This window comes from Rathayibacter sp. SW19 (genome assembly GCF_030866825.1).
Lineage (GTDB): Bacteria > Actinomycetota > Actinomycetes > Actinomycetales > Microbacteriaceae > Rathayibacter_A > Rathayibacter_A soli.
Genome location: NZ_CP133020.1, coordinates 1,897,313 through 2,010,788, shown reverse-complemented (window position 1 = coordinate 2,010,788; position 113,476 = coordinate 1,897,313). Strand labels below are relative to the sequence as shown.

Here is a 113,476-nt window from a genome sequence, read left to right as displayed (position 1 = left end):
AGGTGCCCAGATGTGGTTTGCAGTAGCAAGCGGCGCTATCTTCGTAGCGGCCTTCGACGTGCTGGCCCCGCTGCAGGCATGAGCAAGCGGACCAACACTGCCAGCGGCGACGCCCGGAACGGCCCGCACTGTCTCCCAAACATCAGCTTCGACAAACTTTTTAGTCACTAGACAGATTCTGGGATCGGTTCGACGAGACTCATTTCGCGAGCAACTTGACTTGAGCATCCCCGCGCGCCCGTGGGGGCGCTTTCTCGGTGGAGCGAAGATACTGCCGCGCACGTCACTTTGCTCAGGTGGCGAGGACAGGTCCACCCTGAACGGATGGGACGGTGTCCGTGACGCTATAGCCGTTAATGCCTTACCCGGCTCAAACAGCGAACACCCACGCAAATCGCCGCTTGGCAACTATAGGAGCATCAAACTCTGGGCCGAGGACCCGGAGCGGTGTGACGCCGCCGGGATCCCCGCCGAACGCGGCTTCAAAACGAAACCGGAACTGGCCATCGACATGCTCGAGAAGGCGTTGGACGCGGGAGTGCCGGCTCGCTGGGTCACCGGCGATGCGGTCTACGGACAGTACTACAAATTGCGTAAAGCGCTGGAGGATCGGGGCGTGTTCTATGTCCTGGCAGTGCCGATGAATCAGTTGTTCTAGGTTCGAATCCTGGTACCCCAGCTGTGAATCGCTAGAGTTCCCCAGGAAGTCCGGCTCCTTCCTCGCGCCTCCGAGCGGCCTGATCTGGCCTCTAGTGACCAGATTGGTGACCAGAAACCCCCGTGGGGCGCGTTTCACGGTTGTCTCTGCTGATGAGGTACGCGCTCGTCCCCACGGTTCCGTGCTGGCACGGGCTACGCACCTATCTGGCATGGATGCAGATATCGAAGTCGAGCCCGCGTTCCTCACCCAGGCCGAGGTCGCCCGCCTGCTGGGTGTGCCCGAGCGCACGCTAGAGGGCTGGCGACTGACGAAGTCGGGGCCGCCGTGGCTGAAGCTCGGCAGGCACGTCAAGTACGACCACGACGACGTGCTCGCCTGGGCGCGGGAGCAGCGCCGTGGCTAGGCCGAGGATTGCCGCCGGGGAGATCGGCCAGGTGCAGGTGACACCGCTCGCGAATGGTAAGTGGCGGGCGCGTGCCCGGATGCGTGACGACACGGGCGAGCTGGTACAGCTCCGCGCCGACGGCGCCACCGAGAACGCGGCCCGTCACGAACTACTCTCCCGCGCGAATGTGCTAACGACACACACGAAGGCGATCGTGTCGAAGTCCTCCACGATCGCCGAAGCGCGGCGGCGGCATGACACTCGGTACACTCACCGTCGGACGCCGTGACCGCATCATTCAGAACCTCCTGGCTGAGCGCGGCCTCTCCGCCGCGCGGAAGGCCCGGTCGGTGCTGTCGTTGATCTGCGGTTTCGCGGTGCGCGAGGACGCGATCCCGACGAACCCGGTGCGGGACGTCACCCGGCTGCCGACACCGCCGAAGAAGACTGCGATGCTCACACCCGAGCAGATCGAGGCGATCCGCGAACTCATGGCCCACTGGCGTGAGACTGACGGGATGGGGCCGCGCCCGAACTGGCGCGCCCTCGTGGACGGCATGGACATCATGCTCGGCACGTCCGCCCGCGTGGGCGAGTGCATCGGCCTGCGCCGCTGCGACGTGAACATGACCACCGCCCCGCCGACGATCCTCATCGACGGCACCATCGTGCAGAACAAGACACAGGGCATCACCCGGAAGGACGCCCCAAGCGCACCCGCCAGCGCCGCCGTGTCGCCCTCCCTGTCTTGGCCGCGGACGCCGTGCGGCGACGCCTCGCGCTGGCGGGACCCGGTCCGGACGCGCTGCTGTTCCCGACGAAGACCGGCAGGCCGATGAGCCTGTCGAACTACGAGCGGCTGCTGCGCTCCTTCATCGACGACAACCGGGCGGAACTGGTGCGGCTGGGCGTGGACGTGGACAAGTACTCGACCCACATCTACCGGAGTGATCGGCCTGTGGACAAAACCATCAGGATTCACGGGCCTACAAGGTCGGTAGCACATGAGTTAGCACATGAAAAGCAATCATGGATCGCTCACGCTCACGGGACGAAGTTGCTGATCATGCAAGTGTCTTGGAGCGCTGTAGTTTTCCGAGACAGTCACCGACACGCCCGAAGCCGCACTGCGATAACCTGCCAAACAGGCCCACAACAGCCAAAATTCATCCAACTGTTGCGTCGATCATTAGAAACCGCCCTGCCTGCACCCACCACGTCGACGGAACGATCGACCGGGATCCGGCAGTGGCCGAGAGCTCGCTGTAACGTTTGTTCGCAGATCACTAAACCGGGAAACGGGTCGAGTCGGCGTCACTGTGCGCCGCCGAGTTTCGGGTCGAGGCTCTGGACGACGTATTCGAGTTGTTCGGTCGTGAACGTGCCAGGGTGGCGGACAAGGACCTTACCCTTGGGCCCGAGAATCACCGTGTAGGGGAGCCCGGAGATCTGGAATTGGCCGGCGACCGACCCGTTCGCGTCGGCCAGGAGTGGGTAGGTTGTCCCTGAGCGTTTGGCGAACGCTTGGCCGGCGTCTGGCGTGTCGGACACATCGATGCCAACGAAGGCGATTTGCGATCCGAGATCCTGCGATGCTTTCTGAAGGTCGGGCATCTCGCTCACGCACGCGGTGCACGTGCTCGACCAGAAGTTTACGACCTGGTATTTTCCCCTGTTGATTGATGTCGAGAGCTTCGAACCGGATGCGTCGAGCATGGGAAGAGTGACGGCCGGCGGAGTCGCGCCGATCTGCGCGCCGCCGGGCTGCGGCGCTGTCGCCGCAGGACCCCTCACTGCGCTGCGGTCGCGTGCAGGCAAGAGGTCGATAGCGGCCTGAGCCATGGTGTGGGCGAAGACTGCGGTATCGGCAGACTCCGTCCCGAACTGCCCGAGCGCGCGTTCGTGCCCGGCCGGACCGATGAAGAAGACCTCGGTGCCGTGCACGACAGTCTTGGTGGCGGCATCCGCTTCGACAGGGACACCGTAGCTCCTCCAGAGTGCACTCAACTGTGTCGGGTCTGCCGTTCCGTAATACCAGTTCGAGGCATGTCCGAGCCCATGCGCGTCCGTCCAGGATTTCACGGCCGAAACCTGCGGGTAATACGGGTTGGCGTTGATCGAGACGAACGCGACCTTCGTGGTCGCACCGGCCAGGTCTCGGTTGGCGGCGACGACGTCTTGCGCGAGTAATGTGCACAGGTCGGTGCACTCGTCGTCGTTGAACGTCAACACGACCGATTCGCCCGCGAATTGTGCCAGAGAAACGCGGCGCCCGTTCTGGTCGGTGAGAGAAAAGGGCGGCGCTGAGAATGGTTTGCCGTCGAGGAGGTCGAGTTGCAGCACCGATGCGCTCGCCTGGTTGATTCCCGGCATGACATCGGCGGCGTTTGCGGGTGATCCGTGTGCGGTGCCGACGGCGATGATGCCGATGAGCGCGAGTGTGAGGGCAGCGCCGCCGGCTGCCCAGGCTATCCACGAGTTTCGCGGCCGATGTGTCGCTGCATCCTGCGTGCTGCCATTCGGCGTTGGGGTTGGTTCAGTCATCGGGTATATCTTTCTTTGTCGGAGGTGTGGGTAGGCGTGCGTCGGTAGACCACCCATGCCGTCAACGCGAGCGCGGAGATGACGAGTGCGCCGGCGAGGGTGCCGACTAGTACGGGCGCGGCGGCAAGCGCAGAGCTGATGGAAGATTGCACGGCGTCGACGAGGCGCACAGGTCCGGGAGTGGACAGCGGGTTCACCAGGTCGCTGATCCAGTAGTAGACGAGGTACAAGCCGACAGCGGTGATGACTGCGGCTGCGATCCGGGGGATGAATCGGCCAATGGCGCCAAGCCGTCGGATCAGGCCGGGTCCGGCGTGGGCGGCGATCAGACTCGCCGCGGTGACGAATACTCCCATACCGAGTGCGTATGCGACGAAGGTTGCTCCACCGGCAACCGCGCCCACCCGGGTGAAGGCTCCGGCGACGCCCGCCACAAAGAGAGGTAGCGCGCAACTGAGCGACGCGACGGCGTATGCTACGCCGAAGCCCGCCATCGCCACGGCGCCTGATCCGGTGCCGAAACGCGGTGTCGGCAGCGGCAGACGCAGGTGCCCTCCGACTAGCGACCCGACGCCGAGGGCGACCATCGCGGCTGCGATCACGATCATGGCCCACGGAATCCAGTCCATGATCAGCTGTATTCCCGATTCGACGATCAAGCCTGCGCATCCGAACGCGGCCACGAATCCGGCCGTGACGCAGGCGCCGGCCGTAAGGCCCCGTACGGTGCGGTGTGCCCACGTATGGCCGGAGTCGTCCGCGACGAAGAGTGCCAGATAGGCCGGCAGTAGCGGAAAACCGCACGGGTTGACCGCCGCGATCAAGCCAAGCGTGAACGCGTACACGATCGGTACTGTGGCGGTCATGACGAGCCCAGGTCGCGGGTGCAGTGGCGCGATCGGGTCGGATGGTGTGTGCTGCTAAATGCCAAGAGTGAGCAGGTCCTCGATTGTGGTCTCGCCGGCCGCCGCGGCGAAGGCCTCGAACCCGACCTGCACGGCTTGCTGGTTGTCGGGGGTCATAGTCGCGAGGATCGTCGCGATGTTCTGCCGCCGCCGATCGGTGACGTCGTCGACCAGATCGCGTCCGTCGGGTGTCAGCGCGATCAGTATCTCGCGTCGGCTGTCCGGGCTGGTCGTCCGCTGCACCCACCCGGCTGCGACCATGCGATCGATCCATCGGCTGAACGTCGAGGGCAGAGTACGCATGCGTTCGGCCAGCACGCCCATTCGGACGGGTTCGGACGTCGAGAGGACGACGAGCACGCGGAACTGTGGCAGCGTGACGACCTCAAGTGAGGCCGCCATCGATCGTGCGATGACGCCGAGCAGTGCACGGGAAGCGATCACGGTTGCCTCGATCGTGCGCGTATCCGCCAATTCCGCCTTTTTCACGCGCCACCATCTCTTTGATCTCCAGCGGACGTATCCGAACCGGATTGAGTCCCCCACGTCGGCGATCTGTCCGGCATCGCTCAGAAGTTGGATCTCGCCGTGTCACTGCGTACGTCGTTAAGTCTTGCACCGGCGCAACAGTTGCATAAGCGCATATGTTGAATCTGTGTGCTCATGGACCACATTCCCAGCTTGCTTGAGGATTCGAGACGGGCGATGTGAACTACCTTCGATCCCGCGGTTGGTCTTGTCGGGTGCCCAGGCATACTGAGTCACGGTGGGTCAAGATCACGAAGAAGTACATTGAGTTCGCAAGCGCATTCGACGTTCCGATTCGCCAACTTCGCACTACCGCCTGACGGCCAGGGTCCTTCGGCGTCTAGCCTTCGGTTCAGCGTTGTCGAAATACCAGCTCATGACGGATGTGGCGGCGTTCTGTCGTCATGGGACGCCAATGACGCAAGATAGTCGTTATAGGCGACACGCTCAATATCACCGTTGCGCAATGCCTTGCGATCGGCGACACGCTCGTGTCGAACTTCTGATTTTTGCCACTGCCAGAACAAGACACTAAGCACAATGAGCGTCGGCAGTTCCGTTGTAACCCACGCAATCCCACCCCCGACGGCTTGGTCGGAGAGGGGCGATATGCCCCAGCCGGAGACTGGGACGGTGTACCAGTGCACGATGAGCGCGGTTGACATCATAACGACGACGCCGAAGAAGGCGTGGAACGGAGTCGTGGCGAACAACTCGAAGATGCGCGTCGCTGCGTCGCTGAAGTTTCTGGGACTTTGGGAGTATCGACGCGGTGACGGGTCCACTCCCACGATGCCCCAGAAGTACAACATCCCGATCAGCACGAAATGGAGCAGCATGATGTTGTGACCCCACATGGTGCGCATGAGGAAGTCGAAGATCGGTGTGAAGTAAAGACCGTACAGGCTCATCATGAACAGACCGCCAGTGACAACCGGATTGGTGACGATGCGTGCAAAGCGACTGTGCAGGAACAGAAGCAGAATTTTACGCGCGCTCCAACGGCCCTTGAGAGCGACCGGGAGGCTGCGGAGCAGCAGGGTCATCGGTGCGCCGAGCACGAGGAAGATTGGCGCGAACATGCTCAGGGCCATGTGCTGGACCATGTGCACACTGAACAATTCCATGCCGTAACCGTCTAGCCCAGTGGCGGTGGCCTCCCAAATCATAGCCACGCCGAGTAACCACCAAAGCACTCGCGGGAGCGGCCAACGCACTCCACGCCGGTGCAACCTCCATACCCCATACAGATAGAGCAGTAGGAGCAGCGCGGCAAACATCGGGAGTATGGGCACCGGTTGCAGGTGCCAACCCATCAAGTTCTGCATTGTTGGCGGCCGGGTCGGCATCCACATGATGCCCTGGCCATTCATCATCTGCATCGGAGTGCCGATACCGGGGGTCGGCATCGGAGATGGTGATACGTTCAGCGCTAAAATCCTCGACCTCTGATCCCTACCGACCCCAGTAGAACCGGACAATACTGACCCCCGCGCGCATGGCATCGGGTTGACTCGACTTTACGCGGATTCGGATCACACCCGAAGGCGAGCCCGGCTTCGGCCGCACAGCAACGGCCACATCAACGCCGATAGCACTCCGAATTTCTCAAGCATCGAGACCAGTACCGGGGCCCTGTTTCCGCCGACACCCAACGCCCGTGTCTGACCGGAACGTTCACCGGGCCAACTCGGAGAATAACGGGCGAGGTTTCGCTGCACCGGGTAACGGTCCAGCAATTACCACGAACTTCGCGTCAGGCACTACAGTCGCCGGAATCCGCCACCCGCGCCCGAGACGGTAGTGAGATCGCTAGCGATTGCACGCACATGCGGGTGATAGCACAACTGTGCAGGGTCGGCCCGGTTTCTTTGCCACATCGCTCGAACAGAACGGAGTCAACAGTCGCAGCAGGACGCCAACTCCTCAGGTGAACGTGGTTCCCCCTGCATCGATGAACAGACTTAGGGGACCTGGGATACTGTAATAATGCGCTTGATTGAGTTCTCGGATGCGCTGCAGTCGCGGATGCTCACTGCCGAGTCCTCGTTGTGTGGAGCCGCGAACCACGGGCTGGAGAGCCTCACGCAAGATCCAGGGGGCGTCACCGGCCGATGAAGGCTGAACCTAATCCCGTTCCCGCTCGGCCGCGGCGGTATCCGGCGATGCTGCTTCGGCACCGCTCGCGTGCGACATTGCCGATCAACAGCGATACCGAGATTGCTCGTAGCATCGCCGGGGTATCCGTCATGATCCGGATCCGCCCAAACTCCCTCGCCCTGGCCGCCGTCGGCGGAACGTTGGGCACCGCAGCGCGCTTCGGAATCACCACGGTCGCCCCGAGCTGGGAGACCCTCTCGGCGGGCACAGTCGTGGTAAACATTCTCGGCCCCTTCCTACTGGGCGTTCTGCTGCAATTCCTAGCGGAAGGAACAGAGTCGAAACGGCGCCGTGCGGTGCAGTTAGTGGTGGGTGTCGGGTTCCTCGGCGCTTTCACCAGCTACGCGCAACTCGCCGTCGACACCGTCACGGTTACCGAGAATGGCCATATTCTGCTGGCCGCTGCGTACGCACTGGCCACCATTGCCGCGGGGGCTGTAGCGGCCTGGCTGGGCATCATCATCGCATCCCACCGGCGCCGAGTCGGACACCGATGACGGGGGCAGCCGATACGATCATGACGACCTGCCTGCTCGCAGTGGCCGGTGGAATCGGGGCGGCCCTCCGCCTTGCCCTGAACGGTGTTGTTCACCGGCATGTTCGCCCCAACTACCCGGTGGCGATGTCGATCATCAATGTCACCGGCTCGTTTGTGCTAGGACTCGTGTCCGGGCTGGCTGCGGGACGTGTCCTTCCCGATCAGTGGAGTCTGTTCATCGGAGTGGGCCTCGTCGGCGGGTTCACGGCATTCAGTACAACCAGTTTTCAGACCTTGCGGTTGTTGCAAGAGGGTCGAGTCTGGCTCGCGGTGGCTAACTCGTTCGGGATGATCGCTGTCGCCGTCATTGTAGCCGGGCTCGGTATCTGGCTGGGCCGGTCGCTGTGACGAACCCCAGCGTCGCATACAGCCGCCGGCGAGGAGTGGACTATCCGGAACGGCCACACGACCAGCACCCGAGCGGGAAACGGTGTCATTAACGGACACCAGGCACCGGCGCTAGCCGGGTTGGCAGCCCGGGTCGCAAGCCATGCCAAAATACGCCACAAGAAATCGAGTGGGCGATCGACCAGCATAGAGAGTTCTTTCTCATCCAGGCCAGGGCCATTACCACACCGCCAGACGCAGCCGGGCACCTCGTGTCGGGCTGACCTCTCCCTCGCCAAGCTTGCTGCACTGAGTCCTCCTGAAAACGTTGTCAGCCGCCTCGCTTAGCGAGACGAGGACGGGCCACCGACGGCCGTTTTAGTTTATGCGCGCTTCTCTCTTCGTAGAGCGGTGTAATGCCTGTTCAGCATTCCACGCGGAGTACCAGGCAACGCACCCCAGTCCTGAAGACGTGAGCAACGGCACTCCACATTGAGCGATGAATTTCTTCGGGCCTCGATGGTCGTCTTGACGGGTTGCTGGCCGAGCTGTTGTCGTCGCAGATGGCGCAGAAGCCCTTCCGCTTCCGACAGCACGGCTGGCGTCTGCAGCGCAAAGCCCGCAGGTCAAGTGACGGGTCTTCTCAGCCGGTTCAGAGTCCCTGCTCGTTCACGGTTTCCGTCGGCGTGAACTTCTCTGGGTTCGCCGCGAACTGATCGTGGCACCCCTGGGAGCAGAAATAGAAGGTGCTCCCGCCGTAAGGGTGGGTGGCCGCAGGATGAGCAGTGTCGACATTCATTCCACACACGGGGTCGGTAGCTCTTCCGGAGCCCAGGGGCTTCATGCTTCTCCGAGGCATGCTGCCCATTGCGTCGCTGTCCGGCTCCTCCAAATACCGTTCGGGCGTCGCCACGAACTTGTCATGGCAGCGGTCAGAGCAGAAGTAGTAGGTGGTGCGGTCATGGTTGTGGGTGGCCGGCGCGTGGGCGCGTTCGACCTGCATTCCGCAAACTACGTCCTTGGCGTATTTCTGTGTTTCGCCGAGGCGCGCCCGGTGGCGGTATAGCTCGTACACGAGGATGGCCACCACGATGAAGACGATGTTCAAATACGTCGTGTAATTCCATTGAAAATGGGTCGGCGCGATCTGGACCGGCCGGGACACCGCGGGAATGCGCACCAGTCGGAACAGGAGGTCGACGGCCAAGCCGGCGGCGCTCATCACAGCCCAGAAGGAGAAGAAGATCCGTAAGGCGATCCGGCGGCCGTAGAGCTTGCCGTAGATCAGCACTAAGGGCAGGGTGATCAAGTCGGCGAACACGAACGCGACCGTGCCGCCGAAGCTGAGACCACCCTTGAATAACGCCGCAGCCAACGGCACGTTGCCGATCGAGCACACGAAGCTGATGAACGCGACGAAGGGGCCGACGATCACGTTCTCCAGATCGGTAAGGAATCCGTGCCCGGAGAAGAAGATCACGCTGTAGGCGGAAGCCGGCACCGCCACCGCGAGGATCCCGGCGACCAGGTATCCGATCAGAAGCTCACGCCGCAGCATCATCACGTCCGAGACGGCGTAACCGGCCGCATCCGCCCATCCTGCTTTGGACCGCAAGCGCCGCCACAGGCCCACAACTTGACCTTTAGCAGCGTCCGATTCGTCGGACAGGCCCTGAGCTGATGCGCGACTGTTCAGACGCGCCCGAGCCGCCTCCAACTCGGCGGCGGGAAAAATTCTGGGTGCGATGAGAACGAACAGGGCGATCATGATGGCGCCACCGACGAATTCGGCGAGGGCGAACTGCCAGCCGATCAGCAGCCACAGCACGATGCCGAGCTCGATGACCAGATTGGTGGAGGCGATCATGAAAACCATCGCGGTCGTGAAGTCCGCGCCGCGCTGGAACAGGGACTTGGCCAACGCCGTCGCCGCATAGGAACAGCTCGAACTGGCCGCACCGAGCAACCCGGTTCGCACCACCGTGCGCGGCCGATGGTCTCCCATTGCCCTCCGCATCTCTTGACGGGAGACGAAGGCTTGAACGGCACCGGACAGTGTGAACCCTAAGATCAGCGCCCACAAGGTGCCCCAGAACATGAAAAAAGCTTCCAGCAGGCTCTGCCCCGCGATTGCCAGGAACGTCACCGGCGGTATCCTCCCTGTCCCTCACTGCTGCTCGGGTGCGGTTTGCGGAAGTCAGGTGCCATCGTGGCGCGCCGACGGGCCCAGGCTGCCCGGGCTTCGCGGATGACGAAGCGGAGCCGCCCCACTGGCCCAGAATCACATCCCGGCACTCCCTCGGCGATGCCGCAGCCTTCGGCGGGCCCGGCAGGATTCGTTCCGCCGCACCCCAGGTCCTCAACGGACGGCGCGTTAGGTCCTTCCTGATCCATCCGAACTCTCCGTTTGTCTCTTTTGTCTCTTTCGTGATTCTCACCCTGCTCGGGTGGCTAGAGCCACGCCTGCAACGGGCCGGCATATCCTCAAGGACCTTCATTTGGGTCCTCTGGACACATCTTTTTCTTCGTGACCACAGGCTAAAACCTTGCCGCAGGGGTAAGGTCAAGTCGGGTTTCGTGGACGAGACGAAACGTGCGAATGAGGGGAAGTGCCCACCATGACAATGACATCCGGTACGACGATGACGGTGGGGGCGGCGGCCGAGGCCGCGGGCGTCAGTGCCAAGGCGGTGCGGCTCTGGGAGTCCAAAGGACTCTTGCCTGCAGCGGAACGGACAGCGGGCGGCTACCGGGTCTTCACCCCGGGAGACGTGGAGATCCTGCGGTTCATCCGCCAAGCCAAGGCCCTGGACCTGACCCTCGCCGAAATCGCAGAGATACTGGACCTCCAGCGTCACGGAGCAGTCCCCTGCGACCGGGTGACGGATCTGTTGGACAGCCACATCGGGCAGATCGACCGTGCCATCGCTGACCTGCGCCGACTGCGTCGTTCACTGGACGGTGCTCGCCACGCAGCACGGCAGGGTCGGCACCGCGGCGAACCCGCCGTAGTCTGCCACATCATCGAAGGCGCCGTTTGAGAGCGGCATCCCACAGCCCCTTGACATTCCCACTCCGGCAAGGTTGCACGATGGTGTTAATAACATCGAACCCCAGGAGGGAACTCATGACCAGTGACATCCATCTGCAGGTGCGCGGCATGGACTGCGAGAAGTGCGAGCTGCGGATCGCCAGTGCTGTGAGCCGTCTCGAGGGAGTGCGAAACGTCAGTGCCGATTACCGCAGTGGAAAGGTTCGCGTGCTCGCCGAGAGTGAGCTGGCCCGGGATGCGGTCACGCGTCAGGTCACCGATGCCGGCCACGACGTCGATGACTGAACGGACAGCGCCGACTCTGGCGGATGCTGAGCCATGGCTTGCCCAACCTCCGCGTCTCGACGAGGACGGCCGGGCCCATCTTCAGCTCAAGCTGGGTGGCCTGCACTGTTCGTTCTGCGTGTCCACCATCGAAAAGTCGCTGACGCGCCGACCCGGCGTAGACTCCGTTGCCGTGTCCCTCGCCCACGAAGAGGGCCTGGTTACCTACCGCCCGGACAGCATCACCCCGACCGAGATCGTCGGCACCCTGCGCGAGGTCGGCTACACGGTGCGGGACCCGCGCAAGACCGCGACGTTCGAGGAGGCCGAGGCCGAGCTTGCCAAGGAGCGTAACCGGTTCCTCGCCGGACTCGGGATGACGGCGCTGGCGCTGGCGCTGATGGTGTTCAGCTGGAGCGGCCATCCGCCGGCGGTGACCATCGCCGGTCAGGTGTTCGTCTATGGGCCCTGGCTGATCCTGGGGCTGGGGCTGGCGATGATCTTCGTGGTCGCCCGTCCGACCCTGACCATGGGCTGGCAGTCGGCGCGGCGCGGCATCCTCAACCAGCACGTACTGCTGGAGGCCGGTGCTTTCGGCGGCCTGTTCGGCGGGTTGCTCGGCCTGTTCGTCGCACCGAAGACTTTCCCGGCCGGTGACTTCCTGGCCACCGCGGTCTTCATCACCACCTACCACCTGCTCTCCGGCTTCGCCTCCTCCCTGGTACGCAACCGCTCCAGCCAGGCGGTGCGGCGGCTACTCGAGTTGCAACCGGACACGGCATGGCTGGTCCGCGACGGGGCGGAGAGCGAGGTTCCCGTCGAGATGGTGCGCATCGGCGATCTCGTCCGCATCCGCCCCGGCCAGTGCGTCCCGCTCGACGGCCGTGTCGCATCCGGTAGCTCCACCATCGACGAGTCGATGGTCACCGGCGAATCCATGCCGACCGAGAAACGGGCCGGCACCGAGGTCATCGGTGGCTCCGTGAACCAGACTGGCACCCTGACCGTCGAGGTGACCCGGGTCGGCGAGGACTCCTTCCTGGCCCAGGTGGCACGCAACATCGAACAGGCCCGGGCGCTGAAGCCCGGCATCATCCAACTCGTGGACCGGATCATCGTGGTCTACGTGCCCATCGTGCTCGCCGCCGCGGTGCTCGCCGTGCTGGTGTGGACTCTGGGCGCGTGGGCCGTCACCGGCCACCTGGACACCCCGCGGGCGATCTTCGCCGCCCTGGCCACCCTGGTGCTCGGCTACCCCTGCGCGCTGGGCATGGCGACGCCGCTGGCGATGGCACGTGGCGGCGGCCAGGCCGCGGAACAAGGCATCCTGATGCGCTCGGGCGAGGCATTCCAAACCTTCAGTCAGATCCGCCGGGTCGTGCTGGACAAGACCGGGACGCTCACCGCAGGCAAACCGACGATCACGGACCTCCTCCCGGCCGCCGGTGTCACCCGGGAGGAGGTCCTCGCCGCCGCGGCCACCGCCGAACTCACTTCAGAGCATCCCCTCGGTCGAGCCATCCTCGACGCCGCCTTCAACGCCGGCCTGGAAATCAGCAACGCCGACGAATTCTTCTCGGAGACCGGGCTCGGGGTGAGTGCTGTCTCCGCCGGCATCCGGTTCAGCGTCGGCCGGCCAGGCTGGACGGCCCCGGATGGGCTTGGCACACTCGCCCAGGAACGGGAGCGGCTCGAGCACGAGGCCCGAACGGTTGTCGGTGTCGCCAGGGAAGGCCGCCTCCTCGGGTTGATCGGGATCGCCGACGCGGTCAAAGCGGACGCGGCCGAGGCCGTGGCACGACTACGGAGAGCCGGCATCGAACCGGTGATGCTCACCGGCGACAATGCGCGCACCGCCGCCGCCGTGGGCGAACAGGTCGGCATCAGCGACATCCGCGCCGGGCTACTACCTGGCGACAAGGCGCAAGCCGTCAGAGAGTTACAGCAGCAGGGCTTTCGGGTGATGATGGTCGGCGACGGCATCAACGATGCGCCGGCGCTCACTCAGGCCGACATCGGGGTGGCGATCGGGGCCGGCACGGATATCGCGATCGAGTCCGCCGACATCGTGCTGGTACGCGACCAGCTGACCGCCCTCGCCGACGCCCGGGACATCGGCGTGGACTCGTTCCGCAAAACCAAGCAGAACCTCGGCGTTGCCTTCATCTTCAACGGTATCGGGGTGCCTCTGGCGGTCACCGGGCTCATCGGACCGGTCTGGGCCATGATCGCGATGGTCGCCTCCGTCTCACTCGTGCTGGCCAACAGCTTCGGAGCACGTCTGAGGCCGGCCGGTGTCGCCGCTCTCGGCCGCCGCCTCGGCGGCTGGTCTCTCGACGCTGTCCGGGGCCTTCGACCCCGCAGTCTGCGCAGTTGGGCGTGGACGCCACGGGCAGCAGCCGTGTTGGCCTTCGTGCTCGCCGCGCTGGCGGCCGGGGCGGTCTGGGTCCTCGCGCTCGGGGCACCCGTGCTCGGCGGACGGTAACTGCGCCCCCGGCACGGCGGCGGCAGCCGCCTACTCGGTGCCGATCGGTTTTCGGTCCAGCAGCACATTGACCTTCTCATCGTAGAAGGCCAGGTCTCCTTTCAGCCCGGCGGCGTGCTCGAGTGGATTCTCGACAATGCGAGGTATTCAATTCAGAAACAGGCGTGCCTGCGCTCATCGGAATTCCGCCTTTCAGGCGCCCGCGGCAACGAGGTGGTACCCAGCATCGGCAACAGCATCGCCTATGCGTTCGGAATCAAGCGCAATAGTGGAGGTGATGGTGGCGCGGGAGATGCCGCCAGCGTTCAACTCGACGTCGACGTTTTCTACACCTTCCAGCGAGCCGAGTTCTTTGGTGACCGAGCCGACGCAGTGTGCGCAGGTCATGCCAGAAATGTTCACAGTGGTTTCCATGGGGTTCCTTTTCTCGTTTGTACAGGATGTAATTCAGTCTTGACCTTCCCCCGTGGGGGAAGGTCAAGACTTGCGAGTGAACAGGACACGACCTTCGAAGTTATAAGGTTCACCGCCTGGACCGACCATTCCAGCCGATCGTGGACCGAACCAGAAAAGAGGAACTATGATGTCGGATACCCCCGCACGTACAAGCTTCAGCACGATTGCGGCCACCGTCGGTATTCTGCTTCTGCCAGTGCTGTGCTGCGGCGTGCCGTTGCTGATTGGTGCCGGCGCACTGGGTCTGACGGCGACCTTTGGCATCATCGGTGCGGCCGTCGGTAACCCGTGGGTCGTGGCTGCCGCTGGCGCCCTGGCAGTCGGCGTGCTGGGGTGGTTCCTCCGCCACCGATACATTTCCGGTGCAATGAAGGACGCCTGCCGGGTCCCATCGCAGGCGACGAATACCGAAATCGACGGATGTCGTCATCCTGGGCGGGATGCATGAGAGACGTCTTTTAGCTATCAGTGCAGATTTCGGGTCTATCCGTTGGCAACAATCAGCGACCCGTGCGACGAATGAGCCTGTACATGATCCGGAGACCGATCAGGACCTCCACGGCGGCGGCAGGTCGGATCCAACGCGATCGCGGAACATCCTTCATTACGCCGCCAGCAAAACTCGATACGGCCACCGCCGCAACCGGGACCAGCCAGGCGGCGAACGTGGCGGCACGCAGCCAACGGCTGTGCTCGTGACCAATGGTGAACCACGTCCAGACGGCGGCGTCGGCCAGAAAGTCCGCCTGTTTTCCGAATCGGGTCACGGTTCCGGTGGCACGGGAGATCTTGCCATCGAGGAAGTCTGTAACAAGAGCAAGAACAGGCACCGCCACTCCCAGACGCTTCTGCAGCGCGGGCAGACTGGCGCGGATGAGGGTAAGCGTATTCGGCAGTCCGATCGAGGTGTGCTCTTCGAGCATGCCGAGGTGGGTGACGGCCAGAATCCAGCTTGCAACAACCCATCCGCGGCGACGAGGGTCAGCAAGAGCGCCGAGCGTCGCGTGCAGGGCGGTTGTTTCGGCGAAGGCCCTCTTGTGTTTTAGCGCTTGTCGAAGAGATCGCTTGGTTGCCCGGTCGAGGAAATGTAGCCACGCGCCGAATCGCCATCGCTCGGTTCGAAGGCCCTGAAGAAGTTCGTTGGTTGCGGCACGGCTGTCCGGATTCCACGACAGGCCACCCCTGATGCTGTCGTTTGTGTCCTCCTCACAGATGGCGGCTGACGCTATCCGGCCGCGACCGGACGCAAGCAACCCAAGCTCGGTGTCCTCACTTCGTGACAAAGACGCGCCTCACCGCCGTCGAGGCTATTTCGATCGCCATGCCGAGGATGATCGCGATGAAAATCTCGGCCACCGGACCGATATCCGCAACCAGTCCAGGCCCGCGCAGCGCGTGGGAAGCGAACAGGATCCCGGCGGCCACCAGTGCGAGGACGGCGCCAATTCCGGTCCCGGTCAGCACGGAGCGCCACGGCAACGATCGGTTCACACGCATGCGCATCAGCGCAACCGGCGCGATGACAAGGACGAGCGGCGCGAAATGGTATGTCGTCGTGGGCTGGTTCAAGGCGAGCAACAGCCAGCCGACGGCGACAACCGCCGCGACGGCCGCGCCTTCCCACAGCCGTGCCGGGAGCACGGAGTCGGACGGTGACGCTGCCGCCCGATACGGAGTGATCAACTCCGTTGCCGGGTAACCGCCAGCACGAGCCACAGTGGAGGCCACTGCTGCCGGGTAGTAGGCTCGATCCTCACTTGGCCGAAGGGCCCGGTATCGCACCACACGTTAGATTCTCCTGTCACCGACACGCCACGGGCCACCATACGGCGATGCTGAATGCGCATCTGCAATGCAGGTCACACAAGCGGGATTGCCACAGTGGCCACGATCAGCAAACGAGGTTCACCGCGCTCTCACCGCGACGTGGTGACAGACTGCATTGATGAGCGGTCACAACAGAATCGGTGTTACGGTCGTCGTTTTCGATGTCAATGGGACGCTGTCGAACATGTCCGCGATGGCGGACGCGTTCGAAGCCGTCGGCGCACCGGCCGCATCGGCGAAAACGTGGTTTGCCGGGCTCCTGCGTGATGGGTTCGTGCTTTCGACGGTGGGCGAAAGCAAACCGTTCGCCGAAGTCGCCAGAACCCATTTGACGGCGGTGCTGGGATCCGTTCCGCTGAACGGCCCGATCGATCAGGCGGCCTCATTCATCCTCGAACGGATGAGGAATCTCTCGCTGCACCCCGATGTTGTCGAGGGTATTCATTCCCTCACGGCCGCCGGCCTGTGCCTCATAACCCTGTCTAACGGTCCCACCGACATTGCCGAGAAGCTGCTCTCCGACGCCGGCATTCGGGACGAGTTCTCGCAGCTTCTCTCCGTGGAGGGCTCGTCGTCATGGAAACCGGCGGGGCCGGCATACGATGTTGCGTTTGCCGCCTCCGGGTTGTCGCCTGGGGAATTGTTGTTGGTCGCCGTGCATCCGTGGGATATCCACGGCGCCCACCGTGTGGGGATGCGCACCGCGTGGATCAATCGCGACGATGAACCGTATCCGAGCTATTTCACCGCCCCCGACCTCGTCGCGCGATCGATCACCGAGCTCGCCGACATGCTCCGATCGGCGAACTAGGCAAGCGTTCCCGCGGCCGCAACGATGTGACCGCCACGCAGGGTCTCCACGACGACGTCCGTGCAGTCCGCCTCCACGGCGGCCCAGGGATGCGCATGGATATCGGAACCGCCCAGCAGGCACGCAAGATGCGCCAACGGGCTGAGAATGGTTGCGCGCCCGGTTGTGGACTGCATATCGACAATCGCAGCCCTGCCGGGATGCTTAAGCACGGCGAGACTGGCTTGCCAGGCGGCGCGCCAGTTAGAGAACACGCTCATGGAATAGGTCGCGAGCACCGCATCCACTCCCGGTTCCCGACCCGTCTGTCGGATGACGGTGTTGACCGTGTGGGCATCGAACGATGCCGCATCGGCCTCGACCAGGCGCACCATGTGCAGACTGTTGCGTGTGACGCGGTGTCGGGCAACCGCGAGCATTTCGGGGCTTCGGTCCAACCCGATCACAAGCCCGGAAGGCCCCACCGCGGCGGCGAGCAGGGGAAAATTGAGCCCGGTGCCACAGCCCAGATCCAACACAACATCACCGGGCCGTGGCTGCAGAAGACGGATCCCGGCCACACGACCGGCCCGATAGATCAAGCGCTCCCCTGAAAGGGTGTCATAGAAGCGGGCCCCCGCCGTATACCATTCCACTGCCCGCACGGTGTTCTCCTTCACAGACGGCCCGTTACGACCTGGCCTACGCTCAACCATATGAGCGCCGCTATCTACGATTCGAGACTATTCGCGCAGCCGTGGGACTTCGTGGTTATCGGCGGAGGTACCGCGGGGCTAGTAGCCAGCCGCACCGCGGCAAGCTTCGGGGCGCGAGTTCTGCTCATCGAACCGGCTCGCCTCGGCGGAGATTGTTTGTGGACGGGATGCGTCCCGTCGAAGTCGCTGATCGCCGCCGCCCACGCCGCATCCACAGCCGTCGTCTCACAATCGTTGGGCGTGCACGCTGAAGGTGCCACGGTCGATTTCGGTGCGGTGATGAGTCACCTGCACACCGCAATGCACACGATCGCCCCCGTCGACTCCGCCGAGTCCCTCGAACACGACGGTGTCACCGTCCTGCGCGGGTCCGCCCGTTTCCTCGACAGGCGCAACCTGATCGTCGACGGCCAGACGATTCGGTTCCGGCAGGCGATGATCGCCACCGGGAGCCGTCCCCGCACCCTCGACACGGACGGCGCGGACACGCTCGCCGCGCTGACTAGCGAGACCATCTGGGATCTCACCGAACAACCGAACCGGCTCGTGGTCGTCGGCGGCGGCGCCATCGGGTGCGAGTTGGGCCAGGCACTGGCTCGCCTCGGGTCACACGTAACGCTCATCCAACGGGGTCCGCGGCTCATTCCGAAAGAATCGGCGCAGGCGGAAGCGATAGTTTCTGCCGCGCTGGTCGCGGACGGAGTTGATATCCGAAGAGGACGCACCGTGCGGCGGGTGGAAACGACTGCCGGACATGCCGGGTCCCTCACACTGGATGATGGCACGGCTGTGGATTTCGACCGCGTTCTCGTGGCCGTGGGCAGGGCGGCGGACACGGGCTCCCTGGCACTGGACAGCGCCGGGGTCAGCGTCGATGACCGCGGCACGGTGATTGTCGACGACAATTTGCGCACGACCAATACGCGGATCTGGGCGGCCGGAGATGTGACCGCACTCCCCCAGTTCACGCACACGGCCGGTGTTAACGGCAGCATCGCGGCATCCAACGCCATCCTCGGACTGAAGCGGAAGATCGACCGGCGTGTTGTTCCTCGAGTGACGTTCACCCAGCCCGAGGTCGCCGCCGTCGGCCTGCAAGCCGCCGATACCGTCACCTCCAAACACCGGGTCGTGACCATTGATCACCGCCACCTCGATCGGGCGATCACCGAAGCGACGATGTCCGGGTTCACCCAGATCGTCACCGACCGGAAAGGAGTCCTGCTCGGGGCAACGATCGTGGGCCCTCGTGCCGGCGAGTCCCTCGCCGAGGTGACCCTTGCCGTCAAGAATCGGCTTACCGCCGGCCAGATCGCCGGCACCACTCACCCGTATCCGACGTTCAACGATGCGGTGTGGAACGCCTGTGTGTCCATCGTGCGGGAACGCTTAGGCGGCGGGGCACTCCGCCGCGTGACACGCGTGTTGGCGGTTATCCGCCGTGTTCGGATGAGGTGACCGTCCGCCGTCTCAGGCCAGTGCCCGATACCCGGCAATAATCCGCTGGGTCGCGCTGACGCCGACGAAAACCGCCCAGACGATCGCGATCATCCAGGCAACCGACGGTAGGAGCAACCATACGGTGTGGATGATGATGGTCTCGGTTGCTTCCGCGACCCGGCCGAAGAACGAAAGCGACCGCCCGTCATCGATGGTTCTGCCGGTCTTTTCCGCGATAGACGAGAACGCGAGGAACGCACCCCCGTTGACGTAGTAAGCCACGAGGACGGCGAAGAAGGGCCACCACGGGGAGCCGAACTCAACGCCTGTTCCGATGCCGACTCCGAAGACGGTCGCGCCGTACACGACGAAGTCGGAGGTGATGTCCAGAAAGCCGCCGGCTCCTGATTCCGGGAGCCGTCCCTGCTTTCGACGCACTCGAGCCAGTGCACCATCGAACCCATCGGCCAGGCGCGAACCAAGCCAGAGGATCGCCGCGATCAGCCAAAGCTGGAAGCCTGCGGATACGGCGCTGGCAACACCTGCCGCAAGCCCGAGCATCGTCAGCCGGTTCGGGGTGATCCATGGCCGGTCAAGCGCCCTGGCCATTGCGGTCAGCGGGCGATCCAGGCGGCGACGCAGTGTGGAGTCAAACATGGTCATCGCTCGTTTCCTGGATGGTGGCCGTTTCGGACCGCCGTCGGGCGCGGATGCCGACGAGCGCTCCACCGATCGTCAGCGCCCCCAAGCCACCGACGGCGATCCAGAATTCCCAGCCGAGCTGCAACCCATAGGCACCGATTGCCACATAGGCCATGTCGCCGGGGATGATGCCCACGGCAGTACCCAGGGCGTAGTCGCGGCGGCGGACGGCGGTCAGGCCCGCGACGTAGTTGATGGCGGTGAACGGGATCACCGGTACCAGCCGCGCCCCAAGCACGGCGAGGAAGCCGCGGCGGCGCAACAGGTCGTCGACACGCGCCACCCGGGTGCCGGTGAATCGTTCGATTGCTTCCCGGCCCAGCCACCGGCCGAGAAAGAACGCGCAAGCAGCGCCCAGGAGGGCACCGATGTAGACCGTGATCGCGCCGACCCAGAACCCCCAGATCAGTCCGGCGAGGATGCTCAGAACAGCCTTCGGGACGGGCGCGAGTGTCGTGAGCGCGTAACCGAGTACGAATCCGATCGCCCCCAGCAGGCCTGCGGAGGTGACTGCGGAACGAAGAGTATTCACTGCCGGCAGCGGCACGAACACCCCGATCAGGGTCGCCGCAATCACAAAGACGATCAGGGCGACAAGCCGCCAGAGCACAGATCGGCCGGACCATCGCCGACCCCTTTCACGCATTCTGGACCTCCAGTGCGGACTGCTCGCCCAATGGGGATTCCGCCCGATCGACCAGAGCGATCTCATCGGGTGGGATCCGCACATGAACCAGGTCCCCTGAACGGACGGCACGAAATGCTGTCGTCTCCGCGTGCAGAGTGGCCTGTGCGATCTGGACTGTCACCAGCTGCCGGGCCCCCACCGGACGCACGTCGCTGACGGTGGCTTCGGTGCCCCCGGTCCCGTCCGTGATGATCTCGACGCTCTCCTGGCGCACAACGATGGTGCCCTTGCCGTCCGCGCCCGGTGTGCCGCCCGGAACCGGGAATGCACCCCAGGCAGAGTAATGAACCCCTGCCACGATCGTGCCGCGGATTTCGTTCTTACCGCCCATGAGGCGGCTCGCCTCCAGCGAGACGGGGCGCCGATACAGGTCTTCGACGGTGCCGTGCTGCACGAGCCGGCCGCCGCTGACCAGGACGATCGTGTCGGCGAGGGACGCGGCATCGTCTCGATCGTGGGTGACCAGGAGCACGGTCGACTTCACGAGTTTTCGCACATCGCGCAGCAGGGTGTGCATCTCAAGCCGCAACTCCACATCGAGGGCGCTGAACGGTTCATCGAGGAGAAGCACCGACGGGCGGGCCGCTAACGCTCGAGCCAGCGCCACCCGTTGTGCCTGACCGCCGGAGAGCTCGTGGGCAAATCGGCCGGCAAAGTCGTCCAGCTGCACCATGTGCAGAAACTGGGCCGCATCCGCCCGCGCCGCACGCCGTCGCGCCCCGCGGACCACCGCGGCGAATGAAATATTGTCAATGACATTCAGATGCGGAAACAGGAGCGGTCGCTGCGACACCATGGCCATGCCCCGTTTCTCGGGGACCACATGCGTGACATCCTGCCCGGCCACCGTGACACGCCCGCTGTCGGGTACTTCCAGGCCGGATACCAGTCGGAGAAGGGTGCTCTTACCCGACCCAGACGGACCCAGCACGGCAACACACTGGCCACCCTCGACGTGCAGCGACACGTTGTCCACGGCCGGAGCTCCACCGCGTGAAAATGACTTGGAGATCCCCTCCAAACAGACTGCGGCACTCATGATCCTCCTCCGGTTCGATGGCGCCCTGGGCGCTCCAGAACGGCCAGGAGCACCAGCGGCGGCAGGATTGCCGCCGCAGACAGGACAGCCGTCACGGAGGTGTTGCCGGTTCCCGCTGCGGAGGACGCCACCAGGATGGGAACGCTCACCAATTGGCCGCCGCCGATCAAGAGAGTCACGAGATAATCACTCCAGCCCACCAGGAAACCGAGGAAGGCGGCACGCGCCAGCGCCGGCGCGATCAACGGAAGGTGGATGCGCCTGACGACCTGCCTCCTCGAGGCACCTAACAACTGTGCCTCGTCCTCAACGTCCGTGTCGTAAACGCTGTAGGCGGCACGCATCGTGAACGTCGTATAGGGAAGGGCATAAACAACCAGCACCACAACGACGCCGACGACGCTGGGCGTGTGGAGCCGGAGCAGCAGCACGTTGAGACCCAGCGCGACGGCGAACGCGGGCAACGCGATGGGGGCGAACAGGAGAACGGTCAACCAACCGGAGCCGCGGATCCGGTGCACGGCGATCGCACGCGCAGCCATCGCACCCAGCGGGGTGGCGATGAGCGCTACGGCACAACCCAAGCCCACAGAGGTGAGGAACGCCTCTCCCGCACCCTGACTGATCGCCGCCATGACACCGGTGCCGCCCCACCGTGTCGGCAGAATATCCGGAAACGACCATCGGTCGGCAAAAACCCACAGCACGAGGGGAACAAGCGGAAGCATGAACCAGCAGCCCAGGCCCACCGTGAGGGTGACTCGTCCCACCCGGCCGAACCCACGCGGGCGAATCAGGCCAGGGCCGGAAAGCCGCGGCGACCGGCGCGTGTCACGCTCACGCTGGGAGGGAAGAGTTATCGCCACAATCGCATCCTCTTCAGCAGTCCGAACACGGTCAGCACCGTGATCGCAGACAGAATCACGGTGATGACCGCGATCGCCGCCGCCTCCGGCCGAGAGGTGAGTGTGACCGAGTTGTACAACCGCACGGCCATAACCGGCAGCGGTTCGGGGTAGGCACGACCCAGAAGCCAGGCCACCTCATAAGAACCGAGCGTGTACACGAAGACGATGACGGCTGAAACTGCCAGCGCCGGTGTCGCCAACGGCAGAAGGACATGGCGCAGCCGGGAGACACGGCCGGCGCCCAGCAGCGCAGCCGTCTCGTCGTAATGGTTCACCCTGCCGGCCAGGGTCCCCACGACGATGAGTGCGACGAACGCGGACTCCTTCCACCCATACTCGAGGATCGTCGCGCTCCACCAGGGGCCGCCGACGAAGGCAGGCCACTGCGTGCCCGGAACATGGAAGAGACGAGCCAGGAATCCTCCGTCACTGAGCAGGAGCCCCATCGTGGCGGCACCGACCAGATGCGGAACCGGGATCGTCAGGGCGCTGACCCACTCCACCAGCCTTCCACACCAGCGACCCTGCAGGATGACAACCGCCGCCGTGAACCCGACGACGACCGCGAGAAAAGTTCCCGCGGCCGACAGGAGGAGGGATATTCCGATTGCCAAGGGAAGCTCCGCGGTGTTCGCGAGGTAGGCGTCCGCGGATAGCCGAGGTTCCCCGACGAACGGCAACAATCCGGCGCTTTGCGCTACCAGCATCCCCAGGCTCCCCACGACGACGACGCCGACGAGGACGAGCGCCGGAAGAACGAGCAGGGCCGCATGGGCACGGTCACGTCTCCGTCGCCCGACGCGTCTTACCACGGTCGCTTCGGTCACTATGGGGACAACACGTTCTTGCGCCAACCGTCATCGATCGCGGGAACCCAGCCGGCGGAAAGCTCCGGGTTCGCGTTCTTCGAGAGAATGTCGTACCTCGGGACAACCGGCGAGATGGGGAGTTTCTGGAACTTCGCCCGGTCGCTGGCCGACAGTTTACTCAGGTCGAGGACGGTGAACTGGCCCCAGATCTTCGGATCCGCGCTGAGCGCCTGCTGCGCGGGCGACAGGGCGAGATTGGCGACGACCATCGCTCCGGCGCTGGCACCGGAGGTGGAGGGGATTGCCAGGAAGCTGGCGTTGCCGACCGTGCCTTCATCGAAGGTTGCCACCTTGGTGTCTGGCGGGTATGTGCCCTTCGCCACCAGGTCGGTCAGCGTTGCGGGCCCGTACGTCATGGTGAAGTCGACCTGTTTGTCCGCATACAACTGGTTGAGCGCATCGGAATCCTTGGGGTAGGTGATCCCGTTCTTCCACAGCGACGACTTCAGGGAGTTCAGTTCCTTGTACAGCGCCGGGGTGAGCGTGTCGTAGGCTTTTTGGCTGAACTGGAGCGGAACATTCCGGTAACCACCCGAGACGCTGTAGAGCATTTCGCGCACGAATACGGAGCCGGTGAAATCCGGCGGGGCAGGGTAGGTGAATCGGCCGGGATGCGCGGTGATCCACCGGGCAAGCCCCGCGAACGAGTGCGGCGGATCCTTGACAACGGCGGCATTGTAGGCGAGCGAGAACTGGGCCTTGTGCCACGGCGCCTCACACCCGCTAACCGGGGTCCCGAAGTCATCTTTCAGGAGTGGATCGTGGGCATCGGTGTATTTCATGTTGGGAAGCAGGGCGGTCCAGTTGCATTTCCAGGCGTCGGCTTGCTTGCCGGTGCCGAAGTTGCTTCCGTTGACCCACACCAGATCGACGGAACCGTGCGTGACGCCGGCCTGTTTCTCGGACAGGATGCGGTTCAGCGCATCTTTGGTATCGGCGACCGACACCCGTTTCAGGGTTACCCCGTCTTTGGCCGCGGCAGGGATCAAATAGTTGTCGACATAACTGTTGCCCTGCAGGTCGCCACCATACATCCACAGGTTGACGGTTTCGCCTTTGGCGGCGGACTGTACCTGACTCCACGAGGTGAAGGAGCTCGTCGAAGGGCTGGGGGCAGAGCATGCGGCAAGCCCCAAGACCGCGCTCGTCACGATGGCGGCCGTCGTCAAAGCTCGGCGGCGACTCGCTTTGGCACTGTGGCTCACTGCACCGCGTCTCATCGGTGGCTGCCGGTGCGGCGGATCGGGGTGAGTCCCACCGGGCGGGCGTGGACAGCTGTTGTCGAGGGTGTCAGCGGGAGAATACGCCGAAGTCCCACGTTCTCGACCGGGTCAAGCACGGAGTGCTGCACACAGGCTGGAATAAGTTCGCCCGTCTCCGGGTGGCTCATCGCGTACATGCACGATCCCAGCCGTTCCTGGGTCTCGTTCAGCGCCGGGTCGTCGCTGACCACTCCCTGCTTCATCAGAGCCCAGGCCGGCGCCACGACGGCCGCGTCCATGAAGTTGTGCACCACAAACGTTTTGAAGCCGACCCGTCCGGCTTTCAGTGCGCGGACAAGCCGGCGGACTCCGCCGGCGCGACGGATCACCCGTCGCGCCAGGCCCAGGAGGGGCGCGATGTCCCCGGGGTGGCCGGCCAGCGCGCGAGCAACCTTGACAGCGAGGATCAACTTGGGCACGTCGCCGAAGATCATGCCGCCGAAATGGTTCAAGAACCGATCTCGGGCGGCCAAGTCTTTCGCATCGCCTGGGTCGAGCAGGGCAGCGAAGGTTCCGTCCACACGCAACCCGACCGTTGACCGGTTGCAGCGCGGGTCACCGAACTGCGTCGCTTGCCACGGCAGCTTCTGCCCGACACCCTCCTCGATGCGTTCCCACACGCCGTCGATGGTGACCTCGTCAAAGTTTTCCTTCCACCGCCGGTCATCGCCGATGAACGCCGCCGGTTGAAACGACATCATGTCGTACGGCATCTCCAGCACATCACGGGTGACCTGACCGATTTCATCAAGGTTTGACGGTGTGACGGTCATGTTGTGGGCAATATAGGAGCTCACACCGTGTTCGCGTTTCAGGCCGAGAAACATGTCCGCGAACGCTTCCCGGAACGGATTCAACTCTGCCTCGTTGCGCGGGCGCACGGCACCTTTGCGGCCTCGCATAAGGGAATCGAAGTGGCCCGCGAAGGAGACCTTGTCAAACCGGGGAACCCCATCAGGTCCGAGAACGACGTCAAGCAAATATTGGTAGTCGAAGTCGCCGTGTGTCATCGACATCGGTTCACGCCCTTGGGCTCGCATGGCCAGCAGTGCGGCAGCGTGATCTTCCGGAGGGAGGAGACTGACCTCGCCGCCGATCAGCTGGGCGTGCGCGCGGGGTCCGCGAATCTGTTTCAGGAATGCCATCTGCGCGGCGACTTCGGTCAGGGTGTGTGCCCCATCGATGCGAACCTTGTTCGCATCTGCCGAGTGGTAACAGGGAGAACACGTCAGATTGCATTTGGGGAACACCCCGTGCGTGCCCTCGCAGCCGAGTGCGCACCGGCCCAGGAGTTGGTTAGGCGTCTTCACATGCTCTGGCAACTCGGCCCAACGCCGCTCCAATGCCGCCCGGGTATCCGGGCGCACCGGGCGCGTCTGCAGCTCCAACGCGGCCATCACCGCGAGAACGCCTCGGTGAGCGTGAAACGACGGAGTCGCTTGCATAGTCACTCCCTTGTCAACTCTCCGGGAGAGCCGGCGCCGGCGGAACATCGAGTTCGGTGCCGGCATAGTGGTTGAAATAGTTGGTGAAAAGATTTGCGGCGACGTGAACGAAGGCCTCGCTGAGATCTGCCTCGCTCCACCCCGCGGCTAATGCCTCCTGCCAGGTCGCTTCGGAAACAGATCCGGTATTGCGGGCAGCTTCACGGGCGAGGGCCGCGATGCCGGCCAGACGAGCATCGAAATCGATCCGGTCGGCCCGGATCGCAATGGTCTCATCCTCGCTGAGCCCGGCGCGCTTCGCCGAGACCGTGTGTGCCGCCTGGCAGTAATCGCAGCCGTCTTCGTTACCCACCGCCAACGCGATCGTCTCTCTGGTTCGCGGGTCGAAGGTTCCGAGCCGGCCGATGGCCGTCTGGATTCCGTCATATGCCGCGATGACGGCCGGCGAATCCGCCATGCCGGCGTGGATGTTCATCAGCCTACCCATCCGCTTCTCGAACTTCGCCACGATCTCCCGCGACTTCTCCGGTGCGTCGGCAACGGTGTGAGTGGGGATGCGAGTCATGCGTCTTCCTTTCCTAAGTGAGGCCCCGATGGTGTGTAGCGATAATGTGTCAGTACGGGCAGCACCGGGCTTTGGCATCTACCTCGACTGGGAATGTGATCCTGCCGTTCTCCCTCATCATCTGTCCCACGACAACAGTCTTATCCTGCCGGATTCTCTCCGCGGCTTCTGTGTCCCAGATCGCTGAACCGTGACCGGATGACGCCGTACCGTTCAAGCACGATCGGCCGAGCACACGAAGTGGAGGTGAAGTGCGGATGACACAGGACGTCCGAGTATCCAGGCCCTATCCTGAACGCACCGGCACTGTTGCACTCGCGCGTGTGGCGGAAAGCTGCAGCAGCGAGATCACTGCGGCCCTGTCTGGCCCCCGGCCGGCTTGGTCGCCCGAGAAACGGGAGGAGGCCCCACTGCAGCCCACACCAGGCGACCCGTTCAGCTGCCTCCGCGAGGTCGACCTGTTCGCCGACCTCAGCGCCGACGAAATCGACGCCATGAACCTGATGATCCCCGCCACCCACTACCGGGCCGGGGAACTCGTGTTCAGCCAATCTCAACCCGTGAACGCGCTCTTCATCCTCAAATCCGGGCGGGTGCGCATCTTCCGGGTCACCGAAGACGGCAAAGCGTTGACCATGGCCATCCTGGAAGCCGGCTCCGTGTTCGGTGAGATGCTGCAACTGGGCCAACGGATGTATGACAACTACGCCGAAGCGATCGAAGAATCCACCATCTGCCGGCTGAACGCCGCCGACGTCGAACGATACTTCCTTTCAGACCCGCGCATCGCCACCCGCGTCGCCCGGCTCCTCGGCGAGGAAATCGCCCGTCTCGAAGAACGCCTGACCGACCTGGCACTACGACCCCTACCCGCACGCACCGCCAGCACCCTGGTCAAACTCGCCCGCACAGCCCCCCCGGCACGATTCGGCCATGGCCCCGTCATCTCTCTCACCCATGAACAACTCGCCGGACTGCTGGGGGCAACCCGAGAAGCCACCAGCAAAGTCATGGTCGACTTCGCCACCCAGAACCTCATCAGGCAGGCCCGCGGACGCATCACCATCCTCGACCTCACCGGGCTCGGCGTGATCGCCAGGAGAACCTCGTGACCAAGACCACCGACACGATCCACACCGGTAACGACCGCCGGGTCCGTAAGTCCCCGGGAATCTGGTGGGCCGATATCCACCGATTTGAGTCCGCAATTTCCACCGCTACCCACCGGGTGTCATATCTGGTCGGTCTCGTTGCCGTATGGGTCCTCCGGAACCGTCCCGCCTGAACAGGTGGCCACAACCCCAACGAAAGGAAGACAATCATGTACCGTGCAATCTGGCATGGCGCTGTCCTGGCCGAATCGGATCAGACGGTCGAGGTCGAAGGAAACCAGTACTTCCCACCCACATCGGTAAACCAGGAATACTTCCAGAACAGTGAACTCAGCTCGGTGTGCCCGTGGAAGGGAACCGCGAGCTATTACACCGTGACCGTGGATGGCAAGACCAATCGTGATGCCGCCTGGTACTACCCGCACCCAAGCCCGGCCGCCGCCGGGATCCGCGACCACGTTGCGTTCTGGAAAGGCGTCCAGGTCGTCACCGCGCACGACGGTGACCCGACCACGGAACCTGAGCGTGACGGATTCTTCTCCCGGCTGATGAAGCACACGCACTAATCATTTGGCGAACCCCGAAAGCCGATCACAGAAAAAGGAGCCCGTGGAACAAAAGAACCCCAACACACGTGAGATGGTCGCGATGGATGACACGACCTGGGATCGGGCACTCCGCGCGGGCTGAACTGAGGACGAGCTGGCCGAAGTTGCCCGACTCCTCAACGAACGCCCTCGACAAACCCTCGGCTGGATGACACCATCAGAGCAATTCACTCAGCTCGTTGCAACGACCGGCTGAATCCGCCTCACATATGTGACAGATTGCACCTGATGGGCGGAAATACCGGCGTTGCATGAAGTGGGCACGAACCGCCATCAGGGGGAGGTCTGTTGGTTTGCGAACCACTTCAAGATCACGTTCGTGAACCGATCAGGCGAAGCGTTGCACTCCCAGGCGTGCCCGACGTTGTCAAAGGTTTCCAGCCGGACGAATGCGGGATGCGCGTGCGCGAATCGCTTCGATGTCTCGAAGGGTACGCGTGGATCTTGCCGCGAATGAATAATCAGTATCGGTATGCGGTCGGCGGCGTCATCGGCGTCCTGTCGCAGGACCCTGAGGTTGATCCGAGCCCGTATTCTCAAGGTGCGCTGAATGAACACCCGATCCAGCCCCCAAGCTGTAAAGGTGCCGAGGAGGGCCGGCATACCGGCTCGCTGGGCGCCGAAACGGATGACTGTGCGCCAGTCGGTGACCGGGGCTATGGCGATGATGGCGCGGATCATTGTGCGGTGAGTGCTGCGCGCGGCGAGTTCGAAGGCGATTGTTGCGCCCATGGACCACGCGAACAACACGATGTTGTCGGCCCCGTTTCTTGCGGCGAGATCGATTGCTGCCTCGATGTCGTGCCATTCGGCAACACCGAGGCTGGATGATCCGCCCGGGACGGTGGGTCCGTCACCGTCGCCTCGAAAGGATGGGATCATCGATGTCATTCCGAGGCGGTCGGCCACCGGTACTGACCGTAGCGCGGTCAGCCTGGTCGTACCGAAGCCGTGGATATGTATCGCCCAGGTTCCCGACGTCTCGGTGGTGGGCTTGATGATCCATGCCGGGCATAGGCCGCCACCTGGAACGGGAATGGCGACCTCCGAATGGCGACCGAGGGCGATGGTGTCAGGGCCGGGATAGATCTGCCCGGTAAAGCGGCCGACAGCGTTGCCGTGCTCCGGAAGCCGGGTCCGCACCAACAGTTTTCGGGAAACAGTTTGAGACTTGGAGTCATGGTCGATGATGTCGCCGAGGAGGAGGTGCCCGGTGGGCTGCGGGCCTTCAACCCACAGGCCATATCTGCCTTTTGCGCGAGTCAGATTGTTTGCGGGCAAGACGGCTTGGCCGTCGCCCCAGCGAACTTCAATCGGGTCAGCTTGCCGCGCCCGCACGACTTTTGCTGCGGATGCGCGGAGGTAGAGGACGCAGAGTGTCCCGAGCGCGAGTGCTGCAACGACGACGGATACGATCATCGTGGCCTATAGGTTATAGGGCGTCTGAAGTTGGGGACTTGAAGCACAAGGTAATGGGAGAGCACCGACTCCGCTTTGCCCAACGCCGTGGACATGGGACCCGTGGTGCCCGTTTGCTGGTCTCTGAGGCGCACGACAGTGTTATACAGCGTTGCCAACTCGCCGTCGTCGTCTCGCCCTCGCGGTAGCGCTCGGGGATCGAGCATCAATGTCAAGTGGCGTGCGCGGCGACGCTGCCAACTGCGTGCCGCGGCGAATAGAAAGGAAGCGAGGGTGACTAGCATTAACCCGGGATAGAACAATGGCTCGAACAGCCAATCGATGAACTGCCAAACCCCAGGCGGGAACAGGCGCCAGTGCGCGGCGGCGGCGAAGACGATCTCGTCCGCACACGCGAGGATAACCAGGGTTGCCCCGATGCGGAAGGGGATGTAGAACCTGCTGCTTCGATGTCTGATCCCCAGCAGAAGCACGGCAGCGAGGGCGCCGACGCAGCTCATGTAGATCACGACGTAGGCGAACATCGCGAACTGGTCGATGTGCATCAAGATGAAAGCGCGTCCGTCGGTGTGATCGCCCTTGCGAATGAAGGCGAACGGCACTGTGATCGCAACAGATGCCGCGACGAGTGCGATGAAGTAGGTGTGAGGGGTCCGCCCCTTGACCAGTGCCGCAATGGTGCGCGCGCCGAACCAGAATGCTGCGGTGGCTGCAAGATTCTGGAGGAGGTTCAGCCAGTTGTGGCCACCGAGGATGCCGTCCATATCGGCCGCCGGGATCAGGGCCCCGCGAAAGAGCATACCGATGGCTCCGAATAGGGTTGCGAACCAGAAGGGACGTGCCCGAGGGTCGCGGATGGCGGTAGGGATCCGCAACAGCACAAGGGCGCACAGCAGAAGGGTGGCGATTCGCTCGAGGAGTTCGGCCATGCGAGTCACCCGAATACTTGTTGGTCGTCGTAATCGCGGGGACGGTACAGCGCGTGAGCGAGCCGATACGCAACACGTTCGGCGGCCTGTTCCTCGCTTTGACCTCCAAGCAGGGCGCCGCCTGCAGGGCAGGCTGGATGCGCGAGGAGGATGTGGCCGAATTCGTGCAGAATGCTGTGGGTGCGGTATAAGGCCGAGTCGGTGTAACGGACCAGGATCAGGTCAACGTCGGACATTCTGCTCAGCGCGCCTGTGGTGTTCGTCCAGTTCTCGTCTCCCAGGGCCTGGATCCGGATGGCCTTGCCGGACTTGCTGGCAACCCGAGCGGCCAGTTCGTCCCAATCGACACCGTGTTCGAGGCGGAGATCGCTAATGGCGCGCTCAATGGTGGGCCAGTCCGGTGACTTGAGGATGTTGGAGCTTTCGCCCCGTTCCGCTGAGACAAGCCGACCTTGACCAGGCACCGCTGTGCTGCGGTACCAGGGTCGCCATTTGGGCCAGCGTGTGAGAGTACTCAACGTTTGCAGACAATCTCAGATCGACAAGCCCATAAGCCGCCTGACGACTCAGGCCCGTCGATGTTCATCGCTGAGGTCGTCGCGGGTCGCTTTCAGCGCTGCGGCGATGGCTCTCAGGGTGTGGGGGGTGGGTTGTCCGACCGAGCGCAGTGACAGGCCGGTGCTGCCCGTGGCTGCCAGCGCGTCGATGAGCTCGATCTGCGCTTCAATGAGATCCACACGATCGTCACGGTTGGGGGCTGTGAGGTATTCGTGGGGAACGTCGAAGTAGTCGGCGATGGCTTCCAGAACGTCTTGACGCATGCGCGTCGGCGCGCTGCCGTTATGCAGACTCTTCCAGGTCTCACCATCGAATGACTCACCGTGGGCGACGACGACAGCCCTCAGATCGTCAACATCGACATTGGCATCGGGCCGGGCTGAGAGGAACTGCAGCCGGCGACCCAGTTCGCTGCTATCGACTTGAATGAGCCTGCCGAAGAAGTACTCCGCTGAGACGTTGAAGAACTGCGCTAGCCCGCCCACAAGGCTTGCGCTGGGCTCGTTCTTTCGTCCATTCCGCAACTGCCCCAAATACGCGTGTGTGATGCCCACTCCTTGGCTGTTGAGCGCCTCAGCTACCGTCACATTGGTGAACGGTTTCCCCGTCTCGGGGTCCGGAGTCGACGCGAAAAGCGCATTAAGACGCCGCGCAAAGTCCGGCAACCCGGTTATCGTCATCATCTCCGACTCCAAATAAACTACCTACGAAATCCTCTTGCAAACACTACGTCTACAGTTTAGCATCGGTTTTCGAGGAACTGAACTGTAGTCGAAAGACTTCAACACCTACTCGGACCAGAGTTTAGGCCAAGAAGTATTTCAGCACTAGATCGCAGCCGATCTGACTTCCGTTCGTGTCCGGTAACTCCGGCGCGGTGATCGCGCCGGTTCACCGCACCTCACAGGAGTAGGAGGGACTGAAGTTGAGAAGACCGGATGGCACCGGAACACGCTCGGGCACACGAATCCACTCACGCGCTCGCCCACCACCACACCCGTGCTGAGCGCCCGGCCCTTGTACGCGAGGCCATCCGGCGAGATGAATTTCCATGCTCCGCGGGCCGCCCGGGCGGCGAATCGATGAGGTCCGTGTCGCACCTCATAGAGATGTCTCGTCGGCGCCCGGCCGCCCGGGGGTCCCGCGGCGACGCTGTAGGCGCAGAACGGGTTAGACCGACTGGATGGTGCACGTCGGGTTCATCGTGGAGCCTGCCGGTTGCCGCACCTGTAACGTCGTCCGTCGCATCTTTTTGGTCTTCCTGACGCACCTCATGGTCACAAGGGTCACCGCCTCATAGTGGCCCCGGGAGGAGGTCGGTATGGCGGCGAACGAAGAGTCGCGGACGGCACGGGAAGCGAAGCTCGAAGTTTTGCATGAGCGGCTGGCTGGCGCGGTAGAGGCGCTGGTGTCGGGTGAGGATTGGAAGCGAGCGTTGGAGTTCGCGGCACGGTTTCGGGCCAGGTCGTTCAACAACACGCTGCTGATCTGGACGCAGCATCTGGACGCATTCGAGAAGGGCCGGGTACCGGAGCCGTCGCCGTCGTACGTGGCGGGTTTCAAACAGTGGCAGACGCTGGGCCGTCAGATATCGGCGGGGCAGGCAGGGTACATGATCCTCGCCCCGGTCACCGGCCGCTTCGCCACGGCCACCCCACAGGATGGACAGTCCTGGCGACGCTTGGGGCGCTTCGAGAAACCCAGGCCCGGCGAGACTGTCCGCTCCCGCATGGTCGGTGCGAAGCCCGCCTACGTGTGGGATCTGTCCCAGACCACCGGCGACGTGCTACCCGAGACGCCACGCCCGAACCTGCTGCAAGGAGAGGCGCCGGAGGGCCTGTGGGATGGGCTGGCCGCGTTGGTGGCGGCGGAAGGGTTTGCCCTGTTGCGGGTGCCGCACGAGGGCATGATCGGCGGCGCGAACGGACTGACCGACTACCTGGCGCGCACGGTCGCGGTCCGGGAGAATATGGACCTGGCGGCGCAGGTGAAGACTCTCGCTCACGAGCTCGCTCACGTGCGCATGCACGGGCCGGGCAATGAGGATGCGGTTGTGCATCGCGGGATCGGGGAGGTGGAGGCCGACTCGGTGGCGTTGATGGTCGGCGCCGCACACGGCATGGACACCTCCTCCTACACGGTCCCGTACGTCTCCGGCTGGGCCGCCACCGTGGAGGGCAAAACTCCGGTCGAGGTGGTGCAGGCCACCGGCGAGCGGGTCCGCAAGACCGCCGCCGCGATCCTCGACGCCCTGCCTACCGTGCAGCTGGGCAACGGGGACCCTCCCGGCCTTGTCCGCGACACCCCGACGACGCAGCGCACCGGCCGGGAGTCCGTTTTAGCTGAGCCGGTTGCCGAGTCGGAGCGTCGCCGGCCGTCGGAGCCGGCGGCGAGGAGCTTGTGATGGTGATCGGCGACCTGCTGTCGGAGGTAACCGGGATGCGTTTGCCCGAAGCGGCGCGATTGTTTGCACAGGCGGGAGTGCCGGTGTTTCCGTGTCTGCCGGGCGGGAAGCGCCCGCTGACCGGGCACGGCTTCCACGACGCGACCATCGATACGCGGCAGGTGGCGGCGTGGTGGCGGCGGTGGCCGGGCGCGAATATCGGCATCCCGACCGGGCCGCTCTCAAGTGTGGACGTTGTCGATGTGGATGTGCACCCCGCCGGGTCCGGATACGCCGCGCTACGGCGGGCGCGGGCGGCGGGTCTGCTGTCCGGGTGGGCGGCGCTGGCGCGCACCCCGTCCGGTGGCCTGCATGTCTACTTTCCGTCCGACCCGGCACGGCCGCAACCGTCCTGGCAGGCTGCGGGCGTGCAGGTGGACTTCCGTGGTGCCGGCGGATACGTCATCGCCTCGCCCTCGGCCGGTCTCCGGCCGGATGGTCCCCGGGTCGCATATGCGCTGGTCGTCGCCTCCGGCACGACGCCGGCGCCGGTGGACGCTGCCCGGTTGCGTCACTTCCTCGACCCCCGCCCCGTGGTCCCCGCGTTCACCGCCGGTCGTCCCCGTGAGATCGACGCGAGCCGGCTGGCCGGATGGGTGGCCGCGCGGGGTGAGGGTGAGCGGAACCGGGGCCTGTTCTGGGCCGCGTGCCGTCTTGCGGAAGCCGGCACGACCCCTGCGGACGCTGTCGCGGCGCTCGGCCCGGCCGCCGAGCACGCCGGCCTGGGCCTGCCGGAAATTGCGGCGACGATCCGCTCCGCCTACCGCGCAACCCACACCGCTCCTACGGCGCCGGGCGCCGGGCAGAGTGAGTCGCCACCTCGGGTGGTACGGGTCACCCCCGACCGGCTGCTCTCGTGATCGCGCCGACTGGTCGCGGCGGCCGACTGGCGGTGGCGACGGCGGTGGCCGGGACCGTGTTCATCGCCGCGGGGGCGTTCTGGCTCTCCTTCACCGCTCTGGCCGACCTGGCCCGCCGCTCGGGGATCGCGGCGCAGGAGGCGTGGGCGTGGCCGCTGATCGTGGACGGCATCATCGTGGTCGCCACCGTCGCCATCGTCGTCCTAGCCGGGCAACCCGGTGCCTGGTATCCGTGGCTGCTGCTGGCGACAGGTGCACTGGTGTCCGTGACGGCCAACGCCATGCACGCGATCGCCGCCGCCGATGCGGACGTCCCCGGTCCCCTGGCGGCGTGTGTGGCGGCGGTGCCCCCGCTGGTGCTGCTGGCGATCACCCACCTCACGGTCGTCCTGACCAGGCCCGCCATTTCTGGCGTGGCGACGACAGCGGACGGGTCGATCCGAGAAGCGGAGAGACCGGCCGGAGCGCGCCAGGTCGCGGTACGGCTGCACGGCCAGGGACATTCGAACAAGGCCATCGCCCGGCAACTCGGCGTGCACCCCTCCACCGTGGGCCGCTGGTTCGCGGCCCTCCCCGCACCAGAAACCGCCGAGCAGCACAACGAGAACGAGGAGAACAACGCATGAATACCGACGAAAACCGGCATGGTGAGTCGGGTCACCAGGCCGACCTCCCCGCAGGAGAAGCGGCCGCAGCGACAGCCAAACTCCAGGTTCCCGCACTGGCCCGGTACCACGACCCCTCCGTGGCGCGACCGGCGACAGGCCAGCCGGCCCGCCACAGCAACCAACATGGGGTGGCCTGGGTGCGGCCCTCCGAGCTACTGGCGCAGGCCGGCAGCCGGGTGGCCGGGCGCGGCATCGACTTCCACGCCGAACTTGCCCGCCGCACCCGCCGACTGCCGGCGGATGCGGCCACGACGACGCGGCGCGTGATCAGCGCGAGGGCGCACCGGCTGCCACCGGCCTCCGCGTTCGGGCGCACCAGCACGTCACCGCAGGGTGCCGCCCGCTCCAGCATCGGGCTGCAGTGAGCTGACCATGCCCGCCCCCGGCACGGTCACGGTGACGGGGGCCGGTGCGCGCACCTGCAGGCTAGGAGGTGCCATACCGATGATCAACAAGGCCCACCCGCGCCAGGCGCGCCGGCGGTTTGAGGACTCCGAAGGGCTGCGCGCCCTGCTGACTCGCCTGCACGCCGCGGGCAGTGGCGCCTGGCGGGACGACCCGGAGGCTGCCGCGCTGATGCGGCACGCGGCCGGCCGGTATGCGGCGCTGGCCCGCAAGCACGGGCTGGACCCTTGGGAGGCCGCCGCGGCGGCGTTCGACGCGATGCGCAACCCCTCAACCCGGCGAGCGGAGGACCCGTGGGCGATGGTCACCCGCGCCGTGCAAATCACCTGTATCGCAGAAGAGCGGGCGAACGGACTTCTTTGCGCCGTCCATCAAGCCCGCCGCCCCCAGTATTCGGTCTTCCACGACGCCGAACGCTTCAGCGACCGGGAGAACCCGCTACCCGACTACCATCCAGCCTTCCACACCGACCCTGCCGCCGACGCGTTCGGTGAGGACGAGGCCGCGCCGCCCCGTGCTCCGGGCGAAGGAGCGACCAGTGTGGGCTCCGCGATTGACGACACGATCGCCCTGCTGAGGCTGCTGGGCTGGCCGGCCGAGACCGCCCGCACCGGGGTGGAGTACGTGTGCGCTCGCCTGACCGAGTCCACCTCCCGGGCCTCAGCGTTCGAGGCACTACGGCGGGACCGGCAGGCCCGTGTCTTACTCGATATGACCACAGAATCCTGGTCTGGTCTGCTGCGCGTCGTCCTCGGCGTCCCGGACCCGGACCTCGCACACACGGCCGCGGGCCGGGGTGTGCTGCTACGGCTGCTGATCGGCGAACCGCTGCGCATCCTGCTTGGCGATGACGACCTCGTGCTCGCCGTCACACTGGCCGCACCTCGAACGCTGGGGGGCGAGCGAGATGGGTAGCACGCCCGGGCACATCGAGCTGGAGCGGGCTACCGACTCCATCTGGGCCGGGAACAGGCACCGGCAGGACCTTGGCGATCTCGATCCGCTCACCGCGTCGATCGACCGGGAAGGGCTGCTGCAGCCAATCACGATCACCCCGGACGGCATGCTGATCTGCGGGGTCCGCCGCCTGGCCGCCATCAAACGGCTGGGGTGGAAGACCGTCAACGTGTGGGTCCGCTCCGGCATCTCCACCCGTCTCGGGCAACTGTTGGCGGAGCAAGACGACAACGTGCTGCACAAACCGTTGACCCAAACAGAACAAGCCGCCCTCTACCGGGAGTTGAAGGTGCTGTTGGCCGAGGATGCAACCCGCCGGCAGGAGGCGTCCCGGTTCACCGCCGGTGGACAAAATCCCAGGTCAGATGGTGCCGCCGATTCGGCGGCACCATCCACCGCGAGCGGGGACGCCCGCGAGCAGGCGGCCCTGCTCATCACCGGCCGTAAGGCGTACTCCCGCCTGGAGGAGACCGGCCGCCTCCAAGCGATCGCCGGCGACCCGGCCCAGCCCGAGCCGGTACGGGTACAGGCCGCAGCCGAGCTGGAGGCGATCACTGCCGGCGGTCCGGTGCATCCAGGACTGCAACGGGTCAACGCACGCCTGGCGCTGAGTGAGCTCGACCAGCTCGCCACCGACCAGGCCCAGCCGGCCGGAATCCGTCAGCAGGCGGCCGCCGGAGCGGCGCGAGTGCGGGAGCTGGAGGCCACCGTTCACGCCGCTGACCTGGAACGCCTCGCCGCCCAAGCCTTGCGGCGCGCGAAGGCCGCAACCAAGAAGAGGAAGCACCCCATCCCCGGCGCCCAGCGTCGCCTGGACGACGGCGAGCCGGTGCTGCTACCGCTTCGCTCGTTCCTCTACCTCTGGGACGACCTGGGCGGCTGGTGGAACCGCTACGACGCCGCCCAGATCGGCGCCGCCCTCACCGACTGGCAATGGGAACAATTCTTGGCGACCCTGGCCGGCACGACCGCGTTTGCGCAAGCGGCCCGCACTGCCCGAGAACAAGCCACCCCGACGGTCGCTACCGGCTAACCCTCGGCTAACCCGCCGAACGGCCGCGCGTCGGCAGAGGGTGTGTGGTGTGCACCTTCCCGGCGTCAGTACGCCGCCCGGAAGGAACCCCCGCATGAACGAGAGAGTGTCCCGGCACCGGCCCCACCGCACCGTCATCGTGTTGGTCATCGCCGGGCTGGTTACGGCCGCCCTGATCGGCGTCGGCGCATACGGACTCGTCCACAACCCCGGCACGCCCACACCGGCCGACACCAGCGCAAACACCGTCCCGACCGCGATGGCGGCCGGTCCGGACTCGCCAGTGCCGACCGCGGTCCCGACAGTTGCGCCGATCGTCAATGCGGAGCAGTTCGCCCGGCACCTCGCGATGACCCTGTTCGCGTGGAACACCACCAGCGAACTGGAGCCGGCGGACTACATACAGGCCAGCGTCGAGGTCGGGGACCCGTCCGGGCAGGAGACTCCAGGGCTGGCCGCCGACCTGACCAGCTACTACCCGACAGAACAGACATGGGCGCAGCTGCGCCAGTACCAGACCCGTCAATGGCTCACCATCGACACCGCCGTGGTGCCGTCCGTCTGGCCGCAAGCGCTCCAGCAAGGACGTGGCACCCTGCTTCCGGGTACGACCGCCTACACGATCACCGGGACCCGCCACCGGGCCGGCGTCTGGGACGGTAAGCCCGTCAGCACCTCGGGGCAGGTGTCGTTCACTGTCTTCGAGACCTGCCAGCCGACGTACTCCACGTGCCGGCTGTTGCGCCTGTCCCAGCTCGGCAAGCCCCTGCGCTGAAACCGGGTGCAGTTGTGATGAAGAAGCTCGCCGCGGGATTTGCCGCCTTGGTCTTCGTCGGGCCGGCCGCACTGCTGGTGCTGATCGGAGTGCTCGCCAATCCGTCCGCCGTCGCGGCCTGCACCACCAGCACTCTCAGCCTCGGCCCGGTGCCGGACTCACTGACCGCCACGACCAAGGACGGCCAGACGGTCACGCTGGACAAGACCCAACTCACGCACGCCGCGGCGATCATCACCGTCGCCGGCCAAGTTCAGGGTGTCGGCCGCCAGGGCGCGCTGGTCGCGCTCATGGGCGCCCTCACCGAATCGAGCCTGCGGATGCTCGCCAACACCTCGGCCTACCCCGACTCGGCCACCTACCCGAACGACGGCAACGGATCCGACCACGACAGCCTCGGGATGTTCCAGATGCGGCCGCAGTCTGGGTGGGGCACGGTCGCGCAGTTGATGGACCCGGTCTACCAGGCCAAGGCGTTCTTCGGTGGACCGACCGGACCCAACTACCCGTCGCCGCATGGTCTGCTGGATATTCCCGGCTGGCAACAGATGGACCCCGGCCAGGCCGCCCAGAGCGTCGAAGTCTCCGCGTACCCGGACAGGTATCAGAACTACCAACCCGTCGCCGAAGCCATCCTCGCCACACTCACCAGAGCACGCGACAGCAACGGCAATCCCGGTTCGTCGGCGCCCTCGGACTTGCCGGAGGCGACCCAGATCGTCTTCCCGCTCCCGGCCGGGACCTGGGTGAAAACGGACGGCTTCGGGCCGCGCGTCGACCCGATCACCGGTCAACCGAGCTTCCACACCGGAACCGACTACGGCGCCCCGGCCGGCACCCCGATCCTGGCGATCGCGGCCGGCCGCGTCACCGCCGCAGGCCCGGCCGCAGGGTACGGGAACCTCATCGTCATCGAGCACAACGTCGGCGGCCAGGTCGTCGCCTCCGCCTACGGCCACGAGGAGCACATCTACGTCCAGGTCGGGGACCTCGTGACCGCGGGCCAGCACATCGCGGATGTCGGCTCCGAGGGGCACTCGACCGGACCGCACCTGCATTTCGAGATCCGCCCCGGCGGCACCAACGCCACCGCTGTCGACTCCGACGCCTGGCTCAAAGCGCACGACGCGCAAGGAATCAGCGGCGCCGACACCACCCCGGCGTTGTGCACCGCGGAAGGGAGCTCCTGATGATCCGTTTGATGTCCCAGCCCATGATCGTCCCCATGACCGCCGTGTTCCCCAACTTCGGCGCCGTGGACGGCGCCGGTCAGCTCCGCACGGTCATCGGCGCGCTGCTGACCGTCGTGCTCATCATCGCCGTGCTCATGCTCATTGTCTGCGCCGTGACCTGGGCTCTGTCCTCCGCGCACGGCAACTACCAGGCCGCGACCAAGGCACGCACCGGCCTCTGGGTCGCCCTCGGGACCGCCACTCTCGCCGGGGCCGGGGTGGCATGGATGAACTTCCTCCTGGGAGTCGGCGCCAGCCTGTAGCACGGACCGGCGGCCCAGACGGGCCACCCTCTGCGGTGCAGGCGGGGCGCACCTGTCAGACGAATCCGTCCCCGTCGGTTGAAGGAGCCCAAACCCATGTCCGTCCTCTCGCTCGTGTCTTCGCTGACAGGCCTGGCCGTCGCCGTCGTCCCCCAGGACATCACCATCACCCCGAACAGCAACGGGCTTCCCGGGATCGAGCAGTTGCGCACGATCGTCGGCGCCGTCATGACCGTGGGCCTGATCCTCTCGGTCCTGGCGTTGATCACGGCGGTGGTGGTGTGGGGTTTCGGCGCCAACTCCTCCAATCCGCACCTGGCCAGCCGCGGGAAACTCGGCGTCCTCGTGAGCTGCGGCGCGGCGATCATCTGCGGCGCGGCGGTGACGCTCATCAACTTCTTCTGGAACGTCGGCCAGTCTGTCTGACCCGGCCCGAGCCGAGGGGAAGGAGCGAGGGATGGGTGTGTGTGATGTGCCGGTCATCCAGGCCGTCTGCAACGTCGCCGGAGACGCGGCCGCTTCACTAGTGACCGCGCCGTTCGACTGGCTCGCCCAGGCGATGGGCGCCGCCGCCTCGTGGCTGTTCCAGGAGGTTTGGACCGTTTTCGACTCCACGACCGCCGTGGATGTCACCCAACCCGGCTACGTGGGCGTGTATGACATCCTGTTCGGCGTCGCGGTGTTCGTGATGCTGCTGTTCTTCTGTCTCCAGCTCATCACCGGACTGATCCACCGCGACCCCACCGCCCTGACCCGAGCCGCCCTGGGGCTGGCGAAATCCGTGCTCGGCTCCTTCGTTCTGCTGACCCTCACGGGCTTGCTGCTGGAGGTCACCGACGAACTCTCGGTGGGGATCGTGCAGGCCACCGGCAACACCATGTCCGGCATGGGCGGCCGGATCGCTCTCATCGCCGGAGGCCTGACGGCTATCAACCTGACCGCGCCCGGTGCCGGGGCGATCCTGACGATCTTCCTGGCAGGGCTTGCGATCGCCGCAGCGTGCATCGTCTGGTTCTCGCTGCTCATCAGGAAGGCGCTGCTGCTGGTGGCGATCGTGTTCGGACCGGTCGCGCTGGCCGGGGCGTCTTGGGATGCCACCCGTGGCTGGCTGTCGAAGTGGGCCTCGTTCGTGATCGCTCTGATCGTGTCCAAGCTCGTGCTGGTGGTGATCTTCCTGGTCGCGATCACCCAAGTTGCAGCGCCGATCAGCACGGATCTGACCTCGGTCAGCCAGCCCATCGCCGGCGTCGCGCTCATGTTCATCGCCGCGTTCGCCCCCTACATCAGCTACAAGTTCCTGCACTTCGCCGGCTTCGATATGTACCACGCCATGTCCGCCGAACAGGAGGCGAAGCAGTCCCTGAACCGGCCCGTTCCGATTCCCTCCCGGCCGGGGTCGGCAGATGCGACGAAAAAGGTTCTCGATGGCGGTAGCGGTTCTGGCTCTGGCGCGACCCCGTCGTCGGCGGGTGGTGGCGGGGCGGCGAGTGTCCCGGCCGTCGGGAGCGCGGGCACCGCTAGCGGGGCCTCCATCGGTGGAGCAGCCGCAGGTGCGGGAAGCGGGGCAGCGGCGGGTGCCGCAGCAGGGCCGATCGGCGCGGCGGCCGTCGCCGGCGCGGCCGTGGTCAAGTCGGCCGCGACCGCAGGACCTCGCGCCGGTGCCGCGATCGGAGGCGCGGCTGAGGGCCACGCCTCGGCCGCCAGCGAGCAGTCCGCCCCGCCGCCGCCCAGCGCCCCAACCCAGAGCGCGCCGGCAGCACCCTCCGCTTCGCCACCGGCTCAGCGGACCCCACCGCCGAGCACACCGAAGGAGTGAAGCTGCCATGACCAGAGCCGGCGCCGACTCCAACTATTCGGCCTACCCGCTGCACCCGGTGCAGTTCTCCCGCCTAACCCGCCGGGGCATCATGCTCGGCCTGTCCCTACCGCAGCTCGTCGTCCTCGCCCTGGCGGTCTTCTTAGTGGTCGCAGGCCTCTACCTGGCCGGAGGCAAGGGGCTCCTGCTCACCTCGCCGGTGTGGGCCTCCTGCGCCCTGCTGGCCGCGATCCCGGCTGGCGGCAGAAAGCTTATCGAATGGGTGCCTATCGTCGCCCTCTGGGTGTGGCGCTCCTACTGCGGCCAGCTCATCGGCCGCCGCCGCATCATCAAGCCCCGCCCCGCCGGGACCCTGGCTCTGCCTGGCGACGCCGCCCCGCTGCGGGAGTGGGAGGACCCGGAGACTGGGTCGGCGATGATCCACGACCCCCACGCCCAGACCCTCACCGCGATCCTCGGAGTGAATCATCCGGCGTTCGTGCTCCTCGATCCCGGCGAGCAGCGGCGCCGCGTCTCCGGCTGGGGCCGCGTCCTCGCCTCGGCGTGCCGCTCCGGGCGGATCGCCCGCATTCAGGTCTCCGAGCGCACCCTCCCGGATTCTGGCACGGGCCTGGCGGAGTGGTGGCGTACCCACGGCACCGACGATGGCTCGTGGGCCGCGACCACCTACCGCGAACTGATCGAACGCGCCGGTCCCGCCGGGGAGCGGCACGCCACCACGATCAGTCTGGCCCTGGACATGAAGGCCGCCGCCCGGCAGATCAGGACCTCCGGCGGCGGAATGCGTGGTGCCGCAGCGGTGCTGCGCCAGGAGATGACCACCCTCACCATCGCCCTGCGCGCCGCCGAACTTGCCTCGACCGGATGGCTCACCCCCGGCGAGGTCGCCGCCATCCTCCGCTCCGCCTACGACCCCGCCGCCGCACCCGCACTCGAACGGCACGGGCAACTTGGCCGCGACCTCGCTACCGCTGGCCCGGTCGCGGTCACCGAGACCTGGGAACGACTGCGGTCGGACAGTGCCTTCCACGCAGTGCTGTGGATCAGCGAGTGGCCGCGCTCGCAGGTCTACCCCGGCTTCCTCGCCCCACTGATACTGTCCAACGGCATCCTGCGCACCCTCGCCCTGCACTACACTCCGGTCCGGGCAGACCAGGCCGCACGGGATCTGCGGAAGAAGAAGACCGAGCTCATCTCCGACGCGGCACAGCGGCGCAAGATCGGTCAGGTCGAAGACGCGGCCGCGACCGCGGAGTACGAGGACGTGCTCCAGCAGGAGGCTGACCTGACCGCCGGGCACGGCGTCCTGCGCGTCTCTGGCCTCATCTCCGTCTCCGCCCCCACCGCGGACGAACTCGATGCAGCCGTGGCCGCGATCGAGCAGGCCGCCACCCAAGCTTCCTGCGAGACCCGGCGGCTCGTCGGCCAGCAGGCCCAAGCGTTCACCGCCGCCGCACTGCCGCTGTGCCGCACGGTCTGAACCTGGACACGGTCGGCGCACCTGCCTGGCGTCCCCGCATCCAGGGCTGCCCGACCGGTGAGGAGACCTGCTCATGCCGAACTTCGATGGCCCCTTGTAGATGCCGCAGAAGCCTCGGCGGCGCTGCGGGGCCTGGCCCACGCGACCCGCCCTTTCGACGATCCCGCCGACACCTACCAGGTGATCGGCGATCTGCTCGGCGGGGTACGGTCGCCGAGGCAGGTGCTCGACCAACTCGCAGGGCCCACATCGCCCACCGTGTCCGCGCGCACAACGACGTCGGCAACCAGCTCGCAGGCGCAAGCTCAACCCTCGCCGCCGCCGCCGAGCTGCACCAGGCCAGCACTCTCCTGGACGCCGTGGAGTGGTGGCTCGACGCTGCCTCGCCTCACTCCGGGCGCATCGCCTTGCACCCCGCCCTCGACCGCCAGGAGCCGACACCTACAATGGCCCGGCTTACCGCACGGCTCGACACACCACCCGACCAGTCCCATACCGATCCGTCCCACAGCGATCCCTCCTCCCGCGACTCTCGGCACTCGCACGGCAGCCGCGTCCCATCGCTCTGAACCATGCCAACCGGGCGCGTGGGCCGCGGTTGCGTACCTGCCCGGCATGGACACCACAGACATCACCCCCGGCACGGACCGCATAGCGACCTCGCGCCCCACGGCCCAGGCCGGCTCGCTCACGCTAACGGTGTGGCCCGACGACCCCTTGGGCGAGCACCAGCGCTACGCCTACCGCATCCTCGACGCCGCCACCGGGCAGGCGACCTCGAGCCGGGACCTGTTCACCGGCGCCGGAGCCCCCATCTCGCCCGGCCGGGCGATCCGCGAGCTTGCCAGGTACCTCTCGGCCGCCGGAGAAGCACAGCAGTACGCCCTCGACCACCCCGGCGTCACGCCCGAGAACGCAAACCTGTTCCCCGAAGGGATCGCCGAGGCCGCGCGGGCGAACCTCGCCGCGCTCACCCTTCTAGCCGAGCACGGACCCGAGCCATCGCAGCCGCGGGACCTAGGGTCGCAGAGCCTGAAGTCGGGGCGGCGGTGGGTCAGCGTGGTGTTCCTCCAAGGCGCCGAGGCCGACGAGGTACTGGACTTGCTCGACCAAGATGGCGCCGGTGCCGCGATCGAGCACCTGGCTGGCTACGACTTCGGGGAGGAGACCACGCAGGCCGCGCTCGAGAGCGGGTACGTCTACGACTCCCCGCCGACTGGGATGCTCGACCGCACCATCGGCTGCGATGTCTACATGTTGGTCTACAACCCGTTCCTCGGCCACGTCTCCCTGCTGCGCGAGTACGACGCCTTGCCCGACCCAGTCCTCCTCGACGTCGACAACCAGGCGCCCACATCGGAACAGCCCAGCCGGGCGTCTGGCCGTGCGGCCGGTCGAGAGACGGCTGACTGGTTCGCCGGTCCCACCCTCTCCCCGCAGCACGGCAGGGCGCTGTCGCTGTGACCGGAAGTGAGGAGTCTCGGCTGCACACGGCGGTGCTCGTCAGCCCCGAAGGCGAACGGCGGAAGTACCGCAAAGCGCGCTGGCAAGTTGCCGCTCAGGTTCAGGCCGACGCCCGCCAAGCGCGGAAGGAAGCGGCGAAGGCCAAGTGGGAGGTTGGGCAAGCCGAGTGGCGGAGCACCACCTACCTGCCTGCCGCAGGCGAGCCGGGGGCGGCGGCTCTGCGCACGCCCGGCCGGTTTCGGCTCCCCAAGCATCAGGACACCTCCGCGACTCTGGCAGGCCAGTACCCCTTCCTGGCCGAAGGCGGGCTCGGCAGCCAGGGCGTCTTCGTCGGACAAGACCTCTACAGCGGCGGGTCGTTCGTCTACGACCCTTGGGTGCTGTATCAGCGCGGGATCATCACCGCCCCGAACATCGTCCTGGCCGGCATCGTCGGGTCCGGCAAGTCGTCGCTGGCGAAGTCCCTCTACACACGGTCTCTACCTTTCGGGCGGCGCGTCTACGTCCCCGGTGACCCGAAGGGCGAGCATACTGCGGTTGCCGAGGCGGTCGGCGGCATGGCGATCGTCCTCGGCCATGGGCTGCGCAACCGCCTCAACCCGCTCGACGCCGGCTATCGGCCCACGGGTGTGTCGGATGCCGAGTGGGCCGCGCAGGTCAGCTCCCGCCGCCGCGATCTCATCGGCGCGCTCGCGGAGACCGTGCTCGACCGGCCGCTATCCCCGCTGGAGCACACCGCCATCGACCTCGCCCTGACCGACGCGGTGCGGTCATCGGAAGTGCCGATTCTGCCGATGGTCGTCGACCGTATCCTGACCCCGGGCCCCGCCGACGACACGGACGGCCGCCTGGCCGAGGACGGCCGCATGGTCGGCCACGCCCTGCGTCGCCTGGTGTCCGGCGACCTCCAAGGGCTCTTCGACGGCCCGTCCACCGTGCGGTTCGACCCGTCCTTGCCGATGGTCTCCCTCGACCTGTCCCGCGTCGCCGAGAACGCCACCCTCATCTCCGTCCTGATGACGTGCTCCTCGACTTGGATGGAGTCGGCCCTGTCCGACCCGGCCGGAGGACAACGGTGGGTGATCTACGACGAAGCCTGGCGCCTGATGCAATACCCGGCGCTGCTGCGCCGGATGGACGCCCAATGGCGACTCTCCCGAACCTACGGCATCGCCAACATGCTGATCTTCCACAAACTCTCCGACCTGGACAACGTGGGCGACCAAGGCTCCGCCATGCGGGCGCTGGCCTCGTCGCTTCTGGCGAACGCCGAGACCAGAGTGATCTACCGGCAGGAACCCGACCAGCTCGGCACCACCGCAACCGCGCTCGGGCTGACCGGCACCGAACAGAAACTCCTCCCCGGCCTCGGGACCGGACAAGGGCTGTGGCGGATCAAGGGCCGATCCTTCATCGTGCAGCACCAGCTTCACCCCGCCGAGCTCGCCACCTTCGACACCACCGCCCGCATGAACGCAGTCGGGGCTCATGTTCCCCAGATTCCTGATGGTTCGTCGGGATTCCTTAATGAGCTTGAGAGCCCACGATGAGCCGGTCCCGCTCCAAGCCCACCCCCTCCGAGCGGCCACGCCGAGGCCACCAGAAGACGGGGGTCCCGGTCGTGCTTCCGCATGTCGTCATGGATGTGACCGCGGTCGGCATGATGACCGTCACCGTCGACGGGAATCCGTATCTGCCGGAGCCGTTCGCGCCACCCCGGGGTCGTGAGAACTGCGCGCGCATCCTCGACCAGCTCACCGACCAGTACCACGCGCCCGTGCGGGTCGAGGTGCGCGAGGCGGACGGGTCGGTGTTCACCGACATCATCACCCCCGACAAGCGCCGCCGTCCCGACCCCGAACCGGGGGCGTCGACTCAAGCGGCTCCTAAGCTGCTAGGGCCGCTAGTGCTGCCAGGCGAAAGGTTCGTGCCGGGCGAGGAGCTGGCGGTCGCCGTCGCCGTCGTCCACGCCACCCGCGATTGCACCACCCGCGGCGTTCTCACTCCCAAGCCGCTTGCGGCGAGGTCAACCCGTGAGGCCATCTCGCTCGGCTGTGTCTCCGGCGTCCTCTCGGTCGGGCATCCCGAATGAGCACGCCGCGCCCGGCCGGGCCACTCGGGGACGAGCTGACCAATCTCGGCATCGGTCTCATCATCGCCGCCGCCGCCCTGGCCGGAATCCTGCGCGGCGCCGGCTCGATCGCTGCCTGGATCACCGGCAACCCTCAGCCGACAAGTGGGGCCGAGTCGGGGCTGGGCGTCCTGACGCATCCCGGCGACCCCGCCACGCCACTCGGAGCGCCGGGCCTGAGCGCGGTCGCCTACTGGATTACCTTCGCCGTACTCATCCTCGGTACGACCGCCCTGGCCGGGTGCGTATGGCGGTTCGTCCGGGAACGCGGTAGGCGGATCAACGCTGACCCGTACCGGATCGCCGGGATCGCCACCCGCACCGAGGTCACGAAGGCCGGCTCGGAGAAGGCGCTGCTGCATCGGGCCGGACCCCTGCGCCCCTCACTGAACAAGCCACGGCCGGAGGAGGTCGGTTACCGGATCGGCACCTCACGCGGCAAAGGCATCTGGGCCAGCGTGGAGGACTCGATCCTGCTGATCGGGCCACCCCGCTCCGGGAAGGGCGCGCACATTGTCATCAACATGATCCTGGACGCACCCGGCGCGGTCGTCACCACCTCGACGCGGCCGGACAACCTCACCGCGACTCTGCGCGCCCGCGAGAAGATCGGTCCGGTCGCTGTGTTCGACCCGCAACACCTGGCCGAAGGCGTGCCCGAGGGACTGCGTTGGTCGCCCATCCGCGGCTGTCAGGACCCGCTAACCGCGATGATCCGTGCGACCAGCCTTGCCGCCGGCACTGGCCTGTCGGCGGGCGGGGTCGAGGGCGGCGGCTTCTGGGAAGGCAAAACGAGAACCGCCCTCCAAGCCCTGCTCCATGCCGCAGCACTCGACCATCGCCCGCCGGGCGAGTTGTTCCGGTGGACCCTCGACCCCTCCGCTACCGCTGACGCGGTAGCGATCCTCACCGCCAGCCCGAAGGCGGCGACAGGATGGGCGGAGTCGTTGCAGGCGATGATCGACTCCGACCCCCGCACCCGCGACTCCATCTGGCAAGGCGTCTCTCTCGCCCTCGCCGCCCTTGCCGACCCCCGCGTCCTCGACGCCGTGAGTCCGCTCGAAGACGAAAACTTCGACCCAGTAGCATTCCTTCAAGCCAAAGGCACCCTGTTCCTGCTGGCGACCGGAGCCGGGGCCAACAACTCCGCCGCCCTGGTCGCAGCGTTCGTGGAAGACCTTGTGGAGACCGCCCGGCATCTGGCCGCCAGCAGCCCCGGCGCCCGCCTAGACCCGCCGCTGCTGCTGGCGCTCGATGAGGTCGGCAACCTCGCACCGCTGCCGTCCCTGCCGACGCTAATGGCCGAAGGCGGAGGCACCGGCATCACGACCATGCCCGTGCTCCAATCACTCGCCCAAGCACGGGAGAAGTGGAGTGAGAACGCGGCCGCTGCGATCTGGGACGCCTCGATCGTCAAGATCATCCTCGGTGGAGCCTCCAACTCCAAAGACCTGCACGACCTGACCACCCTCATCGGCGAACGCGACGAAGCGACCGACTCCACCACGATCGGAGACCACGGCTCCCGCTCCGCACAACGCTCCACCCGCCGCGTTCCGATCATGCCACCCGACGTGATCCGCACCCTCCCCTTCGGGACCGCGCTCGTGCTGCTGCGTGCGGCCCCGCCCATCGTCACCCGGATGCGCGCCTGGACCGACCGCCGCGACGCCGCCGAGCTTCGTGCGGACCGGGCCGGCATCGAGGCGCTGCTGCAACACCGCACGTAGGAGAGCACAGGAGCACCTGCCTGACAAGAGCGGCCCGTAATAGCCGCCGCCGAATGTCTGGAGGACAGTCCGATGACGATCCGCACCTACCAATCCTTCTCCGGTTATGTCGCGACCGAGCCGGGCACGGAGCCGACCCGTGACGGCACGCCGAGGTTCTACGCGCGCGCCGGGCAGAGGCAAGGCCGGAAGGAGCCCGACGGCACCTTCACGAAGCTGCCGACCCAATACATGCCAATCGTGGCATACGGCGAGGCCGCCGAAGAGGCCGCCGCTCTACTCGGCAAGGGCGACAGCTTCACCGCCGAGGGGCGCACCCGTCTAGTCAAGTATGAGAGGGACGGCAAGACGATCGAGGGCGAAGAGTTCGAGGTGTGGAAGATCGGCCGCCGCGCCAGCGGCGCCGAACGATCCGCCCAGGCCGAGCACGCGATCGCCGCGGACGCCCCTGCACAGAAGACCCGACGCACACCGGACGTGCCGCCCACGTTCGCCTCCCCGGCCACGTCGCGGCAGAGCCCCGCCGCACTGGCGCTTTGAGGCCACGATGACCGACGACACCAACCTTCCCGAGCAGCCCGGGGACGAACTGCCCGGCGACGACCCCGCCGCCGAGTTCGACGGGCCTCTGATTCCCGAACCACCACACCCGATCAACTGGAACCTGCTCACCGCCGACGAGGCCGAAGCCGAGTGGCTGGAACTCAACCGATGGGTCGACTGGCTCCGCCACACCTACGGCCTGCCCGCCTCAGTGATCCCGCCATTCTGGCATCGGCACCCCGAACTCGTCTGGGAACTGTCCGCGCTGCACCTGCACTGGCTGTGTGCCTACGACCCCGAGCAGAAAGGGTCAGCGCCACTGGGCTGGCACCGCGACTTCGTCGACGCGCGCCAGCGGTTGCGCGACTGGGTAGCCGGCTCCGGCACCCGCCTGGACCGCGACCGCCCCACGAGGCAGACCGCATGGCCCGGCGAAGACCCGGCCGAGCCCGCCGACGACCGGATCATCGCCAACCGCGACGAGGACTTCGTACAGTTCGTCCTCGGCGACATCGCCGCACGCCGCCAGGCCGAGGACGACTTCTATGCCAGCCTCGATCCGAGAACCGGGGATCGGCCGTGAGCGAGTCCGGCGGCACGATCGCGGTCTCTCCCCTGATGGACAGCCGGGAGATCGCCGCCTATCTCAAGGTGTCCGAGTCGACACTGTCCAGGTGGCGGTCCGCCGGGCAAGGGCCGCCATTCCTGCGCCTGGGCGGGATCGCCCGCTACCGGATCGACGTGGTCGACACCTGGCTGGCCGTCCTGGAGCGCGGCCATGCCCCGAAAGACTGAGCCGCTCCCGCAAGCGCAAGCAAAGCCCATCCCGCCGGTTGGCGTGAAGATCTCCACCGACATGGAACGCCGCTCATACGGCATCCGCGCACGCGCCCGCTGGACCGACCCGACCAGCAAGCGCCGGATCATCCGTTCGGAGATCGTCGCGGACGAAGTAGCCGCGCAGGCGTTCTTCGACTCGCTGCGGCAGTCCTCCGCCAAGGGCATGGACGTATCCATGACCCTCACCGAGTTCGTCACCACGACCGGCGACAGGTGGGCGCGTGGCCTGGACGCGACCTCAACGGGCGAGAACTACGGGCACGGGCTCAGGCTCCGGGTGCTGCCCGCGCTCGGGCACCTGCCGGTGACCCAGATCACCGCCGGGGTGATCGACCGCACCATCGACGCATGGGAGAAGCGGTATGGGGCCTCCACGATCAAAAACTCCATCGCCCCGCTCGTGCGTATCCTCGACGAGGCGGTCCGGGATGGGCTGATCACGATCAACCCGGCAAAGAACCGCGCCAAGCGCAGTCTGAACCGCAACGCCTTCCGCGCGCAGCCCGCCGGGCAGGCCTCGCCGAGAACGCACGCGATCCCCGACCTCGCGACACTGAATCGGCTCGCCCAAGCGTGCGGGAAAGTGCATCAGTCCTATTCGGACTTCGTCATGCTCGCAGCTCTCCTGGCTGCACGCTCCTCCGAGGTCTCCGGACTCCAGGCAGGCGATGTGCGCTTCGACAAGAATCTCGTCGTCATCGCCCGGCAGACCTACCCCGGCAAGGGTGGCCTAATCACTAAGCCGACCAAGAGCCGCAAGGAGCGCCGCGTCCCGATCCTTGAGGCCCTGCGACCAGTCCTTGAACGCCTTACCGATGAGAAGGACCCGGAGGACCGACTGCTGGCTGGCCCCAAGGGCGGGGTACTCACGACCGCGACCGTGCGGGACGCGACGAACTGGGACCAGATCGTCAGCGATCTCGGCCTGCCCGACCTCACCAGGCATGGACTCCGCCACACCGGGGCGACCTGGATGGCCGACGCCGGCGTCCCGCTCCACGTCCTCCAGGAGATCCTCGGCCACGCCTCCATCGAGACGACTCGCGGCTACCTCCACCCGGATGACCGACACCTCGCCTCCGCCGCAGAGCAAGCAAACGCCTTCCTCGCGAGACCCAAGAGCAGCGGTCAGGCACGCCGCATGGGACCGTCGAGATCGTTGTAACGGTGCTCCGGAGAAGCCCGCGCGCGGTTTTGGTCCCCTTTTGGTCCCCTTATCCACAGGCGGCAAGCTTGAGAGGGCTCGAAGCGAGCACCAGGCCGTCCCTCTGCAGCAACAAGGGGACCAGAAGGGGACCAACGAAAACCAATCGCAGAAACGACGAAGCCCTGATGAAAATGGCTTCTCATCAGGGCTTTTCTGTCGGGCTGACAGGATTTGAACCTGCGACCCCGTGACCCCCAGTCACGTGCGCTACCAAGCTGCGCCACAGCCCGTGGCATTGATATTCAGTTGTTCAGGCCGACCAGAGCATGGTAAACCCCTTATCCCCCAGTCAGGTGCGCTACCAAGCTGCGCTACAGCCCGATGCCTTTGGGCAGAGCCGTTCAACCAGCGAACAGGACGCACCAAGACAACTTGATTATCTTAGCGTGCTGGAGCGGGTCTCGATACGCGTGCTCGTTCCTCGCGCGCTACTCGACCACCGGAGGGCGTGCTCGTTCCTCGCGCGCTACTCGACCACCGGAGGGCGTGCTCGTTTCTCGCGCGCTACTCGACCACCGGAGGGCGTGCTCGTTCCTCGCGCGCTACTCGACCACCGGAGGGCGTGCTCGTTCCTCGCGCGCTACCCAACGGGCGAATTCGGTGCACTACCCTGAAGATCAGGCCAGCACTTCAGAAAGGCACACCGTGGACGAACCGCAGGGCAGGCTCCGATTCGACCACGAGCCCGTGGTGACGCAGACAGAACTGACGGCTCAGGGGCGGGCAGCACGCGGCGACATGCAGCGCAGCGCGCACGGTGTGTATGTGGCAGCAGCCGACCGCGATCCGCTCGGCATCCTGGCCCGTCAACACCAGAACCGACTGCCCGATCTGGTGCCTCTGCGCATCGAGCGGATGCTCCAGAACCCGTTCGCGTTCTATCGCGGCACCGCTGCGATCCAGGTCGCCGATCTCGCCCCGGAGGGCACCTCGGGGGTGCAGGTCGCATTGTGCGGCGACGCGCACATCGCCAACTTCGGCCTGTTCGCGTCGCCGCAGCGCACCATGGTTTTCGATCTCAACGACTTCGATGAGGCCGCGTACGGCCCGTGGGAGTGGGATCTGAAACGCTTTGTCACCAGTGTCGTTATCGCAGCGCAGTACAAGGGCCTGAAACCGGGCCACACCGACACCGCCGCGCTCCGAGCGGCAGCCGCCTATCGTCTCGGGCTGCGTCAGATGTTCGAACTCGGCGCCGTCGATCGCTATTACGTTCGTGCCGACGTCAAGAAGGGCGACCCTCGATTCCATCCTTCGTCGCAGAAGGTCATCGACCAGGCGTTGAAGTCGGCGAAGCGACGCACCTCGGAACGCGTGATCGCGAAGATCACCGAACACGACGCCGACGGCAACATCGTCATCGTCGAAGACCCGCCGACTCTCACCCACGTGAAGGACCGCGACGAGCAATGGGTGCTCGAGTTGATCGAGCGCTATCGAGCAACGGTCGCCCCTGACATCTCCGTGCTGCTGTCGCAGTACACCATCACAGATCTCGTTCGACGGGTCGTCGGTGTCGGCAGCGTCGGCACCCGCTGTTACATCGTCGTGCTCACCGGTGCAGGCGGAGAACCTCTCGTGCTCCAGGTCAAGGAGGCGGTGAAATCAGCGCTCGTCGAGTTCGGCGGCGCAACCTCCGCGCTGGCACCCGAAGTCGCTGCCCCCGTCGACCAGCACGGTTTTCGCGTCGTCGCGAATCAGCGCATCCTGCAAGCCGTGTCCGACCCGTTCCTCGGCTATCTCGACGACGGCGAACACGCATACTACGTTCGCCAATTCAGAGATCAGAACGTGTCGATCGACGCCGAGTTGCTGCATCCGCGCGGCTTCATCGACTATGTCGATGCCTGCGGCACAGCATTGGCACGCGCCCACGCGCAGAGCCCGCAAGCCGCATACATCGCGGGTTATCTGGGCAGCAACACCACCTTCGACGACGCGATCGTGCAGTGGGCGATGGCATACGCAGAGCAGTCGCAGACCGACTACAAGGCGCTGAAATCCGCCGTCAAGAGCGGTCGCTTCGGCTAGCGGATGCCGGGCCGACTCCTCGCGCCCTTCGGCACGCTCAGGGACCGGCTATTGTCAGCGCTTGCGCTTCTCGCGCACGCGCATGTTCAGCACGATCGGTGTGCCCTCGAAACCATAGAGCTCGCGCAGCCTGCGTTGGATGTAGCGGCGGTACCCGGGATCCAGGAACCCGGTGGTGAACAGCACGAACGTCGGCGGGCGGCTCGAGGCCTGCGTTCCGAACAGAATCCGTGGCTGCTTTCCGCCGCGCACCGGGTGCGGATGCTCCGCGGTGAGCTCGGCCAGGAACGCATTGAACTTGCCGGTGGCGATCCGTGTGTCCCACGATTCGAGTGCGAGCTCAAGGGCCGGCACCAGCCGCTCCAGGTGACGGCCGGTGCGTGCGGAGATGTTGACGCGCGGCGCCCAAGCCACGTGCGCGAGGTCCTGTTCGATCTCGCGCTCCAGCATCCGTCGGCGCTCGTCGTCGAGCAGGTCCCACTTGTTGAACGCGAGCACGAGGGCGCGGCCGCTCTCCAGCACGAGGTCGATGATGCGAACGTCCTGCTCGCTCAACGGCTGACTCACGTCGATGACGACAACGGCCACCTCGGCTTTCTCCAGCGCGGTGCTCGTGCGCAGCGACGCGTAGAAGTCTGCGCCCTGCTGCAGGTGCACGCGACGTCGGATGCCCGCGGTGTCGACGAATCGCCACACCTTTCCGGCGATCTCGACCTGCTCGTCGACCGGGTCACGCGTCGTTCCAGCGAGCTCGTTGACGACGACGCGCTCTTCACCGGCTGCCTTGTTGAGCAGCGACGACTTGCCGACATTGGGTCGCCCGACAATGGCCACCCGACGTGGGCCGCCGACCTCCTGCTTTGCGACGGCGGACACCTCGGGCAGCACCTTCATCAACTCGTCGAGCAGATCCGCGACCCCGCGCCCGTGCAGCGCGGAAACCGGATGCGGCTCCCCCAGCCCGAGCGACCACAGCGCTGCGGAACCCGGCTCCTGCCGGGAGTCGTCGACCTTGTTCGCCGCGAGGAACACCGGCTTCTTCGTCTTGCGCAGCATCCGCACGACGTGCTCATCTGTCGCTGTCGCGCCGACGTTCGAGTCGACGACGAACAAGACGGCATCGGCCAACTCGACCGCGATCTCGGCCTGCGCGGCGACGGATGCGTTGATCCCCTTCGCATCCGGTTCCCAGCCGCCGGTGTCCACCATGGTGAAGCGACGACCGTTCCACTCCCCCTGATACGAGACTCGGTCGCGTGTGACGCCGGGTGTGTCTTCGACGACGGCCTCGCGGCGGCCCAGGATGCGGTTGACCAGCGCAGATTTGCCGACGTTCGGCCGGCCGACGATCGCCAGCACCGGCAGCGCGGGCAGATAGGTGATCGCGTTCGGGTCTTCCGTGACGGCCTCGAGCACATCGAGGTCGGTCTCATCGAGGTCGTAGTCGTTCAGCCCTGCCCGCAGCGCGATCGCGCGTTGGGCCGCGTCCGTCTCATCGAGGTCGGCAAGGCGGGCCGCCAGGTCATCGGGGCCAGCCGGGAAGTCATCTGTGTCAGTCATCTGGGGGTCTCTCTGGTCTGGATGGGGTCTCGATACGCGTGGCTCGTTCCTCGCCGCGCTACTCGACCACCGAACGGATGACGGCGATCACGGCATCCACGGTCTGGTCGAAGTCCAGCTCGGTCGAATCGACGGTGGTCACACCGTCAGCAGCGTTCATGAAGTCCACGACACGGGAATCCGCCTCGTCACGGCGATGTAGTTGCTCGCCGACGGTCTGCGCCGGCTGTTCGGACAACTCGGCTGAACGCCTGGCTATCCTAGCCTGTTCAGTTGCGGTCAGCAGAATTCGCACGGGGGCGTCCGGGGCGACGACCGTTGTGATGTCTCTGCCCTCTGCGATAATTCCGGGCCGATCGGCGGATGCCATGATCCGCCGGAACAGATCGTTCAGCCACGCGCGCACCTGCGGGATTCGCGCGATGTCGCTGACGACAGCAGAGACATCCGGTTCGCGGATCGCGTCTGTCACGTCCCGCGCGCCGACCTGCACGCGGTAGCCGTCTGGATCGATGCCGATCCAATAGTCGAAATCGGGCAGTGCGGCGATGACGATTTCGGGTTCAGTTGGGTCCAGGCCACGCGACACGACGAACCAGGCCAGAGCCCGATACGCCGCACCGGTGTCGAGGAATCCGTAGCCGAGGCGGCGCGCGACCGCCTTGCTCACGCTCGACTTGCCACTGCCGGCCGGGCCGTCGATCGCGACGACGATCGGTGTGGTCGGTGCGCTCATCCGGCAATCCTCCAGCCGCGTTCGATCAGGTCATCCAGGGTGCGTTGCTGCGCTTCCGGCAGCACCGCGATCTCGGCGAGTCCGATCTGCGCACCCGGTGAATGCTCCAGGCGCAGATCCTCGATGTTGACACCGATTTCACCGAGTTCTGTGAACAATCGGCCGAGCTCGCCGGGTGTGTCGTCGACAAGCACGATGATGCTGGCGAAGCGTCTGTCCTGCCCGTGTTTGCCAGGAATGCGCGCCACTCCAGCGTTGCCGCCGGCGAGCTCTTCGGCGAGCGCGCGCCGGGCGCCGGATGCGTCGACGTCGTCGAGCGCGTCGATCACGCGGTCGAGATCCTCACGGTAGCCGCGCAGAATATCGACGACGGCTGGAGCGTTCGCGCCGAGGATCTGCACCCACAGCTCCGGATTGCTTGCGGCGATCCGGGTGACGTCTCGAAGCCCTTGCCCAGCAAGGCCCAGCGCTGCTTCCGACGAGCCGACCAGCCGCTTCGCCATGAGCGTGGACACGAGTTGCGGGGCGTGAGACACGAGTGCGACGGCTGCATCGTGTGCGACGGTATTCATTTCGACAGGGATTGCGCCAAGGTCCAGTGCCAGCGACTCCACAACGCTGACCGTGGCACGAGACAATTCGGGTCGCGAGCAGACCACCCACGGGCGCGCGATGAACAGATCTGCCCGGCCGGCGATCGCACCACCGCGCTCCCGACCTGCCAGCGGATGCGATCCGACGTAACGGCTCAGGTCGAGCGATGCCCGTTCGAGCTCTTCCAACACGGCCACCTTGACGCTGGCGACGTCTGTCACGACCGCGTCTGGGAACCTGGCCAACTCGGCCGCCACGACCGCGGCCGTCGAATCCGGTGGCACGCTGACCACAACGAGACTCGGTTGATCGCCGGGCTCGGTTGCACGGCCCGCGCCGTAGTCGATCGCCAGGCGCAAGTTGGCCCTGGACGCATCGGCCAGCACGACGTCCACTCCCCGCGCACGCAGGCTGAGCCCGATGCTGGCACCGAGCAGACCCGCCCCGACGACACGAACAGGCCCCGCTGTTCGCGCGAGATTGTCATTCACGGTGTCTCTTTCGAATTCGGCTGTGACCTTTCCTGAGGGTTCGACCCGTCCCGAGAAATTGTGAGCAGCTGGCCGAGTTCCACTTTAGTCAGGTCGCGCATCGCCCCAGCAGGGAGCGTGCCGAGGTGCAACGGGCCGAACTGGCGGCGCACCAAGTCGATCACCGGATGTCCGACGTTCTCCAGCATCCTGCGCACGATCCGGTTGCGTCCCGAGTGCAAAGTGACCTCGACCAGGCTGGTGTTGCCTGCGCCTCCGCGCTCGAGCAGCCGTGCTTTGTCAGCTCGGATCGGTCCGTCGTCCAGGTCGATGCCGCGGGTCAACTTCGATACAGCCTGCGGTGTCACTTGTCCGGCGACGACTGCGATATACGTTTTCGTGACCCCGAACGATGGATGTGCCAAGACGTGTGCAAGTGCTCCGTCGTTGGTCAGCAGCAGCAGTCCACTGGTCTCGGCGTCGAGCCGGCCCACATTGAACAACCGTTCCTCATAGCGGTCCGTGAACACACGCAAGTCCGGCCGGCCGTGCTCGTCGTGCAGTGAACTGACGATGCCAACGGGCTTGTTCAACATGACATAGCGCCGGCTCGGGTCCACCTGCACGGCCACGCCGTCGACCGTCACCAGATCGGTCTCAGGGTCGATGCGCAGACCCGGCTCCATGACGACCTGACCGTTGACGGCCACGCGCCCGGCCGCAATGAGTTCCTCGGAGACACGGCGCGATGCAACGCCGGCGGCGGCCATGACCTTTTGCAGCCGTTGGCCGGAGCGGTCGCGCTGCACGTCGGCCATGTCATCCGGGCCGCCCGCGGCTCGTCGTGCGCCGGTGCCGCCAATGTGATCAGTGGACATCGTCGAATCCGTCCGCTCCGTCGGAGAGCAGTGGTGAGATGTGCGGCAATTCGTCGATCGAGTTGATGGCGAGCTGGCTGAGCAGGAGATCGGTGGTCTGGTAGTTGATCGCGCCGGTCTCGGCATCCGTAAATGCCTCGGTGATCAGCCCGCGCCCGAGCAGGGTGCGCACAACCGAATCGACGTTGACAGCGCGAATCGAGGCGATCGCGCCCCGGCTGATCGGCTGCTTGTACGCGATGACGGCCAGAGTTTCGAGAGCTGCCTGCGATAGTCTGCTCGGATTCTGCGTCATCACGAAGTCGCCAACGAGGCCGTCGTAGTCAGACCGCACGTAGATTCGCCAGCCGCCACCGACTTCGCGCAACTCGAAGCCGCGACGCACGGGTGCGGTCACGCCGTCGAAGTCTTCCACCAGCGCATCGATGGCCTGACGCACGGCCGCGACGGGAGCACCGACCGCCGTGGCCAGATTCACCAGGCTCTGCGGTTCGTCCGCCACCATCAAGATCGCTTCGAGGGCCCGATGGATGTTGATTGCTGGGCCTGGCTGCCCACCCCCGGGCTCGTCAGCCTCGGCTTCATCGATGAGTTCAACTGTCATAATCTGCCCCCAGATTGGCAAGGTTCTCTTCCGACCAGTTCTCCGCAGCCCAGCGCAGTGTCAGCTCCCCGAGCGGTTCCACCTGTTCGAACGATACGGCCGAATGGCGGTACAACTCGAGGATCGCAAGAAAGCGGGCGATCACAACACCCCTCTGTTCCGCACCAGCGATCAGCTGTCTAAATGTGTGAGGCTGACCTGAGCGCAACATCGCAACGACGTAGGCGGCCTGCTCCCGGATGCTGACCAACGGAGCATGCAGATGGTCCAGGCCGACGATGGGAATGTCCTTCGGGGTGAGGGCGAGAAGCGCCAGGGCTGCGAAGTCGTCTGCGGTCAGCGTCCACACCAACTCCGGCGTGGCTTTGCGATACTTCTCTTCCAGCCGCACGGAGCGGGTGTGTCTGCTCGACTCGGCCTCGAGGCGGTCTGCGAACCAGGCGGATGCCTCCTTGAAGGCACGATATTGCAGCAGGCGGGCGAACAGCAGGTCGCGGGCCTCGAGCAGCGCCACATCCTCCGCGTCTACAAGTTCGCCCTGTGGCAGAAGCCCGGCAACCTTCAGGTCGAGAAGTGTCGCGGCCACCACAAGGAATTCGGTGGCCTGGTCCAGGTCATCCGCCGTCGTGATTCCGTGCAGGTAGCCGATGAACTCGTCGGTGACACGACTCAGGGAGATCTCAGTGATGTCCAGTTCATGCCGGGAAATCAGTGAGAGCAGAAGATCGAACGGCCCCTCGAATTCGCCGACGGCTACGCGGAACGAAGCGGGCGCATCCGGGTTGGTCACACCCTGGCTGATCGCATCCGCATCGATCGTCGCCGGGCCGGCATCCGCTGACGACAGGCCGTGCGACGACAGGCTAGGCGACGGCGCCACGGGCAACTAGTTCGCGCGCGAGCTGGCGGTAGGCCTCGGCGGCGGGGCTGTCTGGCGCGAACTGCGTGATCGGGGCGGCTGCGACAGACGCATCCGGGAACTTGACGGTGCGGGAGATCACGGTTTCGAGAACCTGGTCGCCGAACGCGTCGACGACCCGCTCCAACACTTCCCGTGAATGCAAAGTGCGCGAGTCGTACATGGTGGCGAGAATTCCGTCGAGTTCAAGCGCGGGGTTGAGCCGTTCGCGCACCTTGTCGATGGTCTCGATCAGCAAAGCAACGCCGCGCAAGGCGAAGAATTCGCACTCGAGCGGGATGAGAACGCCGTGGCTTGCGGTGAGTGCGTTCACGGTCAGGATGCCGAGCGATGGCTGGCAGTCAATCAGTATGACGTCGTAGTCCGCGCTGACCCGGCGCAGCACGCGTGCCAGGATCTGCTCGCGTGCGACCTCGTTGACGAGGTGCACCTCTGCAGCGGACAGATCAATATTCGCCGGAATCACGTCGAGCCCTGGCACGCTCGTGTGCTGGATCGCCTCGGCAGGGTCCTTGCTACTGGATAACAGCAGGTCATAGATCGTGATGCACTCGTGGGTGGGAACCCCGAGGCCGGCAGACAGCGCACCCTGAGGGTCGAAGTCGATGGCAAGAACTCGCCGACCGCACTCTGCCAGCGCTGCACCCAGATTGATGCTGGAGGTGGTCTTGCCGACGCCGCCTTTCTGATTGCAGAGTGCGATCACGCGGGCCGGGCCGTGAGCCTTCAAATTCTTCGGATCCGGGAAACGACGAAACGGGCGCCCGGTTGGGCCGAGGGTCTCAGCCATAGAGGCGTCATCCAGCCCTGGGAGCTCCTGCTCGTCGTTGTGTTTACGCGCCACGAAAGACTCCTCGCTCACTGTCTTGGCCCCGGTACCTCTGGCATTCGAGTCTAGCGAGCCGGGCCGCTCTACTTTGTGCGGATCGCCGCTACCAGGGCGGCCCGGTCACAGCGAAGTTCTCACGAGTCGACGGGCCATCGAGATCGCGGATGCGCGTTGGTGTACATGTCGCGGAGAGTGTCTGCGGTCACGAGGGTGTAGATCTGCGTCGTCGCCACCGACGAGTGCCCGAGCAGTTCCTGCACCACGCGCACGTCGGCACCGCCCTCCAGCAGATGAGTCGCGAAAGAGTGTCGTAGCGTGTGCGGAGAAACGTGCGCGCTCAGGTCGGCGCGTTCGGCCGCCTGTTTGATGATCAACCACGCGTTTTGACGGGAGATCCGCTGCCCGCGCACTCCGAGGAACAGGGCAGGCGTAGCCCGGCCTCGCCGCGAGAAAACGGGCCGCGCCCGCACAAGGTACGCGTCGATTGCCGCACGTGCGTAGCTGCCGATCGGCACTATCCGCTGTTTACTGCCTTTGCCGGTCAGCCGCACGATATCGGTGTCGAACACGTCGTCGACATTGAGCCCGACGGCCTCAGAGACGCGTGCGCCTGTGGCATACAGCAACTCGAGCAGCGCCTTGTTGCGCAGTGAGACGGTATCGTCACCGTCGGTTGTGGCCAGCAGCGCCGCCACCTGGTCAACCGAGATCGCTTTCGGAAGCCGTGACGGCAGTTTCGGTGGGGCAACCTCGTGTGCGACGTCGGTTGGAACGATCTGCTCTTCGAGCAGAAAACGGTGGAACCCTCGTACGGTCGACAACATCCGCGCAATCGAAGACGCGGTCAACGGCCGGTCGGCTCGGGTGCCCAGGTGACGAGCGTAGGCGCTGACGTCGTGTGCCGTGATTGCCCACACGTCGCCGCGCCCGGCATCCGCGAGCCACTGCAGATAGCTGCGAAGGTCACGGCCATACGCGGCAGTGGTGTTCGCGGAGAGTCCGCGTTCGATCGAGACGTGCCGCAGATACGAATCCACCGCTGTCTCGAGTGTCATGATTGCCGAACTGGGGCGCTCTTCGGATGCCGCGGCCACGCCGCATCGCCGGCACCGAGGGTGCGCCAGCCGCGCGCCCGGGCGGCATGCGCGGCAAGCACGCCGATCGCCAGCGAAGGATTCTGCAATCGACGGGCGAGCACGGCATCCACGACATTGTCGAGACCGACCCAGCGCACCTGGATGTCGGCTTCCTCCTCCGTACGGTGGAACGGCCGGTCAGTTGCTGTCAGGTCGCGGGCAAGATAGATCCGGATCGCCTCATCGCTGCCGCCGGGCGAGGTGTAGAACTCGGCGAGTACGTCCCACCGCGTTGCGATGAGGTCTGCTTCCTCGGCAAGCTCACGCTGAGCAGCGGCGAGAGGCAGCTCACCCGCGATATCCAGCAGCCCGGCCGGGATCTCCCATTCGCGGGTGCGCACCGGATGCCGATACTGCTTGATCAGCAGCACGTTGTCGTCAGCGTCCAGTGCGAGAATCGCGACAGCGCCGGTGTGATCGACGTACTCGCGCACGATCGTGCCGCCGTTGTATGCGAACGCATCGCGGCGGATGTCCCAGACCACACCCGGATACACGACGTCGCTGCGCACGATATCGACCGATGCCGCCTCGTCGCTCAGCGCGTCAGGCATCCTCTTTGACCTCGAACAGGCGGCTGGCCTGCTGGCGGTCCAACGCTGCCGCGATCAGCCCGCGAAACAGCGGATGCGCGTGGTTCGGCCGCGAGCGCAACTCCGGGTGCGCTTGGGTGCCGACATAGAACGGATGCACCTCGCGCGGCAGTTCGACGTATTCGACGAGGTGGCCGTCCGGCGATGTTCCGGAGAATTCAAGCCCTGCTGCGGCGATCCGGTCGCGGTAGGAATTGTTGACCTCATAGCGGTGCCGGTGCCGCTCAGACGCCTCGTGTGAGCCGTAGAGTTCCGCGACAATCGATCCCGGGGTGAGCGCAGCCGGGTACAGCCCGAGTCGCATGGTGCCGCCGAGGTCACCGCCTGCGATGATCTCCACCTGCTCGGCCATTGTGGCGATCACGGGATAGTCGGTGTCAGGGTTGAATTCGCTCGACGAGGCACCTACGAGCCCCGTCTCATGGCGGGCGAACTCGATCACCATGCACTGCAGGCCGAGACACAGCCCGAGCACTGGGATTTGATTCTCGCGTGCGAAACGCAGGGCGCCGACCTTGCCTTCGATGCCACGGATGCCGAACCCGCCTGGCACGCAGATGCCGTCGACGTCGGAGAGCATGCGCGCTGCGCCTTCTGCAGAATCGCACTCGTCCGACGGAATCCAACGCAGGTTGACTCTTGCGTGATTGGCGAAACCGCCGGCTCGCAGTGCTTCCGTGACCGACAAGTAGGCGTCGGGCAGGTCGACGTACTTGCCGACGAGGCCGATCGTAACCTCGTGTTTCGGATCGTGAACGACGTTCAACAGTTCGTCCCAGCTGCTCCGGTCGAGCACGCCCTCGTCCAGTCCGAGCTGGCTGATGATGTACTCGTCGAGGCCCTGTTCGTGCAGCATCGTCGGGATGTCATAAATGCTTGACACGTCGACGGCGTTGACCACTGCCTGCTCATCGACGTCGCACATCAAAGCGATTTTGCGCTTATTTGCTTCGGAAACGGGCCGGTCGCTGCGCAGCACGAGGGCATCCGGTTGAATTCCCAACGAACGCAACGCAGCAACGGAGTGCTGTGTCGGCTTGGTCTTCTGCTCGCCGGACGCGTTCATAAACGGCAGCAGCGACACGTGCACGAAGAAGCAGTTTGCGCGGCCGAGTTCATGCCGTACCTGCCGGGCTGCCTCGATGAACGGCTGCGACTCGATATCGCCGACGGTGCCGCCGATCTCGGTGATGATCACATCCGGTTTTGGCTCGTCGGTTGCCTGCAAACGCATGCGCCTCTTGATCTCGTCCGTGATGTGCGGAATGACTTGTACCGTGTCACCGAGATACTCGCCCCGTCGCTCTTTTGCTATCACCTGTGAATAGATCTGACCGGTCGTCACGTTCGCGGCCTGGCTCAGGTTGATGTCGAGAAACCGCTCGTAGTGGCCGATGTCGAGGTCAGTCTCAGCACCATCGTCTGTGACGAAGACTTCTCCGTGCTGGAACGGGTTCATCGTGCCGGGGTCCACATTGAGGTACGGGTCAAGCTTCTGCATGACAACGCGCAGCCCGCGTGCGGTGAGCAGATTGCCGAGACTGGCGGCCGTCAGCCCCTTGCCTAACGAAGAAACGACACCACCTGTCACGAATATGTGCTTGGTTGTGCCGTTTGGAATGCCCGCGTTTAATTTATCCACCACGGGCTTTCATGCTATCACCGCAACTCAAAGGCCCGATGCGAACGACGCGCGCTCGGGCGTCGCATCGATCACGGGTTGCGGGTACCGGCGAGCTCCAGCAGTTCGCGAGCGTGCTCGAGTCCGCTGGCAGAATCCGACAGACCCGAAAGCAATCGCGTCATCTCTGCGATGCGTTCTTCCCCGCTCAGCTGTCGAACGCTCGACGCAGTAACTGCCCCGTCGCTGTCCTTCACGACGGAGAGGTGGTTCGTTGCGAACGCTGCCACCTGGGCGAGGTGGGTGACGACGATCACCTGCGCGCTTCCGGCGAGCTTGCCCAACCGGCGCCCGATTTCGATTGCGGCCGCACCGCCGACACCGGCGTCGATCTCGTCAAACACGAACGTCGGAACCGGGTCGCTGCCTGCCAGAACGACCTCCAGCGCCAGCATGACTCTCGACAATTCACCGCCGGATGCGCCGCGGCTCAGTGCTCGCGGCTCAGCTCCCGCGTGCGGCTGCAGCAAGATCGCTACGTGATCGCGGCCGGAGTGTGTGAACTCGTCGCGTTGGGTGACCTCGACGCTCAGGCGCGCGTCCGGCATGGCCAGTGCACCGAGCTCAGCCGAAACAGCAGCACCCAGCTGCTTCCCTGCCGCGATGCGGGCGGCGCTCAGTTCGCCCGCCAGCTCAGTCAGCCGGTCAAGCTCGACGTCGACGGCCAATGTCAGCTGTTCAATCCGTTCGCTGTCGCCGTCAAGCTCGAACAATCGGGCGCTGCCGTTGTCGAGGCGCTCAATCACGTCTGCCAGCGTCGGCCCGTATTTGCGCAGTAGCACCGACAGTTGCGCCCGACGCTCCTGCACGACTTCGAGTTCACGGGCGCCGTCTGTGTCGAGCGTGGCGAGATAGCTCGACAACTGGGCTGCAATGTCTGTGACGAGGTAACCGGCATCCGCAAGCAATGCCGCGATCGGCGCGAGCGCCGCATCGTGATCGGCCGCGCGCTCGAGCGCGCGGCGGGAGGACTCGATCAGGGAAACGGCATCCGGTTGGTCGGAATCCTCAGCAGACATCTGTTCACGCGCTGTCGCTGCCGCCTCACGGAGCTCCTCGAGGTTCGTCAGGCGCTCCGCCCGCTCGCTGAGCTCATCGTCTTCGCCGGGCTGCGGATCGGCAACCTCGATCTCGGCCATTGCCGCGCGCAGTTCTGCCGCTTCGGCCTGCCGCCTGTCGCGATCGGCAACCAGTTCCTCGAGTTCTTCGCGATCGACGCGCCACTGCCCAAACGTCTCCTGGTACGCGGCCAGCTGTGCGCCGAATGCTGCGCCGGCGAACCGATCGAGCGCATCACGCTGGGCCCTTGCCGACTTCAGCCGCACCTGATCGGACTGCCCGTGCACCACGACGAGTTTCTCCGCGAGCTCTCCGAGTACACTGACTGGCGCGCTTCGACCGCCGATGATCGCGCGGCTGCGCCCTTCGCTGGAAACCGATCTACTGAGCACCAGTTCCGCCAGGCCTGCGGAATCTGCTTCGTCGAGGTCTCCGCCTGCGTCGCGCACCCGCTCAGCGACGTCACCGCTGTCAGCAACTCGCCAGCGGCCCTCGACCCACGTCTGTGCACTGCCTTGGCGCACGGAGCCGGTGTCAGCGCGCTCGCCGAGCAGAAGTCCGAGCGCCGAGACCACCATGGTCTTGCCTGCACCGGTCTCCCCCGTCAACGCAGTGAATCCGGCACCGAGAGGCAGCACCGCGTCGGCGATCACTCCAAGGTTGCGGATGGAGATTTCGTCAATCACGGCCGATCGGCCCTCTCCAGCCGCTGACGGGAAGGTTGAATTTGCGCACGAGCCTATCGGTGAACGGCCCGTGGTGAAGTCGCGCTAGCCGCACAGGCACGCTGGATCGACGCACGATCACGCGCGCACCGGGCGGAAGATCGAACGCACGACGACCATCGCACCAGAGGATTCCCGGCACGTGGCCCCTGGCCAGCAACTCGACAGCCAATGATGACTCGGGGCCGACGACGAGCGGTCGTGCAAAAAGAGCGTGAGCACTGAGCGGCACCAGCAGCAGCGCATCCAGACTCGGCCAGACGACGGGGCCGCCCGCCGAGAAAGAGTACGCTGTGGAACCCGTCGGGGTCGCCATCACGACGCCGTCGCAGCCGAAGCTGGAGAGCGGTCGCCCGTCGACCTCGACGATGACCTCGATCATGCGCTCTCTGCTGGCCTTCTCCAGACTGGCTTCGTTCAGCGCCCAGCTTTCGTAGATGACGCGGGAGTCGTGCTTGACGCGAACCTCGATGGTCATGCGCTCCTCGACTGTGTAATCACCCGCCAAGCCACGGGCGACCGCCTTGGCCAGGTCGTCTCTTTCGCTTTCTGCGAGAAAGCCCACGTGGCCAAGATTCACGCCGAGCAGCGGCGCGGCGCAACCGCGCACCATCTCGGCGGCGCGAAGAATCGTGCCGTCTCCACCGAGCACGATCACGATCTCGAGCTCTTCGGGCTGCACGTCGTCACCGAGCACGGCTACGGTGCCGAGCTCTGGGGCAAAGGCCAGCAGATCCTCGCGTTCGTCTCTGCTCAACACCGGAGTCGCGCCGGCATCGATCAACTGACCGCACACCTGCACACCGGCCTCGAGTGAGTCGTCGCGCCCGGTGTGCGAGACGACGAGAATGTAGCGCGCTGGTGCAGCCATCGAGGTCACACTCCCACCATCGTTCGAATCTGCCGCAACCATTCTGTCGGATGTGTACCCGCGCTCGCGCTCAACCAGACCAAATACTCGTGATTGCCGTGACTTCCGAGCATTGGGGAGGGCATGATGCCCGCTGTGCCGAGCCCGCAATCCCATGCCGCCCAGAGCACACCGGTGATGGCGTCTTCGCGGCGATCCGCATCGTGCACGATCCCCTCTTTGATGCGGGTGCGCCCGACTTCGAACTGCGGCTTGATCAGCAACACGAGGTCGGCGTCAGGCGCTGCCGAGCCGACCAGTGCAGGCAGCACCATGGTGAGCGAGATGAACGACAGATCGCCGACGACGAGCGAGGGCACCTCCTCGACACCGGTGGCCTCCGCCAGAGCAGCCGCGGTCAGGTAGCGCACGTTCAGGCCTTCGACGCTCACCACGCGGGGGTCCTCTGCCACCAACGGAGCCAACTGCCCGTGCCCGACATCCGCGGCGATGACCTGAGTTGCTCCGCGCTCGAGCAGAACTTGGCTGAACCCGCCTGTCGACGCCCCGACGTCGAGCACGAACCGGCCGGCAACCGTGATATCGAACGCGTCGAGAGCGGCGATGAGTTTGTGCGCCGCCCGGCTCACATAATGATCGGACGCCGATACCGCGATCACCTGCGTATCCGTCACCTTGGTAGCCACCTTCAGCACGGCCGTCCCATCCACCGTGACGGCGCCGTCTGCGATCAGCTTGGCCGCGTGCGTGCGCGACCGCGCAAGCCCGAGCGCCGCGACCGCTGCATCCAGCCGAGACTCAGTCATGGGCGCGCTGGAGGTCCCCGCCTTCGAGCACATCGCGCAGCTCGTCGTGCAGGTGCGCGTATGCGTCGGCGCGCGTCTCGAGCGGCTGATCTTCGATCACACGCAGGCGGGAGAGCATCGCTTCGTCCTGATCCGGATTCTCGGTGGCCACCTCACAACGGTAGCGCGAAACGCGCGCGCTCAGGCGTAAAGCCGCTCGGGCACGTCGAGCGCGTAGATCGGCGTTCCGGAATTCCAGATCGCTGCGCACGCCGCCCGCAACAGATTCAACCCGGATGCACCATCTGCGAGAATCCGCACGTCGCCCCCCGAGACGCGCACCACCGCGTCACGCACTGTGACTGTTCCGTCTTTGGCAACGGCGGGCTCCGGATACGCTTCGTGCAGGCCGCGCAAATCCTCCAGGATGTAGCGAGGGCGCGAGTCCGAGTCCGCAGCGATCAGCTGTTTGGCATGGTCGACCCCGGTCAGAACCAGCGCTGCGTCGATACCAGCCCGGTTTGATCCGAGAATGTCTGTGTCCAGTCGATCGCCGATAAACAGCGGCCTCGCTGCCGTGAACCGTGTGCGGGCCTCTTCGAAGATGGCCACCTCCGGTTTGCCTGCTACGACGGGCAGTCGGCCGACGGCGCTGTGCACAGCAGAGACCAGCGTGCCGTTGCCCGGAGCGATGCCGCGTTCCACCGGCAGCGTCCAGTCCGTGTTCGTCGCAACCCAGGGAATGCCGGCCTCGCCACCGGCCAGCGCAATGGACGCCTCGGCGAGGTCGCGCCAGCCCAAATCGGGCGAAAACCCCTGGATCACAGCGGCAGGCGCGTCGTCTGCGGAACCGACGATCACAAACCCGGCACGCGCGACCTCCGTGCGCAGGCCCTCCCCGCCGATCACCAGCACGCGCGAACCTGCCGGAATCATGTCGATCATCAGACGCACCGCGGCCTGAGGTGACGTCACGACGTCACTCGGCTCAACGGACAGACCCAACTCCCTGAGATGAGCCGCAACCGAAACATCGGTGCGGGAGGCGTTGTTGGTGATGTAGCCGATCCGCGCGCGCGACGCGGCTCTGTTCAAACTCTCGACCGCATAAGGGATCGGCCGAGCGCCGGTGTACACGACACCGTCCAGATCCGCGAGTATGACATCCACTCCGTCCAGCGGAGACACCACGCTAGTCTGCGTTCTGCGCTTCAGCGTCATCACCGGTTTCCGTGTGATCCTCAGGTTCTGGGCTGTCTCCCGGTTCCGGGCTTTCTCCAGGTTCCTGGCTTTCTCCAGGTTCCTGGCTGTCTCCCGGTTCCGCGCCGTCGTCTGCTTCGCCGCCAGTGTCGACGGGAAGCTCCTCTTCGACCACTTCGATCGTCTCGTCATCGACCTCGCCGGAAGCTGCCGCCAGAGCGGCATCGGCACGATCGGCACGGTCGCGCCACTGTGCAGCCTCGTCCGCACGGCCGAGCTCTTCGAGCACCTCAGCGTATGCGAAATACAGTTCAGGGCTGTATGAGAACGCACGATCCGGATCCAGTTGCGGTATCTCGAGCTCGACAAGTGCAGCCTGCGCGTCTCCTTGATCGAGGCGCGCTCCCGACATCGCAATCGCAAGGGACGCCTGCACGTCGTTCGGCAGGGTTGAGCGATCCACGGAACGCCCGAGTTCAAGTGCGCGGTCGGGCCGACCGACACCACGTTCGCTGTCGACCATCAACGGCAACTGATTGTTGGATCCCGAAATCCGCCGATATGTGCGCAGCTCTCGCAGTGCGAGTGCGAAGTCGCCAACGCCGTATGCCGTGATCGCCAGGGTCTCACGTACCATTGCGATACGCCCCGCACGTCGAGCGGCGGAGACCGCGTGTTCGTGCGCCAACGCTGGATCCTCATCGATCAGACGCGCGGCCATGACCAGATGTTTTGCAACGCCTTCCGCGTTGTCCTTGCTGAGTGTCTTCAATTCGTTGCGCGCGATCCGATCGAGTTGCTCTGCGGTCACATCGTCCGGGATCACTGGATCCTCGTGTCGCGGGCGCACGGACTTCAGTTCGTAGCGAAGCCGCTCTTCTTCTGTCAGCTCTTGCTCTCGTCGATGAGCATCACGATCACCGCGGGCCGGGGCACCGTCGCGCGTCCACAACGTCCGCTCGCCGCCGCGAGGCTGGTGAGCAGACGGCCGCCCGCCTCTACTCTCCCAGGGCTGGCCAGAACCGGGCTTGCCAGAACCGGGCTTGCGAGAACCGGGCTTGCCAGCGGATGCCTTCCCACCGGATGCAGCGCCGTCGCGCTTTTCCCACGGCTTGCGTTCACCTGAGGCACCATCGCGCTTTTCCCAGGGTTTGCGCTCGCCGGAACGCGCCGGGCGACCCGACGATGACCGAGCGCCGTGGGAATCGCGACGAGAGGCGTCGGAGCCCTGTGCCCCACCGGGACGGTGATCGCGATCGCCCTTCCGTGCGCGCGCTGCGTCGTCGCGGGCCTTCGAATCGTCCGAGGTCGGATCGTCCACGGGTGCTCTCCCTCGTGTTGGTGGCGCTGTGTTGTTGTGAAGTGCTTAACGTGCAATGGCCACCCTTCCGGGTGGCCATTCACGTAAATTAAGTCCGGCGGTGTCCTACTCTCCCACAAGGTCGCCCTTGCAGTACCATCGGCGCTGGGAGTCTTAGCTTCCGGGTTCGGAATGGGTCCGGGCGTTTCCCTCTCGCTATGGCCGCCGTAACAGGTATCAATCTGTGTACGGTTCTTTTGTTTCAACCATGGTGTTGGTTGTGTTTGGTTTCCCGTCCGTAGATCGGGAACCACATAGTGGACGCGTGTCATCTCACGGTGTTACACCGTGTCCCCTGTTACCAGCCTTACAACATGTATCAGGGTAGTGATTGTCAAGTCATCGGCTTATTAGTACCGGTCAGCTGCGGCAGTCTTTCGTCCTGCCTTCCACATCCGGCCTATCAACCCAGTCGTCTGGCTGGGAGCCTCTCCCCCCGTGGGGGTTGGAAATCTCATCTTAAGGCCGGCTTCCCGCTTAGATGCTTTCAGCGGTTATCCATCCCGAACGTAGCTAATCAGCGGTGCTCCTGGCGGAACAACTGACACACCAGAGGTTCGTCCAACCCGGTCCTCTCGTACTAGGGTCAGATCCCTTCAAATTTCCTGCGCGCGCAGAGGATAGGGACCGAACTGTCTCACGACGTTCTAAACCCAGCTCGCGTACCGCTTTAATGGGCGAACAGCCCAACCCTTGGGACCTACTCCAGCCCCAGGATGCGACGAGCCGACATCGAGGTGCCAAACCATGCCGTCGATATGGACTCTTGGGCAAGATCAGCCTGTTATCCCCGAGGTACCTTTTATCCGTTGAGCGACAGCGCTTCCACAAGCCACTGCCGGATCACTAGTCCCGACTTTCGTCCCTGCTCGACGTGTCTGTCTCACAGTCAAGCTCCCTTGTGCACTTACACTCGCCACCTGATTGCCAACCAGGTTGAGGGAACCTTTGGGCGCCTCCGTTACTCTTTAGGAGGCAACCGCCCCAGTTAAACTACCCACCAGGCACTGTCCCAGAACCCGATCAGGGTTCGTAGTTAGATATCCAGTATGACCAGAGTGGTATTTCAACAATGACTCCACCCGAACTAGCGTCCAAGCTTCACCGTCTCCCACCTATCCTACACAAGCCACACCGAACACCAATACCAAGCTGTAGTAAAGGTCACGGGGTCTTTCCGTCCTTCTGCGCGTAACGAGCATCTTTACTCGTAATGCAATTTCGCCGAGTTCGCGGTTGAGACAGCTGGGAAGTCGTTACGCCATTCGTGCAGGTCGGAACTTACCCGACAAGGAATTTCGCTACCTTAGGATGGTTATAGTTACCACCGCCGTTTACTGGGGCTTAAATTCTCAGCTTCACCCGCAAGGGTTAACCGTTCCTCTTAACCTTCCAGCACCGGGCAGGCGTCAGTCCGTATACATCGTCTTGCGACTTGGCACGGACCTGTGTTTTTAGTAAACAGTCGCTTCCCACTGGTCTCTGCGGCCATCCACGCATCCCCCAGCTAGTGGGTTCACGCTTCAGGCCCCCCTTCTCCCGAAGTTACGGGGGCATTTTGCCGAGTTCCTTAACCACGATTCTCTCGATCTCCTTAGTATTCTCTACCTGACCACCTGAGTCGGTTTGGGGTACGGGCAGCTAGAACCTCGCGTCGATGCTTTTCTTGGCAGCAGAGGATCACCGAATTCGCCTAACGGCTATGCATCAGATCTCAGGCATCATGAACAACGGATTTACCTATCGTTCGCCCTACATCCTTACCCCGGGACAACCATCGCCCGGTACGGCTACCTTCCTGCGTCACACCTGTTATCACGCTAACCGCACCAGCATAGGGTCGCACGCTAGGCCCCACCCCCCAACCCGAAGGTCAAGGTAATAGGGATTCAGATGCTTAGCATTACTGGATTAGCTTGGGCGGTTCTTCGCCGGTACGGGAATATCAACCCGTTGTCCATCGACTACGCCTGTCGGCCTCGCCTTAGGTCCCGACTTACCCAGGGCGGATTAGCCTGGCCCTGGAACCCTTGGTCTTCCGGAGGACGGGTTTCTCACCCGTCTTTCGCTACTCATGCCTGCATTCTCACTCGTGTAGCCTCCACGGCTGGGTCACCCCGCCGCTTCACCGGCCACACGACGCTCTCCTACCCATCAACACGGCTGAACCAACACACAAAATGTGCGGCTTACCACTAATGTCAATGCCACAACTTCGGTGGCGTGCTTGAGCCCCGTTACATTGTCGGCGCGGAATCACTTGACCAGTGAGCTATTACGCACTCTTTCAAGGATGGCTGCTTCTAAGCCAACCTCCTGGTTGTCTGTGCAACTCCACATCCTTTCCCACTTAGCACGCGCTTAGGGACCTTAGTCGATGGTCTGGGTTGTTTCCCTCTCGACGATGAAGCTTATCCCCCACCGTCTCACTGCTGCGCTTACACTTACCGGCATTCGGAGTTTGGCTGACGTCAGTAACCTTTTAGGGCCCATTAGCCATCCAGTAGCTCTACCTCCAGCAAGCAACACGCAACGCTGCACCTAAATGCATTTCGGAGAGAACCAGCTATCACGAAGTTTGATTGGCCTTTCACCCCTATCCACAGCTCATCCCCTCCATTTTCAACTGAAGTGGGTTCGGTCCTCCACGTGCTCTTACACACGCTTCAACCTGGCCATGGATAGATCACTTCGCTTCGGGTCTAGGACCTGCGACTGAAAACGCCCTATTCAGACTCGCTTTCGCTACGGATACCCCACACGGGTTAACCTCGCCACAAATCACTAACTCGCAGGCTCATTCTTCAAAAGGCACGCCGTCACACCAACAAAGGGCGCTCCGACGGTTTGTAAGCAAACGGTTTCAGGTACTATTTCACTCCCCTCCCGGGGTACTTTTCACCTTTCCCTCACGGTACTTGTCCGCTATCGGTCATCTGGGAGTATTTAGGCTTATCAGGTGGTCCTGACAGATTCACACGGGATTTCTCGGGCCCCGTGCTACTTGGGATCCTCTCCACGCCAACAACAACATTTCAACTACCGGGCTGGCACCGTCTACGGCTGGCCTTTCAAGACCATTCATCTATGCTGCGCTGAAACGATCGGCGGACGGCAGCCCACCACGGAAAGTCCCACAACCCCGACCATGCAACACCTGCCGGCTATCACACATGGACGGTTTAGCCTGATCCGGTTTCGCTCGCCACTACTCACGGAATCACTATTGTTTTCTCTTCCTGTGGGTACTGAGATGTTTCACTTCCCCACGTTCCCTCTACCCGCCCTATACATTCAGACGGGAGTCACCAGGCCACCTCACGGCACCCAGCGGGGTTCCCCCATTCGGACACCCTCGGATCACAGTTCGTTTATCAACTCCCCGAGGCTTATCGCAGATTACTACGTCCTTCTTCGGCTCCAGATGCCAAGGCATCCACCGTTTGCTCTTAGAAACTTGAAATCACATGAATATCGAATCGATCGCACAACACCCCAAAAAAGGATGCTGCAAAATTGACCAATGATTAGTCAGAACATCCCCGAAGGAATGCCCTAAAAATCTTTTGTGATCCAGAACTCACGTCCTGAATCTAAGATGCTCGCGTCCACTGTGTAGTTCTCAAAATACGGGCGGCACCCCCACCATCGGCCAGTAATGCCGACAAGCAGAAGCCCAGAAGGTCCAGTTCCCACCCCCCACCCAAACAGCGGGCCGGTAAGGCCGGGTCCCTCAGGACCCAACAGCGTGCACGAACCAGTTCAACCGACCAGTGTCCGTTCCCATCAACCAAAAGTCGACGTACTAAAACACAGGCCTCCAACCTGATCCCAATGTCAATGTTCCACCCATGAGCTACCAGCCGAACCAGGCTCCACCACGAAATGCGGCGGACTGTTCGAATCTGGCGCCTGGAAGACCGAAGCCTCCAGTTGCTCCTTAGAAAGGAGGTGATCCAGCCGCACCTTCCGGTACGGCTACCTTGTTACGACTTAGTCCTAATCACCGATCCCACCTTAGACGGCTCCCCCCCCTTGACGGGTTAGGCCACCGGCGTTGGGTGTTACCGACTTTCATGACTTGACGGGCGGTGTGTACAAGGCCCGGGAACGTATTCACCGCAGCGTTGCTGATCTGCGATTACTAGCGACTCCGACTTCATGAGGTCGAGTTGCAGACCTCAATCCGAACTGAGACCGGCTTTTTGGGATTCGCTCCACCTTACGGTATCGCAGCCCTTTGTACCGGCCATTGTAGCATGCGTGAAGCCCAAGACATAAGGGGCATGATGATTTGACGTCATCCCCACCTTCCTCCGAGTTGACCCCGGCAGTCTCCTATGAGTTCCCACCATCACGTGCTGGCAACATAGAACGAGGGTTGCGCTCGTTGCGGGACTTAACCCAACATCTCACGACACGAGCTGACGACAACCATGCACCACCTGTACACCGACCTTACGGGGAGACTGTTTCCAGCCTTTACCGGTATATGTCAAGCCTTGGTAAGGTTCTTCGCGTTGCATCGAATTAATCCGCATGCTCCGCCGCTTGTGCGGGCCCCCGTCAATTCCTTTGAGTTTTAGCCTTGCGGCCGTACTCCCCAGGCGGGGAACTTAATGCGTTAGCTGCGACACGGAGACCGTGGAATGGCCCCCACATCTAGTTCCCAACGTTTACGGCATGGACTACCAGGGTATCTAATCCTGTTCGCTCCCCATGCTTTCGCTCCTCAGCGTCAGTTACGGCCCAGAGAACTGCCTTCGCCATCGGTGTTCCTCCTGATATCTGCGCATTCCACCGCTACACCAGGAATTCCATTCTCCCCTACCGCACTCTAGTCTGCCCGTACCCACTGCAAGCCCGAGGTTGAGCCTCGGGTTTTCACAGCAGACGCGACAAACCGCCTACGAGCTCTTTACGCCCAATAATTCCGGACAACGCTTGCACCCTACGTATTACCGCGGCTGCTGGCACGTAGTTAGCCGGTGCTTTTTCTGCAGGTACCGTCACAACCCAAAAAAGGATCACTTCTTCCCTGCCAAAAGAGGTTTACAACCCGAAGGCCGTCATCCCCCACGCGGCGTTGCTGCATCAGGCTTGCGCCCATTGTGCAATATTCCCCACTGCTGCCTCCCGTAGGAGTCTGGGCCGTGTCTCAGTCCCAGTGTGGCCGGTCACCCTCTCAGGCCGGCTACCCGTCGTCGCCTTGGTAAGCCATTACCTCACCAACAAGCTGATAGGCCGCGAGTCCATCCCCAACCAAAAAATCTTTCCACCCCCAGACCATGCGGCCAGGAGTCATATCCGGTATTAGACGTCGTTTCCAACGCTTATCCCAGAGTCAAGGGCAGGTTACTCACGTGTTACTCACCCGTTCGCCACTAATCCAGGAAGCAAGCTCCCCTTCATCGTTCGACTTGCATGTGTTAAGCACGCCGCCAGCGTTCGTCCTGAGCCAGGATCAAACTCTCCATAAATGCTCAATAGCCAACCACCGAAGCGACTGACACACATTACGCCTCAACACCACCGGAATAGGCGGACATCAAAGCAAGTTTGAAACTGACAGAACAAATCATTACTGACTTGCTTTGTTATAAATAATTTCCAAAGGAATCTCGACCCAACCAAAAAGGCCAGGCACGAGGTATTTGGCATATGACATTGTGCACGCTGTTGAGTTCTCAAAGACCAGACGCACCTTGCCTCCAGCCTTACGGCCTTCACCCAAGGGCAACTTCTGTTCACCACGACACTTCAACTCGCCGTTCCAAATCGATGCGAACCGCAACACAGTGCGGTATTTCACTCGATCCGAACCATGCGGAACCGAAAGGTCAGTGGATCTTCAATCCTAGACTTTTCAAGCGGCTCGTACAAGTCGAGCCGCGATGCAATCTGAGGATCAGTCCCCGCTTGAGGCCGGGAAGCGCTTCGGCTTACCCGCACCTTTGGGGTGACAAGTAAGTACTTTACGCAAGGCCCGACCGTGCGCGCAAATCCAACATCGCACCCGGGCGTGTCGTGCGCGCGAACGCCGTTCGTTACTCGATGAAAACGCCGGCGAGGGTCTTCTTACCCCGCCGGAGCACAGCCAATCCGCCCGCCAGCCCGCCGGTCGCGACGCGGTCGGCAATGGTCGCTGCCTGGTCGTCGATCGTCACGTTATTGAGGTAAACGCCACCCTGGGCAATCGCTCGTCGCGCATCACTCAGGCTCGATGAGAGCCCGGTGTCCACGAGTAGCTGTGCGATCGGGGCAGCGGGCGCCGTGGTCGTGTTCGGCAACTCACGCAGAGCGGCCTCGAGCGTCGACGAATCGAGCGCTGTGAGGTCGCCGTTTCCGAACAGCGCCTCTGCGGCCGCGATCGCGGCATCCGTCGCCTGGGTCCCGTGCACCAGGCTGGTTACCTCGTATGCGAGCCGACGCTGGGCGGCACGTTTGTACGGTTCCGTCGCGACGAGTTCGGCGAGTTCATCGAGCTCGCTCCTGGTCAGGAAGGTGAAGACCTTGAGCCGTTCGATGACGTCGGCGTCCAGCGTGTTCACCCAGAACTGGTAAAACGCGTACGGACTCGTCAGCTCAGGGTCCAGCCAGATCGCGTTGCCCTCGCTCTTGCCGAACTTGGTACCGTCACTGTTGGTGATCAGAGGCGTGCCGATGGCGTGCGCAGTGACGCGCTCGACCCGATGAATCAGATCCGTTCCGCTCGTGAGGTTGCCCCACTGGTCCGATCCGCCGGTCTGCAGCAGGCAGCCGTAGCTGCGGTAGAGCTCGAGAAAATCCATGCCCTGCAGCAGTTGGTAGCTGAACTCGGTGTAGCTGATCCCTGCTTCCGAATTGAGCCGCGCGCTGACGGCATCCTTCTTCAACATGGTGCCGACCCGATAGTGCTTGCCGATGTCGCGGAGGAAGTCAATGGCGGACAGAGGCGCGGTCCAGTCGAGGTTGTTCACCAGTCGGGCCGGATTGTCACCTTCGAAACTGAGGTATTTCGCAACCTGCGCCTGCAGGTCGGCGACCCATTGTGCGACGACCTCTTTGGTGTTGAGCGTGCGTTCTGCACTGGGTCGTGGGTCGCCGATCAGCCCGGTCGAACCACCGACCAGTCCGAGCGGACGATGGCCGGCCAGTTGAAGGCGGCGCATCAGCAGCAGCTGCACCAAGTGCCCCAGGTGCAGGCTGGGCGCTGTTGGGTCGAACCCGCAGTAGTACGTGACCGGTTCCCCGGTCAAGAGTTCTCTGAGTGCGCCAGTGTCCGTGGACACGTGCACGAGGCCACGCCAGTTGATCTCCTCCCAGATATCGCTGAAGGTCGGATCGTTTGATTGCTGCGCGAGGATGGCCGGGTCTGACACGGGTCAAGAGTATCAGCGGGCTGATCCTTCCTTGCATCGATAGGTTAATGATCTGTCTCTAACTTGCACCCGATTAAGTCTACGTATCTAATATGATCAATGTTAGAGTTGGTTGCTTATCATTTGAAGGGCGGCCCCATGTTCGTCATCACCGCAGATCAGGTAGACAGTCGCACCCATGAGGATTTGGCCGGCGCAGCCCGCGCGCGAATCAACCGGGACCACGGCTCGTCGTTGCTGTTGCCAGCCGACCGCAACGCCGGCGACGAGATCCAGATGTTGACCGATGACGCGGCGACCGCACTGCAACTCGCCCTCGAACTCACCCGCGACGGCGACTGGAGCGTCGGACTCGGGCTCGGCGATGTGCGACGCCCGCTGCCGGCCGCGACACGTGAGGCCAGCGGGGGTGCTTTCTTCGCTGCCCGCAATGCCGTAGACAACGCGAAGAAGGCACGCACTCGGTTCGCACTGCGCGCCGAAGGAGTTGCCGACTGCGTTGTGAATGCGAGCGACGTCGAAGCACTCATCGACCTCGTGATGATTCTCCGCGCCCGGCGCACGCCGGCCGGATGGGAACTCTACGACTTGCTGCGAACCGGGATCACCCAGCAGGATGCCGCGACGCAGCTCTCCATTTCCGCCCCGGCCGCGAGCGCGCGCGCTCAAGCAGCGCAGCTCAAGGCGGAGAACGCGTCCATTCCCGCGCTCACTAAGCTATTGCACGATCTTCATCGTTCACTCATGCCGCCTGGCAGTGAATCCGACATCGAAACGGACGCATCCGCATGAACAACCCCCTCGAACTCGTGGATGCCATCGGTCCGCTTTCCTATTGGACGGCCATGCTTCTCGCGATCTTGGCCAGTCTCTGCCTGTCGGTGCTCGCTACTCGGATTCAGCGGCGCGGCTACGTCATGGCGGCCGCTGCGACCCTCGCTGCAGCCGTTTTCCTGTCGTGCTTTCCGCACTCGCATTCGTTCTGGCTGTTGCCCGCACTCATTGGCATCGCCGCGCTGGGGGTCTCCGTGGTCGGAGGCGGGCAGGCAGTGCTGTTCGTACTCGCCATGGCTTCCCGCGGCAGCGTGCCGGACGGCGCCCACGGCGGCATCCTGGTCCCTGCTGCCGAAGCGTCGAGCGGTGCCGCACCGCACGAGGTGTTGCGCGGCGGAACCACGATCGGACTCTTCGAGCGTTTCGCGACGACCGCGGCCATCATGGCCGGATTTCCTGAAGCGTTGGCTGTGATCGTCGCTGTCAAGGGGGTTGGGCGATTCACGGAACTCGACGCTGCGGAAGCGCGCGAGCGGTTCATCATCGGCACGCTCGTCAGTCTTGTCTGGGCGTGTGCGTGCGGGGCGCTGTTCCGCTTCGTGGTCGGGTAGTCGACCCGCTGCTCGCGGGTGCCGACACCGCGCGCTACTCGCTCGCCCGCGGGCTCCGTTTGTACGGCGAAACGAACGGGTCTCCCGTGATCCAGAACCGCCACGGATAGGCACTCCCCCCACCGGGGCCGCCCACCCCCGTGCGCGGGCCCGTGCTGATCGAGACCGGAGCCGGCGGCATCCGCAGTTGGAACGGCGGCGTCAGAAGATCGACGCCGTTGTCCGTCAAGGCGATCCCGGTCGACACGACGAGTCGTGCCGGGCCGCGGGCCAGATCACGGTCGCGCACCTTTGGGCCACGCCGTGCACGGGCGAGTTCAATGCCATCGACCACCTCTGCACCGCGCAACAGAACTCCGGATGCGTGCCCGTTCGGCGAGCACACGACGTTGCCGCACACGTGCATGCCATAGCTGAAATACGCGTAGAAGTGGCCGGGCTCGCCGAACATCACGGCATTGCGTGCCGTCTTGCCGCGGAAGGCGTGCGAACCGGGATCTGTGCCGTCACCGAGGTAGGCCTCGACCTCGGTGATCCGCACCGTCACGACGCCGTCTTCGCTCTCGTGACTCAACAATGCGCCCAGCAGCTGGGGGGCAACCGTGACGGCGTCATTCTGGAAGAAGTCGCGATCGAAGACCCCTGCGCGCGTCGGAGCCGTCGTCATCGGCTGCGAGCCACGCGCGCGGCCTCGAACCCGGCGGCCAGCACACGCAGCTGCTCGATCAGCTCGGCTCGCTGTTCTGCGACGCGTACGGGAGCAGTTCCTCCGATTCCGTCGCGACTGGCCACGGAGCCTTCCACGGTGAGGATGCCGCGCACCTCAGGCGTCAACAGCGGCGAGATGCGTGCGAGCGCGGAATCTTCGACGTCACTCAACTCGAGCCCGTTCTCCTCGGCGAACTTCACCAGCCTTCCGGTGATCTCGTGCGCATCACGGAACGGCACGCGCTGCTTGACCAGCCACTCTGCAACATCCGTAGCGAGCGAGAAGCCGGTCGGCGCAAGCTGTGCCATCCGCTCGGTGTGAAACTGCATGGTCGCAACCATGCCGGTGAACGCCGGAAGCAGCACCTCGAGTGTCGTCACCGAGTCGAAGACCGGCTCTTTGTCCTCCTGCAAATCGCGGTTGTACGCCAGCGGCAACCCCTTCAAGGTGGCTAAGAGCCCGGTCAGGTTGCCGATCAGCCGGCCGGATTTGCCGCGAGCCAATTCGGCGATGTCGGGGTTCTTCTTCTGCGGCATGATCGAAGAGCCTGTGGAGTAGCCGTCGTCGAGCGTCACGAAACCGAACTCGCGGGTATTCCAGAGGATGATCTCCTCTGCGAACCGCGACAGGTCGATGCCGATCTGCGCGGTGATGAAGGCGAACTCTGCGACGATGTCACGCGAGGCAGTTCCGTCAATGGAATTCTGCACGCTGCGGGTGAAACCGAGATCGTGCGCGACGGCGGCGGCATCCAGCCCGAGTGTGCTGCCGGCCAGAGCGCCGGAGCCATACGGTGAAACGTTTGCGCGCCCATCCCAATCGCTGATGCGCTCCAGATCACGCATCAGCGGCCAGCAGTGCGCGAGCAGGTGATGGGACAGCAGCACCGGCTGCGCGTGCTGCAGGTGCGTGCGCCCCGGCATCACGGCGCCGTGGTGCGCTTCGGCCTGCGCCGAAAGAGCGTCGATCAGCCTGATCACCTGGTCGGCGATCACGCCGGCATGATCACGCAGGTACAGCCGGATCAAGGTGGCGATCTGATCGTTTCTGCTTCGTCCTGCGCGCAGCTTGCCGCCGAGCTGGGCACCAGCGCGTTCGATCAAACCGCGTTCGAGGGCGCCGTGCACGTCCTCGTCGGAGGCGAGCGCGACGAACGCGCCGGTCTCGACATCCGCCCGCAGTTGCTCCAAGGCATCGTGCATGGCGGACAGTTCCGCCGCAGTCAGATAGCCCGCGGCGGCCAACGCGCGGGCGTGTGCCTGGGAACCAGCGATGTCGTACTTCGCCAGTTGCCAGTCGAACTGCGTCGACTTGCTCAGCGCGGCCAATTCGGGCGAGGGTCCGCCGGCGAACCGGGCTCCCCAGAGTGCTCCTGCCTGTCCGGCGCGATTCGGCGATGGCAATTCGGTCATTCCGCAGCCTCCCCGGTCTGTGCATTCCGTGCGTTCTGCGCCAGCAGCCACACAAGCAGCGCCTTCTGAGCATGCAGGCGATTCTCCGCCTCGTCCCAGACGACGCTCTGCGGGCCGTCGATCACGTCGGCGTCGACCTCATAGCCGCGATCGGCCGGCAGACAGTGCATGAACAGCGCATCTGGCTTCGCCAACGCCATCAGCTCGTTCGTCACCTTGTACGCGCCGAACGCGGTGAGTCGATGCGCCTTCTCCTCTTCGCGCCCCATCGAGACCCACGTGTCGGTCACCACGACGTCGGAGCCGGCAACAGCCTCGAGCGGATCGGTGTAGAGGGCAACGGATCCGCCTGTTCGCGGGGCGATCGCGTCCGCGTCGGCGACCACGCTTGCGCTCGGCGCATATTCGATCGGAGATGCGATGCGAACGTGCATGCCGGCCGTCACGCCCGCCAGCGCGTACGACTGGCCCATGTTGGACGCACCGTCGCCGAGGAAGGTGATCGTCGTACCGGCAAGCGCGCCGCGCTTCTGGGTGATCGTCAAAAGGTCAGCCAGCAGCTGACAGGGGTGGAAATCATCCGAGAGCGCGTTGACGACCGGCACGGTCGTGCCGCGCGCCATCTCCTCGAGCCCGGCCTGACCATACGTGCGCCAGACGATCGCCGCGACCATCCGCTCCAGCACCCTGGCCGTGTCCGATGGAGTCTCTTTGCCGCCGAGCTGGCTGTTCGCGGTGCTAATGATCAGCGGGCTACCGCCCAGATCGGCGATCCCCACCGCGAATGACACCCGGGTGCGTGTCGATGACTTGTCGAAGATCACAGCGACGGTCTGCGGGCCTGCCAAGGGAGCGACCGCGTAGCGATCGCGTTTGAGCTCAGCGGCCAGTGCCAGGATCTCCGCCTGTTCTGCCGGGGTGATGTCGTCGTCGCGCAGGAAGTGTCGTGTCATCGGGGTGCTTTCTGGAGTGAGTTGTCGTGAGCTGAGGGTGCGAGCGTTGCAAGCGCGGCGGCGAATCGTCGGCCGAACTCCGCAAGCTCGGCGTCGCCGATGATCAGCGGCGGTGCCAGCCGGATGGTGGACGCGTTCGGCGCGTTCACAATGAGTCCGTGTTCGAGGGCAGCAGCCACAAGAGCGCCGGCGACCGGCTGCGTGAGACCGATGCCGACCAGCAGACCCGCACCGCGCAACTCACCGACCAGCGGTGAGTGCAGGCCGCGGATGAGTGCGCGCAACTCTGCGCCGCGCACGGCGGCATTCTGGACGAGCTCGGCATTTTCGATCTCACCGAGCACAGCGTTACCGGCCGCCGTGGCCAGCGGATTGCCGCCGAACGTCGAACCGTGCTGACCCGCGCTGAACAACTCTGACGCACGGCCGAACGTCACAAGCGCTCCGATCGGAACACCCCCGGCGAGGCCTTTTGCGAGCGTGATCGCGTCCGGCACGATCTCGGCATGCTGAAAACCGAACCACCGTCCGGTTCGGCCGATACCGGTCTGGATCTCGTCCACGATCAACAGGGCGCCGTATTGCTTGCTCAGAACGCGCGCTCGTTTCAAGAAGCCGTCCGGGAGGTCGAGCACACCTGCCTCACCCTTGATCGGTTCGACGAACAGCGCCGCGACATGCTCATCGAATGCCGCCTCCAATGCGTCGAGGGTCGTGTCGATGTGCTCGACGCCGGCTGGCATCGGTTCGAACGGTTCGCGCATGTGCGGTTTGCCGGTCAACGCCATCGAGCCCATGGTGCGGCCATGGAACGAATTGTTCAGCGCCAGGATGCGTCGTTTCGTGCCGCCCGCATTGTTCAGCCGGGCGAGCTTGAAGGCGGCCTCGTTAGCCTCGGCGCCGGAGTTGCCGAAGAACACGCGGCCGTCAACGGCACCGGTCAACCGGACCAGCCTTTCCGCCAGCTCCAATTCCGGCGGAGTGGCGAAGTAGTTGGAGACGTGCGCGAGAGTGGCTATTTGGCGTGACACGGCATCCACCAGAACCGGATGCGCGTGGCCGAGCGCGTTGACGGCGATCCCGGCAAGGAAGTCGAGATATTCTTTGCCGTCGCCGTCCCAGACGTAGCAGCCTTCACCGCGCGTCAGCAGCAACTGCGGCATGGCGAGTGAGCGCATGATCGAGGCGTCGAAGCGCTCCTGCCACCGCGGCGCGGCGTCGGCCGTCGGCGGTGCTGTCACCCGATTTTTCGTTATGTCGTTCGCCGGATCTTTCGTTGGATCTGTCAGCTGCTGTGCACTCACGCTGGAACTACCTCCGTACCGATGCCGCTTTGGGTGAAGATCTCGAGAAGGATCGAGTGCGGCACCCGTCCGTCGATAATGGCTGCCTTGGCCACTCCCCCGTCAACGGCGTCCACACAGGCCGTCATTTTCGGAATCATGCCCGATTCCAGGGTGGGCAGGAGCCCGCGAAGGTCATCGAGATCGATCTTAGACACGAGCGAATCCCGGTCCGGCCAATTCCGGTAGAGCCCGGCGACGTCGGTGAGAATGACAAGCTTTGCGGCGCCGAGCGCGATCGCGAGTGCCGCGGCCGCCGCATCCGCGTTCACGTTCAGTGAGTCGCCTGGATGGTCGATGTCTGGGGCGATGGATGAGACCACCGGGATGCGGCCGGCGCGCAACTGGGCGTGCACTGCCTCGGGGTCCACCCCGACGATGTCACCCACCTGGCCGAGGTCGACGCTCTCGCCGTCGATCACCACCGAACGTTTTCGTGCCAGAAGCAAGCCGGCGTCCTCACCCGAAATCCCGGCCGCGAGCGGGCCGTGCTCGTTGATGTGCCCCACCAGGTCACGACTGATCTGGCCGGTCAGCACCATGCGCACGACCTCCATCGCCTCAGGCGTCGTGACACGATAGCCGCCACGGAATTCGCTTTCGATACCGAGCCGCTGCAGCATGGCCGAAATCTGCGGCCCGCCCCCGTGCACGACGACGGGTTTGATCCCGGCATAGCGCAGGTAGACCATGTCCTCCGCGAACGCCTTCTGCAACTCCGGGCTGACCATGGCGTTTCCACCGAACTTCACGACGATGATCTGGTGGTGGAAGCGCTTCAGCCACGGCAGCGATTCGATCAGCGTTGCGGCCTTGTCGGCTGGGTGCAGCTGTGAGCGGTCGAACGCGGCGGCTGGTTCCTGCGGCACGTTGTGCGTGTTCTGGTGCGCGTTCTCGTGCGCGCTGTGGGCGTTCTGAGCGTCCTCCACGTTCGCCTCGTTCAACTTGCGTACGCGCTGTTCTCATGCACATAGTCGTGCGTGAGGTCGTTGGTCAGAATTGTCGCCTGTGCGGCCCCGACCTGTAGGTCGATCAGCACGGTGACCGCGCGGGGCTTCAAGTCGACCTGATCGCGTGGTTCATCCGGGGCACCGTCGTGACAGACCCGCACGCCGTTCATCGAGACATCCACGCGATACGGATCGAACTCGGCAGCAGTCGTGCCGATTGCCGCAAGCACGCGTCCCCAGTTCGGGTCATTGCCGAAGATCGCCGTTTTGAACAGGTTGTTGCGGGCGACTGAGCGCCCGACCTCGACGGCCTCGGCCTCGCTGACCGCGCCGACAACTTCGATCCGGATGTCGTGACTCGCGCCCTCCGCGTCGGCCTGCAACTGCTCGGCGAGAGAACCGCACACCGCGGTGAGCGCGCTCGTGAATTCGGCGAGCTCCGGTTGAACAGCTGAAGCTCCTGAGGCCAGCAGCGTGACCTGGTCGTTCGTGGACATGCAGCCGTCGCTGTCCAGTCGATCGAAGGTGACCCGGGTTGCCCCGCGCAGGGCAGTGTCGAGTTGCTGGGCGTTCAGCACGGCGTCCGTTGTGATCACGACCAGCATCGTTGCGAGCCCCGGCGCCAGCATGCCGGCGCCCTTCGCGATAGCGCCGATGCTCCACCCGGCCCCCGCATGGGTCGCCGTCTTCGGGACGGTATCGGTCGTCATGATTGCTGCAGCTGCATCCGCACCGCCGTCGGGGCGCAGCGCCGCGATCGCCGCTGCGACGCCGTCGAGAAGTTTTCCGCGATCGAGTTGCTCGCCGATCAACCCTGTCGAGCAGACCAGCACGTCGCCCGCGGAGGTGCCCAGCCCCGCCGCGACGGCCTCTGCCGTGGCGTGCGTCGTCTGGAAGCCCTCTGCGCCGGTGAAGCAATTCGCTCCGCCGGAGTTGAGCACGATGGCCGATACGACGCCGTCGGAGGCGACCTGCTGAGACCACAGAATGGGATTCGCCTTAGCCCGGTTGCCGGTGAAGACGATGGCGGCGGACTGCAGCGGGCCGCGGTTCACCACCAGGGCAAGGTCCGGCTTCCCGCTGGTCTTCAGACCGGCAGAAACACCACTCGCCTCGAATCCTGCTGGCGTGGTCACACTCATGGCGCTACTCCATCCACACTGAGGCCGGATTGTTCCGGCAGGCCGAGCGCGATGTTCGCCGATTGGATTGCGGCCCCAGCGGTGCCTTTGGCCAGATTGTCCAATGCCAGAACGGCAATGACCCGGCCGACCGCCTCGTCGACGGCGATGCCGATCAGCGCGGTGTTCGCGCCGACGGTGTCGGCGGTGCGCGGCATCCGCCCCTCTTCGAGAACGTGTACGAATCTCTCGCCCCGATAGGTGTCTTCCCATGCTGCGCGCAGTTGTTCCGGTGTGGTCCCCGGCACAATGCGCGCGCTGACGGTGGCGAGGATGCCGCGTGCCATCGGCACCAGCACCGGGGTGAACGATACGGTCGGCGCGGTCGCGCCCGCCAGCCGCAGGTTCTGCAGGATCTCCGGGATGTGCCGATGCGTTCCGCCGACCGCGTACGGTGATGCGGACCCCATGATCTCACTGGCCAGATACATCGGCGCCAGCTTCTTGCCCGCACCGGACGGGCCGACGGCGAGCATGGCGACGATGTCCGTCTCCTCGACCAGCCCCGCTTTGATGCCGGGAGCGATCGCGAGCGAGACCGCGCTGGCGTTGCATCCGGGTGCCGCGATGCGCGTGGCGCCGGCGAGCCCGTCACGTAGCTTGCCTGTGACGGTCGGCAGCTCGGGCACGCCGTAGGCCCACGCCGCGTGATAGTCGCCGCCGTAATAGGTCGCCCAGTCGGATGGGTCGGTGAGGCGATGATCGGCCCCGCAGTCGACGATCAGGGTGTGAGCGTTGGCCGGATCTGCATCGAGGGCGGCCGTGATGGCGCCGGACGCCCCGTGCGGGAGGGCGAGGAAGACCACGTCGTGGCCGGAAAGGTTCTCAGCCGAGGTCTCGACGAGGGTGAGGTCTGCCAATGACCGTAGCTGGGGTTGGTGAACGGCCAGCGATTGCCCGGCGTTCGAGTGCGCGGTGACGGTGCGCACGTGGAAGTCGGGATGCTGCGCCAGGATGCGGAGGAGTTCTCCCCCGGCGTACCCCGAAGCGCCGGCAACGGCGACAGAGAGAGTCATGGTTCTACCTTATTGAGTGCACGGAAGCGGTGAGGAACGGCGGCGCCCACGCGACCCCTGTGAGACCGGATATCGGCGGGGTCGTACGAATGCGTCGCCTAGCTTCGGCGCTCGCCGCGGCGTCGGCGCAGGGCACGGGTCGACGAGACCTGTGTCACAGCGGTGCGCCGAATCGGTAGCATGCCGCGAGCATAGCGCGCGGAGGTTCTGCTGCGCGAATCGAGCCGCACTATTCCCGGATGCTCGCTCCGAACAACTCGCCGGCGCGCGCGGCACCGGCGAACTTGGCCTCGCTCGCCTCAGCAGCCGTGAGCGTGCGATCAGCGGCCCTGAACCGCAGCGCGAACGTCAGGCTCTTGGCTCCGTCTGAGACACCGGAACCGCGATAGTCGTCGATCAGCCGGATATCTTCCAGCAGTGCACCGGCGCCGTCTCTCACAGCGGCCAACACGTCGCCTGCCGGCGTTGCGTCGGCGACGACGAGGGAAAGATCCTGCGTTGCGGCGGGGAACGTCGAGATCGGATGCGCGTCGACGACATCCGGAGCGGCCGCGATCAGCGCGTCCACGTTCAGTTCGAGCACGGCGACCACGCGCGGAAGATCCGCTTCGACGGCGAGCGCCGGCAGCAGTTCTCCGGCGAAGCCCACCGCCCTGGCCGTACCGTCGACGGACAACAACAGTTCGGCAGTGCGCCCGGGGTGCAACGCGACGTGCGAACCCTGACGGAGGGTGAGTTCGAGCCCGAGCGCAGCGGCCACGTGGCGTGCGGCATCCAGCGCGTCCGCGAGGCCGGATGGCACAGCGGCCTGACCGGGCTGCTTGGCCAGCGCGTTGCCAAGGAACAGTGCACCCACGTGGCGTGGCTGCGGCGGAATACTCGCGTCCAACGCGGCGAGCACGTCGATTGTGGGGCGTGCCGCGCCCGGGGGCAATTGCACGCTGCCGTAAACCACGCCGGCGTCCGGTCGGAAGACGAGCCCGATTTCGAACAGGGCGAGATCGTTCAGTCCGCGGGACAGGTTGCGCCGGGCGATACCGATCAGCCCAGGCAACAGCGTCGTGCGCAGGTACGGCACGCTGGCATCCAGTGGATTCGCCAGGGTCACGGCGGTGACCGCTCCACCAGTCGGCGAACCGTAGGTTTCATTCTGCGCGGCCGTCACGAACGGGTACGCAAGCACCTCGACGAGCCCGGCCTCGGCCAGCGCGTCGGCTGCGGCTCGGCGCAGACGCTGTTCGCGAGTCAACCCGCGCCCGGGTGGCGCGACCGGCAGCACGGACGGGATGCGATCATATCCGACGATCCGCGCGACCTCCTCCGCCAGCGTTGACTTGTCGATGAGATCGGGCCGCCAACTCGGCGGCGTGACGTGCAGCCCGGCGTCCGCGCGCTCGATGTCTGCGCCGATCTCGACCAGCGACGAAGCGATCTCCTCCTCCGTGAAGTCGACTCCGATCAGGCCGGAGACATAGCCGTTCGGCAGGTCAATTGCCGGGAGAGGCGAGGTTGTGTCGTGGTGCGAGCCGAGCGCATCCGCTGTGCCGCCTGCCAGCTCCACGAGCAGCTGCACGACGCGGGCCGCGGCAGGTGCCGCGACCTCAGGGTCGACGCCGCGTTCGAAGCGACGGGATGCCTCGCTGGGCAACTTGTGACGTCGGGCGCTGCGCGCGATCGAGACCGGGTCGAAGTTTGCTGCTTCGACGAGAACATCGGTGGTCGTGGCACTCATTTCGGTGCGCGCGCCGCCCATCACTCCTGCCAGTCCGATCGGGCCGGCATCGTCTGTGATCAGCAGGTCCTGCGGGTCGAGGAGCCGAGTCTGATCGTCGAGCGTGACGATCTTCTCGCCCGGTAGCGCCCGGCGCACCGTGATGCCACCGACGAGTTTGTCGAGGTCGTAGCCGTGCAGAGGTTGGCCGGATTCGACCATGACGTAATTGGTGATGTCCACGGGCAGCGATAGTGATCGGATGCCGGCAAGCTTCAGCCGGGCGATCATCCAGGCCGGGGTCGGCCGGGTCGCGTCGATGCCGCGCACTGCCCGCGTCACGAACACCGTGGCGCCGATTCGGCCCCGGATTGGCGCGACGTCGTCGATGGCAACCGGGAAGTTCGCGGCATCCGGAGCCGGACCGGCATCGTCCTGCTTCGCAGGGTCGCGGAACGCCGAGCCGGTCGCGTGCGAGTATTCGCGGGCAATTCCACGGATCGACAGTGCGTAGCCGCGGTCGGGGGTCACGTTGACCTCGACCGCGGTGTCGTCAAGGCCGAGCAGAGCGATCGCATCCGTGCCGACCGGCGCATCGATGCCGAGTGCCGACAGACGAAGGATGCCGTCGTGGTCTTCACCGAGTGTCAACTCACGCGCCGATGCGATCATGCCATCGGAGATGTGACCGTAGGTCTTTCGGGCCGCGATCGGGAATGGCCCAGGAAGCACAGACCCCGGCAGAGTCACGACGACCTTGTCTCCGACGAAGAAGTTGCGTGCGCCGCAGACGATGCCGTGCACAGCAGGGCCGCCGTCAGCCGCGATCGCCTCACCAGGCGCGACGCGCACCTGGCACCAGCGGATGGTCTTGCCGTTGGTCTGCGGCTCCTCGACGAATTCAAGCACTTCGCCCACGACGATCGGACCGCTGAGCTCGAAGCGGTGAATGGCCTCCTCTTCCAGCCCGACCGACACGAGAGAGGCGTGCACGTCCTCCGGTGTCGTGCCGGGGGCGAGATCGACGAATTCCGCCAGCCAACTGAGGGGGACGCGCATCAGACCACCATTCCGAACTGCTTGCTGAAGCGGACATCGCCTTCGACGATGTCGCGCATGTCGTTGAGGTCCGAGCGGAATTGCAGCGTGCGCTCGATTCCCATGCCGAATGCGAAGCCGGAATATTCGTCTGGGTCGACTCCCGCCGCCCGCAGCACGTTGGGGTTCACCATGCCGCAGCCGCCCCATTCGATCCAGCGGGCGCCGCCCTTGGCGTGCGGCTGCCAGACGTCCATTTCGGCGCTCGGCTCGGTGAACGGGAAGTAGTTCGGGCGAAGGCGGATCTTCGCCTCGTCACCGAACATCTGCCGTGCGAAGTGTTCGAGCGTTCCTCGCAGGTGTGCCATGGTCAGCCCTTTGTCGACGGCGATGCCCTCAACCTGGCTGAATACCGGCGTGTGAGTGGCGTCCAGCTCGTCGGTGCGGTAGACGCGGCCCGGTGCCACCACGTACAACGGCACACCCCGCTCGAGCAGCGCCCGAATCTGCACAGGCGACGTGTGGGTGCGCAGTACGAGGTGCGATTCTGCGGGGGCGATGAAGAAGGTGTCCTGAAGTGCACGTGCCGGGTGATCCTCGTCGAAGTTGAGGGCGTCGAAATTGAACCACTCGTTTTCCAGTTCGGGCCCCTCCGCAACCTCCCAGCCCATACCGACGAAGATGTCCGCGATCTTCTCGTGCATTAAAGCGAGCGGATGCCGCGCCCCCTCCCGCCGCCGCGACGGCACCGCGGTGACATCGATGGTCTCGTCTGCCAGCCGCTGTTCGTCTTCTGCTGCCTGAATCTCGAGTTCCTTCGCGGCGAACGCCTGGTTCACCCGCCCGCGGGCCTGCCCGACGAGTTTGCCGAGGGTGGCCTTCTGCTCGGGGGCGACGCTACGCAAGGCCCCGTTGAGCTGGGCCAACGGCGAGTGCTCAGCCGTATGCGCCGCACGCACGAACTTCAGCGACTCGGAGTCTGTCGCCGCCGCGATCGCCGCGAGGGCGGCGTCGAGCGCCGCGGCCACTGCAGACTCGGAGATTTCAATTGATTCAGACACGATTCACAAGTTTAGCTAAGGCGCTGGAGCCCGAAGAATCGCTTGATGTCCAAGGTCGGCTGCGTTGCCGGGTCAACTGCGCTGGGCGAATGCGGACTCGTACAGGCAAACAGATGCCGCCGTCGCCAGATTCATCGACTCGGCACTGCCGTAGATGGGGACCGTGACGACGCGATCGGTCAGTTGCAGATCGGCGTCGGTGAGTCCGCGCGCCTCGTTGCCGAAGATCCATGCCGTCGGACGCGCCAGCAGCCCCTCGGTCCGCGCAAGCAGCAGGTCCTCCCCCTTGACGTCGGCCGCGAGCAGTTGGAGACCCGCCGCGCGAGCGCGAGCAGCGACATCCGCAAGCGTCGCGGAGACCGCGACGGGCAGGTGGAAGATCGATCCGGTCGACGACCTCACAACCTTCGGGTTGTACAGGTCGACGGACCGGCCGGTGAAAATCACCGCGTCAGCACCGGCCGAATCGGCCGCACGCACGATGGTGCCGGCGTTGCCCGGGTCGCGTACCTCTTCCAGAATCGCGAGCAGGCGCGGCTTCAGCCCAAAGACGTCTTTGAGCGATGTCGGAAACTGCCGGCACACGGCGACGAAGCCTTGAGGCGTCACCGTGTCGGACATCGATTCGAGCACCTGTTCTGAGACGAACACGGCCTCGAGCTGGGCGGCGCTGGCAGCCCTCGCGATCTCCGGGTGGCGCTCGAGTGCAGTCGGCGTTGCGAACAGTTCAACGACGAGTTCCGGGCGGAAGGTCAGTGCCTCGGCGGTGGCCTGCGGACCCTCCAACAGGAAGCTGCCCGTGTCGACCCGCGCGCTCTTCCTGGCCAGCTTGGCAACAGAGCGAACGCGGGGTGACCGTGGATTGTCGAGCACACTTCAAGTATGCCGCACGGGGAATGCGAATGGCCCGCAACGAGCTCGTTGCGGGCCATTCGACGGGTGGTATATCAGCGCAGGCTATGCGGCAGCCTCGACCTTGGGAGCCGAAGTGTTGGCCGGCAAGGCCTTCTTGGCTGTTTCGACGAGCGCGGCGAAGGTGGCAGGCTCTGTGACGGCGAGGTCGGCAAGAATACGGCGGTCCACCTCGACACCTGCCAGGTTCAGGCCCTGGATGAGGCGGTTGTAGGTGAGTCCGTTCGCGCGGCTCGCAGCGTTGATGCGCTGAATCCACAGGCGACGGAAGTCACCCTTGCGCGCACGACGGTCGCGGTAGCTGTAGACGAGCGAGTGGGTGACCTGCTCCTTGGCCTTGCGGTACAGGCGGGACCGCTGGCCGCGGTAGCCTTCTGCGCGCTCGAGGATGACCCTGCGCTTCTTGTGGGCGTTGACGGCCCGCTTTACTCTTGCCATTTTCTTATCGTCCTTACGTGTGTGCCGGCGTTACTTGCCGAGAAGCTTCTTGGCGACCTTGGTGTCGGCCTTGGACAACACCACTTCTTGGTTGAGACGACGCTTACGATCGCTCGACTTCAGTTCGAGATTGTGGCGCATGCCGGACTGCTGCTTCATGATCTTGCCGCTGCCGGTGACCTTGAAGCGCTTCTTGGCCCCGGAGTGGGTCTTCTGCTTGGGCATTATTTCTCCTGTTCGGTGACGGATGTGGTACCCGTCGCTTCAGCTGCCGTGTGAGCGGATGCGGAGTGTCCCCCGCGCGCCCTCGATGCAGCACGTTGTGCATTGGCTTCGCCCTTGACCTCTGACTTGTTCTTCAGGGGACCAATGACCATCACCATATTTCGACCGTCGATGGTCGGAGTCGATTCGACAGAACCGAATTCCGCAACATCCTCGGCAAATCTCTGAAGCAGACGAACGCCCTGCTCCGGGCGGGACTGCTCGCGACCACGGAACAGGATCATGGCCTTGACCTTGTCGCCGCCCTTCAAGAATCCCTCGGCGCGCTTGCGCTTGGTCTCGTAGTCGTGCTTGTCGATTTTGAGGCGGAAACGAACCTCTTTCAGGATCGTGTTCGCCTGGTTGCGCCGGGCCTCCTTGGCCTTCTGCGCAGCCTCGTACTTGAACTTGCCGTAGTCCATGATCTTCGCGACGGGCGGCTTCGAGTTCGGAGCCACCTCGACCAGGTCGAGGTCTGCTTCCTGCGCAAGACGCAGGGCGACCTCGATTTTCACGACGCCGACCTGCTCTCCGCCGGGACCGACGAGACGCACTTCGGGGACGCGGATACGGTCATTGGTACGGGGATCGCTGATGCGTTTCTCCTCTGGGTGAGCATGGTTACCGGCCACAAGCATCCGACGGTTGTCGACGCGTGACGAGAGAAGAAATTCGCGCACCCGGCAATGACGATCACTCGTCGTTCCGGCACGGCACCCAGACGACCGACACGATTTTCATCGCGTCGGCGGAGTGCGAACAACCCGGTAACCTAGTAAAGCGGTCAAGCGCGGGTGGGAGAATCTCCACTTTCGTTTCAAGACTGACGTCTTGAAGCCTGCAAAAGTCTAACAGATATCGCCAGCAACTCGTAAAGGACCATGATGACCGACGCCCCCGGCCAGCCGCTCGAGCAGGAGACTGCGCTGTTCGTGCAGGACGCCGACCAGAGCGCGGCCGTTGCCTCAGCGACTCGGGACATTGCGGATGTCGCCGCAATCGAGGTGATCACCACGGCGTCCGTGCATCTGATGAGCGCTGCGGCCGTCAAGTGCGGTCTCGCCGATGACCCCGAAACGCAGACCGACCTCGACGAGGCTCGCAAGCTGATCGATGCCTTGGCAGGATTGATCACTGCTGCCTCGCCCCACATCGGTGGTGAGCACGCACGCAGCCTGCGAGACGGATTGCGGTCCTTGCAGTTGGCTTTCCGCGAGGCGTCCGTCATACCCGACCCGATCGGCAAGGGCCCTGGCGAGAAGTACACCGGCCCGGTCAACTGAGTCAGGCTCGTTGCTGTTCATCGGGCCTCGCCGGTCAGGCTCGACCTCGATCCAGTGCGGCCCGATCAATCGGGCGCTGTCGTCAGCCGCACCGTGAGGGAATCGACCCGTGTGGCGATTGCGTCGTCTGCAGCCCATCGCGCAGCCAGTCGCGCCATCACCACATCGAGCTCCTGCTCGCTCAGTCCTGCCGCCAGCTGCAAGTGAACGACCAGCTCCGGTGCAGACAGCCGATATCCGGGGTCACCCGCCGTGAGTTCGACCGCATGAACGGCGAGTTCGCGCTCAATCGAGGTCGTGAACGCATCGCGCACGGCGGCATCCGAGTAGCTGGGAATCCATTGCTGACCCTGGGCGAGCGCCCACAGAGCCGGCCGACGCAACACGAATTCGGTGTCGCTGCCCGGGTCGAGCACCACGAGCTCTGTCTGCTCACTCGCGGCTCCCAAGGCCACCCGTGCTCCGTTCTGCGGCACGGGCCGCGCTTTCGGATTCCACGCACTCATGGTCGCAACACAGGAGAAGACCGGCAGGACATTGCGGCCTTCCGGCCCGGCGACCGTGACGATCGCAAGTTCCTGTTTCTTGTCCACCCGGCGACCGTGTTCGTCGACGCCTGCCTCCGCGAGGTGCGAGACCAGTGGAACCAGCAACCGCGCGTCGCGGAACGCGTCCACGACAGCCTCTGGCCCGCCGTGACCGTCGTGAAATGCCTGGAGTGCGACAGCCAATGCCGGCGTGACGGTGCCGTCGTCGGTCGCCGAGGTGTTCGCGCTGAAGTGCCGCCCGGCCCAGGGCTGGCCGGCGGAATCACTGGCGCGCGCATCACTCGCGTGCGAATCAGTCCCCGGCAACGTCCAAGGCTTCCGCCAGTGTGAACGCGCCCGCATAAAGCGCCTTGCCCACGATCGCACCCTCGACGCCGGACGGCACGAGCTCCCGCAGGGCGGCAATGTCGTCCAGGTTTGAAACGCCGCCGGAGGCGATCACGGGCCGCGCCGTTCGTGCCGTCACAGCCCGCAGCAATTCGATGTTCGGGCCCTGCAGGGTGCCGTCCTTCGTGACGTCCGTCACGACGTAGCGCGCGCATCCGGCTTCTTCGAGCCGGTCGATGACCTGCCACAGATCCCCGCCGTCCTTTGTCCAGCCTCGCGCCGCCAGGGTCGTGCCGCGCACGTCGAGGCCGACGGCGATGGCTTCGCCGTAACGCGTGATCACATTGGCAGCCCACTCGGGGTTCTCCAGCGCCGCAGTGCCGAGATTGATCCTTTTGGCGCCGATTTCCAGCGCGGATTCCAGTGACGCATCATCGCGAATACCGCCGGACAGTTCCACGTTGACGCCCCTGACCTGCTTGATCACCCGACGCAGGAGGGCACGGTTGTCGCCGCGCCCGAACGCGGCATCCAGATCGACGAGATGAATCCACTCCGCGCCCTGGGCAGCCCAATCGGCCGCAGCGGCCACCGGGTCGCCGTAGTTGGTCTCCGAGCCGGCCTCGCCCTGCGTCAGCCTAACCGCTTTGCCCGCCGCGACATCGACGGCGGGCAAAAGCAGAAGACGTGGTGTTCTGTTGAACTCACTCATGGTCGTTTTCGATCCTCGAATAGCAGTGACCGCGCCTATTCCGGCACAAGCCTCAAATTTAGCGCAGGCCGTTCACCCAGTTGCGCAACAGACGGATGCCGGCTTCGCCGGATTTCTCCGGATGAAATTGCGTGGCAGAAAGCGGCCCGTTCTCGACCGCCGCCAGGAACCTCGACCCGTGCGTCGCCCACGTCAGCGCCGGCTCCCGGAAGGCGCGGCCCGACTCGATCTGCCACTCATGTGCCGCAAAGGAGTGAACGAAATAGAAGCGCTGATCGCGAACGCCGTCGAAAAGGACGGAGCTTTCAGGAGCTTCGACCGTATTCCAGCCGATGTGCGGGAGGATCTCGCTGCGCAGTTCGGTGACCTCGCCGGGCCACTCGCCAAGCCCGTCCACATCCGTTCCGAACTCCACACTGTGTTCGAACAGCACCTGCATACCGACGCAGATGCCCAGCACCGGCCGGTCGCCTGCCAATCGACGGTCGATGATCTCGTCGCCGCGCACCGCACGCAGTGCGTCGATGACGGCATGGAATGCGCCAACACCGGGCACCACGAGTCCGTTCGCCTCGCGAGAGCGCGCCGCGTCGGCTGTGAGCTGTACTCGGGCACCGGCCGCCTCGAGCGCCTTCGCGGCCGAATGCACGTTCCCAGACCCATAGTCGAGGACGACGACCAAGGGCTGAATCACAGGGCGCCCTTTGTCGACGGGATACCGACGATGAACGGGTCAAGCGCTTTGGCCTGACGGAATGCACGCGCGAACGCCTTGAACTCCGCCTCGGCGATGTGGTGCGGGTCACGTCCGCCGAGCACTGTGATGTGCGTTGTCAGCGCTGCGTTGAACGCGATCGCCTCGAACACGTGCCGCACCATGGATCCGGTGAAATGACCGCCGATCAGGTGGTACTGAAAACCTGCGGGCTCGCCGGCGTGCACGAGGTAGGGTCGGCCTGAAATGTCAACGACCGCCTGGACGAGGGCTTCGTCGAGCGGCACGAGGGCGTCGCCGTAGCGGGCGATGCCACTCTTGTCTCCCAGAGCCTGCACGATCGCCTTGCCGAGCACGATCCCAACGTCCTCGACCGTGTGGTGCACGTCGATCTCGACGTCGCCGGATGCGCGGACCGAGAGATCGGTCAACGAGTGCTTCGCGAACGCGGTGAGCAGATGATCGAAGAACGGCACAGAGGTATGAATGTCCGCAATCCCCGAGCCATCCAAGTCGAGGGACAACTCAATGCTCGACTCTGTCGTCTCTCTCTGAAGCTGCGCGATGCGCGTACCGGTGCTCATGATTCACAACCCTAGCGGCGCGATGACACTGTTCGCCTGCACGCTGAAGCGTGCGGCCGCATCGAGAAATGCGGTCGTCTCGGTCTGCGTGCCAGCACTCACGCGAAGGTGGCCGGGAATGCCGACGTCGCGGATCAATACCCCGTCGGCCAGCAGCGCCTCGAACATCGCGTGCGGGTCGGCGACACCTCCGAATAGAACGAAATTACTGCCACTGTCGTGCGGGAGGTAGCCGAGCGCAGTCAAGCCCTGCCCGATGCGGTCACGCTGGGCGCGGATGTCGTCGACCATCGCGAGCATCTCATCGGCGTGCTTCAGTGCGGCGATCGCGGCAGCCTGCGTGAGCACGGACAAGTGGTAGGGCAGACGGACCAGGCGCATCGCATCCGTCACCGCGGGGTCAGCGGCGAGGTAGCCGAGTCGCACGCCGGCGAACGCAAACGCCTTACTCATCGTGCGGGAGACGATCAAGCGGTCGCGTCCGGGGAGCAACGTCAGCGCGCTCGGCTGACCCTTTGGCATGAATTCGGAGTAGGCCTCATCGACAACGACGATCCCATCGGTCGCTTCGTATGCCGCGGCAATCACATCCAACGACAACGGCGTTCCTGTCGGATTGTTCGGCGCACACAGCAGGATGACGTCGGGGTGAGTGCGATTGATCCACTCGACAGCATGCGCGGGCGACACGCTGAACTCGTCGCCGCGGTCCCCCGCGACCCACCGCGTTCCGGTTCCGTTCGCCAGGATCGGGTACATCGAGTACGTCGGAGCGAAGCCAAGAACGCTCCTTCCGGGCCCGGCGAATGCTTGCAGGATCTGCTGCAAGACTTCGTTGGACCCGTTGGCTGCCCAAATGTTGTCAGCCGTAAGTCCATGACCGAGATAGCCGGCAAGCGAGTGCCGCAGTTCGGTGAATTCACGATCCGGATAGCGATTCGCGCGACCGACCGCATCCGACAGCGCCGCAACGATGTCCCGCGCAACGGCATCGGGGATCGGATGCGTGTTCTCGTTCACGTTCAACGCGACCGGCACATGCTTCTGCGGCGCCCCATACGGAGCCTTTCCTCGCAGGTCGTCACGCAGTGGCAGATCAGAAAGTGAACTCACCCCTCAATGCTAGAGCTTCGGCGCTGCCTCGCCGGGCCCACAGAACCGCGGTCAGCGGTCGTACTGAGCCGGGATGGCAAGACGCTGGCCGGGCACGAGCACCGACGTGGACAGCTGGTTGAGATCGGTGATCGCAGCGACCACGTCGCGCGGATCGGCGGACGGGGCTACTGTTTCGGCAATCTTCCACAGTGACTCTCCGGTCGTCACAGTCACGTGCGAAAACGAAGTGGTGTTTCCACCGCCGGACGCTGCGGCCGCTGCCCCATTGAACCCAAAAGCGAGCAGTGCGGCGAGCAACGGCGTCGCGGTCAGTACCGTCAACACCACACGCCCGCGTCGGGTGAGACGCAGGCGCATTCGCGCTGCCGGTGCGATGCTCGCGGTGCTCATGACTGCCTCCTGGCCGCTTCGTCGGAACCGGTCGCACCGTTTCCGGTGAGGCCGACCCGAGTGAATTGATTCGTATCCGGCGTTCGGCCGGAACCGCCGGATACGAAACTCTGTTCCGAATATATCTTCGAAGTCACGTGATTTCAACCCTATCTTCGTACAAATGTCAAAAAAGTTTCAGACACGCTCGAACAGGTGTTTGCCTTGTGGCGGTTCAGCAGATACAGTTTCGACTGTCTGGATCACATGCAACCAGGCACCACCGACATTCGGTTATCCGAACGGTGTTTGCTCATCCGAATCGAGCGGTCGCATGGCGAGAAGGGACGCACGACGTGGCGAGCAAGGGCGACGAACCGAAGCAGCGGGGCACCCGGCGGCGCAAGTCTCTGAGTGAGAAGCAACTGTCGATTCTGGACTTCATCCAGAGGTCGGTGAGCCAGCGCGGTTATCCGCCCAGCATGCGCGAGATCGGCGATGCCGTCGGGCTCGCCTCGCTGTCCAGCGTTACACACCAGCTCAACCAACTCGAGTTGAGCGGCTATCTTCGACGCGACCCGAACCGTCCGCGTGCCCTCGAGATCTTGATCGACATCCCCAGCACAACCGGCGACAGTGCGGACTTCGAGAATTCGACCCCGGTCGGCGACGCCGCCATGGTGCCGCTGGTCGGCCGAATCGCTGCCGGCATCCCGATTACTGCGGAAGAGCAGATCGATGAGGTCTTCCCGCTGCCGCGCCAGCTTGTCGGAAACGGCACGCTATTCATGCTCAAAGTCGTCGGAGAGTCGATGATCGACGCCGCGATCTGCGACGGCGATTGGGTCGTCGTTCGTCAACAGAGCGATGCCGAGAACGGCGACATCGTTGCGGCGATGCTCGACGGCGAAGCCACGGTCAAGGTCTTCCGCCAGCGCGACGGTCACACCTGGTTGCTCCCGCGAAACAGTGCGTTCGAACCGATCGTCGGCGACTTCGCCGATGTACTCGGCAAGGTCGTCGCCGTGCTCCGCTCCGTTTAGAGTCTCCCGCGCCCACGTTTCGATCTCGTCAGTGGGCACGGACCGTGCGCACAGGCAGGCAAGCGGGTTAGACCGCCACGGCGTTTGCGCGCACGGCGCGCGTCGCCTCCAGAATGTTCTTCAACGACGCCACAGTCTCGTCATAGCCGCGCGTCTTGAGCCCGCAGTCCGGGTTCACCCAAACTTGTCGCGGCGGGATCGCATCCAGCGCCTTCTGCAACAGTTCGGTCACCTCGGCGACCGACGGCACGCGGGGCGAATGGATGTCGTAGACGCCCGGCCCGATGCCGTGATCAAACCCGCTGGTCTTGATGTCGGCAACGACCTCCATCCGGCTTCGTGCTGCCTCGATGCTCGTCACATCCGCGTCAAGGTTCTTGATGGCGTCGATGACCACACCGAATTCCGAATAACACAGGTGCGTGTGAATCTGCGTCTGCGCTTCAACACCTGCGGTGGCAAGCCGGAACGATCCGACCGACCAGTCGAGGTAGGCGGGCTGATCCTTCTTTTTCAGCGGCAGCAGCTCGCGCAGCGCCGGCTCGTCGACCTGGATGATCCGGATGCCCGCGGCCTGCAGATCCGCAATCTCGTCCCGTAGAGCCAGCGCGACCTGGTTGGCCGTGTCGCCCAGCGGCTGGTCGTCGCGCACGAACGACCAGGCAAGGATCGTCACAGGGCCGGTGAGCATCCCCTTGACCGGTTTCGTCGTCAGCGATTGCGTGTAGCTGGACCAGCCCACGGTGATCGGGTTCGGCCGCGAGACATCGCCCCAGAGGATGGATGGACGCGTGCAGCGACTGCCGTAGGACTGCACCCATCCGTTCTGGGTCACGACGAAGCCGTCGAGGTTCTCGGCGAAGTACTGCACCATGTCGTTGCGCTCGGGCTCCCCGTGGACGAGCACGTCAAGGCCGATCTCCTCCTGCAGGTCGATCACGCGACGGATCTCGGCCTCCATGGCCTCGCGATAGTCCGCCTCGCTGAGGTCTCCTTTTGCGAAGTGAGCACGGCTCCGGCGGATCTCGCCGGTCTGCGGGAACGACCCGATGGTCGTTGTGGGCAGGAACGGCAGGTCGAGCGCTGCATTCTGGGCAACGACGCGATCCGCATAGGCACCGCGGTGGAAGTCGGCTTCTGACAGCCCGGCGATACGCTCACGCACGGCCGCGACCCGCACGCCTGTGGCGTTGTGTCGCTGTGCAAGTGCCGCGGATGCCGCGTCCAAGTCACTCTGGATCTCCTCGTGCCCGTCATCCAAACCACGAGCAAGAACCGCGACTTGGCCGACCTTCTGATCGGCGAAGGCCAACCAGCTCTTCAGTTCGTCGGAGAGCCGAGGCTCATCGTCAACATCGTGCGGTACGTGCAGGAGCGAGGTCGATGTGGCTGCGGCGACGTTAACCGTCAACGCGAGCAGACTCTCCAGCTTGCCGAACGCCGCTTCGAGGTCGCCACGCCAGACGTTGTGCCCATCCACGACCCCGCCGACCAGCGTCTTGGCCCGAAGCGCCGTACGCGTGGGGTCATCGAGATCGGCAACCGCCGGGACCGACCCGCGCACCAGGTCAAGACCGATCGCCTCTACGTTGCTCCCCGCGAGCACGGGCACAGCGTCATCGAGGCTGCCGTATGGGGCCGCCACGAACAGCGCCGGCCGATCGGTCGCTTCGCCGAGCGAGGCGTAGGCGGCGCGGGCCGCTTCGAGAACGTCCGCACGGGCATCCGCAATGCTCTCGCTCACGAGGGCAGGCTCGTCCAGCTGCACCCACTGCACGCCGGCGGCGCTCAATCGCGCCAGGAGCTGCTGGTAGACCGGCAGCACCTCGTCGAGCCGCGACAACGGCCTGAATCCGGCAGGAGCCGCATCGCTGGGTTTGCTCAGCGCGAGGAAGGTGACGGGGCCGACGATCACCGGGCGGGTGCGGTAGCCGGCGTTCGCGGCCTCCTCGGCCTCGCGCACGATGCGGTCGGACGCCAGCGAGAAGACGGTCTCCGGCCCGATCTCCGGCACTAAGTAGTGGTAGTTCGAGTCGAACCATTTGGTCATCTCCAGGGGCGCCCGGTTCCCTTCGCCCCGCGCCAATGTGAAGTACCCGGCCAGATCGAGCGATCCGTCCTCCCCGACAAGAGTGCTGAAACGCTCCGGCACAGCACCGAGCGTGACCGCTGCGTCGAGCATCTGATCGTAGTAGCTGAAACTTGCCGGAATCGACGAGTCGGCACGCCCCAGCCCGAGTGCACAAAGGCGCTCCCGAGTCACAGCGCGCAACTGCGCTGCGGCCTGCTCAAGTTCGGCTGAACTGATCGTGCCTGCCCAGAACGCCTCGACGGCCTTCTTGAGTTCGCGCCGGCGCCCGATTCTCGGGTAGCCGAGGATCGTCCCGGTTGGGAAGGGGGTCGTGCGCGTCATGCTGGTTCCTTTTCGGTGCTGGTGGTGAGAATGCCGCATCGTTCGAGAACGGCGAGGACGGTGTCGTGCTGGTTGAACGTGTACAGGTGAATTCCGGGCGCTCCTCCGGCGATCAAACGAGCTGCGAAGCGCGCGGCATGGTCGATTCCGATTTCTCGTTGCCCTTGCTCTGTCGGCTCGATCTCGAGCTGGATGGCGAGTTCGCTTGGCATGTCCTCGCCGCTGAGTTCGAGCATCCGTCGGAGCCGGGCAGGACTGGTGACGGGCATGATGCCCGGCAGAATCGGGAATTCGACACCCGCTTGCTTCGCCCGTTGCGCGAAGGCGAGATAGTCGTCAGCGTGGAAGAACAATTGGGTGATCGCGAGGTTGGCACCTGCCGCCTGCTTGGCCAGCAGTGTGTCGATGTCTTGGCTGACCGAACGCGACCGCGGGTGCCCGTTCGGGAAGGCCGCAACGGCAATCGTGACGCGTTCGCGCCTGCTGCGCACCGTTCGCAGGTCTGGGCGGCCCGGCACTGACAGTTCGCTGTACGGCACCCGTTCCGCTTGCACGCGGTGGATCAACTGCACGAGTTCTGCGGCGCTATGCAGATCGCCGAGCACTGGCTGGCGCCCTGCCTGATCGTCGGCAGTCTGACCGGTTGGCGGGTCGCCGCGCAGCGCAAGGAAGCTGCGCACGCCTGCGTCCAGGAATTCATGGATGAGGCGGTTGGCTTCTGCGTGGGATGAGCCGACGCACGTCAAGTGCGCCATCGGGTCAACGGTCGTGTTTTGCTGGATGTAGCGGACAACATCCAGCGACGAGGAGCGCGATGACCCGCCCGCCCCGTATGTGACCGAGATGAAGTCAGGGTTCGCGGCGGCCAGGCGATCGATCGTCTGCGGCAGCCTGGCGGCGGCAGCGTCGGTGCGCGGCGGGTACAACTCGAACGAAAACGGCGTGCCGGCCGGACATCGGCTTGTGCCGGTGTCTTCGTGCTGTTGCTGGCTCATGCGCGTGGATCGTCTCCTGGATGATCAGACACGCACAACGCCGGTTGGCCGCGCGCGTCCGTTGTGGAACGCAGGCCCGAGGGCCGGTCGCGGGCGGGTGCCGGGCTCGGCTGTCGCTCCACATCGACACGAACGGTCAAGCGCATGCCGATGTTTGTGGATCAAGAATACCAAGGCGGCGTGAGGCTGCAGCGGTCGTTGCGTACTGTTACGGTGCTGCGGTCTCGGTTGCCCGGGAGGCGGCATCCGTCTCTGCGAACGTTTCGAAGGCCGGCGCATACTCGGGCATCACGAGAGCGCGAACGCGAGTGCCGTCTTCGACGTAGGCCGTCTCGATCACTCGGCCACGTTCGTGCAAAGCAGAGATCAGATCGCCTCTGTCATACGGGATCAGAAGCGTCAACTCGATCGACGGGTCCGGCAACAGGCGCGCGATCGCGGAAAGAACGTCGTCGATGCCCTCCCCGGTGCGCGCTGATGCGAAGACGGCGTTCGGCTCGATCCCTCGCAGGACGAGCCGGCGATCGTCGTCGAGGAGATCAGCCTTGTTGAAGATCACCAACTCCGGCACGTCGCGCGCGTCGATCTCGCGGATGACGTCACGAACGGTTGCCAGCTGACTGGCCGGATCCGGATGCGATCCGTCGACGACGTGCACGATCAGGTCGGCGTCGGCCACTTCTTCCAGCGTGGAGCGGAATGCCTCCACCAGTTGATGCGGGAGATTGCGGACGAAGCCAACGGTGTCTGTGAGGGTGTAAAGCCGGCCATCGGCCGTCACCGATTTGCGAACGGTGGCGTCGAGAGTCGCGAAGAGCGCGTTCTCGACAAGTACCCCGGCGTTGGTGATCCGGTTGAGCAGGCTCGACTTGCCGGCGTTCGTGTAGCCGGCGATCGCGACAGACGGTACCGCGTTGCGCTTGCGGTTGGCGCGTTTGGCTTCGCGGGCCGGTTTCATGGCTGTGATCTGCTTGCACAGTTTGGCCATGCGGGTGTGGATGCGCCGCCGGTCCAGTTCGATCTTCGTCTCGCCAGGACCACGGCTGCCCATGCCTGCGCCCGCACCGCCGACCTGCCCGCCGGCCTGGCGGCTCATCGATTCGCCCCAGCCGCGCAGCCGCGGCAGGAGATACTCCAGCTGAGCCAGTTCGACCTGCGCCTTGCCCTCACGCGACTTCGCATGCTGGCTGAAGATGTCCAGAATCACAGCGGTGCGGTCGATCACCTTGACCTTGACAACGTCTTCGAGGGCGCGCCGCTGACTCGGTGCCAATTCGGTGTCTGCGACGACGGTGTCCGCGCCCAGCGAAGCGACAATGCCCTGCAGCTCCTGCGCTTTGCCGCGGCCGAGATAGGTGCTCGGGTCGGGGTGCGGTCGTCGCTGCAGGAGCCCGTCGAGTACGACGGCGCCCGCCGTCTCGGCCAGCGCGGCAAGTTCGCGCATCGAGTTCTCCGCATCGGTTTGGCTGCCCTGCTGGTAGACACCGATCAGAACGACGTTCTCCAACCGCAGCTGCCGATATTCGACCTCTGTGACGTCTTCCAACTCCGTTGACAGGCCGGCGACGCGGCGCAGTGCTGCGCGCTCCTGCCGGTCAAGTTGATCGCCGTCTACGCCGCCAATGCTTTCGTCGTAGCCTTCGCCGTCGCCGTGCTGCAGCGCCTGTGCTCCCGTACTGAACAGGGAGTAGCCGGATGCTCGTGTTTCGGCGTGCGCAAGCACCCTGGCGACCACGTCGTTGTTGTCGGCCGGTGTCTGGTCATCGGAATTCTCGCGCTTGTCACTCATTCCTGTTAACCCTAGCCGCCCGAACTTGCGGTACCTTTCCCGTATGGCAAGCGGCGACCACTATTTCAGCTCTGCCCCGACAAGCGATGCCCGGTTGCGACCGTTCACGGTGCGCCTTGCCGATCAGACCTATGAACTGACGACGGCGAACGGAATCTTCAGCCCGGAGCGCATTGACACGGGGACACAGGTGCTTCTGGCGAACACCCCACCGGCACCGCCTGGTGGTGATCTGCTCGACCTCGGCTGCGGGTGGGGGCCGATCGCGCTCACCCTCGCGTTGACATCGCCGCACGCGCGTGTGTGGGCTGTCGACGTGAACGAGAGGGCACTTGACCTGGTGCGTCGCAACGCTAAGACGATGGGCCTGCCGAACATCACGGCGGCCCTGCCTCAGGACGTGCCGAACACAGTAGCTTTTGCGACGATTTGGTCGAATCCGCCGATCCGGGTCGGCAAGAACGAACTTCACGGCATGCTCGAGCACTGGCTCCCGCGTCTGGATGCGGAATCGGACGCGTGGCTCGTCGTGCAGCGCAACCTCGGCTCCGATTCGTTGCAGCGTTGGCTGCAGGCGACGCTCGATGGCCGCTTTCACGTCAGCCGCTCGGCGACGAGCAAGGGTTATCGAGTGCTGCGAGTACGTCACAAGGGCTGACGTCCCCGCGCGCAAGGGCTGCGGTGCAAGCGAATCAGGCAAGCACCAGCGTGCCGTCGTAGACAAGCTCGGCCGGGCCGGACAGCCCGACATGCTCGCCGTCCTCCGTCGCGAACATCCGCACTCCGAGGGTGCCCCCGGGGACCTCGACCCGCCAATCGTTCGGCGCTTTGCTTCCGGCGTAATAGCGGATGGCCAGAGCCGCAGCCGCGGTGCCTGTACCGCAGGACAGCGTTTCGCCCACGCCGCGCTCATGCACTCGCATGGTGATGCGCCCGACGCCGTCTTTCACCAGCGGCTCCATCGGAACGACGAATTCGATGTTCGCACCGTCGACCGGTTCCGGGTCGAGCTGCGGCACGTAGGTGAGGTCCGCTGCCGCGAGCTCCGACTCGTCCGCGAGGGCGACCACGACATGCGGGTTGCCGATACTAATGCCGAGCCCTGGGCGTGCGACCGGCACCTCTTTTGCACGAACGAGCGGCTCGCCGCCTTCGAGGCGCCAACGGCCGAGGTCGACCTGGAAACCTCTTGTGCTGCGCTGCACGTCGCGCACTCCGGCGCGGGTGCCGATCGGCAAAGTTTGCCCATCCGCAAGCGTGGCAAAGCCGTTCTCAATCAAATACTGCACATAGACGCGGATGCCGTTTCCACACATTTCGGCGGGCGACCCGTCAGCGTTGTGGTAGTCCATGAACCATTCGGCGTCCGCATCTTCGACAAGCGCCGTTGCACCCTCCGCGAGGTTTTCGGAACGCACGGCTCTGATCACCCCGTCGGCACCGACCCCGAAATGGCGGTCGCAGATTGTCGCGATCTGGCTGACACTGAGTTCGACGGCGCCGTCTGGATCGGCGAACAAGACGAAGTCGTTGCCCGTTCCGTGGCCCTTGGTGAAATGAAGCGTGATCGCCATTGTGCAAGTCTATGGTCTGATCGTCAGTGCGGTTATCACGCCATCGACCAGCCCAGGGTCTGCGGAATCGAACCAGACCAGGTCTGCGTATCGCTTGAACCAGCTCACCTGGCGCCGCGCATAACGACGGGTCAACTGTTGCGTCTGACTGATTGCGTCCGCCTGGCTCAACTCGCCATGCAATTGCAACAGTGCTTGCGCATAGCCGATCGCCCGACTCGCCGTGCCTCCACTCTCAAGGCCTGCCGGGATCAGCGACGCGACCTCCTCCAGCATGCCCCTGGCCCACATCCGCTCGACCCTCGCATCCAGTCGCGCTGTGAGCTCGCCCCGAGGGGTGTGCAGGCCGATGAGGCGGGCCTCACGCCAGGCGGTTGGCCTGACGGGCAACGCGCCGCCGTGCCCCTGCCCGGAAAGCTCGAACACCTCCAGTGCTCGCACGATCCTGCGCCCGTTGGCGGGGTCGATGCGATCGGCGGTGTGCGGTTGCACCGTTCGGAGGCGTGCGTGCAGCCACCCCGGCCCTCGCTCGTTGAGTTCGTTCTCCAGCCGCGCTCGAACCGTTGGATCGCGAGGTGGGAATGCGAAATCGTAGATCACAGACGAGACGTAGAGGCCGGACCCGCCGACCAGGATCGGCACGGCGCCGCGTGCCGTGATCTCTTCGACCAGGGCGCGCGCCCGTGGCTGGTACCAGGCGACGCTCGCGTCTTCTGTGACGTCGAGAACGTCCAGCAAGTGGTGCGTTATGCCACGCCGTTCCGCCGGCGACAGCTTCGCCGTGCCGATGTTCATGCCGCGATACAACTGCATGGCGTCGGCGTTGATGATTTCCGCGCGGCCACCGATTTGCTCAATGCGCTCGGCAACCGAAAGCGCGCATTCTGATTTGCCGGTTCCAGTCGCACCAACGATGACGATGAGTTCGCGGACCGCCGAAGACCGACTCCACTCACCCGGCGCGGCGCTCACGCGGGAGGCTGCACCGGGCGAAGCGTCGGGAGTCCGAGGGACACGCGACCTGCGCCACCATGTCCGTGTGCGCTCGGCGCAGGCACGGCACACGAATCGGCCTGCACGCGATCCCAGGCGTCGCCTGCCCTGGTGCGGCGAATGCGCAGCGGCGCACCGTCTGGAGCGTCTGCGATCAGATAGAACGGCGCTGCCTTACTGACGATCACGGTCACCACGTCGCCCGGCCGTGGCACGTCAGAGCCGGCCGGCACCTCGAAATGCACCAGCCTGCTGTCATGGGCACGCCCGCTCATGCGATGGGTGGCTTCGTCTTTCTTTCCTTCTCCGTTTGCCACGAGCAGTTCGACCTCACGACCGACGACCTTCTGGTTCTCTTCCCACGAGATCTCATCCTGCAGCGCGATCAGTCGGTCGTAGCGATCTTGTACGATCTCCTTCGGCACCTGATCGGCCATCGTCGCAGCCGGGGTGCCAGGGCGGATCGAGTACTGGAACGTGAATGCAGACGAAAACCGAGCGGCACGCACAACCCGAAGAGTCTCTTGGAAGTCTCCCTCCGTCTCGCCGGGGAAGCCGACGATGATGTCCGTACTGATTGCTGCATGCGGAATCCGCGCACGCACTCGGTCGAGGATGCCGAGAAACTTCTCTGACCGGTAGGAACGGCGCATTGCACGCAGGATGCGGTCCGAGCCCGACTGCAACGGCATATGCAATTGCGGCATAACGGTCGGTGTCTCGGCCATCGCATCGATCACGTCGTCTGTGAATGCTGCCGGATGCGGGCTGGTGAACCGAATGCGTTCCAGCCCCTCGATCGCTCCAGCCGCACGCAGCAGTTTGCCGAATGCGGAGCGGTCACCGAACTCCACGCCGTACGAGTTGACGTTCTGCCCCAGAAGCGTGACCTCGATGACTCCGTCGTCGACCAGTGTTTGCACTTCGGCGAGAACATCGCCGGGACGACGGTCTTTCTCTTTGCCGCGAAGTGAGGGCACGATGCAGAACGTGCAGGTGTTGTTGCAGCCAACAGAGATCGATACCCAACCGCTGTAACTCGATTCCCGCTTCGCAGGCAGAGTCGACGGGAACGTTTCGAGGGCCTCGAGGATCTCGATCTGTGCTTCGTTGTTGTGCCGGGCTCGTTCCAGCAGGCTCGGCAGCGAACCCATGTTGTGCGTGCCGAAAACCACATCGACCCATGGTGCCTTGTCGAGGATGACGTTCTTGTCTTTCTGTGCAAGACATCCGCCAACGGCGATCTGCATGCCCGCGTGGCGCCGTTTCACCGAGGCGAGGTACCCGAGGTTTCCGTAGAGCTTGTTGTCGGCGTTCTCGCGCACGGCGCAGGTGTTGATGACGACGATGTCCGCCTCGCTACCGTTGGCCGAGACATAACCGGCAGCCTCAAGGGACCCGGCCAGTCGTTCGGAGTCGTGCACGTTCATCTGGCAGCCGAAGGTGCGCACCTCATAGGTTCGTGCCCGCCCGCTTTCGTCGATGGCGGCATCGGAGCGAGCGATGACAGAGCGCGTTTCGGCGATCGTGGAAGGCATAGCGGTGGTCATAGTGCGTCTATTCTACGTTTTGCGGGCCGCGAGGCCACTCGACCGCGGTCTTGTTCGAGATGCGGCGAGCGGTCGGGCAGCGTTCTATCGGAACCGAACGCCCGGCCGCCTGGTTTCCATTGCCGACTCGACGGCGTTCCTGATGATCTCCGACGAGTAGCCTTTGCGGGCAAGAAAGCCATTCAGCCGTCGCCTCGCGGTCTCGTCATCGACGCTGTTGAGCTGGCCGACGCGCTTGTGCGCCAGCTCGAAGGCGCGTTCGCGTTCATCGTCGTCGTCGATCTCGGACAGTGCATCGTCAATGATGTCTTGATCGATGTGTCGCCGTCGAAGTTCATGCGCGATCGCTTGACGGCCGAGCCCCTTGCGTGTGTGCTGGGTGTACACGAGGGTGAGCGCGAAGGCGGCATCGTCAAGCAAGCCGAGCCGCTCGAGTCGATCGAGTTCCGCAGTCGCAGCGTCGTCGGCCACCTCGCGCTTCTTCAGGACCTGCTGCAGTTCCCACCTCGACATTCCGCGCCGTGCGAGTTGATGGATCGACACGTTGGCGGCACGCTTCGACGTTCGCTCTTTTGCATCCTCGAATTGTTCCTTCGGCACGCGTTGCCGCGCGACGCGATTGAACGCGCCCTCGGTTTTGGCGTTCGGCCGCGCCCCAGGCAGATAGGCGACGGGAGCGAGTCCTTCCGTGCGTTCTTGCCCGGCCGCGGAGTCCTCGGCCGACGGGAATCGAACGATCATGACATCACCGGCAGATCTGCAGGAACGCCTAAGCGCCCTTGCGCTTCGCGAGTTTGTCTCCGATGGAATCAACGTTGTCGATGATGTCCTCTGTAACGGCAGCCGGCGCATTCGGATCGGCGACGATACCCAGCTTCACCTTGATCTTTTGCTCGATCTCGTTCGCAATGTCCGGGTTCGCAAGCAGGAAGTTTCTCGAATTCTCCTTGCCCTGACCGAGCTGGTCGCCATCATAGGTGTACCAGGCGCCCGACTTCTTGACGATGGAGTGTTCGACTCCGAAATCGATCAGACTGCCCTCCCGCGAGATGCCGATGCCGTAGAGGATGTCGAACTCTGCCTGCTTGAACGGCGGTGCCATTTTATTCTTGACAACCTTCACGCGCGTACGGTTGCCGACGGCCTCTGTGCCGTCTTTCAACGTTTCGATGCGTCGAATATCCAGTCTCACCGACGCATAGAACTTTAACGCCTTACCACCGGCCGTGGTTTCGGGGCTCCCGAAGAACACGCCGATCTTCTCGCGGAGCTGGTTGATGAAGATCATCGTCGTGTTCGTCTGGCTGAGCCCACCGGTCAACTTGCGCAGCGCTTGTGACATCAGTCGTGCCTGCAGGCCGACATGGGAGTCACCCATCTCACCCTCGATCTCGGCACGAGGCACGAGGGCGGCAACCGAGTCGATGACGATGACGTCGATCGAGCCGCTGCGCACGAGCATGTCTGCGATTTCCAACGCTTGCTCCCCGGTGTCTGGCTGCGACACCAACAGCGCGTCGATGTCGACGCCGAGCTTGCTCGCATACTCGGGGTCGAGCGCGTGCTCCGCGTCGATGAAGGCGGCGATGCCGCCCGCAGCCTGCGCGTTGGCGATCGCGTGAAGGGTCAGTGTCGTCTTACCCGAAGACTCCGGTCCGTAGATCTCGACGATGCGGCCGCGCGGCAGCCCGCCGATGCCGAGCGCGACGTCCAGGGCGATCGAGCCCGTTGGGATGACCTCGACAGGAGCACGCTCGTCGCTGCCGAGCCGCATGACGGAACCCTTGCCGAATTGTTTGTCTATTTGGGCAAGTGCGCTCTCGAGTGATTTTTCGCGATCGGCTGGTGATGGCATTTCGGATCTCCCCTTCGCAGGCTATGTGTTCGTGACGAGACTGTACGCCGCGGGTCCGACATTCGAGTCGAACACCCCGAGAACGGTGGACAACTCGCTTCGACTGCCTCTGTGGAGTAAGAGTATCAAAACCCGAACATATCTTCGAGATGATGTTTCCGCGTGTCGCGCGGATTACTCTCCAGTTCGCGGAGCCGGCTTGCCTGCGCTATTCCAGCGTGCGCGCGGCACGTCTTTTGCGGCACACAGCGCGAACCAGACGTCCCGCGCCGGCACTCCGGCTGCGAGAGCCTGGTCACCGGTGCGAGAGCCCAATTCGCCGAGTACCAGATCATTCATCAGTACCGCGCCATACGCGGCACCGAACTCCTCGGCCAACGCAAGCCGCAATTCGCTCAGCCGCACGTGAGAACCCTCGCACCGACCCGGGAACCGCGGCAGCGGACGCAGAACGGGCGCCCCGGCAATCGGGGCGCCCGTTCGCTCGTGCGGCTATCAGTGGGCAACGAGGTCCGCATCCAGCTCTGCGACGAATTCGTCTGGGACGGTGTCCGGGATCAGTGGATCGATACCTTCCAGTACCGCAAGCCTGTCCCCCACCTCGCGCATGATGACCGAAATCGGGGTGCCGAGGGCGTCTGCCACCGACGCGAGGATTTCGCTCGACGCTTCCTTCTGGCCACGCTCGACCTCGCTCAAGTAGCCCAAGGCCACGCTGGCCTTGCTGGCGACCTGACGAAGCGTGCGGCCCTTCTGCAGGCGGAAGTCCCTGAGCACGTCGCCGATTTCCTGACGTACAAGAATCATTGGAGCCTCCCTTTCATGTCCTGCCAACCTATCGGGTCTTCGTTCTTGGATGCTCAACTGTACACGCATCCTGTGCCAGAACTCTAACGACGACGACTGGAGTTTTCTTGTGAATACACCGAGTGCAACGCGCCCCGATCGCCCGCTATTCCCGGGCAGCTTCCGCAACAGCCGCGACGGCACGACGCACGGCTTCCACCCTGATCTCGGCACGTGAACCGCTCAGATTCAGCGCGATCACCCTGGTGGCCGCGCTCGTGGAAACTCCCACGAAAACGGTTCCGGGCGGTTGCCCACCCTGCGGGTCCGGCCCGGCGACCCCGGTCGTTGAAACGCCGATATCGGCCGGGCGGCCACCGACAGCCGCCGCCCGGCGCACCCCGTCGGCGAGCTGCGCCGCCACGTCGGGGTGCACAGGCCCGTGTTCAGCCAGGAGTGCGGCATCGACACCGACCAGGGAGTGCTTCAGCTCGGTCGCGTAGACGACCACACCGCCCAACACGACGGCGGATGCCCCGGCGGGCCTGGTAAATTCGGCCGTCAGTCCCCCGCCGGTCAGTGATTCCGCCACGGCGAGCGTCAGCCCGCGAGTCGCCAGCTCGGCAATCAGTCGAGCCGTCTCATCCGGTGCGGTGTGCTGACTCATTCGAGCTTCGTCTCGGTTCGCTGCTTTCGTGCCCGGGAGCCGCGCACACCTTGCCAGAGGTAGTCCAGCCCCGTTGCGACAGTGAGGATGACGGCCAAAGTCATCAGAATGCCGTCGAACCAGTACACCCAAGAACCGAAGACGCTCCAGAACGGCAGCAGCGCCAGTGAGATCGCGACCGATTGCACGATCGTCTTCAGCTTGCCGCCGCGAGACGCCGCGATCACCCCGTTCTTGATGACGATGAAGCGATAGACGGTGATGCCGATTTCGCGCACCATGATCACAATGGTCACCCACCAGGGCAGCTCGCCGAGGATGGACAACGAAACCAGCGCTCCGCCGATCAGAATCTTGTCAGCGATCGGGTCGAGGAGCTTTCCGAGCTCTGTGACAAGGCCGCGGCGCCGGGCAATGGCACCGTCGACGCCATCCGTCGCGATCGCCAGGATGAAGAGCACACCGGCCCACCAGCGGAGGGCGCCGTCCGCGCCATTGTCGACCAGCAGCATCCAAACGAACAGCGGAGCCAGCAGGATGCGCACGACCGTGATCAGGTTCGGCACATTCCAATTGCTTGCGCCGGTCAACGACCCGGGTGCAGAGGCGGAGTCGCCACTGCCCATTTTCACTCCCTGCCGGTCAGATTCCAGGCGTCCTCGTCCGACGGCGCCTCCTCCTCAGGATAGCCGGACGTTGACGCAGCAACCGGGTCGTCGGCGTACCTGTCGGCGTGCCCAGCGGCAGCAGACCCAGGGACAGCGGACCCGGGCGCGCCGGAAGCGGGAGCGCTGAAAGAGGCTGCCGAATGCGGCGAATCCTCGCCGCGCAGTTGGGCGAGTACCTGCGGCAGCTGGTCGGCGGGGACGAGCACGTCACGGGCTTTCGAACCTTCAGACGGCCCTACGACGTTCCGCGATTCGAGCAGGTCGATCAGCCGCCCGGCTTTCGCGAAGCCGACGCGCAACTTGCGCTGCAACATCGACGTCGAGCCGAACTGTGTCGAAACGATCAGCTCGGCTGCCGCGAGCACGAGCTCCAAGTCGTCGCCGATATCGGCATCGATGTGCTTCTGTTCCGTTGCGGCGGCGACGTCTTGCCGATAGTCCGGCCTTGCCTGCGCCGTGACGTGTTCGACGACCCGCTGGATCTCGCTCTCGCCGACCCAGGCCCCCTGCACACGAATCGCTTTCGACGCACCCATCGGCAAGAACAGGGCATCGCCCTGGCCGATCAGTTTGTCGGCGCCGGACTGGTCCAGGATGACGCGGGAATCCGTCACGCTCGTCACCGCAAAGGCCAACCGAGACGGCACATTGGCCTTGATCAGCCCGGTGACGACATCGACGCTCGGTCGCTGCGTTGCCAGCACCAGGTGGATTCCGGATGCGCGCGCCAGCTGCGTGATACGAACGATCGAGTCCTCGACGTCACGCGGGGCGACCATCATCAGGTCGGCGAGTTCGTCGACGACGACCAGCAGATACGGGTAAGGCTTGAGCGTGCGCTCGCTGCCGGCGGGCAGGATGATCTCGTCATTGATGACGGCCTTGTTGAAGTCATCGATGTGCCGGAACCCGAAGCTGGCCAGGTCGTCGTAGCGCATGTCCATCTCTTTGACGACCCACTGCAACGCTTCCGCGGCCTTCTTCGGGTTCGTGATGATGGGCGTGATCAGGTGCGGAACGCCGGCATAGATCGACAGTTCGACCCGCTTCGGGTCGACCAGCACCATCCTGACCTCGGACGGCTTTGCTCGCATCAGCAAGCTGGTGATCATCGAATTGACGAAGCTGGACTTGCCGGAGCCCGTCGAGCCCGCAACGAGGAGGTGGGGCATCTTGGCAAGATTGGCGACAACGTAACCGCCGCCGACGTCTTTGCCGACGCCGATCGTCATCGGATGGTGGCTATTGGCCGCGGCGGCCGACCGAAGCACGTCACCGAGAGAGACGATCTCGCGGTCGGAGTTGGGGATCTCGATGCCGATCGCGCTCTTGCCCGGTATCGGCGACAGGATGCGCACCTCGTTGCTCGCCACGGCGTATGACAGGTTCTTGCTGAGCGCGGTGACGCGTTCGACCTTCACACCCGACCCGAGTTCGACCTCGTACTGGGTGACGGTCGGGCCCCGGGAGAAACCGGTGACCTTCGCGTCCACGTGGAATTGCCCGAGTACGTCGGTGATGGCTGCAACCACCTCGTCGTTGGCCGCTGATCGGGTCTTACCGGGCGCCCCCACTGACAGCGTCGATGCGGCAGGCAGTCGGTACGGCGCTTGCGGAACGGGCGCGAGCGGGGCCGCACCGGCGAGATCGAAACCGACACCGTCCTCTTCTGCGCCACGGTCAGCGGCCGGCATGACGAAGCCGGGCAGCACATCTGTCGCGCCGTCACCGCGCAAACCTGTCGAAGTTTCACCGCCGAGCGCAACCTCCCCTGTGAACCGTTTGACGGCGTCCTCTGCCACCCGCAGTTCCCCGAGCACCTCCGTTCCGTAATGATCGGATGCCGGGTCCGGTTCGAGCGCTGACGCGAACTCGCCCTGCCCGGATGCCGCACCCGCCCCGAGCACGTCGGTCACGGATTCCACGACCGGAGTGTCGAATGCCGGATCCTCTTCCCGCTGGCTCTTGTTGCGACGCCACCACGGGAGGTTCGTATCTGCTGCATCCTCCTCATCAACGCCGTCCAGCTCAACCTGATGCGCTTTCTCGAGCCGTTCGAGCTTCTCAGTTTTCGCCGCCTCTCGCTCCTCCTCACTGGGCAGCTGTGCTCCGAACAAATACGCATACAACTCACGTGACCGTTCGCCGATCTTGTTCGGCGGGGTCTTCGTGATGATGAACAGACTGAGCAGCAACAGCACGATGATGACCGCTGTGGCGCCGATCGGGGTGATCAGTGCGATCAACGGAGCAGCAACCATCCAGCCAATGATGCCGCCGGCGCGGGCGAGCACAGGCATTCCATCGCTCGGCTGCGGCTGCCCACTGAAGATGTGACAGAGGCCGGACACCGAGACCAGAAGGAGGATCAGACCGATTCCAATGCGGGTGTTGTCGTGCACCGAGCTCGGATGCCGAAACAACCAGATCGCGAAAACCAGCATGATCACGGGAAGCGCGAACGCCACGCGACCGAACAGCCCGCCGAAACTCCAGGTGTCTAATGAGTGGGCGAGGGAATTGTTGATAAAGAACCACTCGACCACAGCGCCTGCGATCGCCAAGAGCACGATGAAGAACGGCAGGCCGTCACGGCGTTCTTCCTTCTCCAGCTTCTCCGGCCCAAGGGCCCGGGCTGCACCGCCGGTGAGATGAGCGAGACCCATCCAGAGGCGCACGAGCAAGCCTGGCTTCG

General features: G+C 64.7%; 111 protein-coding genes, 1 tRNA gene, 3 rRNA genes and 1 pseudogene (1 of these 116 only partly in view). 41 read left to right on the top strand and 75 right to left on the bottom strand.

The genetic code is table 11. From position 1 onward, the window contains the following. Nucleotides 1-421 precede the first annotated feature (421 nt). From QU604_RS09185 to QU604_RS09170, 4 genes and pseudogenes are all read left to right on the top strand, one after another. Nucleotides 422-652, top strand: a pseudogene (locus tag QU604_RS09185) (transposase); the annotation flags it as partial. A gap of 217 nt (nt 653-869) precedes the next feature. After that, nucleotides 870-1,064 carry a helix-turn-helix domain-containing protein gene (locus QU604_RS09180; RefSeq protein ID WP_308468501.1) on the top strand — a complete coding sequence of 65 codons (195 nt, stop codon included), beginning with the start codon at nt 870-872 and terminating at the stop codon, nt 1,062-1,064. Then, nucleotides 1,057-1,335, top strand: a complete 279-nt coding sequence (locus QU604_RS09175; protein ID WP_308468500.1) for a hypothetical protein — start codon at nt 1,057-1,059, stop codon at nt 1,333-1,335. The genes QU604_RS09180 and QU604_RS09175 overlap by 8 nt, the downstream gene beginning before the upstream one ends. Then, entirely contained in the window at nt 1,301-1,885 is a 585-nt protein-coding gene (locus QU604_RS09170; protein ID WP_308468499.1) for a hypothetical protein, read from the top strand. Before QU604_RS09175 ends, QU604_RS09170 begins: the two co-directional genes overlap by 35 nt. A 475-nt stretch (nt 1,886-2,360) precedes the next feature. Here the strand turns inward: QU604_RS09170 and QU604_RS09165 are convergent, their stop codons facing one another. The 4 genes from QU604_RS09165 to QU604_RS09150 all read right to left on the bottom strand — a co-directional run bounded on the left by QU604_RS09165 (nt 2,361) and on the right by QU604_RS09150 (nt 6,432). Beyond that, nucleotides 2,361-3,590 carry a redoxin domain-containing protein gene (locus QU604_RS09165; RefSeq protein WP_308468498.1) on the bottom strand — a complete coding sequence of 410 codons (1,230 nt, stop codon included), beginning with the start codon at nt 3,588-3,590 and terminating at the stop codon, nt 2,361-2,363. Next, nucleotides 3,587-4,456, bottom strand: a complete 870-nt coding sequence (locus QU604_RS09160) for a cytochrome c biogenesis CcdA family protein (RefSeq protein WP_308468497.1) — start codon at nt 4,454-4,456, stop codon at nt 3,587-3,589. Before QU604_RS09160 ends, QU604_RS09165 begins: the two co-directional genes overlap by 4 nt. 54 nt (nt 4,457-4,510) lie before the next feature. Further along, the gene (locus tag QU604_RS09155; RefSeq protein ID WP_308468496.1) at nt 4,511-4,984 is read right to left on the bottom strand and encodes a MarR family transcriptional regulator; all 474 of its coding nucleotides are present in this window, start codon (nt 4,982-4,984) and stop codon (nt 4,511-4,513) included. Nucleotides 4,985-5,397: 413 nt separating this feature from the next. Continuing rightward, entirely contained in the window at nt 5,398-6,432 is a 1,035-nt protein-coding gene (locus QU604_RS09150; protein ID WP_308468495.1) for a cytochrome c oxidase assembly protein, read from the bottom strand. 580 nt (nt 6,433-7,012) lie between these two features. Here QU604_RS09150 and QU604_RS09145 point away from each other — a divergent pair. The 3 genes from QU604_RS09145 to QU604_RS09135 are packed head-to-tail and all read left to right on the top strand — an operon-like array spanning nt 7,013 to nt 8,069. After that, on the top strand, nt 7,013-7,141 hold the full coding sequence (locus QU604_RS09145) for a hypothetical protein (RefSeq protein ID WP_308468494.1): 129 nt from the start codon (nt 7,013-7,015) through the stop codon (nt 7,139-7,141). Beyond that, entirely contained in the window at nt 7,138-7,680 is a 543-nt protein-coding gene (locus QU604_RS09140) for a fluoride efflux transporter FluC (RefSeq protein WP_308468493.1), read from the top strand. Before QU604_RS09145 ends, QU604_RS09140 begins: the two co-directional genes overlap by 4 nt. Beyond that, nucleotides 7,677-8,069 carry a fluoride efflux transporter FluC gene (locus tag QU604_RS09135; protein WP_308468492.1) on the top strand — a complete coding sequence of 131 codons (393 nt, stop codon included), beginning with the start codon at nt 7,677-7,679 and terminating at the stop codon, nt 8,067-8,069. The genes QU604_RS09140 and QU604_RS09135 overlap by 4 nt, the downstream gene beginning before the upstream one ends. 631 nt (nt 8,070-8,700) lie before the next feature. Here the strand turns inward: QU604_RS09135 and QU604_RS09130 are convergent. Then, nucleotides 8,701-10,194, bottom strand: coding sequence for a permease (locus tag QU604_RS09130; RefSeq protein ID WP_308468491.1), 1,494 nt, complete (start codon nt 10,192-10,194; stop codon nt 8,701-8,703). Between the two features lie 472 nt (nt 10,195-10,666). Here QU604_RS09130 and QU604_RS09125 point away from each other — a divergent pair, with 472 nt between their 5' ends. The 3 genes from QU604_RS09125 (at nt 10,667) to QU604_RS09115 (ending at nt 13,849) form a co-directional block, all read left to right on the top strand. Then, a complete protein-coding gene (locus QU604_RS09125; protein ID WP_308468885.1) occupies nt 10,667-11,089 on the top strand; it encodes a MerR family transcriptional regulator in 423 nt (140 codons plus the stop codon). Nucleotides 11,090-11,175: 86 nt separating this feature from the next. Continuing rightward, nucleotides 11,176-11,385 (top strand): heavy-metal-associated domain-containing protein, encoded by a 210-nt coding sequence (locus QU604_RS09120; RefSeq protein WP_308468490.1) that lies wholly within the window; start codon nt 11,176-11,178, stop codon nt 11,383-11,385. Next, complete coding sequence (locus QU604_RS09115; protein ID WP_308468489.1) at nt 11,360-13,849, top strand: heavy metal translocating P-type ATPase; 2,490 nt, start codon at nt 11,360-11,362, stop codon at nt 13,847-13,849. Before QU604_RS09120 ends, QU604_RS09115 begins: the two co-directional genes overlap by 26 nt. A 192-nt stretch (nt 13,850-14,041) precedes the next feature. On the opposite strand, the gene QU604_RS09110 is transcribed toward QU604_RS09115, so the two are convergent. After that, a complete protein-coding gene (locus tag QU604_RS09110; protein WP_308468488.1) occupies nt 14,042-14,263 on the bottom strand; it encodes a heavy-metal-associated domain-containing protein in 222 nt (73 codons plus the stop codon). Between the two features lie 166 nt (nt 14,264-14,429). Here QU604_RS09110 and QU604_RS09105 point away from each other — a divergent pair, with 166 nt between their 5' ends. Further along, nucleotides 14,430-14,753 carry a mercuric ion transporter MerT gene (locus QU604_RS09105; RefSeq protein ID WP_308468486.1) on the top strand — a complete coding sequence of 108 codons (324 nt, stop codon included), beginning with the start codon at nt 14,430-14,432 and terminating at the stop codon, nt 14,751-14,753. 52 nt (nt 14,754-14,805) lie between these two features. Here QU604_RS09105 and QU604_RS09100 read toward each other — a convergent pair whose 3' ends face one another. Next, the gene (locus QU604_RS09100) at nt 14,806-15,588 is read right to left on the bottom strand and encodes a CDP-alcohol phosphatidyltransferase family protein (protein ID WP_308468485.1); all 783 of its coding nucleotides are present in this window, start codon (nt 15,586-15,588) and stop codon (nt 14,806-14,808) included. Then, nucleotides 15,575-16,033 (bottom strand): hypothetical protein, encoded by a 459-nt coding sequence (locus QU604_RS09095; protein ID WP_308468484.1) that lies wholly within the window; start codon nt 16,031-16,033, stop codon nt 15,575-15,577. Before QU604_RS09095 ends, QU604_RS09100 begins: the two co-directional genes overlap by 14 nt. Before the next feature lie 217 nt (nt 16,034-16,250). Between QU604_RS09095 and QU604_RS09090 the strand changes: the two genes are divergently transcribed. Next, nucleotides 16,251-16,943, top strand: coding sequence for a haloacid dehalogenase type II (locus QU604_RS09090; RefSeq protein WP_308468483.1), 693 nt, complete (start codon nt 16,251-16,253; stop codon nt 16,941-16,943). On the opposite strand, the gene QU604_RS09085 is transcribed toward QU604_RS09090, so the two are convergent. Further along, nucleotides 16,940-17,587 (bottom strand): class I SAM-dependent methyltransferase, encoded by a 648-nt coding sequence (locus QU604_RS09085; protein WP_308468482.1) that lies wholly within the window; start codon nt 17,585-17,587, stop codon nt 16,940-16,942. The genes QU604_RS09090 and QU604_RS09085 overlap by 4 nt on opposite strands. 51 nt (nt 17,588-17,638) lie before the next feature. Between QU604_RS09085 and QU604_RS09080 the strand changes: the two genes are divergently transcribed. Beyond that, the gene (locus QU604_RS09080; protein WP_308468481.1) at nt 17,639-19,096 is read left to right on the top strand and encodes a dihydrolipoyl dehydrogenase family protein; all 1,458 of its coding nucleotides are present in this window, start codon (nt 17,639-17,641) and stop codon (nt 19,094-19,096) included. A 12-nt stretch (nt 19,097-19,108) separates the two neighbouring features. On the opposite strand, the gene QU604_RS09075 is transcribed toward QU604_RS09080, so the two are convergent. From QU604_RS09075 to QU604_RS09040, 8 genes are read right to left on the bottom strand one after another with little or no spacing between them, the layout of a single operon-like run. Then, a complete protein-coding gene (locus QU604_RS09075) occupies nt 19,109-19,741 on the bottom strand; it encodes a CDP-alcohol phosphatidyltransferase family protein (RefSeq protein WP_308468480.1) in 633 nt (210 codons plus the stop codon). Further along, the gene (locus tag QU604_RS09070; protein ID WP_308468479.1) at nt 19,728-20,426 is read right to left on the bottom strand and encodes a TVP38/TMEM64 family protein; all 699 of its coding nucleotides are present in this window, start codon (nt 20,424-20,426) and stop codon (nt 19,728-19,730) included. The genes QU604_RS09075 and QU604_RS09070 overlap by 14 nt, the downstream gene beginning before the upstream one ends. Then, nucleotides 20,419-21,507, bottom strand: coding sequence for an ABC transporter ATP-binding protein (locus tag QU604_RS09065; protein ID WP_308468478.1), 1,089 nt, complete (start codon nt 21,505-21,507; stop codon nt 20,419-20,421). Before QU604_RS09065 ends, QU604_RS09070 begins: the two co-directional genes overlap by 8 nt. Further along, nucleotides 21,504-22,373, bottom strand: a complete 870-nt coding sequence (locus tag QU604_RS09060; RefSeq protein ID WP_308468477.1) for an ABC transporter permease — start codon at nt 22,371-22,373, stop codon at nt 21,504-21,506. Before QU604_RS09060 ends, QU604_RS09065 begins: the two co-directional genes overlap by 4 nt. Further along, a complete protein-coding gene (locus QU604_RS09055) occupies nt 22,364-23,242 on the bottom strand; it encodes an ABC transporter permease (protein ID WP_308468476.1) in 879 nt (292 codons plus the stop codon). The genes QU604_RS09060 and QU604_RS09055 overlap by 10 nt, the downstream gene beginning before the upstream one ends. After that, nucleotides 23,242-24,489, bottom strand: coding sequence for an ABC transporter substrate-binding protein (locus QU604_RS09050; protein WP_308468475.1), 1,248 nt, complete (start codon nt 24,487-24,489; stop codon nt 23,242-23,244). The genes QU604_RS09055 and QU604_RS09050 overlap by 1 nt, the downstream gene beginning before the upstream one ends. Before the next feature lie 11 nt (nt 24,490-24,500). Next, nucleotides 24,501-25,991, bottom strand: coding sequence for a hypothetical protein (locus tag QU604_RS09045; RefSeq protein WP_308468474.1), 1,491 nt, complete (start codon nt 25,989-25,991; stop codon nt 24,501-24,503). 13 nt (nt 25,992-26,004) lie between these two features. Beyond that, nucleotides 26,005-26,556, bottom strand: a complete 552-nt coding sequence (locus tag QU604_RS09040) for a carboxymuconolactone decarboxylase family protein (RefSeq protein ID WP_308468473.1) — start codon at nt 26,554-26,556, stop codon at nt 26,005-26,007. Between the two features lie 257 nt (nt 26,557-26,813). Here QU604_RS09040 and QU604_RS09035 point away from each other — a divergent pair, with 257 nt between their 5' ends. Beyond that, nucleotides 26,814-27,668, top strand: coding sequence for a Crp/Fnr family transcriptional regulator (locus tag QU604_RS09035; protein ID WP_308468472.1), 855 nt, complete (start codon nt 26,814-26,816; stop codon nt 27,666-27,668). A gap of 209 nt (nt 27,669-27,877) precedes the next feature. Further along, nucleotides 27,878-28,234: a DUF427 domain-containing protein gene (locus QU604_RS09030; protein WP_308468471.1), complete on the top strand. Its 357-nt coding sequence runs from the start codon at nt 27,878-27,880 to the stop codon at nt 28,232-28,234. Between the two features lie 315 nt (nt 28,235-28,549). On the opposite strand, the gene QU604_RS09025 is transcribed toward QU604_RS09030, so the two are convergent. Genes QU604_RS09025 through QU604_RS09010 form a run of 4 tightly spaced genes read right to left on the bottom strand, consistent with a single transcriptional unit; the run spans nt 28,550 to nt 31,865 of the window. Continuing rightward, the gene (locus QU604_RS09025; protein WP_308468470.1) at nt 28,550-29,695 is read right to left on the bottom strand and encodes an alpha/beta hydrolase family protein; all 1,146 of its coding nucleotides are present in this window, start codon (nt 29,693-29,695) and stop codon (nt 28,550-28,552) included. Then, nucleotides 29,692-30,624, bottom strand: a complete 933-nt coding sequence (locus QU604_RS09020) for a hypothetical protein (RefSeq protein WP_308468469.1) — start codon at nt 30,622-30,624, stop codon at nt 29,692-29,694. The genes QU604_RS09025 and QU604_RS09020 overlap by 4 nt, the downstream gene beginning before the upstream one ends. A 5-nt stretch (nt 30,625-30,629) precedes the next feature. Further along, nucleotides 30,630-31,142 (bottom strand): hypothetical protein, encoded by a 513-nt coding sequence (locus tag QU604_RS09015; RefSeq protein WP_308468468.1) that lies wholly within the window; start codon nt 31,140-31,142, stop codon nt 30,630-30,632. A gap of 48 nt (nt 31,143-31,190) precedes the next feature. Next, nucleotides 31,191-31,865: a helix-turn-helix domain-containing protein gene (locus QU604_RS09010; protein ID WP_308468467.1), complete on the bottom strand. Its 675-nt coding sequence runs from the start codon at nt 31,863-31,865 to the stop codon at nt 31,191-31,193. Between the two features lie 638 nt (nt 31,866-32,503). Between QU604_RS09010 and QU604_RS09005 the strand changes: the two genes are divergently transcribed. From QU604_RS09005 to QU604_RS08910, 20 genes are all read left to right on the top strand, one after another. Next, nucleotides 32,504-33,586 carry an ArdC-like ssDNA-binding domain-containing protein gene (locus QU604_RS09005; RefSeq protein WP_308468466.1) on the top strand — a complete coding sequence of 361 codons (1,083 nt, stop codon included), beginning with the start codon at nt 32,504-32,506 and terminating at the stop codon, nt 33,584-33,586. Continuing rightward, a complete protein-coding gene (locus QU604_RS09000; protein ID WP_308468884.1) occupies nt 33,586-34,485 on the top strand; it encodes a bifunctional DNA primase/polymerase in 900 nt (299 codons plus the stop codon). The genes QU604_RS09005 and QU604_RS09000 overlap by 1 nt, the downstream gene beginning before the upstream one ends. 32 nt (nt 34,486-34,517) lie before the next feature. Beyond that, nucleotides 34,518-35,111 carry a DUF2637 domain-containing protein gene (locus QU604_RS08995; RefSeq protein WP_457852547.1) on the top strand — a complete coding sequence of 198 codons (594 nt, stop codon included), beginning with the start codon at nt 34,518-34,520 and terminating at the stop codon, nt 35,109-35,111. Continuing rightward, entirely contained in the window at nt 35,108-35,518 is a 411-nt protein-coding gene (locus tag QU604_RS08990; protein ID WP_308468464.1) for a hypothetical protein, read from the top strand. The genes QU604_RS08995 and QU604_RS08990 overlap by 4 nt, the downstream gene beginning before the upstream one ends. A 79-nt stretch (nt 35,519-35,597) precedes the next feature. Then, nucleotides 35,598-36,473 carry a hypothetical protein gene (locus QU604_RS08985; RefSeq protein ID WP_308468463.1) on the top strand — a complete coding sequence of 292 codons (876 nt, stop codon included), beginning with the start codon at nt 35,598-35,600 and terminating at the stop codon, nt 36,471-36,473. Continuing rightward, on the top strand, nt 36,466-37,548 hold the full coding sequence (locus QU604_RS08980; protein WP_308468462.1) for a ParB N-terminal domain-containing protein: 1,083 nt from the start codon (nt 36,466-36,468) through the stop codon (nt 37,546-37,548). The genes QU604_RS08985 and QU604_RS08980 overlap by 8 nt, the downstream gene beginning before the upstream one ends. Nucleotides 37,549-37,642: 94 nt before the next feature. Next, complete coding sequence (locus tag QU604_RS08975) at nt 37,643-38,323, top strand: hypothetical protein (protein ID WP_308468461.1); 681 nt, start codon at nt 37,643-37,645, stop codon at nt 38,321-38,323. A 17-nt stretch (nt 38,324-38,340) separates the two neighbouring features. Then, nucleotides 38,341-39,513 carry a M23 family metallopeptidase gene (locus tag QU604_RS08970; RefSeq protein WP_308468460.1) on the top strand — a complete coding sequence of 391 codons (1,173 nt, stop codon included), beginning with the start codon at nt 38,341-38,343 and terminating at the stop codon, nt 39,511-39,513. Then, nucleotides 39,513-39,818 carry a DUF6112 family protein gene (locus QU604_RS08965; RefSeq protein ID WP_308468459.1) on the top strand — a complete coding sequence of 102 codons (306 nt, stop codon included), beginning with the start codon at nt 39,513-39,515 and terminating at the stop codon, nt 39,816-39,818. The genes QU604_RS08970 and QU604_RS08965 overlap by 1 nt, the downstream gene beginning before the upstream one ends. A gap of 96 nt (nt 39,819-39,914) precedes the next feature. After that, nucleotides 39,915-40,244, top strand: coding sequence for a DUF6112 family protein (locus QU604_RS08960; RefSeq protein ID WP_308468458.1), 330 nt, complete (start codon nt 39,915-39,917; stop codon nt 40,242-40,244). A 31-nt stretch (nt 40,245-40,275) separates the two neighbouring features. Further along, nucleotides 40,276-41,634 (top strand): TrbL/VirB6 family protein, encoded by a 1,359-nt coding sequence (locus QU604_RS08955; RefSeq protein WP_308468457.1) that lies wholly within the window; start codon nt 40,276-40,278, stop codon nt 41,632-41,634. Between the two features lie 7 nt (nt 41,635-41,641). Next, on the top strand, nt 41,642-43,114 hold the full coding sequence (locus QU604_RS08950) for an SCO6880 family protein (RefSeq protein WP_308468456.1): 1,473 nt from the start codon (nt 41,642-41,644) through the stop codon (nt 43,112-43,114). A 615-nt stretch (nt 43,115-43,729) separates the two neighbouring features. Then, nucleotides 43,730-44,578 carry a hypothetical protein gene (locus QU604_RS08945; RefSeq protein ID WP_308468455.1) on the top strand — a complete coding sequence of 283 codons (849 nt, stop codon included), beginning with the start codon at nt 43,730-43,732 and terminating at the stop codon, nt 44,576-44,578. Then, nucleotides 44,575-46,128, top strand: coding sequence for a putative type IV secretion/conjugal transfer ATPase (locus QU604_RS08940; RefSeq protein WP_308468454.1), 1,554 nt, complete (start codon nt 44,575-44,577; stop codon nt 46,126-46,128). The genes QU604_RS08945 and QU604_RS08940 overlap by 4 nt, the downstream gene beginning before the upstream one ends. Before the next feature lie 89 nt (nt 46,129-46,217). Next, nucleotides 46,218-46,670, top strand: coding sequence for a hypothetical protein (locus QU604_RS08935; protein WP_308468453.1), 453 nt, complete (start codon nt 46,218-46,220; stop codon nt 46,668-46,670). Then, complete coding sequence (locus QU604_RS08930) at nt 46,667-48,439, top strand: TraM recognition domain-containing protein (RefSeq protein ID WP_308468452.1); 1,773 nt, start codon at nt 46,667-46,669, stop codon at nt 48,437-48,439. Before QU604_RS08935 ends, QU604_RS08930 begins: the two co-directional genes overlap by 4 nt. Nucleotides 48,440-48,511: 72 nt before the next feature. Continuing rightward, on the top strand, nt 48,512-48,979 hold the full coding sequence (locus QU604_RS08925) for a single-stranded DNA-binding protein (RefSeq protein ID WP_308468451.1): 468 nt from the start codon (nt 48,512-48,514) through the stop codon (nt 48,977-48,979). 7 nt (nt 48,980-48,986) lie between these two features. Next, complete coding sequence (locus QU604_RS08920) at nt 48,987-49,565, top strand: hypothetical protein (protein ID WP_308468450.1); 579 nt, start codon at nt 48,987-48,989, stop codon at nt 49,563-49,565. Further along, the gene (locus QU604_RS08915) at nt 49,562-49,777 is read left to right on the top strand and encodes a helix-turn-helix transcriptional regulator (protein ID WP_308468449.1); all 216 of its coding nucleotides are present in this window, start codon (nt 49,562-49,564) and stop codon (nt 49,775-49,777) included. Before QU604_RS08920 ends, QU604_RS08915 begins: the two co-directional genes overlap by 4 nt. Next, nucleotides 49,761-50,987, top strand: a complete 1,227-nt coding sequence (locus QU604_RS08910) for a tyrosine-type recombinase/integrase (RefSeq protein WP_308468448.1) — start codon at nt 49,761-49,763, stop codon at nt 50,985-50,987. The genes QU604_RS08915 and QU604_RS08910 overlap by 17 nt, the downstream gene beginning before the upstream one ends. Nucleotides 50,988-51,185: 198 nt before the next feature. Here QU604_RS08910 and QU604_RS08905 read toward each other — a convergent pair. Beyond that, nucleotides 51,186-51,259, bottom strand: a tRNA-Pro gene (locus QU604_RS08905). A gap of 415 nt (nt 51,260-51,674) precedes the next feature. Between QU604_RS08905 and QU604_RS08900 the strand changes: the two genes are divergently transcribed. Continuing rightward, a complete protein-coding gene (locus tag QU604_RS08900; protein ID WP_308468447.1) occupies nt 51,675-53,060 on the top strand; it encodes a DUF2252 domain-containing protein in 1,386 nt (461 codons plus the stop codon). A gap of 54 nt (nt 53,061-53,114) precedes the next feature. Here QU604_RS08900 and der read toward each other — a convergent pair whose 3' ends face one another. From der to tyrS, 21 genes are all read right to left on the bottom strand, one after another. Then, the gene (gene der, locus QU604_RS08895; protein WP_308468446.1) at nt 53,115-54,620 is read right to left on the bottom strand and encodes a ribosome biogenesis GTPase Der; all 1,506 of its coding nucleotides are present in this window, start codon (nt 54,618-54,620) and stop codon (nt 53,115-53,117) included. A gap of 58 nt (nt 54,621-54,678) precedes the next feature. Beyond that, nucleotides 54,679-55,356, bottom strand: a complete 678-nt coding sequence (gene cmk / locus QU604_RS08890; RefSeq protein WP_308468445.1) for a (d)CMP kinase — start codon at nt 55,354-55,356, stop codon at nt 54,679-54,681. Then, nucleotides 55,353-56,441, bottom strand: a complete 1,089-nt coding sequence (locus QU604_RS08885) for a prephenate dehydrogenase (protein ID WP_308468444.1) — start codon at nt 56,439-56,441, stop codon at nt 55,353-55,355. The genes cmk and QU604_RS08885 overlap by 4 nt, the downstream gene beginning before the upstream one ends. Then, on the bottom strand, nt 56,438-57,238 hold the full coding sequence (locus QU604_RS08880; protein ID WP_308468883.1) for a pseudouridine synthase: 801 nt from the start codon (nt 57,236-57,238) through the stop codon (nt 56,438-56,440). Before QU604_RS08880 ends, QU604_RS08885 begins: the two co-directional genes overlap by 4 nt. 49 nt (nt 57,239-57,287) lie before the next feature. Next, nucleotides 57,288-57,902, bottom strand: a complete 615-nt coding sequence (gene scpB, locus QU604_RS08875) for an SMC-Scp complex subunit ScpB (protein ID WP_308468443.1) — start codon at nt 57,900-57,902, stop codon at nt 57,288-57,290. Next, nucleotides 57,892-58,704 (bottom strand): segregation and condensation protein A, encoded by an 813-nt coding sequence (locus QU604_RS08870; RefSeq protein WP_409350029.1) that lies wholly within the window; start codon nt 58,702-58,704, stop codon nt 57,892-57,894. Before QU604_RS08870 ends, scpB begins: the two co-directional genes overlap by 11 nt. Before the next feature lie 61 nt (nt 58,705-58,765). Beyond that, nucleotides 58,766-59,611, bottom strand: a complete 846-nt coding sequence (locus QU604_RS08865) for a ParA family protein (protein WP_308468881.1) — start codon at nt 59,609-59,611, stop codon at nt 58,766-58,768. Nucleotides 59,612-59,784: 173 nt separating this feature from the next. Then, the gene (gene xerD / locus QU604_RS08860) at nt 59,785-60,705 is read right to left on the bottom strand and encodes a site-specific tyrosine recombinase XerD (protein ID WP_308468442.1); all 921 of its coding nucleotides are present in this window, start codon (nt 60,703-60,705) and stop codon (nt 59,785-59,787) included. Continuing rightward, the gene (locus tag QU604_RS08855) at nt 60,702-61,340 is read right to left on the bottom strand and encodes an NUDIX domain-containing protein (protein ID WP_308468441.1); all 639 of its coding nucleotides are present in this window, start codon (nt 61,338-61,340) and stop codon (nt 60,702-60,704) included. The genes xerD and QU604_RS08855 overlap by 4 nt, the downstream gene beginning before the upstream one ends. After that, complete coding sequence (locus QU604_RS08850) at nt 61,333-63,024, bottom strand: CTP synthase (RefSeq protein WP_409350010.1); 1,692 nt, start codon at nt 63,022-63,024, stop codon at nt 61,333-61,335. The genes QU604_RS08855 and QU604_RS08850 overlap by 8 nt, the downstream gene beginning before the upstream one ends. A gap of 68 nt (nt 63,025-63,092) precedes the next feature. Then, nucleotides 63,093-64,805 carry a DNA repair protein RecN gene (gene recN, locus QU604_RS08845; RefSeq protein ID WP_308468440.1) on the bottom strand — a complete coding sequence of 571 codons (1,713 nt, stop codon included), beginning with the start codon at nt 64,803-64,805 and terminating at the stop codon, nt 63,093-63,095. Continuing rightward, nucleotides 64,798-65,715: an NAD kinase gene (locus QU604_RS08840; protein ID WP_308468439.1), complete on the bottom strand. Its 918-nt coding sequence runs from the start codon at nt 65,713-65,715 to the stop codon at nt 64,798-64,800. Before QU604_RS08840 ends, recN begins: the two co-directional genes overlap by 8 nt. Before the next feature lie 5 nt (nt 65,716-65,720). Then, on the bottom strand, nt 65,721-66,521 hold the full coding sequence (locus tag QU604_RS08835) for a TlyA family RNA methyltransferase (RefSeq protein WP_308468438.1): 801 nt from the start codon (nt 66,519-66,521) through the stop codon (nt 65,721-65,723). Next, on the bottom strand, nt 66,514-66,672 hold the full coding sequence (locus QU604_RS08830; protein ID WP_308468437.1) for a hypothetical protein: 159 nt from the start codon (nt 66,670-66,672) through the stop codon (nt 66,514-66,516). Before QU604_RS08830 ends, QU604_RS08835 begins: the two co-directional genes overlap by 8 nt. A gap of 29 nt (nt 66,673-66,701) precedes the next feature. Continuing rightward, nucleotides 66,702-67,721 carry an HAD-IIA family hydrolase gene (locus QU604_RS08825; protein WP_308468436.1) on the bottom strand — a complete coding sequence of 340 codons (1,020 nt, stop codon included), beginning with the start codon at nt 67,719-67,721 and terminating at the stop codon, nt 66,702-66,704. Continuing rightward, nucleotides 67,693-68,526: a hypothetical protein gene (locus QU604_RS08820; protein WP_308468435.1), complete on the bottom strand. Its 834-nt coding sequence runs from the start codon at nt 68,524-68,526 to the stop codon at nt 67,693-67,695. Before QU604_RS08820 ends, QU604_RS08825 begins: the two co-directional genes overlap by 29 nt. Before the next feature lie 59 nt (nt 68,527-68,585). After that, nucleotides 68,586-68,822: a hypothetical protein gene (locus tag QU604_RS08815; RefSeq protein ID WP_308468434.1), complete on the bottom strand. Its 237-nt coding sequence runs from the start codon at nt 68,820-68,822 to the stop codon at nt 68,586-68,588. Between the two features lie 291 nt (nt 68,823-69,113). After that, nucleotides 69,114-69,230: ribosomal RNA gene (rrf, locus tag QU604_RS08810) — 5S ribosomal RNA — on the bottom strand. Between the two features lie 160 nt (nt 69,231-69,390). After that, nucleotides 69,391-72,523, bottom strand: a 23S ribosomal RNA gene (locus QU604_RS08805). 481 nt (nt 72,524-73,004) lie between these two features. Beyond that, nucleotides 73,005-74,540: ribosomal RNA gene (locus QU604_RS08800) — 16S ribosomal RNA — on the bottom strand. The 16S, 23S and 5S rRNA genes sit together here, the layout of an rRNA operon. Nucleotides 74,541-75,107: 567 nt before the next feature. Further along, the gene (tyrS, locus tag QU604_RS08795; protein ID WP_308468433.1) at nt 75,108-76,421 is read right to left on the bottom strand and encodes a tyrosine--tRNA ligase; all 1,314 of its coding nucleotides are present in this window, start codon (nt 76,419-76,421) and stop codon (nt 75,108-75,110) included. Between the two features lie 138 nt (nt 76,422-76,559). On the opposite strand from tyrS, the gene QU604_RS08790 reads away from it, so the two are divergent. Beyond that, on the top strand, nt 76,560-77,213 hold the full coding sequence (locus QU604_RS08790) for a DNA-binding protein (protein ID WP_308468432.1): 654 nt from the start codon (nt 76,560-76,562) through the stop codon (nt 77,211-77,213). Beyond that, nucleotides 77,210-77,806 (top strand): hypothetical protein, encoded by a 597-nt coding sequence (locus QU604_RS08785; RefSeq protein WP_308468431.1) that lies wholly within the window; start codon nt 77,210-77,212, stop codon nt 77,804-77,806. The genes QU604_RS08790 and QU604_RS08785 overlap by 4 nt, the downstream gene beginning before the upstream one ends. Before the next feature lie 34 nt (nt 77,807-77,840). On the opposite strand, the gene QU604_RS08780 is transcribed toward QU604_RS08785, so the two are convergent. The 13 genes from QU604_RS08780 to infC all read right to left on the bottom strand — a co-directional run bounded on the left by QU604_RS08780 (nt 77,841) and on the right by infC (nt 91,432). Then, nucleotides 77,841-78,473, bottom strand: coding sequence for a DNA-3-methyladenine glycosylase (locus QU604_RS08780; RefSeq protein WP_308468430.1), 633 nt, complete (start codon nt 78,471-78,473; stop codon nt 77,841-77,843). After that, nucleotides 78,470-79,927, bottom strand: a complete 1,458-nt coding sequence (gene argH, locus QU604_RS08775) for an argininosuccinate lyase (protein ID WP_308468429.1) — start codon at nt 79,925-79,927, stop codon at nt 78,470-78,472. Before argH ends, QU604_RS08780 begins: the two co-directional genes overlap by 4 nt. Further along, entirely contained in the window at nt 79,924-80,880 is a 957-nt protein-coding gene (gene argF / locus QU604_RS08770) for an ornithine carbamoyltransferase (RefSeq protein WP_308468428.1), read from the bottom strand. The genes argH and argF overlap by 4 nt, the downstream gene beginning before the upstream one ends. Continuing rightward, entirely contained in the window at nt 80,877-82,058 is a 1,182-nt protein-coding gene (locus QU604_RS08765; protein WP_409350028.1) for an acetylornithine transaminase, read from the bottom strand. The genes argF and QU604_RS08765 overlap by 4 nt, the downstream gene beginning before the upstream one ends. Before the next feature lie 122 nt (nt 82,059-82,180). Next, nucleotides 82,181-83,092, bottom strand: coding sequence for an acetylglutamate kinase (gene argB / locus QU604_RS08760; protein ID WP_308468879.1), 912 nt, complete (start codon nt 83,090-83,092; stop codon nt 82,181-82,183). Between the two features lie 71 nt (nt 83,093-83,163). Continuing rightward, the gene (gene argJ, locus QU604_RS08755; RefSeq protein WP_308468426.1) at nt 83,164-84,315 is read right to left on the bottom strand and encodes a bifunctional glutamate N-acetyltransferase/amino-acid acetyltransferase ArgJ; all 1,152 of its coding nucleotides are present in this window, start codon (nt 84,313-84,315) and stop codon (nt 83,164-83,166) included. Beyond that, nucleotides 84,312-85,370: an N-acetyl-gamma-glutamyl-phosphate reductase gene (gene argC / locus QU604_RS08750; protein ID WP_308468425.1), complete on the bottom strand. Its 1,059-nt coding sequence runs from the start codon at nt 85,368-85,370 to the stop codon at nt 84,312-84,314. Before argC ends, argJ begins: the two co-directional genes overlap by 4 nt. 229 nt (nt 85,371-85,599) lie before the next feature. Beyond that, complete coding sequence (gene pheT / locus QU604_RS08745; RefSeq protein WP_308468424.1) at nt 85,600-88,140, bottom strand: phenylalanine--tRNA ligase subunit beta; 2,541 nt, start codon at nt 88,138-88,140, stop codon at nt 85,600-85,602. After that, entirely contained in the window at nt 88,140-89,180 is a 1,041-nt protein-coding gene (gene pheS / locus QU604_RS08740) for a phenylalanine--tRNA ligase subunit alpha (RefSeq protein WP_308468423.1), read from the bottom strand. Before pheS ends, pheT begins: the two co-directional genes overlap by 1 nt. Nucleotides 89,181-89,252: 72 nt before the next feature. Next, a complete protein-coding gene (locus QU604_RS08735; protein WP_308468422.1) occupies nt 89,253-90,053 on the bottom strand; it encodes a TrmH family RNA methyltransferase in 801 nt (266 codons plus the stop codon). A gap of 84 nt (nt 90,054-90,137) precedes the next feature. Beyond that, nucleotides 90,138-90,530: a 50S ribosomal protein L20 gene (gene rplT / locus QU604_RS08730; protein ID WP_308468421.1), complete on the bottom strand. Its 393-nt coding sequence runs from the start codon at nt 90,528-90,530 to the stop codon at nt 90,138-90,140. A 30-nt stretch (nt 90,531-90,560) separates the two neighbouring features. Further along, on the bottom strand, nt 90,561-90,755 hold the full coding sequence (gene rpmI / locus QU604_RS08725; RefSeq protein ID WP_308468420.1) for a 50S ribosomal protein L35: 195 nt from the start codon (nt 90,753-90,755) through the stop codon (nt 90,561-90,563). Continuing rightward, nucleotides 90,755-91,432 carry a translation initiation factor IF-3 gene (gene infC, locus QU604_RS08720; RefSeq protein ID WP_308468878.1) on the bottom strand — a complete coding sequence of 226 codons (678 nt, stop codon included), beginning with the start codon at nt 91,430-91,432 and terminating at the stop codon, nt 90,755-90,757. Before infC ends, rpmI begins: the two co-directional genes overlap by 1 nt. Nucleotides 91,433-91,678: 246 nt before the next feature. On the opposite strand from infC, the gene QU604_RS08715 reads away from it, so the two are divergent. Beyond that, the gene (locus QU604_RS08715) at nt 91,679-92,077 is read left to right on the top strand and encodes a DUF1844 domain-containing protein (RefSeq protein ID WP_409350027.1); all 399 of its coding nucleotides are present in this window, start codon (nt 91,679-91,681) and stop codon (nt 92,075-92,077) included. 65 nt (nt 92,078-92,142) lie between these two features. On the opposite strand, the gene QU604_RS08710 is transcribed toward QU604_RS08715, so the two are convergent. Genes QU604_RS08710 through QU604_RS08685 form a run of 6 tightly spaced genes read right to left on the bottom strand, consistent with a single transcriptional unit; the run spans nt 92,143 to nt 96,469 of the window. Beyond that, nucleotides 92,143-92,967, bottom strand: coding sequence for an SseB family protein (locus tag QU604_RS08710; RefSeq protein ID WP_409350009.1), 825 nt, complete (start codon nt 92,965-92,967; stop codon nt 92,143-92,145). Further along, on the bottom strand, nt 92,918-93,664 hold the full coding sequence (gene priA / locus QU604_RS08705; RefSeq protein WP_308468417.1) for a bifunctional 1-(5-phosphoribosyl)-5-((5-phosphoribosylamino)methylideneamino)imidazole-4-carboxamide isomerase/phosphoribosylanthranilate isomerase PriA: 747 nt from the start codon (nt 93,662-93,664) through the stop codon (nt 92,918-92,920). Before priA ends, QU604_RS08710 begins: the two co-directional genes overlap by 50 nt. Before the next feature lie 58 nt (nt 93,665-93,722). Further along, nucleotides 93,723-94,358 carry an imidazole glycerol phosphate synthase subunit HisH gene (gene hisH / locus QU604_RS08700; RefSeq protein WP_308468416.1) on the bottom strand — a complete coding sequence of 212 codons (636 nt, stop codon included), beginning with the start codon at nt 94,356-94,358 and terminating at the stop codon, nt 93,723-93,725. Continuing rightward, nucleotides 94,355-94,963, bottom strand: a complete 609-nt coding sequence (gene hisB / locus QU604_RS08695; protein ID WP_308468415.1) for an imidazoleglycerol-phosphate dehydratase HisB — start codon at nt 94,961-94,963, stop codon at nt 94,355-94,357. Before hisB ends, hisH begins: the two co-directional genes overlap by 4 nt. A gap of 3 nt (nt 94,964-94,966) precedes the next feature. Further along, complete coding sequence (locus QU604_RS08690) at nt 94,967-96,076, bottom strand: histidinol-phosphate transaminase (RefSeq protein WP_308468414.1); 1,110 nt, start codon at nt 96,074-96,076, stop codon at nt 94,967-94,969. A gap of 51 nt (nt 96,077-96,127) precedes the next feature. Continuing rightward, nucleotides 96,128-96,469 carry a LysM peptidoglycan-binding domain-containing protein gene (locus tag QU604_RS08685; protein ID WP_308468413.1) on the bottom strand — a complete coding sequence of 114 codons (342 nt, stop codon included), beginning with the start codon at nt 96,467-96,469 and terminating at the stop codon, nt 96,128-96,130. Between the two features lie 335 nt (nt 96,470-96,804). Between QU604_RS08685 and lexA the strand changes: the two genes are divergently transcribed. After that, entirely contained in the window at nt 96,805-97,491 is a 687-nt protein-coding gene (gene lexA, locus QU604_RS08680) for a transcriptional repressor LexA (protein ID WP_308468412.1), read from the top strand. 67 nt (nt 97,492-97,558) lie between these two features. Here lexA and metE read toward each other — a convergent pair whose 3' ends face one another. The 3 genes from metE to hflX form a co-directional block, all read right to left on the bottom strand. Then, nucleotides 97,559-99,904 carry a 5-methyltetrahydropteroyltriglutamate--homocysteine S-methyltransferase gene (metE, locus tag QU604_RS08675; protein WP_308468411.1) on the bottom strand — a complete coding sequence of 782 codons (2,346 nt, stop codon included), beginning with the start codon at nt 99,902-99,904 and terminating at the stop codon, nt 97,559-97,561. Next, complete coding sequence (locus QU604_RS08670) at nt 99,901-100,899, bottom strand: methylenetetrahydrofolate reductase (protein WP_308468410.1); 999 nt, start codon at nt 100,897-100,899, stop codon at nt 99,901-99,903. The genes metE and QU604_RS08670 overlap by 4 nt, the downstream gene beginning before the upstream one ends. A gap of 208 nt (nt 100,900-101,107) precedes the next feature. Next, nucleotides 101,108-102,688: a GTPase HflX gene (gene hflX, locus QU604_RS08665; protein ID WP_308468409.1), complete on the bottom strand. Its 1,581-nt coding sequence runs from the start codon at nt 102,686-102,688 to the stop codon at nt 101,108-101,110. A 43-nt stretch (nt 102,689-102,731) separates the two neighbouring features. Between hflX and QU604_RS08660 the strand changes: the two genes are divergently transcribed. Beyond that, complete coding sequence (locus tag QU604_RS08660) at nt 102,732-103,346, top strand: class I SAM-dependent methyltransferase (protein WP_308468408.1); 615 nt, start codon at nt 102,732-102,734, stop codon at nt 103,344-103,346. Between the two features lie 34 nt (nt 103,347-103,380). Here QU604_RS08660 and dapF read toward each other — a convergent pair whose 3' ends face one another. From dapF to QU604_RS08610, 10 genes are all read right to left on the bottom strand, one after another. After that, complete coding sequence (gene dapF, locus QU604_RS08655) at nt 103,381-104,262, bottom strand: diaminopimelate epimerase (protein ID WP_308468407.1); 882 nt, start codon at nt 104,260-104,262, stop codon at nt 103,381-103,383. A 9-nt stretch (nt 104,263-104,271) separates the two neighbouring features. Continuing rightward, nucleotides 104,272-105,234 (bottom strand): tRNA (adenosine(37)-N6)-dimethylallyltransferase MiaA, encoded by a 963-nt coding sequence (gene miaA, locus QU604_RS08650; protein WP_308468406.1) that lies wholly within the window; start codon nt 105,232-105,234, stop codon nt 104,272-104,274. Further along, nucleotides 105,231-106,805, bottom strand: a complete 1,575-nt coding sequence (miaB, locus tag QU604_RS08645; RefSeq protein WP_308468405.1) for a tRNA (N6-isopentenyl adenosine(37)-C2)-methylthiotransferase MiaB — start codon at nt 106,803-106,805, stop codon at nt 105,231-105,233. Before miaB ends, miaA begins: the two co-directional genes overlap by 4 nt. Before the next feature lie 84 nt (nt 106,806-106,889). Then, nucleotides 106,890-107,546, bottom strand: a complete 657-nt coding sequence (locus tag QU604_RS08640; protein ID WP_308468403.1) for a regulatory protein RecX — start codon at nt 107,544-107,546, stop codon at nt 106,890-106,892. A gap of 28 nt (nt 107,547-107,574) precedes the next feature. Next, entirely contained in the window at nt 107,575-108,660 is a 1,086-nt protein-coding gene (gene recA / locus QU604_RS08635) for a recombinase RecA (RefSeq protein ID WP_308468402.1), read from the bottom strand. A 174-nt stretch (nt 108,661-108,834) separates the two neighbouring features. Further along, nucleotides 108,835-109,065: a DUF3046 domain-containing protein gene (locus tag QU604_RS08630; protein ID WP_308468401.1), complete on the bottom strand. Its 231-nt coding sequence runs from the start codon at nt 109,063-109,065 to the stop codon at nt 108,835-108,837. Nucleotides 109,066-109,155: 90 nt separating this feature from the next. After that, a complete protein-coding gene (locus QU604_RS08625; RefSeq protein ID WP_308468400.1) occupies nt 109,156-109,467 on the bottom strand; it encodes a helix-turn-helix domain-containing protein in 312 nt (103 codons plus the stop codon). A gap of 145 nt (nt 109,468-109,612) precedes the next feature. After that, nucleotides 109,613-110,113 (bottom strand): CinA family protein, encoded by a 501-nt coding sequence (locus tag QU604_RS08620; protein ID WP_308468399.1) that lies wholly within the window; start codon nt 110,111-110,113, stop codon nt 109,613-109,615. Beyond that, the gene (gene pgsA / locus QU604_RS08615) at nt 110,110-110,739 is read right to left on the bottom strand and encodes a CDP-diacylglycerol--glycerol-3-phosphate 3-phosphatidyltransferase (RefSeq protein ID WP_308468398.1); all 630 of its coding nucleotides are present in this window, start codon (nt 110,737-110,739) and stop codon (nt 110,110-110,112) included. The genes QU604_RS08620 and pgsA overlap by 4 nt, the downstream gene beginning before the upstream one ends. Nucleotides 110,740-110,741: 2 nt before the next feature. Next, nucleotides 110,742-113,476, bottom strand: partial view of an FtsK/SpoIIIE family DNA translocase gene (locus QU604_RS08610; protein WP_308468397.1) — the 3' portion only. The gene runs 148 nt beyond the window's last position; only the last 2,735 of its 2,883 coding nucleotides appear in the window; the start codon falls outside the window, past its right edge; it ends in the stop codon at nt 110,742-110,744.

What these genes read in the sequence shown, in the direction of transcription:
- QU604_RS08785 (WP_308468431.1), top strand. Translation starts at nt 77,210, where the DNA reads ATGAACAACCCCCTCGAACTCGTGGATGCCATCGGTCCGCTTTCCTAT.
- argJ (WP_308468426.1), bottom strand. Translation starts at nt 84,315, where the DNA reads ATGAGTGTGACCACGCCAGCAGGATTCGAGGCGAGTGGTGTTTCTGCC.
- hflX (WP_308468409.1), bottom strand. Translation starts at nt 102,688, where the DNA reads ATGAGTGACAAGCGCGAGAATTCCGATGACCAGACACCGGCCGACAAC.
- QU604_RS09035 (WP_308468472.1), top strand. Translation starts at nt 26,814, where the DNA reads ATGACACAGGACGTCCGAGTATCCAGGCCCTATCCTGAACGCACCGGC.
- QU604_RS08625 (WP_308468400.1), bottom strand. Translation starts at nt 109,467, where the DNA reads ATGATTCTTGTACGTCAGGAAATCGGCGACGTGCTCAGGGACTTCCGC.
- pgsA (WP_308468398.1), bottom strand. Translation starts at nt 110,739, where the DNA reads ATGGGCAGTGGCGACTCCGCCTCTGCACCCGGGTCGTTGACCGGCGCA.
- QU604_RS09000 (WP_308468884.1), top strand. Translation starts at nt 33,586, where the DNA reads ATGGTGATCGGCGACCTGCTGTCGGAGGTAACCGGGATGCGTTTGCCC.
- QU604_RS09160 (WP_308468497.1), bottom strand. Translation starts at nt 4,456, where the DNA reads ATGACCGCCACAGTACCGATCGTGTACGCGTTCACGCTTGGCTTGATC.
- QU604_RS09090 (WP_308468483.1), top strand. Translation starts at nt 16,251, where the DNA reads ATGAGCGGTCACAACAGAATCGGTGTTACGGTCGTCGTTTTCGATGTC.
- rplT (WP_308468421.1), bottom strand. Translation starts at nt 90,530, where the DNA reads ATGGCAAGAGTAAAGCGGGCCGTCAACGCCCACAAGAAGCGCAGGGTC.
- QU604_RS08835 (WP_308468438.1), bottom strand. Translation starts at nt 66,521, where the DNA reads ATGACTGAGTCTCGGCTGGATGCAGCGGTCGCGGCGCTCGGGCTTGCG.
- QU604_RS09010 (WP_308468467.1), bottom strand. Translation starts at nt 31,865, where the DNA reads ATGATGACGATAACCGGGTTGCCGGACTTTGCGCGGCGTCTTAATGCG.
- QU604_RS08715 (WP_409350027.1), top strand. Translation starts at nt 91,679, where the DNA reads ATGACCGACGCCCCCGGCCAGCCGCTCGAGCAGGAGACTGCGCTGTTC.
- QU604_RS08840 (WP_308468439.1), bottom strand. Translation starts at nt 65,715, where the DNA reads ATGGCTGCACCAGCGCGCTACATTCTCGTCGTCTCGCACACCGGGCGC.
- argC (WP_308468425.1), bottom strand. Translation starts at nt 85,370, where the DNA reads ATGACTCTCTCTGTCGCCGTTGCCGGCGCTTCGGGGTACGCCGGGGGA.
- QU604_RS09020 (WP_308468469.1), bottom strand. Translation starts at nt 30,624, where the DNA reads ATGGCCGAACTCCTCGAGCGAATCGCCACCCTTCTGCTGTGCGCCCTT.
- metE (WP_308468411.1), bottom strand. Translation starts at nt 99,904, where the DNA reads ATGACGCGCACGACCCCCTTCCCAACCGGGACGATCCTCGGCTACCCG.
- QU604_RS08910 (WP_308468448.1), top strand. Translation starts at nt 49,761, where the DNA reads ATGCCCCGAAAGACTGAGCCGCTCCCGCAAGCGCAAGCAAAGCCCATC.
- pheT (WP_308468424.1), bottom strand. Translation starts at nt 88,140, where the DNA reads ATGCGCGTCCCCCTCAGTTGGCTGGCGGAATTCGTCGATCTCGCCCCC.
- QU604_RS09030 (WP_308468471.1), top strand. Translation starts at nt 27,878, where the DNA reads ATGTACCGTGCAATCTGGCATGGCGCTGTCCTGGCCGAATCGGATCAG.
- QU604_RS08855 (WP_308468441.1), bottom strand. Translation starts at nt 61,340, where the DNA reads ATGCCTGACGCGCTGAGCGACGAGGCGGCATCGGTCGATATCGTGCGC.
- QU604_RS09025 (WP_308468470.1), bottom strand. Translation starts at nt 29,695, where the DNA reads ATGATCGTATCCGTCGTCGTTGCAGCACTCGCGCTCGGGACACTCTGC.
- argH (WP_308468429.1), bottom strand. Translation starts at nt 79,927, where the DNA reads ATGACCGAATTGCCATCGCCGAATCGCGCCGGACAGGCAGGAGCACTC.
- QU604_RS08765 (WP_409350028.1), bottom strand. Translation starts at nt 82,058, where the DNA reads ATGCGCTCACTCGCCATGCCGCAGTTGCTGCTGACGCGCGGTGAAGGC.
- QU604_RS09065 (WP_308468478.1), bottom strand. Translation starts at nt 21,507, where the DNA reads ATGAGTGCCGCAGTCTGTTTGGAGGGGATCTCCAAGTCATTTTCACGC.
- QU604_RS09070 (WP_308468479.1), bottom strand. Translation starts at nt 20,426, where the DNA reads ATGCGTGAAAGGGGTCGGCGATGGTCCGGCCGATCTGTGCTCTGGCGG.
- QU604_RS08685 (WP_308468413.1), bottom strand. Translation starts at nt 96,469, where the DNA reads ATGAGCACCGCGAGCATCGCACCGGCAGCGCGAATGCGCCTGCGTCTC.
- QU604_RS08710 (WP_409350009.1), bottom strand. Translation starts at nt 92,967, where the DNA reads ATGCGGGCGCGTTCACACTGGCGGAAGCCTTGGACGTTGCCGGGGACT.
- QU604_RS09110 (WP_308468488.1), bottom strand. Translation starts at nt 14,263, where the DNA reads ATGGAAACCACTGTGAACATTTCTGGCATGACCTGCGCACACTGCGTC.
- QU604_RS08955 (WP_308468457.1), top strand. Translation starts at nt 40,276, where the DNA reads ATGGGTGTGTGTGATGTGCCGGTCATCCAGGCCGTCTGCAACGTCGCC.
- rpmI (WP_308468420.1), bottom strand. Translation starts at nt 90,755, where the DNA reads ATGCCCAAGCAGAAGACCCACTCCGGGGCCAAGAAGCGCTTCAAGGTC.
- QU604_RS09040 (WP_308468473.1), bottom strand. Translation starts at nt 26,556, where the DNA reads ATGACTCGCATCCCCACTCACACCGTTGCCGACGCACCGGAGAAGTCG.
- priA (WP_308468417.1), bottom strand. Translation starts at nt 93,664, where the DNA reads ATGAGTGAGTTCAACAGAACACCACGTCTTCTGCTTTTGCCCGCCGTC.
- QU604_RS09105 (WP_308468486.1), top strand. Translation starts at nt 14,430, where the DNA reads ATGATGTCGGATACCCCCGCACGTACAAGCTTCAGCACGATTGCGGCC.
- QU604_RS09140 (WP_308468493.1), top strand. Translation starts at nt 7,138, where the DNA reads ATGAAGGCTGAACCTAATCCCGTTCCCGCTCGGCCGCGGCGGTATCCG.
- QU604_RS08670 (WP_308468410.1), bottom strand. Translation starts at nt 100,899, where the DNA reads ATGAGCCAGCAACAGCACGAAGACACCGGCACAAGCCGATGTCCGGCC.
- QU604_RS09180 (WP_308468501.1), top strand. Translation starts at nt 870, where the DNA reads ATGGATGCAGATATCGAAGTCGAGCCCGCGTTCCTCACCCAGGCCGAG.
- QU604_RS08950 (WP_308468456.1), top strand. Translation starts at nt 41,642, where the DNA reads ATGACCAGAGCCGGCGCCGACTCCAACTATTCGGCCTACCCGCTGCAC.
- QU604_RS08965 (WP_308468459.1), top strand. Translation starts at nt 39,513, where the DNA reads ATGATCCGTTTGATGTCCCAGCCCATGATCGTCCCCATGACCGCCGTG.
- QU604_RS08945 (WP_308468455.1), top strand. Translation starts at nt 43,730, where the DNA reads ATGGACACCACAGACATCACCCCCGGCACGGACCGCATAGCGACCTCG.
- xerD (WP_308468442.1), bottom strand. Translation starts at nt 60,705, where the DNA reads ATGACACTCGAGACAGCGGTGGATTCGTATCTGCGGCACGTCTCGATC.
- QU604_RS08620 (WP_308468399.1), bottom strand. Translation starts at nt 110,113, where the DNA reads ATGAGTCAGCACACCGCACCGGATGAGACGGCTCGACTGATTGCCGAG.
- QU604_RS08980 (WP_308468462.1), top strand. Translation starts at nt 36,466, where the DNA reads ATGGGTAGCACGCCCGGGCACATCGAGCTGGAGCGGGCTACCGACTCC.
- cmk (WP_308468445.1), bottom strand. Translation starts at nt 55,356, where the DNA reads ATGAGCGCACCGACCACACCGATCGTCGTCGCGATCGACGGCCCGGCC.
- QU604_RS08990 (WP_308468464.1), top strand. Translation starts at nt 35,108, where the DNA reads ATGAATACCGACGAAAACCGGCATGGTGAGTCGGGTCACCAGGCCGAC.
- QU604_RS08930 (WP_308468452.1), top strand. Translation starts at nt 46,667, where the DNA reads ATGAGCACGCCGCGCCCGGCCGGGCCACTCGGGGACGAGCTGACCAAT.
- infC (WP_308468878.1), bottom strand. Translation starts at nt 91,432, where the DNA reads ATGCTTGTGGCCGGTAACCATGCTCACCCAGAGGAGAAACGCATCAGC.
- QU604_RS08960 (WP_308468458.1), top strand. Translation starts at nt 39,915, where the DNA reads ATGTCCGTCCTCTCGCTCGTGTCTTCGCTGACAGGCCTGGCCGTCGCC.
- QU604_RS09045 (WP_308468474.1), bottom strand. Translation starts at nt 25,991, where the DNA reads ATGCAAGCGACTCCGTCGTTTCACGCTCACCGAGGCGTTCTCGCGGTG.
- argF (WP_308468428.1), bottom strand. Translation starts at nt 80,880, where the DNA reads ATGACACGACACTTCCTGCGCGACGACGACATCACCCCGGCAGAACAG.
- der (WP_308468446.1), bottom strand. Translation starts at nt 54,620, where the DNA reads ATGACTGACACAGATGACTTCCCGGCTGGCCCCGATGACCTGGCGGCC.
- QU604_RS09135 (WP_308468492.1), top strand. Translation starts at nt 7,677, where the DNA reads ATGACGGGGGCAGCCGATACGATCATGACGACCTGCCTGCTCGCAGTG.
- QU604_RS08970 (WP_308468460.1), top strand. Translation starts at nt 38,341, where the DNA reads ATGAAGAAGCTCGCCGCGGGATTTGCCGCCTTGGTCTTCGTCGGGCCG.
- QU604_RS09115 (WP_308468489.1), top strand. Translation starts at nt 11,360, where the DNA reads ATGCCGGCCACGACGTCGATGACTGAACGGACAGCGCCGACTCTGGCG.
- QU604_RS08975 (WP_308468461.1), top strand. Translation starts at nt 37,643, where the DNA reads ATGAACGAGAGAGTGTCCCGGCACCGGCCCCACCGCACCGTCATCGTG.
- QU604_RS09145 (WP_308468494.1), top strand. Translation starts at nt 7,013, where the DNA reads ATGCGCTTGATTGAGTTCTCGGATGCGCTGCAGTCGCGGATGCTCACT.
- QU604_RS08935 (WP_308468453.1), top strand. Translation starts at nt 46,218, where the DNA reads ATGGATGTGACCGCGGTCGGCATGATGACCGTCACCGTCGACGGGAAT.
- QU604_RS08865 (WP_308468881.1), bottom strand. Translation starts at nt 59,611, where the DNA reads ATGGCTGAGACCCTCGGCCCAACCGGGCGCCCGTTTCGTCGTTTCCCG.
- QU604_RS08920 (WP_308468450.1), top strand. Translation starts at nt 48,987, where the DNA reads ATGACCGACGACACCAACCTTCCCGAGCAGCCCGGGGACGAACTGCCC.
- QU604_RS09125 (WP_308468885.1), top strand. Translation starts at nt 10,667, where the DNA reads ATGACAATGACATCCGGTACGACGATGACGGTGGGGGCGGCGGCCGAG.
- scpB (WP_308468443.1), bottom strand. Translation starts at nt 57,902, where the DNA reads ATGACAGTTGAACTCATCGATGAAGCCGAGGCTGACGAGCCCGGGGGT.
- QU604_RS09170 (WP_308468499.1), top strand. Translation starts at nt 1,301, where the DNA reads ATGACACTCGGTACACTCACCGTCGGACGCCGTGACCGCATCATTCAG.
- QU604_RS09075 (WP_308468480.1), bottom strand. Translation starts at nt 19,741, where the DNA reads ATGACCATGTTTGACTCCACACTGCGTCGCCGCCTGGATCGCCCGCTG.
- QU604_RS08925 (WP_308468451.1), top strand. Translation starts at nt 48,512, where the DNA reads ATGACGATCCGCACCTACCAATCCTTCTCCGGTTATGTCGCGACCGAG.
- QU604_RS09005 (WP_308468466.1), top strand. Translation starts at nt 32,504, where the DNA reads ATGGCGGCGAACGAAGAGTCGCGGACGGCACGGGAAGCGAAGCTCGAA.
- QU604_RS08790 (WP_308468432.1), top strand. Translation starts at nt 76,560, where the DNA reads ATGTTCGTCATCACCGCAGATCAGGTAGACAGTCGCACCCATGAGGAT.
- QU604_RS08660 (WP_308468408.1), top strand. Translation starts at nt 102,732, where the DNA reads ATGGCAAGCGGCGACCACTATTTCAGCTCTGCCCCGACAAGCGATGCC.
- recA (WP_308468402.1), bottom strand. Translation starts at nt 108,660, where the DNA reads ATGCCATCACCAGCCGATCGCGAAAAATCACTCGAGAGCGCACTTGCC.
- QU604_RS08640 (WP_308468403.1), bottom strand. Translation starts at nt 107,546, where the DNA reads ATGATCGTTCGATTCCCGTCGGCCGAGGACTCCGCGGCCGGGCAAGAA.
- QU604_RS09080 (WP_308468481.1), top strand. Translation starts at nt 17,639, where the DNA reads ATGAGCGCCGCTATCTACGATTCGAGACTATTCGCGCAGCCGTGGGAC.
- QU604_RS08880 (WP_308468883.1), bottom strand. Translation starts at nt 57,238, where the DNA reads ATGGCCGACGTGCAGCGCGACCGCTCCGGCCAACGGCTGCAAAAGGTC.
- QU604_RS08985 (WP_308468463.1), top strand. Translation starts at nt 35,598, where the DNA reads ATGATCAACAAGGCCCACCCGCGCCAGGCGCGCCGGCGGTTTGAGGAC.
- QU604_RS09165 (WP_308468498.1), bottom strand. Translation starts at nt 3,590, where the DNA reads ATGACTGAACCAACCCCAACGCCGAATGGCAGCACGCAGGATGCAGCG.
- QU604_RS08780 (WP_308468430.1), bottom strand. Translation starts at nt 78,473, where the DNA reads ATGACGACGGCTCCGACGCGCGCAGGGGTCTTCGATCGCGACTTCTTC.
- hisB (WP_308468415.1), bottom strand. Translation starts at nt 94,963, where the DNA reads ATGAGCACCGGTACGCGCATCGCGCAGCTTCAGAGAGAGACGACAGAG.
- miaB (WP_308468405.1), bottom strand. Translation starts at nt 106,805, where the DNA reads ATGACCACCGCTATGCCTTCCACGATCGCCGAAACGCGCTCTGTCATC.
- dapF (WP_308468407.1), bottom strand. Translation starts at nt 104,262, where the DNA reads ATGGCGATCACGCTTCATTTCACCAAGGGCCACGGAACGGGCAACGAC.
- QU604_RS09150 (WP_308468495.1), bottom strand. Translation starts at nt 6,432, where the DNA reads ATGCCGACCCCCGGTATCGGCACTCCGATGCAGATGATGAATGGCCAG.
- QU604_RS08825 (WP_308468436.1), bottom strand. Translation starts at nt 67,721, where the DNA reads ATGACGCTGAAGCGCAGAACGCAGACTAGCGTGGTGTCTCCGCTGGAC.
- QU604_RS09120 (WP_308468490.1), top strand. Translation starts at nt 11,176, where the DNA reads ATGACCAGTGACATCCATCTGCAGGTGCGCGGCATGGACTGCGAGAAG.